The 109366-nt window shown below is 63.7% G+C and carries 118 protein-coding genes (1 of these 118 cut by a window edge); 70 read left to right on the top strand and 48 right to left on the bottom strand.

All coding sequences use genetic code 11. The features are described 5' to 3' along the window. The 4 genes from NKI63_RS21970 to NKI63_RS21955 all read left to right on the top strand — a co-directional run. Positions 1–244, top strand: partial view of a DUF4153 domain-containing protein gene (locus NKI63_RS21970; protein ID WP_352823252.1) — the 3' portion only. It extends 1301 nt beyond the left edge of the window; the window shows 244 of its 1545 coding nt (coding positions 1302–1545); the start codon falls outside the window, past its left edge; it ends in the stop codon at positions 242–244. Positions 245–248: 4 nt separating this feature from the next. Beyond that, positions 249–941: a response regulator transcription factor gene (locus NKI63_RS21965; protein ID WP_352507373.1), complete on the top strand. Its 693-nt coding sequence runs from the start codon at positions 249–251 to the stop codon at positions 939–941. Positions 942–1015: 74 nt separating this feature from the next. Continuing rightward, a complete protein-coding gene (locus NKI63_RS21960) occupies positions 1016–2515 on the top strand; it encodes an ATP-binding protein (RefSeq protein ID WP_502899783.1) in 1500 nt (499 codons plus the stop codon). A 30-nt stretch (positions 2516–2545) separates the two neighbouring features. Then, a complete protein-coding gene (locus NKI63_RS21955) occupies positions 2546–3712 on the top strand; it encodes an NAD(P)/FAD-dependent oxidoreductase (protein WP_352507371.1) in 1167 nt (388 codons plus the stop codon). Positions 3713–3748: 36 nt separating this feature from the next. Here NKI63_RS21955 and NKI63_RS21950 read toward each other — a convergent pair whose 3' ends face one another. The 4 genes from NKI63_RS21950 to NKI63_RS21935 all read right to left on the bottom strand — a co-directional run bounded on the left by NKI63_RS21950 (position 3749) and on the right by NKI63_RS21935 (position 5549). Beyond that, entirely contained in the window at positions 3749–4237 is a 489-nt protein-coding gene (locus NKI63_RS21950) for an SRPBCC family protein (RefSeq protein ID WP_352507370.1), read from the bottom strand. A 36-nt stretch (positions 4238–4273) separates the two neighbouring features. After that, entirely contained in the window at positions 4274–4720 is a 447-nt protein-coding gene (locus NKI63_RS21945) for an SRPBCC family protein (protein WP_352823248.1), read from the bottom strand. Beyond that, on the bottom strand, positions 4720–5031 hold the full coding sequence (locus tag NKI63_RS21940) for an ArsR/SmtB family transcription factor (RefSeq protein WP_352690939.1): 312 nt from the start codon (positions 5029–5031) through the stop codon (positions 4720–4722). Before NKI63_RS21940 ends, NKI63_RS21945 begins: the two co-directional genes overlap by 1 nt. Before the next feature lie 92 nt (positions 5032–5123). Beyond that, positions 5124–5549 carry a GNAT family N-acetyltransferase gene (locus NKI63_RS21935; protein ID WP_352690938.1) on the bottom strand — a complete coding sequence of 142 codons (426 nt, stop codon included), beginning with the start codon at positions 5547–5549 and terminating at the stop codon, positions 5124–5126. Between the two features lie 155 nt (positions 5550–5704). On the opposite strand from NKI63_RS21935, the gene leuD reads away from it, so the two are divergent. The 6 genes from leuD (at position 5705) to NKI63_RS21905 (ending at position 10138) form a co-directional block, all read left to right on the top strand. After that, complete coding sequence (gene leuD, locus NKI63_RS21930; protein WP_352823244.1) at positions 5705–6310, top strand: 3-isopropylmalate dehydratase small subunit; 606 nt, start codon at positions 5705–5707, stop codon at positions 6308–6310. Positions 6311–6371: 61 nt separating this feature from the next. Then, positions 6372–7298, top strand: a complete 927-nt coding sequence (locus NKI63_RS21925; protein WP_352690936.1) for an Ivy family c-type lysozyme inhibitor — start codon at positions 6372–6374, stop codon at positions 7296–7298. Positions 7299–7619: 321 nt separating this feature from the next. Beyond that, positions 7620–8003, top strand: coding sequence for a RidA family protein (locus NKI63_RS21920; RefSeq protein ID WP_254817900.1), 384 nt, complete (start codon positions 7620–7622; stop codon positions 8001–8003). Between the two features lie 51 nt (positions 8004–8054). Further along, entirely contained in the window at positions 8055–8405 is a 351-nt protein-coding gene (locus NKI63_RS21915) for a VOC family protein (protein WP_352690956.1), read from the top strand. A 139-nt stretch (positions 8406–8544) separates the two neighbouring features. After that, the gene (gene leuB, locus NKI63_RS21910) at positions 8545–9648 is read left to right on the top strand and encodes a 3-isopropylmalate dehydrogenase (RefSeq protein WP_352751430.1); all 1104 of its coding nucleotides are present in this window, start codon (positions 8545–8547) and stop codon (positions 9646–9648) included. A gap of 4 nt (positions 9649–9652) precedes the next feature. Beyond that, a complete protein-coding gene (locus tag NKI63_RS21905) occupies positions 9653–10138 on the top strand; it encodes a GNAT family N-acetyltransferase (RefSeq protein WP_352690932.1) in 486 nt (161 codons plus the stop codon). Here the strand turns inward: NKI63_RS21905 and NKI63_RS21900 are convergent. The 3 genes from NKI63_RS21900 to NKI63_RS21890 all read right to left on the bottom strand — a co-directional run bounded on the left by NKI63_RS21900 (position 10128) and on the right by NKI63_RS21890 (position 13530). Continuing rightward, positions 10128–10772, bottom strand: a complete 645-nt coding sequence (locus tag NKI63_RS21900; RefSeq protein ID WP_352690931.1) for a DUF805 domain-containing protein — start codon at positions 10770–10772, stop codon at positions 10128–10130. The two genes, NKI63_RS21905 and NKI63_RS21900, sit on opposite strands and share 11 nt — an antisense overlap. A gap of 108 nt (positions 10773–10880) precedes the next feature. After that, a complete protein-coding gene (locus NKI63_RS21895) occupies positions 10881–11594 on the bottom strand; it encodes a DUF805 domain-containing protein (protein WP_352690929.1) in 714 nt (237 codons plus the stop codon). A gap of 88 nt (positions 11595–11682) precedes the next feature. Further along, entirely contained in the window at positions 11683–13530 is a 1848-nt protein-coding gene (locus tag NKI63_RS21890) for a DEAD/DEAH box helicase (RefSeq protein ID WP_352751433.1), read from the bottom strand. A gap of 200 nt (positions 13531–13730) precedes the next feature. On the opposite strand from NKI63_RS21890, the gene NKI63_RS21885 reads away from it, so the two are divergent. Both NKI63_RS21885 and NKI63_RS21880 read left to right on the top strand, forming a co-directional pair. After that, positions 13731–13880 carry a hypothetical protein gene (locus NKI63_RS21885; protein WP_352650252.1) on the top strand — a complete coding sequence of 50 codons (150 nt, stop codon included), beginning with the start codon at positions 13731–13733 and terminating at the stop codon, positions 13878–13880. A gap of 106 nt (positions 13881–13986) precedes the next feature. Next, positions 13987–15021, top strand: coding sequence for an aspartate-semialdehyde dehydrogenase (locus NKI63_RS21880; RefSeq protein ID WP_352479700.1), 1035 nt, complete (start codon positions 13987–13989; stop codon positions 15019–15021). Between the two features lie 523 nt (positions 15022–15544). Here the strand turns inward: NKI63_RS21880 and NKI63_RS21875 are convergent. Continuing rightward, positions 15545–15952 carry an ACT domain-containing protein gene (locus NKI63_RS21875; RefSeq protein ID WP_352479699.1) on the bottom strand — a complete coding sequence of 136 codons (408 nt, stop codon included), beginning with the start codon at positions 15950–15952 and terminating at the stop codon, positions 15545–15547. A gap of 254 nt (positions 15953–16206) precedes the next feature. Between NKI63_RS21875 and NKI63_RS21870 the strand changes: the two genes are divergently transcribed. Both NKI63_RS21870 and NKI63_RS21865 read left to right on the top strand, forming a co-directional pair. Then, positions 16207–16617 carry a DoxX family protein gene (locus NKI63_RS21870; protein WP_352690925.1) on the top strand — a complete coding sequence of 137 codons (411 nt, stop codon included), beginning with the start codon at positions 16207–16209 and terminating at the stop codon, positions 16615–16617. A 142-nt stretch (positions 16618–16759) separates the two neighbouring features. Continuing rightward, positions 16760–17023, top strand: coding sequence for a YMGG-like glycine zipper-containing protein (locus tag NKI63_RS21865; RefSeq protein ID WP_023680734.1), 264 nt, complete (start codon positions 16760–16762; stop codon positions 17021–17023). A 70-nt stretch (positions 17024–17093) separates the two neighbouring features. On the opposite strand, the gene rpsP is transcribed toward NKI63_RS21865, so the two are convergent. From rpsP to NKI63_RS21825, 8 genes are all read right to left on the bottom strand, one after another. Beyond that, a complete protein-coding gene (gene rpsP, locus NKI63_RS21860) occupies positions 17094–17495 on the bottom strand; it encodes a 30S ribosomal protein S16 (RefSeq protein ID WP_254817891.1) in 402 nt (133 codons plus the stop codon). A 49-nt stretch (positions 17496–17544) separates the two neighbouring features. Beyond that, positions 17545–17871 carry a chorismate mutase gene (locus NKI63_RS21855; protein WP_254817890.1) on the bottom strand — a complete coding sequence of 109 codons (327 nt, stop codon included), beginning with the start codon at positions 17869–17871 and terminating at the stop codon, positions 17545–17547. A gap of 7 nt (positions 17872–17878) precedes the next feature. After that, the gene (gene ffh, locus NKI63_RS21850; protein ID WP_352690923.1) at positions 17879–19507 is read right to left on the bottom strand and encodes a signal recognition particle protein; all 1629 of its coding nucleotides are present in this window, start codon (positions 19505–19507) and stop codon (positions 17879–17881) included. Positions 19508–19918: 411 nt separating this feature from the next. Further along, positions 19919–20887, bottom strand: coding sequence for a CPBP family intramembrane glutamic endopeptidase (locus NKI63_RS21845; protein WP_352690921.1), 969 nt, complete (start codon positions 20885–20887; stop codon positions 19919–19921). Between the two features lie 147 nt (positions 20888–21034). Continuing rightward, a complete protein-coding gene (locus NKI63_RS21840; protein ID WP_352479695.1) occupies positions 21035–21637 on the bottom strand; it encodes a DUF1236 domain-containing protein in 603 nt (200 codons plus the stop codon). Between the two features lie 63 nt (positions 21638–21700). Beyond that, a complete protein-coding gene (locus NKI63_RS21835; protein ID WP_352479694.1) occupies positions 21701–22795 on the bottom strand; it encodes a zinc-binding metallopeptidase family protein in 1095 nt (364 codons plus the stop codon). A 90-nt stretch (positions 22796–22885) separates the two neighbouring features. Next, positions 22886–23956, bottom strand: coding sequence for a flavin monoamine oxidase family protein (locus NKI63_RS21830; protein ID WP_352823234.1), 1071 nt, complete (start codon positions 23954–23956; stop codon positions 22886–22888). Further along, positions 23957–24133 carry an FAD-dependent oxidoreductase gene (locus NKI63_RS21825; RefSeq protein ID WP_352507354.1) on the bottom strand — a complete coding sequence of 59 codons (177 nt, stop codon included), beginning with the start codon at positions 24131–24133 and terminating at the stop codon, positions 23957–23959. It lies immediately after the preceding gene. Positions 24134–24318: 185 nt separating this feature from the next. On the opposite strand from NKI63_RS21825, the gene NKI63_RS21820 reads away from it, so the two are divergent. After that, a complete protein-coding gene (locus tag NKI63_RS21820; protein ID WP_352507353.1) occupies positions 24319–25113 on the top strand; it encodes a lytic murein transglycosylase in 795 nt (264 codons plus the stop codon). 92 nt (positions 25114–25205) lie between these two features. Here the strand turns inward: NKI63_RS21820 and NKI63_RS21815 are convergent, their stop codons facing one another. Together NKI63_RS21815 and NKI63_RS21810 are read right to left on the bottom strand one after the other, a co-directional pair. Continuing rightward, positions 25206–25877 (bottom strand): hypothetical protein, encoded by a 672-nt coding sequence (locus tag NKI63_RS21815; RefSeq protein ID WP_352507352.1) that lies wholly within the window; start codon positions 25875–25877, stop codon positions 25206–25208. Further along, positions 25874–27097, bottom strand: coding sequence for an argininosuccinate synthase (locus tag NKI63_RS21810; protein WP_352507351.1), 1224 nt, complete (start codon positions 27095–27097; stop codon positions 25874–25876). Before NKI63_RS21810 ends, NKI63_RS21815 begins: the two co-directional genes overlap by 4 nt. Before the next feature lie 167 nt (positions 27098–27264). Between NKI63_RS21810 and NKI63_RS21805 the strand changes: the two genes are divergently transcribed. Beyond that, the gene (locus tag NKI63_RS21805) at positions 27265–27906 is read left to right on the top strand and encodes a LysE family translocator (protein WP_352507350.1); all 642 of its coding nucleotides are present in this window, start codon (positions 27265–27267) and stop codon (positions 27904–27906) included. A 46-nt stretch (positions 27907–27952) separates the two neighbouring features. Here NKI63_RS21805 and NKI63_RS21800 read toward each other — a convergent pair whose 3' ends face one another. From NKI63_RS21800 to NKI63_RS21790, 3 genes are all read right to left on the bottom strand, one after another. Beyond that, entirely contained in the window at positions 27953–28405 is a 453-nt protein-coding gene (locus NKI63_RS21800) for a hypothetical protein (protein WP_352507349.1), read from the bottom strand. Continuing rightward, entirely contained in the window at positions 28402–29634 is a 1233-nt protein-coding gene (gene rlmN / locus NKI63_RS21795) for a dual-specificity RNA methyltransferase RlmN (protein ID WP_352507348.1), read from the bottom strand. The genes NKI63_RS21800 and rlmN overlap by 4 nt, the downstream gene beginning before the upstream one ends. 261 nt (positions 29635–29895) lie before the next feature. Beyond that, the gene (locus NKI63_RS21790; protein ID WP_023721899.1) at positions 29896–30402 is read right to left on the bottom strand and encodes an invasion associated locus B family protein; all 507 of its coding nucleotides are present in this window, start codon (positions 30400–30402) and stop codon (positions 29896–29898) included. 361 nt (positions 30403–30763) lie between these two features. Between NKI63_RS21790 and NKI63_RS21785 the strand changes: the two genes are divergently transcribed. Continuing rightward, positions 30764–31270, top strand: coding sequence for a methyltransferase family protein (locus NKI63_RS21785; protein WP_352507347.1), 507 nt, complete (start codon positions 30764–30766; stop codon positions 31268–31270). Positions 31271–31412: 142 nt separating this feature from the next. Here NKI63_RS21785 and NKI63_RS21780 read toward each other — a convergent pair whose 3' ends face one another. From NKI63_RS21780 to NKI63_RS21765, 4 genes are all read right to left on the bottom strand, one after another. Continuing rightward, positions 31413–31775: a YkvA family protein gene (locus NKI63_RS21780; protein WP_352507346.1), complete on the bottom strand. Its 363-nt coding sequence runs from the start codon at positions 31773–31775 to the stop codon at positions 31413–31415. Between the two features lie 92 nt (positions 31776–31867). Next, the gene (locus tag NKI63_RS21775; protein ID WP_352823228.1) at positions 31868–32164 is read right to left on the bottom strand and encodes a 4a-hydroxytetrahydrobiopterin dehydratase; all 297 of its coding nucleotides are present in this window, start codon (positions 32162–32164) and stop codon (positions 31868–31870) included. A gap of 6 nt (positions 32165–32170) precedes the next feature. Continuing rightward, positions 32171–32767 (bottom strand): RNA 2',3'-cyclic phosphodiesterase, encoded by a 597-nt coding sequence (gene thpR, locus NKI63_RS21770; RefSeq protein ID WP_352823225.1) that lies wholly within the window; start codon positions 32765–32767, stop codon positions 32171–32173. Between the two features lie 137 nt (positions 32768–32904). Next, the gene (locus tag NKI63_RS21765) at positions 32905–33549 is read right to left on the bottom strand and encodes an arylesterase (protein WP_254817874.1); all 645 of its coding nucleotides are present in this window, start codon (positions 33547–33549) and stop codon (positions 32905–32907) included. 107 nt (positions 33550–33656) lie between these two features. On the opposite strand from NKI63_RS21765, the gene NKI63_RS21760 reads away from it, so the two are divergent. The 4 genes from NKI63_RS21760 (at position 33657) to NKI63_RS21745 (ending at position 38595) form a co-directional block, all read left to right on the top strand. Beyond that, entirely contained in the window at positions 33657–34367 is a 711-nt protein-coding gene (locus tag NKI63_RS21760) for an ABC transporter ATP-binding protein (RefSeq protein WP_352823221.1), read from the top strand. Next, positions 34367–36916: an ABC transporter permease gene (locus NKI63_RS21755; protein WP_352823218.1), complete on the top strand. Its 2550-nt coding sequence runs from the start codon at positions 34367–34369 to the stop codon at positions 36914–36916. Before NKI63_RS21760 ends, NKI63_RS21755 begins: the two co-directional genes overlap by 1 nt. A gap of 219 nt (positions 36917–37135) precedes the next feature. Beyond that, complete coding sequence (locus NKI63_RS21750; protein WP_254817871.1) at positions 37136–37915, top strand: Bax inhibitor-1/YccA family protein; 780 nt, start codon at positions 37136–37138, stop codon at positions 37913–37915. Positions 37916–38025: 110 nt separating this feature from the next. Continuing rightward, entirely contained in the window at positions 38026–38595 is a 570-nt protein-coding gene (locus NKI63_RS21745; protein WP_352470829.1) for a GNAT family N-acetyltransferase, read from the top strand. A 4-nt stretch (positions 38596–38599) separates the two neighbouring features. On the opposite strand, the gene NKI63_RS21740 is transcribed toward NKI63_RS21745, so the two are convergent. Beyond that, positions 38600–38986, bottom strand: a complete 387-nt coding sequence (locus tag NKI63_RS21740; protein ID WP_031212724.1) for a DUF2794 domain-containing protein — start codon at positions 38984–38986, stop codon at positions 38600–38602. Positions 38987–39461: 475 nt separating this feature from the next. After that, positions 39462–40211, bottom strand: coding sequence for a DUF1223 domain-containing protein (locus tag NKI63_RS21735; protein WP_352470828.1), 750 nt, complete (start codon positions 40209–40211; stop codon positions 39462–39464). Between the two features lie 175 nt (positions 40212–40386). Here NKI63_RS21735 and NKI63_RS21730 point away from each other — a divergent pair, with 175 nt between their 5' ends. Further along, positions 40387–41067 carry a ceramidase domain-containing protein gene (locus tag NKI63_RS21730; protein ID WP_352470827.1) on the top strand — a complete coding sequence of 227 codons (681 nt, stop codon included), beginning with the start codon at positions 40387–40389 and terminating at the stop codon, positions 41065–41067. Positions 41068–41144: 77 nt separating this feature from the next. Here NKI63_RS21730 and acnA read toward each other — a convergent pair whose 3' ends face one another. Beyond that, positions 41145–43835: an aconitate hydratase AcnA gene (gene acnA / locus NKI63_RS21725; protein WP_352823215.1), complete on the bottom strand. Its 2691-nt coding sequence runs from the start codon at positions 43833–43835 to the stop codon at positions 41145–41147. Positions 43836–44117: 282 nt separating this feature from the next. Here acnA and ccmA point away from each other — a divergent pair, with 282 nt between their 5' ends. From ccmA to NKI63_RS21705, 4 genes are all read left to right on the top strand, one after another. Next, the gene (ccmA, locus tag NKI63_RS21720) at positions 44118–44726 is read left to right on the top strand and encodes a heme ABC exporter ATP-binding protein CcmA (RefSeq protein WP_352615485.1); all 609 of its coding nucleotides are present in this window, start codon (positions 44118–44120) and stop codon (positions 44724–44726) included. 196 nt (positions 44727–44922) lie between these two features. Beyond that, positions 44923–45588 carry a heme exporter protein CcmB gene (ccmB, locus tag NKI63_RS21715; RefSeq protein ID WP_352823270.1) on the top strand — a complete coding sequence of 222 codons (666 nt, stop codon included), beginning with the start codon at positions 44923–44925 and terminating at the stop codon, positions 45586–45588. Between the two features lie 126 nt (positions 45589–45714). After that, a complete protein-coding gene (ccmD, locus tag NKI63_RS21710; protein WP_352456348.1) occupies positions 45715–45882 on the top strand; it encodes a heme exporter protein CcmD in 168 nt (55 codons plus the stop codon). Beyond that, positions 45879–46454: a DsbE family thiol:disulfide interchange protein gene (locus NKI63_RS21705; RefSeq protein WP_352823212.1), complete on the top strand. Its 576-nt coding sequence runs from the start codon at positions 45879–45881 to the stop codon at positions 46452–46454. Before ccmD ends, NKI63_RS21705 begins: the two co-directional genes overlap by 4 nt. Before the next feature lie 34 nt (positions 46455–46488). Here the strand turns inward: NKI63_RS21705 and NKI63_RS21700 are convergent, their stop codons facing one another. Next, positions 46489–46656: a hypothetical protein gene (locus NKI63_RS21700; protein WP_254817861.1), complete on the bottom strand. Its 168-nt coding sequence runs from the start codon at positions 46654–46656 to the stop codon at positions 46489–46491. A gap of 262 nt (positions 46657–46918) precedes the next feature. On the opposite strand from NKI63_RS21700, the gene NKI63_RS21695 reads away from it, so the two are divergent. Both NKI63_RS21695 and NKI63_RS21690 read left to right on the top strand, forming a co-directional pair. Next, positions 46919–47836 carry an SMP-30/gluconolactonase/LRE family protein gene (locus NKI63_RS21695; RefSeq protein WP_352507337.1) on the top strand — a complete coding sequence of 306 codons (918 nt, stop codon included), beginning with the start codon at positions 46919–46921 and terminating at the stop codon, positions 47834–47836. A 32-nt stretch (positions 47837–47868) separates the two neighbouring features. Further along, positions 47869–48078 (top strand): tautomerase family protein, encoded by a 210-nt coding sequence (locus tag NKI63_RS21690; RefSeq protein WP_352691081.1) that lies wholly within the window; start codon positions 47869–47871, stop codon positions 48076–48078. 7 nt (positions 48079–48085) lie between these two features. Here NKI63_RS21690 and NKI63_RS21685 read toward each other — a convergent pair whose 3' ends face one another. From NKI63_RS21685 to NKI63_RS21650, 8 genes are all read right to left on the bottom strand, one after another. After that, positions 48086–48619, bottom strand: coding sequence for an NADPH-dependent FMN reductase (locus NKI63_RS21685; RefSeq protein ID WP_352507335.1), 534 nt, complete (start codon positions 48617–48619; stop codon positions 48086–48088). A gap of 33 nt (positions 48620–48652) precedes the next feature. Beyond that, a complete protein-coding gene (locus NKI63_RS21680) occupies positions 48653–49273 on the bottom strand; it encodes a pyridoxamine 5'-phosphate oxidase family protein (RefSeq protein WP_352479669.1) in 621 nt (206 codons plus the stop codon). 67 nt (positions 49274–49340) lie between these two features. Further along, positions 49341–50015, bottom strand: coding sequence for a septation protein A (locus NKI63_RS21675; protein ID WP_352507391.1), 675 nt, complete (start codon positions 50013–50015; stop codon positions 49341–49343). Between the two features lie 60 nt (positions 50016–50075). Next, the gene (gene ftsY / locus NKI63_RS21670) at positions 50076–51902 is read right to left on the bottom strand and encodes a signal recognition particle-docking protein FtsY (RefSeq protein WP_352479668.1); all 1827 of its coding nucleotides are present in this window, start codon (positions 51900–51902) and stop codon (positions 50076–50078) included. Between the two features lie 11 nt (positions 51903–51913). After that, a complete protein-coding gene (gene mtaB, locus NKI63_RS21665) occupies positions 51914–53215 on the bottom strand; it encodes a tRNA (N(6)-L-threonylcarbamoyladenosine(37)-C(2))-methylthiotransferase MtaB (RefSeq protein ID WP_352507333.1) in 1302 nt (433 codons plus the stop codon). Then, positions 53215–54099, bottom strand: coding sequence for a diaminopimelate epimerase (gene dapF / locus NKI63_RS21660; protein WP_352691079.1), 885 nt, complete (start codon positions 54097–54099; stop codon positions 53215–53217). The genes mtaB and dapF overlap by 1 nt, the downstream gene beginning before the upstream one ends. A 74-nt stretch (positions 54100–54173) precedes the next feature. After that, complete coding sequence (locus NKI63_RS21655; RefSeq protein WP_031195454.1) at positions 54174–54335, bottom strand: DUF1328 family protein; 162 nt, start codon at positions 54333–54335, stop codon at positions 54174–54176. A gap of 71 nt (positions 54336–54406) precedes the next feature. After that, positions 54407–55417 carry an MBL fold metallo-hydrolase gene (locus NKI63_RS21650; protein ID WP_352691078.1) on the bottom strand — a complete coding sequence of 337 codons (1011 nt, stop codon included), beginning with the start codon at positions 55415–55417 and terminating at the stop codon, positions 54407–54409. Between the two features lie 313 nt (positions 55418–55730). Here NKI63_RS21650 and NKI63_RS21645 point away from each other — a divergent pair, with 313 nt between their 5' ends. Beyond that, positions 55731–56270 carry a protease inhibitor Inh/omp19 family protein gene (locus NKI63_RS21645; RefSeq protein ID WP_352479663.1) on the top strand — a complete coding sequence of 180 codons (540 nt, stop codon included), beginning with the start codon at positions 55731–55733 and terminating at the stop codon, positions 56268–56270. Between the two features lie 144 nt (positions 56271–56414). Then, positions 56415–57623, top strand: a complete 1209-nt coding sequence (gene zapE / locus NKI63_RS21640) for a cell division protein ZapE (protein ID WP_352691077.1) — start codon at positions 56415–56417, stop codon at positions 57621–57623. Positions 57624–57649: 26 nt separating this feature from the next. Here the strand turns inward: zapE and NKI63_RS21635 are convergent, their stop codons facing one another. After that, on the bottom strand, positions 57650–58078 hold the full coding sequence (locus NKI63_RS21635) for a GNAT family N-acetyltransferase (protein ID WP_352691076.1): 429 nt from the start codon (positions 58076–58078) through the stop codon (positions 57650–57652). Positions 58079–58310: 232 nt separating this feature from the next. Between NKI63_RS21635 and mdh the strand changes: the two genes are divergently transcribed. From mdh to lpdA, 10 genes are all read left to right on the top strand, one after another. Next, positions 58311–59279 carry a malate dehydrogenase gene (mdh, locus tag NKI63_RS21630; protein ID WP_352507328.1) on the top strand — a complete coding sequence of 323 codons (969 nt, stop codon included), beginning with the start codon at positions 58311–58313 and terminating at the stop codon, positions 59277–59279. 41 nt (positions 59280–59320) lie between these two features. Then, positions 59321–60517 (top strand): ADP-forming succinate--CoA ligase subunit beta, encoded by a 1197-nt coding sequence (sucC, locus tag NKI63_RS21625; RefSeq protein WP_352691074.1) that lies wholly within the window; start codon positions 59321–59323, stop codon positions 60515–60517. After that, positions 60517–61008, top strand: coding sequence for a hypothetical protein (locus tag NKI63_RS21620; protein ID WP_352691072.1), 492 nt, complete (start codon positions 60517–60519; stop codon positions 61006–61008). The genes sucC and NKI63_RS21620 overlap by 1 nt, the downstream gene beginning before the upstream one ends. A gap of 32 nt (positions 61009–61040) precedes the next feature. Next, positions 61041–61412 (top strand): cupin domain-containing protein, encoded by a 372-nt coding sequence (locus NKI63_RS21615; RefSeq protein WP_352691071.1) that lies wholly within the window; start codon positions 61041–61043, stop codon positions 61410–61412. Between the two features lie 49 nt (positions 61413–61461). Then, a complete protein-coding gene (gene sucD / locus NKI63_RS21610) occupies positions 61462–62364 on the top strand; it encodes a succinate--CoA ligase subunit alpha (protein ID WP_352691069.1) in 903 nt (300 codons plus the stop codon). Between the two features lie 131 nt (positions 62365–62495). Next, positions 62496–65483 (top strand): 2-oxoglutarate dehydrogenase E1 component, encoded by a 2988-nt coding sequence (locus tag NKI63_RS21605; RefSeq protein WP_254817845.1) that lies wholly within the window; start codon positions 62496–62498, stop codon positions 65481–65483. A gap of 29 nt (positions 65484–65512) precedes the next feature. Further along, positions 65513–66814 (top strand): 2-oxoglutarate dehydrogenase complex dihydrolipoyllysine-residue succinyltransferase, encoded by a 1302-nt coding sequence (gene odhB, locus NKI63_RS21600; RefSeq protein WP_352691067.1) that lies wholly within the window; start codon positions 65513–65515, stop codon positions 66812–66814. 97 nt (positions 66815–66911) lie between these two features. Then, on the top strand, positions 66912–67367 hold the full coding sequence (locus NKI63_RS21595) for a hypothetical protein (RefSeq protein WP_502896082.1): 456 nt from the start codon (positions 66912–66914) through the stop codon (positions 67365–67367). Next, positions 67364–68119 (top strand): SDR family oxidoreductase, encoded by a 756-nt coding sequence (locus NKI63_RS21590; RefSeq protein ID WP_352691065.1) that lies wholly within the window; start codon positions 67364–67366, stop codon positions 68117–68119. Before NKI63_RS21595 ends, NKI63_RS21590 begins: the two co-directional genes overlap by 4 nt. 18 nt (positions 68120–68137) lie before the next feature. Next, positions 68138–69544: a dihydrolipoyl dehydrogenase gene (gene lpdA / locus NKI63_RS21585; RefSeq protein WP_352738340.1), complete on the top strand. Its 1407-nt coding sequence runs from the start codon at positions 68138–68140 to the stop codon at positions 69542–69544. Between the two features lie 754 nt (positions 69545–70298). Here the strand turns inward: lpdA and NKI63_RS21580 are convergent. Together NKI63_RS21580 and NKI63_RS21575 are read right to left on the bottom strand one after the other, a co-directional pair. Continuing rightward, positions 70299–71366 (bottom strand): TraB/GumN family protein, encoded by a 1068-nt coding sequence (locus NKI63_RS21580; protein ID WP_352738339.1) that lies wholly within the window; start codon positions 71364–71366, stop codon positions 70299–70301. A gap of 85 nt (positions 71367–71451) precedes the next feature. Beyond that, positions 71452–72390, bottom strand: coding sequence for a tyrosine recombinase XerC (locus NKI63_RS21575; protein WP_352823197.1), 939 nt, complete (start codon positions 72388–72390; stop codon positions 71452–71454). A 115-nt stretch (positions 72391–72505) separates the two neighbouring features. Here NKI63_RS21575 and rimM point away from each other — a divergent pair, with 115 nt between their 5' ends. Then, a complete protein-coding gene (rimM, locus tag NKI63_RS21570) occupies positions 72506–73105 on the top strand; it encodes a ribosome maturation factor RimM (protein ID WP_352802149.1) in 600 nt (199 codons plus the stop codon). Beyond that, on the top strand, positions 73102–73800 hold the full coding sequence (trmD, locus tag NKI63_RS21565) for a tRNA (guanosine(37)-N1)-methyltransferase TrmD (RefSeq protein ID WP_352823194.1): 699 nt from the start codon (positions 73102–73104) through the stop codon (positions 73798–73800). The genes rimM and trmD overlap by 4 nt, the downstream gene beginning before the upstream one ends. Here trmD and NKI63_RS21560 read toward each other — a convergent pair. After that, the gene (locus NKI63_RS21560) at positions 73782–74534 is read right to left on the bottom strand and encodes a sulfite exporter TauE/SafE family protein (protein ID WP_352823191.1); all 753 of its coding nucleotides are present in this window, start codon (positions 74532–74534) and stop codon (positions 73782–73784) included. The genes trmD and NKI63_RS21560 overlap by 19 nt on opposite strands. A 366-nt stretch (positions 74535–74900) precedes the next feature. On the opposite strand from NKI63_RS21560, the gene rplS reads away from it, so the two are divergent. The 5 genes from rplS (at position 74901) to leuC (ending at position 79929) form a co-directional block, all read left to right on the top strand. Next, positions 74901–75440, top strand: coding sequence for a 50S ribosomal protein L19 (rplS, locus tag NKI63_RS21555; RefSeq protein WP_254817835.1), 540 nt, complete (start codon positions 74901–74903; stop codon positions 75438–75440). A gap of 262 nt (positions 75441–75702) precedes the next feature. After that, positions 75703–76500 (top strand): transporter substrate-binding domain-containing protein, encoded by a 798-nt coding sequence (locus NKI63_RS21550; RefSeq protein WP_031212709.1) that lies wholly within the window; start codon positions 75703–75705, stop codon positions 76498–76500. 266 nt (positions 76501–76766) lie between these two features. Beyond that, positions 76767–77582, top strand: coding sequence for an amino acid ABC transporter permease (locus NKI63_RS21545; RefSeq protein WP_352823188.1), 816 nt, complete (start codon positions 76767–76769; stop codon positions 77580–77582). Between the two features lie 52 nt (positions 77583–77634). After that, positions 77635–78270 (top strand): class I SAM-dependent DNA methyltransferase, encoded by a 636-nt coding sequence (locus NKI63_RS21540; protein WP_352817296.1) that lies wholly within the window; start codon positions 77635–77637, stop codon positions 78268–78270. Positions 78271–78519: 249 nt separating this feature from the next. Next, the gene (gene leuC, locus NKI63_RS21535; RefSeq protein ID WP_352470795.1) at positions 78520–79929 is read left to right on the top strand and encodes a 3-isopropylmalate dehydratase large subunit; all 1410 of its coding nucleotides are present in this window, start codon (positions 78520–78522) and stop codon (positions 79927–79929) included. Positions 79930–79987: 58 nt separating this feature from the next. Here leuC and NKI63_RS21530 read toward each other — a convergent pair whose 3' ends face one another. Further along, entirely contained in the window at positions 79988–80299 is a 312-nt protein-coding gene (locus tag NKI63_RS21530; protein WP_023679773.1) for a hypothetical protein, read from the bottom strand. Between the two features lie 161 nt (positions 80300–80460). Here NKI63_RS21530 and NKI63_RS21525 point away from each other — a divergent pair, with 161 nt between their 5' ends. Both NKI63_RS21525 and NKI63_RS21520 read left to right on the top strand, forming a co-directional pair. Then, complete coding sequence (locus tag NKI63_RS21525; RefSeq protein WP_352823185.1) at positions 80461–81657, top strand: GGDEF domain-containing protein; 1197 nt, start codon at positions 80461–80463, stop codon at positions 81655–81657. Positions 81658–81732: 75 nt separating this feature from the next. Next, entirely contained in the window at positions 81733–82953 is a 1221-nt protein-coding gene (locus tag NKI63_RS21520) for a GGDEF domain-containing protein (protein ID WP_352823183.1), read from the top strand. Here the strand turns inward: NKI63_RS21520 and NKI63_RS21515 are convergent. Beyond that, complete coding sequence (locus NKI63_RS21515) at positions 82937–83296, bottom strand: hypothetical protein (RefSeq protein WP_352823180.1); 360 nt, start codon at positions 83294–83296, stop codon at positions 82937–82939. The two genes, NKI63_RS21520 and NKI63_RS21515, sit on opposite strands and share 17 nt — an antisense overlap. A gap of 231 nt (positions 83297–83527) precedes the next feature. On the opposite strand from NKI63_RS21515, the gene NKI63_RS21510 reads away from it, so the two are divergent. The 7 genes from NKI63_RS21510 (at position 83528) to NKI63_RS21480 (ending at position 88912) form a co-directional block, all read left to right on the top strand. Next, the gene (locus NKI63_RS21510; protein ID WP_352649382.1) at positions 83528–83908 is read left to right on the top strand and encodes a hypothetical protein; all 381 of its coding nucleotides are present in this window, start codon (positions 83528–83530) and stop codon (positions 83906–83908) included. Positions 83909–84151: 243 nt separating this feature from the next. Beyond that, positions 84152–84577, top strand: a complete 426-nt coding sequence (gene sdhC, locus NKI63_RS21505) for a succinate dehydrogenase, cytochrome b556 subunit (protein WP_352479640.1) — start codon at positions 84152–84154, stop codon at positions 84575–84577. Further along, positions 84574–84969, top strand: a complete 396-nt coding sequence (sdhD, locus tag NKI63_RS21500; RefSeq protein ID WP_352508952.1) for a succinate dehydrogenase, hydrophobic membrane anchor protein — start codon at positions 84574–84576, stop codon at positions 84967–84969. The genes sdhC and sdhD overlap by 4 nt, the downstream gene beginning before the upstream one ends. A 3-nt stretch (positions 84970–84972) precedes the next feature. Then, complete coding sequence (sdhA, locus tag NKI63_RS21495; RefSeq protein WP_352701260.1) at positions 84973–86811, top strand: succinate dehydrogenase flavoprotein subunit; 1839 nt, start codon at positions 84973–84975, stop codon at positions 86809–86811. A 2-nt stretch (positions 86812–86813) separates the two neighbouring features. Then, positions 86814–87251, top strand: a complete 438-nt coding sequence (locus NKI63_RS21490) for a DUF3052 family protein (RefSeq protein ID WP_352701418.1) — start codon at positions 86814–86816, stop codon at positions 87249–87251. After that, complete coding sequence (locus NKI63_RS21485; protein ID WP_352701261.1) at positions 87251–88030, top strand: succinate dehydrogenase iron-sulfur subunit; 780 nt, start codon at positions 87251–87253, stop codon at positions 88028–88030. The genes NKI63_RS21490 and NKI63_RS21485 overlap by 1 nt, the downstream gene beginning before the upstream one ends. Positions 88031–88273: 243 nt before the next feature. Then, a complete protein-coding gene (locus NKI63_RS21480; protein WP_352823175.1) occupies positions 88274–88912 on the top strand; it encodes a YceH family protein in 639 nt (212 codons plus the stop codon). 317 nt (positions 88913–89229) lie between these two features. Here NKI63_RS21480 and NKI63_RS21475 read toward each other — a convergent pair whose 3' ends face one another. Continuing rightward, on the bottom strand, positions 89230–89655 hold the full coding sequence (locus NKI63_RS21475) for an OsmC family protein (RefSeq protein ID WP_352508948.1): 426 nt from the start codon (positions 89653–89655) through the stop codon (positions 89230–89232). Positions 89656–89876: 221 nt separating this feature from the next. Here NKI63_RS21475 and NKI63_RS21470 point away from each other — a divergent pair, with 221 nt between their 5' ends. The 3 genes from NKI63_RS21470 (at position 89877) to NKI63_RS21460 (ending at position 91125) form a co-directional block, all read left to right on the top strand. Continuing rightward, positions 89877–90095 carry a hypothetical protein gene (locus NKI63_RS21470; protein ID WP_352508947.1) on the top strand — a complete coding sequence of 73 codons (219 nt, stop codon included), beginning with the start codon at positions 89877–89879 and terminating at the stop codon, positions 90093–90095. 2 nt (positions 90096–90097) lie between these two features. After that, positions 90098–90454, top strand: coding sequence for a YciI family protein (locus tag NKI63_RS21465; protein WP_352479974.1), 357 nt, complete (start codon positions 90098–90100; stop codon positions 90452–90454). Positions 90455–90597: 143 nt separating this feature from the next. Then, on the top strand, positions 90598–91125 hold the full coding sequence (locus NKI63_RS21460) for a hypothetical protein (RefSeq protein WP_352779333.1): 528 nt from the start codon (positions 90598–90600) through the stop codon (positions 91123–91125). A 32-nt stretch (positions 91126–91157) separates the two neighbouring features. On the opposite strand, the gene NKI63_RS21455 is transcribed toward NKI63_RS21460, so the two are convergent. Next, positions 91158–92402, bottom strand: coding sequence for a ubiquinone biosynthesis hydroxylase (locus NKI63_RS21455; RefSeq protein WP_352701420.1), 1245 nt, complete (start codon positions 92400–92402; stop codon positions 91158–91160). 100 nt (positions 92403–92502) lie between these two features. Between NKI63_RS21455 and tesB the strand changes: the two genes are divergently transcribed. From tesB to NKI63_RS21425, 6 genes are all read left to right on the top strand, one after another. Next, positions 92503–93378 (top strand): acyl-CoA thioesterase II, encoded by an 876-nt coding sequence (gene tesB / locus NKI63_RS21450; protein WP_352479976.1) that lies wholly within the window; start codon positions 92503–92505, stop codon positions 93376–93378. 220 nt (positions 93379–93598) lie between these two features. Next, entirely contained in the window at positions 93599–93937 is a 339-nt protein-coding gene (locus tag NKI63_RS21445; protein ID WP_023679755.1) for a P-II family nitrogen regulator, read from the top strand. A gap of 49 nt (positions 93938–93986) precedes the next feature. After that, entirely contained in the window at positions 93987–95309 is a 1323-nt protein-coding gene (locus tag NKI63_RS21440) for an ammonium transporter (protein WP_352779335.1), read from the top strand. A 340-nt stretch (positions 95310–95649) separates the two neighbouring features. After that, positions 95650–98304, top strand: coding sequence for an FtsK/SpoIIIE family DNA translocase (locus tag NKI63_RS21435; protein WP_352779331.1), 2655 nt, complete (start codon positions 95650–95652; stop codon positions 98302–98304). 133 nt (positions 98305–98437) lie between these two features. After that, the gene (locus tag NKI63_RS21430; RefSeq protein ID WP_352779329.1) at positions 98438–99121 is read left to right on the top strand and encodes an outer membrane lipoprotein carrier protein LolA; all 684 of its coding nucleotides are present in this window, start codon (positions 98438–98440) and stop codon (positions 99119–99121) included. 134 nt (positions 99122–99255) lie between these two features. Then, positions 99256–100062, top strand: a complete 807-nt coding sequence (locus NKI63_RS21425) for an exodeoxyribonuclease III (RefSeq protein WP_352823170.1) — start codon at positions 99256–99258, stop codon at positions 100060–100062. A gap of 20 nt (positions 100063–100082) precedes the next feature. On the opposite strand, the gene NKI63_RS21420 is transcribed toward NKI63_RS21425, so the two are convergent. Genes NKI63_RS21420 through NKI63_RS21410 form a run of 3 tightly spaced genes read right to left on the bottom strand, consistent with a single transcriptional unit; the run spans position 100083 to position 103262 of the window. Beyond that, positions 100083–100934 (bottom strand): TIGR01459 family HAD-type hydrolase, encoded by an 852-nt coding sequence (locus NKI63_RS21420; protein WP_352779325.1) that lies wholly within the window; start codon positions 100932–100934, stop codon positions 100083–100085. Continuing rightward, the gene (locus NKI63_RS21415; protein ID WP_352779324.1) at positions 100931–102217 is read right to left on the bottom strand and encodes an FGGY-family carbohydrate kinase; all 1287 of its coding nucleotides are present in this window, start codon (positions 102215–102217) and stop codon (positions 100931–100933) included. The genes NKI63_RS21420 and NKI63_RS21415 overlap by 4 nt, the downstream gene beginning before the upstream one ends. Position 102218: 1 nt before the next feature. Beyond that, the gene (locus tag NKI63_RS21410; protein WP_352691695.1) at positions 102219–103262 is read right to left on the bottom strand and encodes a class II aldolase/adducin family protein; all 1044 of its coding nucleotides are present in this window, start codon (positions 103260–103262) and stop codon (positions 102219–102221) included. Between the two features lie 226 nt (positions 103263–103488). Here NKI63_RS21410 and NKI63_RS21405 point away from each other — a divergent pair, with 226 nt between their 5' ends. The 5 genes from NKI63_RS21405 to NKI63_RS21385 all read left to right on the top strand — a co-directional run bounded on the left by NKI63_RS21405 (position 103489) and on the right by NKI63_RS21385 (position 109211). Next, on the top strand, positions 103489–104271 hold the full coding sequence (locus NKI63_RS21405; protein ID WP_352649392.1) for a DeoR/GlpR family DNA-binding transcription regulator: 783 nt from the start codon (positions 103489–103491) through the stop codon (positions 104269–104271). Continuing rightward, complete coding sequence (locus NKI63_RS21400; RefSeq protein ID WP_352691696.1) at positions 104268–105647, top strand: FGGY-family carbohydrate kinase; 1380 nt, start codon at positions 104268–104270, stop codon at positions 105645–105647. Before NKI63_RS21405 ends, NKI63_RS21400 begins: the two co-directional genes overlap by 4 nt. After that, a complete protein-coding gene (locus tag NKI63_RS21395; RefSeq protein ID WP_352691698.1) occupies positions 105644–107188 on the top strand; it encodes a sugar ABC transporter ATP-binding protein in 1545 nt (514 codons plus the stop codon). The genes NKI63_RS21400 and NKI63_RS21395 overlap by 4 nt, the downstream gene beginning before the upstream one ends. Before the next feature lie 20 nt (positions 107189–107208). Then, positions 107209–108186, top strand: coding sequence for an ABC transporter permease subunit (locus tag NKI63_RS21390; protein ID WP_502896084.1), 978 nt, complete (start codon positions 107209–107211; stop codon positions 108184–108186). 86 nt (positions 108187–108272) lie between these two features. Next, positions 108273–109211, top strand: coding sequence for an ABC transporter substrate-binding protein (locus NKI63_RS21385; protein WP_254817805.1), 939 nt, complete (start codon positions 108273–108275; stop codon positions 109209–109211). Positions 109212–109366: the final 155 nt, after the last annotated feature.

Here is a 109366-nt window from a genome sequence, read left to right as displayed (position 1 = left end):
CGGGCCCGGCGCCTTGCCAGCGCTCGATCGCTTCGTCCAGCACCAGAGCAGGACGGTTTCCGCGGAGGATGCCTCCATCCGCGAACTCGCCGGCTGGTATGCACAGGACGAAGCACGCTTCCGCGCCGGCCAGGAAAACTGGCGGGGCTGGAGCTTTCGTGACTGGCGGCTCAACCGCGCCCTCGACAGGCGTGGCCCGTTCGTGGTTCCTCCGATGTCCGAACCCTTCATGCCGGGCCGCTGATTTGATGCCGAACCACATACTGGTCGCCGACGACGACCCGCACATTCGCGAAATCATCTGCTTCGCGCTGGAAAAGGCCGGCATGAAAACGCTGGCGGTGCCGGACGGCGCGGCTGCCCTGCAGGCGATAGAGCGCCATGCGCCCGATCTCGTCGTGCTCGACATCGGCATGCCGGAAATGGACGGGCTGGAAGTGTGCCGGCGGCTGCGCCACACATCCGACCTGCCGGTGCTGTTCCTGTCCGCGCGGGATGAAGAGATCGACCGCGTGCTCGGGCTGGAGATGGGCGGCGATGATTATGTCACCAAGCCGTTCAGCCCGCGCGAGCTGGTCGCCCGCGTCAACGTCATCCTGCGCCGCTCCCGGCCCACGCCGGAACCAGCCGACGACCGGCAATTCTCGCATGGCAGACTGTTGCTGGTTCCGGCAAGCCATACAGCCAGCTTCGACGGCAAGCCGCTGGCGCTGACGTCGATCGAATTCGCGATTCTGAAAGGCTTTTTGGCGCGGCCGGCGCATGTGCTTGGCCGCGACATGGTGATGGCCAACGCCTATGCGGCCAATATCCATGTCGCAGACCGCACCGTCGACAGCCATATCCGCAATATCCGCGCCAAGCTGGCGGCCGTCGGCTGCGTCGACGCGATCGAGACCGTGCACGGCGTCGGTTTTCGGCTGGGCGGATGCGGCGCGTGAGCGCCCAAGAACTGATTGGCAGCAAATGGCGGCCTCGCCTCGCCACGGTCGTCATCGCCATCCTGATCATGGTGATGGCGCTGCCGCTGGCCGGCCTGTTTTTCTTCCGGCTCTACGAGAACCAGCTGATCAGGCAGACCGAGGCCGAGCTGATCGCCCAAGGCGCCGCCCTTGGCGCGATCTATGCGCAAGAGGTTCGCGAGGCCGGCCTTGCCCCGGAAAAGCTAGGCGCACCCGTGCCTTCACCCAACACCAGCGATCGGGCCTCTCCCTACCAGCCGATCGAACCGGGCCTCGATCTTGCGTCCGACGGGATCCTGCCGACCCGGCCCGCGGCCACCGCGGCCAGCGCCGATCCCGCCTTCGCGGCAATCGGCGCACGCCTGTCGGGCATTCTTGCCGAGACGCAGAAGACCACGCTCGCCGGCTTCCGGCTGCTCGATCCCAGAGGCGTGGTCATCGCCGGCCGTGAGGAGGCCGGCCTGTCGCTCGCGGCTGTCGAAGAGGTTCGCGCAGCGCTTGCCGGCCGCTACGCCAGCGCGCTCAGGCTGCGGGTTCCCGACCAGCCGTCGCCGCCGCTCTATTCGGTCAGCCGCGGCACCAAGGTTCGCGTCTTCGTGGCCATGCCGGTTGCGGTCTCCGGCAAGGTCGCCGGCGTCGTCTATCTGTCGCGGACGCCGAACAACATCGTCAAGCATCTCTATGGCGAGCGCGGCAAGGTGGCGCTGGCGGCAATCGCCATCCTCGGCGGCGCGCTGCTGATCGGGCTGGTCTTCCTGCGCGCCGTCAGCCGTCCGATCTATGCGCTGATGGAACGCACGAAACGCATCGCCGCCGGCGACCGCGCGGCGATCAGGCCGCTCGATCACCACGGCACGCGCGAAATGGGTGAACTCTCTGCTGCTTTCCTCGACATGGCCGAAAAGCTGCACGCACGCTCCGACGGCATCCAGACCTTTGCCACCCACGTCTCGCACGAGCTCAAATCGCCGCTGACGGCGATCCAGGGGGCCGCCGAACTGCTGCGCGATTCGGGCAGCGCGATGGACGAGGCCGAGCGGCGGCGGTTTTCGGACAATATCGTCACCGATGCCGGCCGGCTCAACCTTCTGGTGCGCCGCCTGCTCGACCTGGCGCGCGCCGAAAATCTCGAGCCGAGCGGCGAAAGCACGTCGCTCGGTGCTGCGCTGGCGCTGCTGCCGGCCGAGGACAGGCTGGCGATGCGCCTCGAGGCCGGCAGCGATATCGGCCTGCGCATCTCGGCCGAGAACGCGGCAATCGTGCTGGCCAATCTCATCGACAATTCGGCGCGGCATGGCGCAACGCTCGTTTCCGTTGCGGCGGCGAGCGCGGACGGCAAGGCGACGATCCAGGTGAGCGACGACGGCGCCGGCATTTCGCCCAGCAACCAGGCTCGCATCTTCGAGCCGTTTTTCACCACGCGCCGCGATTCAGGCGGCACCGGTATGGGCCTCGGCATCGTGCTGGCCCTCCTGAAAGCGCATGATGGCACGATCCGGCTGGTTGACTCAGCGAGCGGCACGCGCTTTGAGATCATCCTGCCGGCGGCGTGACTCGGCGGTTCAGATCGGAAGGGCCAAAAGGTGCATTATGACATCGTCATCATCGGCGGAGCCATCGTCGGCTCCTCGGTCGCCTATTATCTGCGCGAGGAAGGGTTTTCGGGCTCGATCGCGCTTGTCGAGCGCGACCCGCAATTTTCCCGCGCCGCGACCACGCTGTCCTGCGCCTCCATCCGCCAGCAGTTCTCGATCCCGGAAAACATCCGGCTGTCGCAATTCACGCTGAAACTGTTCCGGCGGCTCAGGGAAGAGTTTGGCGCGGACGCCGATATCGGCTTTCGCGAAGGCGGCTATCTTATCCTTGCCGGCGAAAACGGGCTGCCGATCCTCAAGGCCAACCACGAGGCGCAGATGGCCGAGGGCGCCGACATCGTGCTTGAGGATGCGGAGGCGCTTGTCCGCCGGTTTCCATGGCTGTCGGCCGAGGGCATCACCGCCGGCGCCTATGGCCGCAGCGGCGAAGGCTGGTTCGATGCGCATGCGATGCTGATGCTGTTCCGCAAGGCGCTGCGGGGCGAAAACATCGATTTCATCACCGCCGATGTGACCGGCATCGAGCGCCAGGGCGACCGCGTCGCCAGCGTCAGCCTCGACAATGGCGAGCGGCTCGAGGCCGGCACCGTTATCAACGCCGCCGGGCCGAATGCCGGCAAGGTGGCTGATATGGCCGGGCTGGCGCTGCCGGTGGAGCCGCGCAAGCGCAACGTCTTCGTCTTCGAGGCACGCGAAAAATACGCCGACATGCCGCTGCTGGTCGATCCCTCAGGCATCTATGTCCGGCCGGAGGGCTCGGTCTACATCACCGGCGGTGCCGAGCCGGAAGAGGGCGACGGTCCTGCCGACCCCGGTGATTTCGAGCCCGACTGGCCGCTGTTCGAAGAGGTGATCTGGCCGGTGCTGGCCACCCGCATTCCCGCCTTCGAGGCGATCAAGCCGACACGTGCCTGGGCCGGCCATTACGACTACAACACGCTCGACCAGAATGCGGTGATCGGCCCGCATCCTGAGGTGAAGAATTTCCTCTTCGCCAACGGCTTTTCCGGCCACGGCCTGCAGCAGGCGCCGGCCGTCGGCAAGGCGCTGGCCGAACTGATCGTGCATGGCGGCTATCGCACGGTGGATTGCTCGGCGTTCGGGTATAGCCGGATCGCCGATGGGCGGCCGTTTCGGGAATTGAATGTAATTTAACGCTAGCCCGAAGGGATGCTACCGTTGCTTGGTGGATTAAGCCGCCGCCAAGCCGTCCGTACCAAGATACGCCTGAAGCCAGCCCAGCACCTGGGCCCAGCCTTCGGCATGCTTCGTCGCGGCAGCAGCGAGGCCGGCGAAGCCGCCATGGCAGATGGTGACGCGTGTGCCGCCGGCGATCGGCTCCAGCAGCCAGGCGACTTTGGTTTGGCGGCGGCCAAGCGTCGGATGGTCCCAGCCGTATCTCCGCGTCTGCACGATTCGGCGCGGCTCTTCGATCTCCAGGAATTCGCCGCTGGCGGGCAGGTGTCTGCCGGCCGCCGTCTCGACGGTGACGCTCCAGCGGCCGCCGACGTGGAGGTCGGCCGTCCATCCGGTCATCCGGTAGGTCGTGGCGGACCCCCACCAGCGCTCGACCTCGCGTGTAACGAGCGCGTCAAAGATCCGCTCGGGCGGCGCGCAAACATCGGCGCTCGCCATAACGGCCTTGCCATTCGTCATGCTGTGCACCGCGGCACTGTACATCGCTGTCTCCAGAAACGTTTCGCTATCGAAACAACCTCAAGCCTTCGACGCCGGGCGCGACAGGCCTTTGCCGGTTTCGAGCAGGCTCTTCAGGCTGGACAGGATGAGCGGCCAGCCGTTCGCCACATGGCCAAGCAGCTTGTGCGGTCCATCGGCTTCGTGTGTGATGGCGAGCTTCACCATCTCGCCCTCCTGCTCGATGGCGAAGGTGCAGCGTGTGTAGCCGTCCGCCTTGATCTCGGGCATGAACTCGTTGCGCCATTTGAGCACGATGCGCTTGGGTGGATCGATCTCGAGGACCTCGCCGTTGTCGGTGACGCGGCCGTCGGTGTAAACCATCTTCCACGCCGAACCTTGTTTCCAGTCGCTTAGCATCTGGGCGCCGAGGAAATATTGCCGCTGGAACTCCGGCTCGGTCAGCGCTTGCCAGAGTTTTTCGGGCGAGGTGCGGATGTAGGTGACATAAACGAAAATGTTGCTCATCAGTCTTCCCTTTCGAGGCGTTTCTTCAAATCGCTGAGGGCGCCCAGTCGCCCCCGCTCGAATTTGCCGATCCAGCGTTCGGCGATCTCGTTGATGGGAACCGGATTCAGATAATGTTGCTTCTCGCGTCCCTGGCGGATGGTGGTGACGAGGTTTGCTTCTTCCAGGATCGCCAGATGCTTGGTCACCGCCTGGCGCGTCATGTCCATCTCACCGCACAGCGCGTTCAGCGTCTGCCCGTTCCTTGCATGAAGGCTGTCCAGTAATCGCCGACGTGTCGGGTCGGCCAAGGCGCGAAAGACGGCATCCATGCTCATGACCCTAATATGCAACCATATGGTTGCATGTCAAGAGGCAGAACCTTGGCCGAGGATGCGCAGGTTGAGGTCGCTGAAAGTGGATTTCAGCGCTTGCGGCCGAACCAGAATGCGTTGGGCATGCGCTCCATGCCGATACGCTCATAGAAGCCGACGGCGTCGGGCATGGAGATCAGGCTGATGGCGACGGACGGTCCGAGTTGCCGGCGTGCCTCATCCATCAGGCCCTTGCCGATACCCAGCCCTTGCGCCGATGCAGAAACGGCGAGCTCGGAGATATAGCAGACCCAGGAAAAGTCGGTGATGCCGCGAGCGACACCGACCAGCGGCTTGCCTTCTGTGTCGAGACGCGCGGTGAGCACCAAATTGGCCGCTGACAACATCGCCTTCAATCGAGTGTTGTCATCGACGGGCCGTGTCTCGCCGAGGCCGGATTCCACCAGCACGCGGCGGAACTCGGCGGTGCCGAGGTCCGGTTCGCTGGCGTAGAGGACCGTGGATCGCGTTGTCATGTCGATAAAAGTGCACCATGGGCCGGTGGTTTTGAAGCGTTTTGTGTTTCGATCGACGACGGAAGTCCAGAAACAGCCGCCTTTTATTTGCCCGCGGCTTTGTGTAAACCGGGCGCCAGCAATTCCCCGCAACGAGAAGAAGACGGGCAAGAACCATGGAAAAATTCACCAAGCTCACCGGCGTCGCCGCGCCGATGCCGATCGTCAATGTCGACACCGACATGATCATCCCCAAGGATTATCTCAAGACGATCAAGCGCACCGGGCTCGGCACCGGCTTGTTCGCCGAAATGCGCTACAAGGACGACGATTCGGAAAACCCGGACTTCGTGCTCAACAAGCCGGCCTACCGCAAGGCGCAGATCCTGGTCGCCGGCGACAATTTCGGCTGCGGTTCGAGCCGGGAACATGCACCGTGGGCGCTGCTCGATTTCGGCATCCGCTGCGTCATCTCGACCTCGTTCGCCGACATTTTCTACAACAACTGCTTCAAGAACGGCATCCTGCCGATCACCGTCAGCGCTGAAGACCTGGAGAAGCTGATGGACGATGCGTCGCGCGGTTCCAACGCGACGCTGTCGGTCGATCTCGAGACCAAGGAAATCCGCGGGCCGGACGGCGGCGTGGTCAAGTTCGACCTCGACGAGTTCAAGCGCCACTGCCTGCTCAACGGGCTCGACGATATCGGTCTGACCATGGAGAAGGCTGGCGCCATCGCTTCGTTCGAGAAGAAGAATGCTGCTGAGCGCCCCTGGGCCTGAGCGGTACGATGACCTGGCCGCGACAGACCGGATTCGTGGCGGCTGAACGGAGGGGACAGTCATGACACGTTCGCTTCTTGCAGGGGCCTGCGCGCTGGCGTGGATTCTGATGCCAGTGGCAGGCGCGCATGCACAGACCGATATGGTGCTCGTGCCGGCTGACGATGCGTCCGGCGGGGCCGACCAGGGCGCGTTGAGCAATGCGGCCCTAGCCGACAATGACAAACAGGCGCCGATCCCGTTCGAGGGTGGCCAGCTGACCATCACCCAGGAGGAAGAGTACGGGGAACGGGTGCTCGCCTTCGACGGCAAGGAACTGGCGCGCAATTACGACGTCTTCTTCGACAAGGTCGTCGAGGTCGGCGGTGTCAAGGTGGCGCTGGTCGATGTCGGCGACGGCGGCAATCAATGCGGCCCGGCCAAGGTGATCGTGTGGAAGCCGGAAGGCGGCACGATCCAGACGACCACGGTCGAGCAGGATGAATGCGGCGCACCACCGGCCGCGATCTCCGACAGCGCCATCTATTTCGTACCCTATCTTTTGCCGGGCGATTCCAAGCCGGCGCTGCAATGGTCGCCGACGGACGGGCTGACGACGTCCGGTAATCTGACCTACATGCCGGAGCCGGGCACGGAGTGGAAAGACGTCGATCCGTCGAAATACGATAACATCATTGATGCCTTTCACAACGAGGCCGTCTACAGGCTAGCCGAGACGCTGCTCGGCAAGGACATGCCCGACATGGCGACCAGCCTGCTGGTCGGCGGCGGTACTGAGGAGACCGCTTCGGGCGCCTTTTTTGCCAGCGGCTGCGTGCCGCATGATTGCGGCGGCAATGACGGTTTCATGGCCGTCGACCCGGTCAACCATAAGCTCTATTTCGCCCGCCGCGGCGACAAGCCCGAGCCGGACGCGTGGCCGGCGGTGAGTACATGGCCGGCCGACGTCAAGGAAGCGCTGGACAAGGCGCTGGGGTCGGCCAATTAAGGTTTCGACAAGGGGTCGCAACTGCGCATTCGTCATCCTCGGGCTTGACCCGAGGATCCTTGCTGCGACCGTTGTCGGAAGGCGGCTGAGCAGAAATTCTGCACCGTGGCAAAGCCCGTGATGTCTCGGCATGGATCCTATGGTCTACGCTGCGTCGATACGCTCCTTGCTCCGCCATAGGATGACGACGGGATAGATGCTCCGGCCAATCTCCGAGGTTTTCGTCTTGCCGCCTCGTGACAACAATTTGCCTAGCTTGGCTCATGACCCGCCCGGCCCCCCTCTGCTAGACGACGCTCAGCAACCCAGCGAGGCCGCCCCATGCGAAAACTGATCTCCACCGGTTCGCCCTTCGAGAAGACCGCCGGCTATTCGCGTGCCGTGGTGCAGGGCGACTGGTGTTTCGTCTCCGGAACGACCGGTTACGACTATGCCACTATGACGATGCCCGAGACGGTCGAGGCGCAGACCCGTAATTGCCTCGCTACCATCGCCAAGGCATTGCAAGACGGCGGCTTCGAAATGGCCGATGTGGTGCGGGCACATTACTATATCACCGATGCGGCTTTCGTGGATGTGGTGTTCCCGATCCTCGGCGAGGCCTTTGGCGAGATCAGGCCGGCGGCAACGATGATCGTGTGCCAGCTCAACAAGCCGGAGATGAAGATCGAGATCGAGGTGACGGCGCTGCGGCGCACAGCCTGATGCCTGTCACGGTTGCGACAACGACACGGTTAGCACGAGGATCGGCCCATGGTGAAGGTCAGGCGCATCGTTGCAAACATAGACACGCAGGATATCGCGGCGGCAAAACCCTTCTATCAGGATGTGCTCGGCCTCGATCTCAAGATGGATATGGGCTGGATCGCTACCTACGGCTCGCAAGAGACGATGTCCGTGCAGGTCAGTTTCATGGCCGAAGGAGGGTCAGGAACGCCGGTGCCGGACATCTCTATCGAAATCGACGACGTCGATGCCGCGCTTGAAAGCATGAGGACGGCCGGCTTTGCCATCGAATACGGTCCGGCGGACGAACCCTGGGGCGTGCGGCGCTTCTTCGTACGCGACCCGTTCGGCAGGCTGGTCAATATCCTTTCGCATCTGTAGGCGTTTTGGCTTGAGCATCGGATTCTCCCAAAACCGGTTTCCACTTTTGGGTCCGATGCTCTGAACCGCAGGCTTGCGCGCCGGCTGCTTGGCGTTTAGCAAGGCCGCGTTCATGCGCTAAACAATCGGGACGGTTCTCATGGCTTCGAAAAATCTTCTCCTGCTTGCCGGCGACGGCATCGGCCCCGAGGCGATGGCCGAGTTGAAGAAGCTGATCGCCGCCATGAACGACAGGCTTGGCAGCGATTTCGTCACCGATGAGGGCCTTGTCGGCGGCTGCGCCTATGACGCGCATGGCGCGGCGATCTCCGATGCCGACATGGCCAAGGCTATGGCCGCGGACGCAGTGCTGTTCGGCGCCGTCGGCGGACCGAAATGGGATGCGGTGCCTTACGAGGTGCGCCCGGAGGCGGGTCTGCTGCGGCTCCGCAAGGACATGGAGCTGTTTGCCAATCTAAGGCCGGCAATCTGCTATCCGGCGCTGGCGGCGTCCTCCTCGCTCAAGCAGGAGGTGGTCGAAGGGCTCGATATCCTCATCGTGCGCGAGCTCACCGGCGGCGTCTATTTCGGCGAGCCGAAGCAGATCATCGATCTCGGCAACGGCCAGAAGCGCGGCATCGATACTCAAGTTTACGACACGTTCGAGATCGAGCGCATTTCGGGCGTTGCCTTCGAGTTGGCACGCACGCGCAAGAACCACGTCACCTCGATGGAAAAGCGCAATGTGATGAAATCTGGCGTGCTGTGGAACGAGGTCGTCACCCAGACGCACAAGGCGCGCTATGCCGACGTCAAGCTCGATCACATGTTGGCCGATGCCGGCGGAATGCAGCTGGTGCGCTGGCCGAAGCAGTTCGACGTCATCGTCACCGACAATCTGTTCGGCGACATGCTGTCCGACATCGCCGCCATGCTGACCGGCTCGATCGGCATGCTGCCGTCGGCTTCGCTCGGCGCGCCGGATGCGAAGACAAAACAGCGCAAGGCGCTCTACGAGCCGGTGCACGGCTCGGCGCCCGACATCGCCGGCAAGGGCATCGCCAATCCGATCGCCATGATCGCCTCATTCGCCATGTGCATGCGCTATTCCTTCGGCATGGTTGAAGAGGCCGACCGGCTGGAAGGCGCGATCGCCGCCGTTCTCGACCAGGGCTTGCGCACCAGGGATATTCATTCGCCGGGGATGACCGAGGTCGGCACCGCTGAGATGGGCGACGCGATCATCGCCAAGTTCCTGGGCTGATCCTGTGTCGGTCGACGTCCGCTGGGCGACGACCGGGGATGCCGCGGCACTCGCCGCCATGCTTTGCGAAATGGCGGTGCATTACCGGCAGCCGCCACTCGACGCCAGCCAAGCTTTGTCGGCGGCGCAGAAATGGCTTGGCGACGAAAGTCCGGCCTATCCGCATTTTGCGCTCGCCTTTGTCGATGGTGAAGTTTGCGGGCTGGCCTCGGTTGCGATCGCGCATCCCGGCATCGATCTCGAGCGGCTGCTGTTCCTCAAGGACCTATTCGTACGCGATGATGCCCGCAATGGCGGTGTCGGTCGAGCGCTGATGGCATTCCTTGCCGGCCATTGCCTGCGCGAAGGCATCGGCCGCATCGACCTGACCACCGAGGACTGGAACGAGCGTGCGCTGCGCTTCTACGTCGGACTCGGCGCGGAGCGCCAGGGTCGGAAGGTCTTCCTCAGGCTTTCGAGCGAGACGCTGAAGGCGATCGCTAAACCCTGACGCCCGCCGGCACCGGCCCCCAAGGGTTTTCACTGACCTTGGATGGGATAAGCCCAAGCGCCAACAGACCCAGCGTGTTGAAGCCGGGAACGAAGTACAGCAAAACGAACCAGCCGCTCAGGCCGATGTCATGCAGGCGTCGTACCATAAGGGCAAACCACGGCAGGACAGTCAATAGCAGGAACACGAAGGCTGGCGCATAACCCAAAGCTCCAAATTCCAGGTCGCCTCTGACAGCTGTGATCGCTGCATTGATGAGGACGCCGAACGCAAGAAGCGCGAAGAACACGATCAGCGTGAGCAGAAAAAAGCCCCAAAATTCCTTGCGGCGGGCGCGGCCGGTGAAGCTGACATGTCTCACTTTGAATGCGCGCCAGAAATAAGCCCATAATCCGGTGGATTGGGCAGGTTCAACGCCGTTGGGAATGAGGCTGCGGGATTCGGCAGCCCTTGGCCTTCCTGCAATGACGGCGCGCGCAGTCCCATCGTCCGGCTGGAACTCGACGGGTGCGCCTCTGACCAACGCCACGCCGGGACTCAGATCCTCATGCCCGACGATGTAACGCTTGCCGTCGGCTCCATTGATGTATCCGAAACCCTGATCCTGGTCATAATGATAAATCGCGCCGCGCATTGCTTGCCCCCAAATACTGTGCCGTACGGATACTATCCAAGGTTGTTTCCAATTGCAATATGCACGCATCACATGTGCGAATGGAGCGGCTGCTAGGCACGGCGCCGGCTAAACCCTGACGCCTGCCGGCACCGGACCCCACTGGTTTTCACGCGGCTGGGTCGGGATCAGCGCAAAGATCAGGATGATCACGATGCCGAAGGTCGGGATCAGGAAAAGCAGGAAGAGCCAGCCGGTCAGGCCGATGTCGTGCAGGCGACGCACGTTCAGCCCGAACCATGGCAGGGCTGTCGCCAGCAGGAAGAGGCCGAAAAGGCCGACCGTTACTGCCGGCAGTTCACTGTTGTCGAGATTGCCCATGGCGTCATCGATGAAGACGCCGAGTCCTATGACCACGATCAGCGCGATCGTCCAGAACAGGCAATAGCCCCAATATTCCTTGCGGCGGGCACGGCCGGCGAAGTTGAAGTAATTCTCGGTCAGACCCAGCCAGAAATAGTTCCACAGGCCGGCGGATTCGGCCGGACTTTGTTCAGCGGAACGGCCGAAATGTTGCGGCTGACGTGCCGCTGGCGCATTGCCGGCCTGAGATGGCACGGCGGTTGCAGTGGAGGCGTCGGCAGGCGCACTGCGAGGTTGGACGCGGATCGAAAAAACATCGCGTGCCCGTCCGCCAGCCGGCTGGAATTCGACGGTCGTACCTCCGGCAACCGATGCTTCGCGGCGCAAATCTTCGCGCGCCAAAGTGTAGCGGTTGCCGTCGGCTCCGGTGATGAAACCAAAACCCTGGTCTTCGTCGTAATGAAGAACTTCGCCGCGCATGTCCTGCCCACCCCCATTTCCCCGCCCCAGACTGTGCAAAGTTCCGGCAGACCGCAAGGGGCGTGCGGAAATGGAGAGTGCTGGCTATTTACCCCGGCCGTTTCTTCGATTTCTTGTGTTTCGCAGGTCCGCCTTCGAACTTCGCCTTGGCCGGTTTCCCGGCCCAGGGCTTCGCCTCGAATGCCGGGCGCTGGTCGGCCGGTGCGCGCTTCTCGAATTTGGGCGCGTGCTGATCGAAGGTGCGCTTGCCGCGATGCGGCTTCTTGTCGGGCCGCGGTTCCTGATAGCCGGCTCGCGACAAATCCGGCGTAGCGTCCAGCCGCTTGACCGCAATGTTGCCCTGCAGCTTGCGGTCGGGACCGATCGCAGCGAGGAAGCGCTCGGCCCAGTCCGCCGCGATCTGCACGAAGGTTTCCTCCGGCTGCATCTTGATCGCGCCTATCTCGCGCTTGGAAATGCCGCCTGTCCGGCACAGCATCGGGATCAGCCAGCGCGGCTCGGCGTTCTGCCGGCGTCCGACCGACAGCGAGAACCAGACGCTGTCGCCGAAATCGTCGCGGCGGCTCGCTGCCTCGTCGCGGCGGGCGGCTCTGTCGCCAGCGGGTCTGTCGCCGGACGGCGTGAACGGAGCGACGTCCAAGAGATCCTCGGGCGCCGAGCGGCTGGAGCGGCAGAGACGCACGAAGGCCGCCGCCACCAGTTCGGCGCCACGTTGGTCGAGAAGCGCGTTGACGAAGCCGCGCTCATCGTCCGTCACCGGCTCGCTGAAGACCGGGGCGGCGAGGATGCGTTCGTCGTCGCGGCGCAAGACGTCGTCGGCCGAAGGCGGGCTCGCCCACGTCGCCGCAAGGCCGGCGCTTTGCAGCAGGCGTTCGGTGCGCCTGCGGGCATTGTTGGGCACGATCAGCGCGCTGACGCCCTTGCGTCCTGCCCGTCCCGTCCGCCCGCTTCGGTGCAGGAGCGTCTCCGGGTTGGTCGGCAAGTCGGCGTGGATGACCAGCTCGAGGTTGGGCAGGTCGATGCCGCGTGCCGCGACGTCGGTGGCGATGCAGACTTTTGCGCGGCCGTCGCGCATCGCCTGCAGCGCGTGGCTGCGCTCGTTCTGGCTAAGCTCGCCGGACAGCGCCACGACGGAAAAGTTGCGGTTGTTGAAGCGCGCCGTCAGATGGTTGACGGCGGCGCGGGTGTTGCAGAACACCAGCGCGTTCTTGGCTTCGTAAAAGCGCAGCACGTTGATGATGGCGTTTTCGCGATCCGCCTGGGCGACGCTCAGCGCGCGGTATTCGATGTCGAGATGTTGTTTCTCCTCGCCACCAGCCGAGATGCGTACCGCATCGCGCTGGTAGCCCTTGGCCAGCGTGGCGATGGAGCGCGGCACAGTGGCGGAAAACATCAGCGTGCGGCGATCGGCAGGGGCAGCATCGAGGATGAATTCCAGATCCTCGCGAAAGCCGAGGTCGAGCATCTCGTCGGCTTCGTCGAGCACCACTGCCTTAAGCGCCGACATGTCGAGCGAGTTGCGGGTGATGTGGTCGCGCAGGCGGCCGGGCGTGCCGACGACGATGTGGGCACCGCGTTCCAGCGTGCGCCGCTCGGTGCGCATGTCCATGCCGCCGACGCAGGAGGCTATCGCTGCCCCGGTCAGTTCGTAAAGCCATTCCAACTCGCGCGTCACCTGCAGGGCCAGCTCCCGCGTCGGCGCCACGGCAAGCGCCAAGGGTGCCGCCGCGTGGGAAAAGCGCTCCGCGCCATCGAGAAGGGTCGGCGCCAAAGCCAGACCGAAGGCGACGGTCTTGCCGGAGCCGGTCTGGGCCGAAACCAGCGCATCGGCCTGGCCAAGCTCGAGAACCGCTTTCTGCACCGGCGTCAGCTCGACATAGCCGCGTTTTTCCAGCGCCTTTGCCAGCGCGGGAACAATAGCTTCGAAATTGGACATCTTGCTCTTTCGAAATTCGGATTCTTAAATACCCGGCGACGGGTAAATGTCGGCAAGCGCCACGGACGGGCGCCACGAGCCAGACGATACCCGTTCGTACTTGGTGCCGATGTCATTGTACAGGGCGGGCGGGTCGGCCTGGTTGCGATTGACTCTGGACGCAAACCGCGTAAAAGCCGGCACCGAACGGGATAGTTTCGATGCGCGGCCTTCTGATGGCGCTCCTTGCATTCGACATCCCCGGCCCCAATGCGAACCATTGGGCCGGGTGCGTCGGTGCGTCTCCTCGTTCCAGCAAACCCACGTTGTTGCTCAAAAAAACCGGCAAAACGACCACCAAAACGGTCTGATTCCCTTGGCCTAACCACCCTCTCCCGGGTCCGGCCCGGGGGTTGAAACCCGCATCGGCCGGCGGGTTTTCTCCAGAAACCGAGCGGAGAGGGACAGGAGATTTCGATGAGTTTCAAGGTTGCGATCGTCGGCGCCACGGGCAATGTGGGCCGGGAAATGCTCAACATACTGGAGGAACGCGGCTTTCCGGTGAGCGAGGTGGTGGCGCTGGCCTCGCGGCGCAGCCAGGGCACGGAAGTGTCGTTCGGCGACCGCACGCTGAAGGTCAGGGCGCTCGACCAATATGATTTTTCAGACACCGACATCTGCATCATGTCGGCTGGCGGCAACGTCTCGAAGGAATGGTCGCCGAAGATCGGCAAGCAGGGCTGCGTCGTCATCGACAATTCGTCGGCCTTCCGTTACGACCAGGACGTGCCGCTGATCGTTCCGGAAGTGAACCCGGATGCGATCTCGCTGTTCACGCGCAAGAACATCATCGCCAACCCGAACTGCTCGACGGCGCAGCTGGTCGTGGCGCTGAAGCCGCTGCATGACGCTGCCACCATCAAGCGCGTCGTCGTCGCCACCTACCAGTCGGTCTCCGGCGCCGGCAAGGAAGGCATGGACGAATTGTTCACGCAGACTCGCGCGGTGTTCGTCGCCGACACCGTCGACGTCAAGAAGTTCACCAAGCGTATCGCCTTCAACGTAATCCCGCATATCGACGTCTTCCTCGACGACGGCTTCACCAAGGAAGAGTGGAAGATGGTGGCCGAGACCAAGAAGATGCTCGACCCCAAGATCAAGCTGACGGCGACCTGCGTGCGGGTGCCGGTGTTCATCGGTCATTCGGAAGCGGTCAACATCGAGTTCGAAAAGCCGATCACCGCCGATGAGGCGCGCGAGATCCTGCGCGAGGCGCCGGGCTGCCAGGTCATCGACAAGCGCGAGGACGGAGGCTACATCACGCCACTGGAATCGGCCGGCGAGGACGCCACCTTCATCTCGCGCATCCGCGAGGATTCGACCATCGACAACGGCCTGTCGATGTGGATCGTCTCCGACAATCTGCGCAAGGGCGCGGCACTCAATGCGGTTCAGATCGCCGAGCTGCTGGTCGAGCGCGGGCTGATCCAGCCAAAGAAGAAGGCGGCGTAGTTTCGCTCACGGCCGTATCGCCGCTAACGCGGCTGGCCTCCGCGGGGCGCCGGACGACCGGCGGCCTGCGGTCGCAGGCACGGCCTTCGCGATCTCTGCTCAGCTTGCTTTTCGCTCACGGGCCGTATCGCCGCTAACGCGGCTGGCCTCCGCGGGGGCGCCGGACGACCGGCGGCCTGCGGTCGCAGGCACGGCCTTCGGCCGCGATTTTTGCTCAGCTTGCTTTTCGCTCACGGCCGCATCGCCGCTAACGCGGCTGGCCCTCGCGGGGCGCCGGACGACCGGCGGTCTGCGGTCGCAGCTCGGCCTTCGGCCGCGATTTTTGCTCAGCTTGCTTTTCGCTCACGTGCCGTATCGCCGCTATCGCGGCTGGCCCTCCGCGGGGGCGCCGGAAGGCCGGCGGCCGCAGTCGCGGGCTCGGCCTTCGGCCGTTAACGCCCTTCTCCCCGCTCACGGGGAAAAGGTTCCGGCAGGAGGATGAGGGGCAGCGCAGGCGTCTCAAATGGCCAGCAAGGTGCCGGCGTCACAGCCGGTTCTCCTCCGCTAGGTCCAACAGCAACTCCAGCGCCTCCTCCGCCCGGTCGGCGGGCACGAACAGGTGATCGTGGTAGAAGGCCGAGACCGGATTGACGCCGATGCCGGCCGCGGCCAGTCGTGCGGTGATGGCGGCGAGGAAGCCGACCGCGTCCAGCGACGAATGGATGTTCAGCGTCAGCATCCGGCAGCGGAACACGGTTTTCAGTCCAGCGGCCTTGGCATGGTCTTCATGCACGATCAGCGTCATGCCCTCGCGCTCGCGAAATAGCATCACCGGGTGGAGCCTGTCGGGAACGGGCGCATCGGGTGGCAACGTGGTGAACACATGAACCCCGGCAAGCAATTCCGGCGTCATTGCCGCCAGCAACTGTTTCAGGTCGGTCTCTCCGGCCATCGATTGCTTTCGTTGTGCGACTAGGCGGCTGCTGCGTCGAGCGCTCGAAGACACTTCTATGGATTTTCGATAACGCCCTCCACCTCACCCCGCAAGGTGGACTTGGCCAGGTTCGTTGCTGACTGAACGTACACACCCAAGGTTCGCCGCTGGAGTGAAAAGAACTGGAGGCATGTCGGATCGCCGTAATGGGCCGCGTCCTTGGTTCGAGCTGGCGGAGGAGCCAGTGCTCACAACGACCGGAGGGAACATCAATGACCATGTCTCAGGCAGCACCCGTCTCATCGCGTGCCTTGTGGGCCGGCCGCGTGCTCAGCGCCGTCGTCGTGCTGTTCATGATCTTCGACGGCGTGATCAAGCTACCGCCGCTCGAAATCGTCACCCAGACCATGGTGCAGCTCGGCTGGCCGGCCGATGCCAATGTCTCGCGCATTCTCGGCATCATTGGACTGGTCTCGACAGCGCTTTACGCGCTGCCGCGCACCTCGGTGCTCGGCGCCATCCTGCTCACCGCTTATCTCGGCGGCGCCGTCGCCACGCATGTGCGGATCGGCAGCCCTTTGTTCTCGCACATACTGTTCGGCGTCTATCTCGGCGCCATCCTCTGGGGTGGCCTGTATCTGCGCGATCCAAGGGTGCGCGGGTTGTTCCCATTCAGCCAATAGCGGCGACTTCGAAAGCCGTTCGATGGTGGCCACGCCGCCAGAGCGCCGGGCGGCAGCCGATCTTCTTCTTTGGATCAAATCGCCTGGTTGCGAGTTAGGAGGTGCAGCGGCGAGGACGGCACCCTGTTGGAGAGGAACGACAATGAAAAAGGTGATGATCTTGATGGCCTTGCTGGTACCGCTCGGTGCCTGCTCCCGCACTGAGCAAGGCGCGGCAGTTGGTGGCCTGGGCGGTGCGGCGGTCGGCGCTGCGGTGGCCGGCAACCCAACCAAGGGCGCGGTGATCGGCGGTGCGGCCGGCGCTTTGGCCGGTGCGCTGATCGGCCGTGCCAGCGAAAGCGGCCAGTGCCGTTATCGCGATCGTAACGGTCGTGTGTACGTTGCGAGTTGCCCCGAGGGCTATTGATCAGGCCGCACCATGCGGACGAACAGCAAACGGCGGGCAAGGCCCGCCGTTTCGTGGTGGTGGAGATGATTTATTCGGCGCTGGCGGCTTCCGCCTCGGCCGGCGCGGCTGCAGCGGCGGCTACGGCCGCGGCGGCATCTTCCTGCGCCTTCTTCAGCAAGGCTGCGCGCTCCTGCGCCTTCTTGCCGGGCTCGGCCTTCTTCGGGTTGGAGCGGGCTTCGCGCTTGGCGATGCCGGCTTCATCAAGGAAGCGCAGCACGCGGTCGGTCGGCTGGGCGCCATGCGACAGCCAATGCTTGACGCGCTCGGCGTCGACCTTGACGCGTTCGCCGTCCTTGGGCAGCAGCGGGTTCCACGAGCCGAGCGACTCGATGAAACGACCGTCGCGCGGCGAACGCGCGTCGGCGACGACGACATGGTAATAGGGACGCTTCTTCGAGCCCGCACGGGCCAATCGGATTTTCAGTGGCATTTCTCTTCTCCTAAAGCTCTGATTTGGTTGATCGGTTGGTGGCTGGTCCTCAGCCGGTTTTCGTCACGCCGTTGGATGCGGCGATCTGCTCGTGATGGCGGATCACTTCGCGGACGACGAAGTTCAGGAATTTCTCCGCGAAATCCGGGTCGAGATGGGCGTCCTTGGCCAGTTGGCGAAGACGGGCGATCTGCTCCTGCTCGCGCGCCGGGTCGGCAGGCGGCAGGCCATGTTCCGCCTTCAGCACGCCGACTGCCTTGGTGCAGCGGAAGCGCTCGGCCAGCATGTGGATCAGCGCCGCGTCGATGTTGTCGATCGAGGCGCGATAATTGGCCAGCGCCGCACGCGCGTCCGCCATGTCCTTCTCTTCGTTCATGGCGCTCTCACTTCTTCTTGCCGAGGCCATTCTTGCCAAGCATTGGCAGCCCACCACCGCCCGGCAGGCCGGGAAGTTTCATGCCGCCGGGCAGCCCAGGCAGGCCACCGCCACCGGGAAGACCACCGGGCAGGCCCTTCATGCCGCCGAGCCCGGCCGCCTGCGCCTGCTTCTGCAAGGCTTCGAGCTGCTTGGGGTCCATCTTGGAGAGATCCGGCATGCCGCCGCCCATCATGCCGCCTCCGGGACCGCCTGCGCCGCCAGGCATCATGCCGCCGAGCCCCATCTTGGAAGCGAGGCCGCCCATCATGCCGCGCATCAGGCCGCCGCCTTTGCCCTTGCCGCCCATCGCCTTCATCATGTCGGCCATGCCGCGATGCATCTTCAACAGTTTGTTGATTTCGGCCGCGTCGGTACCCGAGCCGGCGGCGATGCGCTTCTTGCGCGAGTGCTTCAGAATATCCGGGTTGGCGCGCTCGGCCTTAGTCATCGACGAGATGATGGCGAGCTGGCGGCCGAACATCTTGTCGTCGAGACCGGCGGCGGCCATCTGGTCCTTCATCTTGCCCATACCGGGCATCATCCCCATGATGCCTCCCATGCCGCCCATTTTCGACATTTGCTGAAGCTGGCCGGCGAGGTCGTTCAGGTCGAACTTGCCCGACTGCATTTTCCTGGCCATCGCCGCCGCCTGCTCGGCGTCGATGTTCTCGGCCGCCTTTTCGACGAGGCTGACGATGTCGCCCATGCCGAGGATGCGGTCGGCGATACGCTTGGGATGGAATTCCTCCAGCGCGTCCATTTTTTCGCCGGTGCCGATCAGCTTGATCGGCTGGCCGGTAACGGCGCGCATCGAGAGCGCCGCACCACCGCGGCCGTCGCCGTCCATGCGGGTCAGCACGAGGCCGGTGATGCCGACGCGCTCGTCGAAGCTTTTTGCCAGATTAACGGCGTCCTGGCCGGTCAGCGAATCGGCAACCAGCAGGATCTCGTGCGGCGACGACATCTTCTTGATGTCGGCCATCTCGACCATCAGCGGCTCGTCTATATGGGTGCGGCCGGCAGTGTCGAGGATGACGACGTCATGGCCGCCGAGCTTGGCCGCCTGCACGGCGCGGCGGGCGATATCGACCGGCGTCTGGCCGGCGACGATCGGCAATGTGGCGACCTTGACCTGCTCGCCGAGCTGGCGGAGCTGCTCTTGTGCGGCGGGACGCCGCGTGTCGAGCGAGGCCATCAAAACCTTCTTGTTTTGACGGTCGGTGAGGCGCCTGGCGATCTTGGCCGAGGTCGTCGTCTTGCCGGAACCCTGCAAGCCGACCATCATGATGACGACCGGAGCCGGTGCATTGAGATCGATGGCGACGCCCTCGGCGCCGAGCATCTCGACCAGCTCGTCATGGACGATCTTGACGACCATCTGGCCGGGCTTGATCGACTTGACCACGGCGGCGCCGACGGCCTTTTCGCGCACCTTGTCGGTGAAGGAACGCACCACTTCCAGGGCCACGTCGGCCTCGAGCAACGCACGGCGCACCTCGCGCAGCGCCGCCGAGACGTCAGCCTCCGACAAGGCGCCGCGGCCGGTGAGGCCGTTCAGGATCGAACCAAGGCGCTCTTGCAGGGACTCAAACATTGGTCAACCCACCGCGCGACAGCGCCTTGGATTGATTTTGATCCCTGTCGGGCCGATGGCCCTCCACGCCTCTTGTGCGTTCCTGTAGCGATTCAAACATTCTTTTTCCTTTTCCCTGGCACCCGGATGATGCCCGAGAGGTAATGCGTTCGCGCCAACTGTCCAAGCAAAAGCCGGTCCGGGCAAAAGCCCAAAGCCAAAAAGCACCCGGGGGCGCACAGCGCTGCCGGGTGTTGGCCTCCGGGATCGATTTACAGCACTTCACCTCAAGGAGGTTTCGGCGTCCCGGTCGGTTTGCTCGGAGGAATACTCGTCGCGGATTTCGCGGCGTGTAGACAGGAAATCGGCTGCAGAGTCAAGCTTTCGTCAGGCTTTGCGCCAAATATGCTCGGGGCGGCCAGGCAAGGCGCATCAGCGCACGCCGCCGGCGAGCGGCATATCCGGCTCGACCTTCAGCGGTGAGCGCGGATGCAAAAGCAACAGAACAGTCAACAGGCTGCTGACGATGCCGATCACGGCGATGAGGACGGCGTCTAAAGTCGTCCAGCCGGCGGATTCGAGCGGCTTGGCGTTGAACAGGGCGAAGGAATTATAGCTTTGCTGGTGCGAAATCAGCAGGAAACCGGTTAGATTGTTGCCGAGATGGGCGCCGAAGCCGGCACCGAGATTGCCGGTCGCATAGACCAGAAGCGTCAGCAACAGCGCAAAGGCGGCGATCGAGGCCAGCACGCAGGCATTGATGGCGGCGCTCGAACCTGGGCTCCAGTGCAGGGAGGTGAACAGCAATCCCGGCAGCAGCGCCCAGATGAAAGGGTTCTGGAACCGGCTCGCCAGGCTCCTGAGCAGATAACCGCGAAAAAGCATCTCCTCCGACGAGGTCTGCAGAAAGGTCAGGGCGGCGATCGGGATCAGGAACAAAAGCCACCAGGACAGGCCGATCGCGCCGCGCGCGATGTCGGGCTGCAAACCATAAAGCAGGATCTCGGAAAGCAGCGAGGTGATCAGCACCGCGGTCAGCCCTTTCAGGAACCCCGCCCAAGAAATGCGCCGGCTGACGCCAATCAGGGCGGTCAGCTTTTCGCGATGGATCCAGCGCATTGCAGCCCAAAGGCCGAGCCAGATTCCGGCAAATGAAGCCAGCGCCGCGAGGATGCCCGCAGGAGAGGCCATGAAATCCTGCACCGCTCCTCCACCTGGCGGGGCGGTGCCAGATGACGCCTGCCAAACGGCAAAGGCATATGTGCCGCCGAACAGCACGGCGGCAGTTGTTCCGAGCCAGAACAGGATGACGACCACCGCTCCAAGCAGAAGCCGCGGCAAAGTGGTCTTGTTGTTGGTGGTGTGCCGGTACTGTTGGAAGGCGGTTGGGTCGATCGTCACGCGGGCTCGCTGGCTGGTGCTTCGGCTCGCAAGGTCTAGAACATCGGCCGCAATGTGGAAACCGGTATTGCAGCGGCAGTACCGGCTTGTGGCAATGTCGGCAGTGCGAGCGGCCGCCGCTATAGGGCGACCGCCCTGCTTGTATCGTCAGCGCTCGACGTACATGATGCGCCTGGTGCCTGGATCGACCAGTGCCGGCTGGCCGTTCACATAAACATAGCGGTAATCATAGTCCGGAATCTCGCGCAGCTCGACGGTGTCAGGCAACGTCGCGCCGGTAACCACCTCACCCTCGAGATAGACCGGTTCGAGCCGATGCGTACGGACATAGGTGCGGATCTCGGCCGGCGGTCTGCGGATGGGCTCGATCGCCTCGCCGGCAACGATCGCTCCGGTATAGGTGTCGGAATATTCGGCGCTATCGGCAGGCGGTGTCACGACGGCAATGTCGGCGCTGGCCGGACGCTGTGTCAGGACCACACGGCTGCCGCCGAAATCGGCCGTCACATAGTCGGAATAGACCCAGCCCTGGCCGTTGGCCTCGGCGATGGTGCACCATTTGCTATTGGCGATGCAGCCGTCGAGCGTCGCGGACTGGCCGGCCGCGAGCACACCGATGACCGGATATTGTGGGCCGGGGCCGGCGCGTACATTGAGATCGGTGATGGCCGAGACGGCGGTGTCGGCCAAAGCAGAGCCCGACATCGCTATGAGCGCTCCGGCCACCGCCGGAAACAATATGCGTTTCATGGTTTTCTCTCCGTTTCACAGTCCCTTGGCACGGAAAACGAAGCAAAGCCGCATGCGTTCCGGCTAAAAGGCTTCGGCCGGCTCACGATTTGTTCCAGTCGTTTTCGGCAGGTCGGTCAAAAGCTCGTGAACAAAAGCAAGTTTTTGCGCCGCCACGTCCGAGATGACGAACGGATAGAGATCGGGCAGGCCCATGCAGCGGTTGATCGAGTTGGATGCCTCCGACAGCACCAGCCAGCGCTCGAGAATCCTTTCGAAGGGCTCTGGCCTGGGGGCGGGTTCCGATGGTGCCGGCTGCAACTTGCCGCCGGTATCGGCGCGCGGCAGCTCGTTGGCTTCAACGGTCTCCAGCCGGCCGAGCGGGAAATTCAGGGCATGCACCATCTCCAGCGTGTCGGTGATGTGCATGTGATGCGCCCATGTCTCGGCCCAGTCCTCCCATGGGTGCGACGTCGCATAGGCCGAGATATGGCGCTGCTGCCAGTCGGGCGGCGCGCCATCGGCATAATAGGTCTTCAGCGCCTGTTCGTAATCGGCGCGCTCGTCGCCGAACAAAGCGCGAAAACCGGCAAGCCTTTGCGGATCGTCGCGGATCAGGCGGTCCCAGTAATAATGGCCGAGTTCATGGCGGAAATGGCCGAGCAGCGTGCGGTAGTTCTCGCCCATCTCGACGCGCCGTCGCTCGCGCTCTGCCGAATCCGCCTCGGCGACGTTGAGCGTGATCCGGCCGTTGTCGTGGCCGGTCAAGATACGCTCGCCGCCGGGACCGCCGCCGATCGGATCGGCAAGAAAATCGAAAGCGAGGCCGATCTCGTCGCCGGGATTCTGCTTGGGTGCGACCGGCAGGCCGAAGGCGAGCAGCGAATACACGGCACGCTTCTTTGCCGCCTCGACACGGATCCAGCGGCGGCGGTTGCCGTCGACCGACAGATCCGGAATCAGCTGGTTCAGCGCACAGGCGCGGCAGAAGGCGTGGCCGGGCTCCGCCATCCAGTTGCAGGCGCATTCGTCGGCATTGGTGCAATGGAAGACGTCGCCGCCGGACAGCGCGAAGCGCGCATGCTCGGGATCGTAGACCACGAGGCTGGCGCAGTTCAGGCATTGCGCGTTCTCGAAATAGAGACGGTGGCCGCAATGCGGGCAGTCGAAAAGCTTCATTGGCGTCTCAAATCATTCGAAATGCGAAGGACAATACGAACAGGAGAACGCCAAACGCCTGTCAGCTGCCCACGTTCCTGCCGGCCGACGCTATTTTGCCGCAAGCTGGGCGACGACCTCCTTGGCCACTGCCGCGCCCGATAGCCTGGCGCCGCCGCAGGTCTGCATCAGCGGACCGGCCAAATGCTCGCCGGCGAAGAAGATCTTTTCCGCCACCGGCTGCATCAGCGTGGCGCGCGCTTGCGAGCGGCCTGGCCGCGCCGCCGCATAGGCGCCGCGCACGAACCGCTCAGCGCCCCAATTGGTCATCATCGCGCGTCCGACATGTTTTCGCACGTCGCCGCCAAAGATGCCGCAGAGCCGGTCGACGACGAAGTCGATGCCGGCCGCCTCGCCCGCCGCCGACATCTCCCAGGCGAAATCGCTGCCGACGAAACCGACCATCAGATCGAGGTCGAAGGGAAAGCAGAGGAAGTAGATGTCGTGTCTGGCCAGCCGCTCGATCAGCAAATCGTCGAACGGCTCCAGGCCGAGCCTTGTACCGGATATTTCGACCGGCAGCTTGGTCAGCATGCCCATCGGCAGGTCAAAGAAGGCGGCGAAATGCGCGTCGGGGAGTGCAGGCGAGAACGCAATCTCCTCGAAGGCGAGCACTGCCGGCGAGGCGGTGACGATAACCGCCTTGGCGCAGATGGTACCGCGATCGGTGACGCAGGCTACGCCCGGCCCATCCCAGACGATCTTGCGCACCGGCGTCGACAGTGCCACCGGCACATCGGCGCCGAAGCGCGCAACCAGCGTACCGAAGCCTTCCCTGGTGAAATAGTTCGGATCGAGATCGGCGGCGGCCTGAAAGTCGCGGATCGATATCTCGTCCTCGTCGGCGCCGAAATCCATCGGCCCGGCGAAGGTTGCGGCGGCGCGCGGCGCGTGTCCCTTGGCGAGCAATGCCGAAAGACGGTCGTCGTCGCCTTCCCTCACCTGATGTGCCGCCACCAGTTCGAACAGCCTTGCGTCGGCCACCTTCATCGCCGCCTCTTCGGCTTCGCTTGCCTTTCGCTCGCGGTAGTAGAGATGATCGACATTCATGTCGTGATGGTGAAGCGTCCAGGCGGCGGCTTTCGCCTCGGGAAAATAGGGATTGCGGTCCGCGGCATGCAACTAGGCGCAGCCGATGTCGAACGGCACGCCGAAATGCTGATCGCTGGTCCAGGCGCGGCCGCCAATGCGGTTCATCGCTTCCAACAATTTGAAGGAAAAACCGGCAGCGCGCAGGGTCTTGGCAGCCGAAAGCCCGGCTGAACCGGCGCCGATGATCACGACGTCAACGTCTTCCATGCTTATTCTGCCCCCGCCACAATAATTACTTGATCGTAGGCAAATTCCCGGGTGTCCGCCAGTGTGGTGGATTTGAGGTTCCTGCTGTATTGAGTGCATCGGCGTGGCGCCGGGGCAGTGACAAGCAGGTGTTTCGCAGGCAAGTTCGCAATTGGGAACGTGATTCAGGCAACCAGGAGAGCAGCATGGCATTTCTTGCCAAGAAGATGTTTGTAGTGGCCACGGTGGTGGCGGTGCTTGCGCTGGCGACGGGCGCAGGGGCGGCCAGCTGTGGCAAGAGCGGCGCCGGCTTCGAGGCGTGGAAACCGGAGTTCGCCGCAGAGGCCAAGGCCGACGGCGTCGGCTCGAAGGGTCTGGCCGCTCTGGCTCGCGCAACCTACGCGACAAAGACGATCTCCGTTGACCGCGCCATCCATAAGGCTTTCAGCGGCTCGGTGGAAGCTTTCATGAAGCGCCGTGGCGCGTCCGCGATCATTGCCAGGGGCCGTGCACTGAAGAAGGCCAATGCTGCGCTGTTCGACAAGATCGAACAGAATTACGGCGTGTCGCCGGGCGTGTTGCTCGCCATCTGGGGCATGGAAACCGGCTTCGGTTCCGCCATGGGCAACCAGAATACGGTCTCCGCCATTTTAACGCTCGCTTATGACTGCCGCCGTCCGGAGTTCTTCTACCCGCATGCCATTGCGGCCCTGAAGCTGGTTGATCGCGGAGCGTTGAGCGCCTCGTCGGTCGGTGCCGCGCATGGCGAGATTGGTCACACGCAGTTCCTGCCCGGAAATGTTTTGACATATGGCGTAGGCAACAAAAACCTGCGCGACAAGGCCACTGCGTTGGCTTCTACCGCCAACTTCCTCAAGAGTCATGGTTGGCGACCGGGCGCCAGCGCGCAGGCGAATATCGGTGCAATTGCCGGCTGGAATTCCGCGAGCGTCTACCAACAGGCCATCGCCCAGATCGCCGACGCGATCGACGGCGGCTGACTAGAAATGTCCGTTCGACAAAAAGCCCGGCCGTGTGCCGGGCTTTTTTGTCGGTGCGTGTGGCATGCCAAGAGAGGCGAGCGCCTGGGCTCTCAATTGTTCACGTAACCGCCGCCCAATGGGCATTTCTTGGAAGCGGGAACCTCGAAGGAGCCTGCGTAAACATTTGAGCAGGTACGGAACTTGGAGTTCCGTGGCGTTGAAGGAGCCGCCTTTGGCCTGCCCTCGATCACCGTCGGGACTCCGGCAGCTTGCGAGTAGCTGCCGCCCAAGGGGCATTTCTCGGAAGCGGCAACCTCGAAGGAGCCGGTGATAACATTTGAGCAGGTACGGAATTTGGGGTTCCGCGGCGCCGGGGTGGCCCTAGCAGCCGCCTTTGACTTGCCCTTGATGACCATCCAGATTTCGGTCGGTTGATCTAGCTGCAGGCTGTTTATGTCGGAGTAGCTGATGCGTCCGGTGCGCACCCCTTCGGCAAGGCGCTGGCAGAACAGGGCCGGCATGTGCTCCTGCGAGACGCCCATGAAAGAGGCGATATCGTGCTTGAGCGTGATGCTCCACAGGTGGACAGCAGAGATGCACCCGTCTGGATTCTGCTCGCGTTTCGAGGCCGCCTGCGAGGACTGGCATCCAATAAAGACGATGGCTGCCGCAAGCAGGAGAAAAATGGCGTTTTCATTATCAGAATCCCTCCGTCCCGCGAGGGATACCAAATAGAAACCCGGCGTCTCCGCCGGGTTTTCCTGGAATAGTGTTTGGCTCAACCCGTGCGGCTGCGCGCGGCCAATGTCCTAAGCCTGAGCGCGTTGAGGCGGATGAAACCTTCGGCATCCTTCTGATCATAGGCGCCGCGGTCGTCCTCGAAGGTGACCAGCGCATCGGAATAGAGCGTCTTCCTCGACTTGCGGCCGGTGACAATCACGTTGCCCTTGTAGAGCTTCAGCCGCACGGTGCCTTCAACGTCTTCCTGGCTCTTGTCGATCATCGCCTGCAGCATCAGCCGCTCGGGCGCGAACCAGAAGCCGTTATAGATCAGCTCGGCATAGCGCGGCATGAACTCGTCCTTGAGATGGGCGGCTCCGCGGTCGAGCGTGATCGATTCGATCGCCCGGTGGGCCGATATCAGGATGGTGCCGCCGGGGGTCTCGTAGACGCCGCGCGATTTCATGCCGACGAAACGGTTCTCGACCAGATCTAGCCTGCCAATGCCGTTGTCGCGGCCGAGATCATTGAGCGCCGCCAGCATCGTCGCCGGCGACAGTTTCTTGCCGTCGAGCGCGATCGGATCGCCTTTGAGGAATTCGATCTCGATCTCGGTGACCTCATCCGGCGCATCCATCGGCGATATGGTGCGCTGGTGGACGAATTCCGGCGGCTCGCTCCACGGGTCCTCTAGCACCTTGCCCTCGGAGGAGGAGTGCAGAAGGTTGGCGTCGACCGAGAACGGCGCATCGCCCTTCTTGTCCTTCGGCACCGGGATCTGGTGCTGCTCAGCGAAGTTGATCAGGTCGGTGCGCGACTTGAACGACCAGTCGCGCCAGGGTGCGATGACCTTGATGTCGGGGTTCAGCGCATAGGCGGAAAGCTCGAAACGCACCTGATCGTTACCCTTGCCGGTGGCCCCATGCGCGATCGCGTCGGCGCCGGTCTCCCTGGCGATCTCGACAAGATGTTTCGAGATCAGCGGCCGGGCGATCGAGGTGCCGAGCAGATAGCTGCCCTCATAGACGGCGTTGGCGCGGAACATCGGGAAGACGAAATCGGATACGAACTCCTCGCGGACATCTACGATGCGGATGTCCTTGATGCCCATCATCTCGGCCTTGCGCCTAGCCGGCTCCAGTTCGCCACCCTGGCCGAGATCGGCGGTGAAGGTGACGACCTCGGCGCCGAGCTCGGTCTGCAGCCATTTCAGGATGATCGAGGTATCGAGGCCGCCGGAATAGGCGAGCACGACTTTCTTGACGGCTTTTGCTTTCGACATGGTGGGCAGTTCCGCGACAGGGGTTCTTCGCGGGCGAGGTATCACGGCGTTTTAGGCCAGCGCAAGGGACGAACGATGCTGGACCAGATGCTGTATCGCTCAGAGGCTGGCGAGCACACGGGTCCTGCGCTATGGCTGCGCCGTCTTTTGCCGCTACGAGACGAGCCATGTCCTTCATCCCCGACAGTGCCACGCTTATCCAGTTCTCCATCGCCACCTTCATCCTGGCGATCACGCCCGGGCCTGACATGACGCTGTTCGTCTCGCGCACGCTGAGCCAGGGCCGTGCCACCGGTTTTGCCTCGATGACCGGCGCCTTGTGCGGCACGCTGATTCACACCACGCTGGTGGTGGTCGGCGTCTCGGCGCTGATCGTCGCCTCGCCGATGGCGTTCTTCGTGCTGAAGATTTTCGGCGCCGGCTATCTGGTCTTCCTGGCATGGCAGGCGATCACAAAAGGGTCGGCGTTTTCACCGGAGAAGAAGAGCGGGCCGCAGATCTCACTGTTCCGCAGCTGGGCCGCGGGGCTCGGGGTCAACCTGCTCAACCCGAAGATCATCCTGTTCTTCATGACCTTCCTGCCGCAATTTGTCTCCGCCCATGACCCCAATGCGCCGGGAAAGCTGTTCTTCCTCGGCGCGATGTTCGTCGTGCTGGCAATCCCGGTGACGGCGCCGATGGTGCTGGCGGCGGAAAAATTCTCGGCCGCGATGAAATCCAGCCCGCGTGTGACCCGCGTCGTCGACTATCTGTTTGCCGGAGTTTTTTCGGCCTTCGCGCTCAAGATCCTGACGGCCCAGGCGAAATAGGTACTTTCATTTTGCCCATGATCCTTTCCGAACCTTTGGTTCGGGGTCATGCGCTGATCTGGCGCCAGCTTCCGGCCGAGCGCCCGGCGCTCAGCCAGTAGAAAATACCGCCGACCATACCGCAGCCGATCACCGCCAGCATGACGCTGGTGTTGGTAACCTCGAAATTGGCATCGGCCGTCTGGTGGACGAAGCCGAGGAAGACCGCCGCCACCGCCGCGCCCGCCAGTGCATAGAACAGCCAGTCCCGCCGGCCAAGGACCTCGGAAACCAGGATGGCGATGGCCGCCGGCATGAAAGCGAAATAGGCGACGAACAGCCCGACGAAGGGGACTGAAAACCACAGCGAAGCCTGCGCCGCCGGTTGAATCTCGTCCGTCATCAGCCCAAGAGACGCCAGGAACATGATGTTAAGGAAGGCGCTTGCCGCCAGCGAAGCAACGCCATAGCCGACAAGGATGACGGCGAAGCGGATCAGATAGGCGACGACGCGGTTCACACCTCGCCATGCCCCGCGATCATCATCGCTTCCAGCGCCAGCCGGTCGACCTTGCGCATACGCTCGGAGTCCGACTTGAGCTGGCCGCAGGCGGCGAGGATGTCGCGGCCGCGCGGCGTGCGGATCGGCGAGGCATAGCCGGCATTGTTGATGTAGTCGGCGAACTTCTCGATCGTTTCCCAGTCCGAGCACTGATAGTTGGTGCCCGGCCACGGATTGAACGGAATCAGATTGATCTTGGCGGGGATGCCCTTGAGCAACTTGACCAGCGCCTTGGCGTCCTCGATTGAATCGTTGACGTCCTTCAGCATCACATATTCGAAGGTGATCCGCTTGGCGTTGGACAGGCCGGGATAGGCCCGGCAGGCAGCGATCAGCTCGTTCAGCGGATACTTCTTGTTGATCGGCACCAAAAGGTCGCGCAGATCGTCATTGGTGGCGTGCAGCGAGATCGCCAGCATCACACCGATCTCCTCGCCGGTGCGGAAGATCTCGGGCACGACACCCGATGTCGAGAGCGTGATGCGCCTCTTCGACAGGGAAAGCCCGTCGCCGTCGGATGCGATCAGCAGCGCCTTCTTCACCGCCTCGAAATTATAGAGCGGCTCGCCCATGCCCATCATGACGACGTTGGACACTTTCCGGCCCTCGGCCGGCACGATGGCGCCGTCGGGTGTGTCGCGGTCGGGGAAATCGCCGAGCCGGTCGCGGGCGGTCAAAAGCTGGGCGAGGATTTCCTCGGCGGTCAGGTTGCGCACCAGCTTCTGCGTGCCGGTGTGGCAGAAGGAGCAGGTCAGGGTGCAGCCGACCTGCGAAGAGATGCAGAGCGTGCCGCGGCCTTCTTCGGGAATGTAGACGGTCTCGATCTCGACCGGCCGGCCGGCGCCGCGCGGCGGAAAGCGGAACAGCCATTTGCGCGTGCCGTCGGAGGAAATCTGCTCCTCGACGATCTCGGGCCTGGCAACGGTGAAATGCGTGTCAAGGGCGGCGCGCAGATCCTTGGAGATGTTGAACATGCCGGCAAAGTTGGAAACGCCGCGCACATAGATCCAATGCCAGAGCTGTTGGGCGCGCATTTTCGCCTGGCGCTCCGGCACGATGCCGGCGGCGACGAGGGCGGCCCCGAGTTCGGCGCGCGTCAGGCCGATCAGCGACGGCTTTTCAGGCGTCGTGCGGGTGCGCAACGCGTCACGCGCGCCCTCAGTGGTGAGATCGAATGAAAGGGTCATTGTTGCGCCAATATAAGCGATTTGCGGCCGAGTACAGCATCGTGCCCGAAATGAAGCGCGGCGCATAGCACAGGTTAGCGGCGGAGTCATGCAGGTGGTCTTCCCTTCTCCCCTGGGAGAAGGTGGCCCGAGCGTAGCTCGGTCGGGGGTGTTCCAGCTTGGCGCCGACCGCGTTCCGTCCAACACCCCTCTTCCGTCTCGGCGCTGCGCGCCGATCCACCTTCTCCCACAAGGAGGGAAGGGAAGACCGCGCCTAACCGCCTACTTGCACTTGGCGATCGAGGCCAGCGCCGCCGAGATGCCCTTCAGCGAGAAGACGTAAGTGGTGGTGTTGCCGCGGCCGGACTTGGCCGACACCTTCATGTCCGTGCCGGTCTTCATCGCGGCGATCAGCACCGGCTCCTCGGCGGCGTTCTCGACCCAGGCCGACTTGCCGCGCGTGAACATCGAGAAAGACTTCTTGTCGATGGTGACGGTGGCCTTGGAACCCTCCTGGAAGGTATAGCCGGCAATGAATTGCGGCTCGTAGGACACTTGCTGCCCCGGCCGCTGGCTGACGAAGAAGAACATGTCGCCGTGATCGAGCGTCGGCGGCTGCTTGTCGGTTGGCACGGTCAGGACATAGCAGACCTTGCCGCCGCCCGACGCCTGATAGCTGTAGGTGCCCCAGGCATTATGCTGGCCGATCTTGGTGGCCGACTGCGCCAGCGCGGGCGCCGTCAGGGCCACCAGGGCCAGGCTGGAAACTATAGCAATCAATCCGCGCATCGCTTTTCCCGTATTCCACTGGTGCGGCGGCAGGCCGGCTCGGCGTCCTGCCCGTCGCTTCATTTTGATTTAATCTGGGTTACCAAACGGTGAATTTCCCTAAGAAAAGGATGTTCACGCCAGGAAACCGCCGCCGTCTTCGCGCTGCCGCCCGAAAAAGCGGCTGGCGCACTGTCCCTGCCGCGACTTGGAGGCCACGAAAACGGCAAGAGTTTGACTTTTCAAGCAGCTAGGTTTCGCGGCGATTCCCGCTTTTCTTGAGGTACGTGACGAATTTCCCTGCAGGCGGTACCATGTCTGCGTTCGTTGCCACGGCACTCGGCCAGGGTGCCCTCCTTGGCGGCTTACGGGAGATTTGGCCATGGCCATTTCCGAGACAGTCCTGATCCTCGCGGGCGGCACAGTCGTCCTGGCGATTGTGTTCGGCATTCGTGTCGCCGTCCGCGCGGCGGCTAGCGGCGCGGTGCCCCGGTCGGATGGCGGAGAGGCGGCGGGCGGATCGGGCGCGTCCGACGTTCCCGGGGTCATTGCGCTACCGCCTTTGATTTTCCTCGGCTTCCTGGCGGCGGCAACCGTGCTCGAGGTGCTCGCGCCCCTCCCGGTCATGGCCGGGCAGGCGCTCGCCCGCTATCTGGCCGGCGCCGTGCTCGCGGTGTGCGGCTTCGTGTTCCTCTTTATGGCGGCGGGCCGCTTTCAGGCCGCTGGAACCAACATACCACCGACCTTGCCAACGACGGCGCTGGTCGTCGACGGTATCTATCGGCGGACCAGAAACCCCTTGTATCTGGGAGCGACCCTCATTTATCTGGGCCTCGGCGTCGCCGCCGGAAGTCTTTGGGCTATCGCGCTCGTCATCCCCCTGCTGTAGGTGATCAATACCGGCGTCATCGCGCCGGAAGAGCGCTATCTCGAGCGGAAGTTCGGAGATGCCTATCGCGCCTACAAGGCGCGGGTGCGGCGGTGGGTTTGACGGCCGGAAAGTCTCGCGCGATTTTTTGCGCCGTGCCGGCTCAGCTCTTGTCGGCGATGGCCTGTTTGGCGGCGAGCCGGTGCGCGGGCGTGATGTGGGCGCTGACGGTTGTGATCGCGGCGGTCAGCACGGCGATGTCGTCGGTGAAGCCAAGCCCAACCATGAAATCGGGGATGACGTCCGTCGGCAGCACGAAATAGCCGAGCGCAGCCAGCAATGTGCCCTTGGCGCGAAGCGGCGTCTTCTTGTCCATGGCGCAGTAATAGGCGGCGACCACCTCTTCCATAAACGGGATATGACGGGCGGCTTTCTTCGCCGTACGCCAGAACTTGTCGCGCACGTCACTCTCGTTGCCCGGCTTGCTGCCGAGGCCGAAGAAATCAAAACCGGATTTTTGCGCCATTAATCTCTCCTTGCGGCCGTCGCGTGACTTCACGCATGACCGCGAGGCAAAATGTGGTGAAAGCCGAACCTCGCTGCAAGGTGTAGCTAGGCTCAGCCGCCGAAATAGCGGTTCATCTTTCTGGCCAGATCGAAATCCAGCGCCGTCAGGCCGCCGGCGTCGTGCGTGTTGAGGGTCACGTTTACCGTCTTGTAGACATTCGACCAGTCGGGATGGTGGTCCATCTTCTCCGCCGCCAGGGCGACGCGGGTCATGAAGGCAAAGGCTTCGGAGAAATTCTTGAAGGTGAAGGTGCGGGTGATCGAGCCGCCATCCTTGGCAAGCGACCAGCCTTCGAGGCCGGCAAGTTCGGCGCGGATCGCCTCTTTTGCTAGTTTCTCCTTGGCCATATCCGCCTACCGCATGATCCGCGAAGCGTCGGCGGCGCCGACCAAACGGCTGGCGACGCGGTTGTCGGCACCTGAAAGCGGCCAGGCCTCCTCGACGACGTAAGGCCCGCCGCCGACCGAATCGCGCGACGACATCAGCACGAAGCGGCCGACCCGGAACGGCAGCGTCGAAAAATTGCCGCGTGCCGACAGGTACTGGGCGACATCGAGCGGGCTCGAATTGCGCAGGCGGGCCAGCGTCACATGCGGCATGAACTTGCGCGGGTCGGCCGGGATGCCGAGCCGCTGGCAGATGCGCTCGATCTCGGCCTGCAATGCGGAAAGATCGGGCGAAGCGGCGACCCCGGCCCACACCGCATGCGGCTTCTTCTGGCCGAAGGCGCCGACGCCGGACAGCGTCAGCGGGAAGGAGGCGCGGTGAACACGGTCGAGCGCGTTGGCGATTTCGTCGGCGACATGGCCCTCGACATCGCCGATGAAGCGCAGCGTCAGATGATAGTTCTCGACGTCGATCCAGCGGGCTCCGGGCAGGCCGCCCCTGAGCAGGGACAGCGAAAGAGCGGCATCACGCGGTATTTCGAGGGCGGTAAAAAGACGCGGCATGGGAAGCCTCCTGTCCTCGAATCGAACTCTTGCCCCTAGCGAATCATCGATATTCGAACGGGGCAAGCGGTTTGTTGGTCGCAGGGCTGCCTAAAATCTTCCCCTACGGAATGTGGTGCGGCGGCGAACCCTCGCCTTCAGGAATTACCCCGCACCGTTGCAATGGCCTTCTCCACACCGGGCAGGATACCCTCGACGATGCGGTCGACGCCTCCGGCGTTCGGATGAAGGCCGTCCTCGAGCTGCAGGACGGATTGACCAGCGATGCCCTCGAGAAAGAAAGGATAGAGCGGCACGCCGTATTTTTCAGCCAGTCGCGGAAAGATTGCGTCGAACGCCTTCTGGTAGTCGGCGCCGAGATTGGGCGCCGCGCGCATTCCCGCAAGCAAAACGGCGATCTTGCGCTGCTTCAGTTTTGCCAGCATGGCGTCCAGGTTTTTTTCCGCTATGGCGGGCGAAACGCCGCGCAGCATGTCGTTGGCGCCGAGTTCCAGGATGACGAGTTGCGTTCCGTCCGGCACCGACCAGTCGAGCCGTGACAGGCCGCCGCTCGTCGTATCGCCGGAGACGCCAGCATTGGCGACCGTGACATCGTAGCCCTTGGCGCGAAGCGCCGCCTGCAGCTTTTCGGTGAAGCCCTGACCTGGCCCGAGGCCATAACCCGCCATCAAGCTGTCGCCCAAACCGACAATGGTGAACGGTTCGGCGCTCGCCGACGAAATGGCGCCGCAAACGGCGAGGAAAAGGGCGAAGGCTGCGGCAAAGGTGTGTTTGAAAGCCATGCGGCAGGCCCCATATGACCAGGAACATCTGTTGGCGAAGGCAGGTTTTCATCTTTGTCGAGCATCGGATGCTCCAGCCTTCATCCCCCATATAGGACGATTTGATTTTGGAAGAAGCCGTCATTTCGCTGCAAGACGTATCGCTGACGCTCGGTGAAGGTGGCTCCTCGGTCCATGTGCTGAAGGGCGTCAGCCTCGATGTGGCGGTTGGCGAAGCGACAGGCATCGTTGGACCCTCAGGTTCGGGAAAGTCGACATTGCTGATGGTTTTGGCTGGGCTTGAAAGGGTCGATTCGGGCACGGTTCGAATTGCCGGCGAGCTGCTCAACGGCAAAAGCGAAGACCAGATCGCATCGTTTCGGGGGCGAAACATCGGCATCGTATTCCAGTCTTTCCATCTCATCCCCAACATGACGGCGCTGGAAAACGTTGCCGTCCCGCTGGAGCTTGCCGGCCATGCCGATCCGTTCGGCGTGGCGGCGCGCGAGCTGGCGGCGGTCGGCCTCAGCGATCGCGTCACCCATTACCCCGGCGAGTTGTCTGGCGGCGAGCAACAGCGCGTGGCGATCGCCCGGGCGCTGGCGCCGTCGCCGCGCATCCTGATCGCCGACGAGCCGACCGGCAATCTCGACCAGGCGACGGGGCGGCACGTCGCCGACCTGCTGTTTGCCAAGGCCGCCGAACGCGGCATGACGCTGGTGCTGGTCACACATGACCCGGTACTCGCGGCGCGCTGCTCGCGCCAGGTGTCGATGCGGTCGGGGCTGATCGAGGACGCGCCTGAGCCGGCCACCAGGGCCGGCAAGGTGACCGCCTGATGCCGCTGTCGCAAACACTGAGGCTCGCCTTTCGGTTTTCGCTGCGCGAAATGCGTGGCGGGCTGTCCGGCTTCCTGATCTTCCTTGCCTGCATCGCGCTCGGCGTCGCGGCAATCGGCGGCGTCAATTCGGTCGCGCAAGCGATTTCCGCCGGTGTTGCCGACCAGGGCCAGACGCTGCTCGGCGGCGATCTTCGCTTCCAGCTCAACCAGCGCGATCTTACCAGAGCCGAACGCAGCTTCCTCGACCGGCTTGGCACGGTTTCGCACAGCGCCAACATGCGTTCGATGGCCAGGCTCGAGGACGGCTCCGACCAGGCGCTGGTCGAGGCCAAGGCGGTCGACGGCGCCTATCCGCTCTATGGCGCGCTTGAGACTGAGCCGGTGCTGTCGCGAGAGGATCTGTTCGGCGAAGAATCCGGCGTCTTCGGCGCCGCCGCGCCGGACCTCTTGTTCGAGCGGCTGAACCTTGGCATCGGCGACCGGCTGAAGCTCGGCAGCGCGACATTCGAGCTGCGTGCAAGGCTGGTCAACGAGCCGGATGCGGTGTCGGATGGCTTCGGCTTTGCGCCGCGGCTGATGGTGTCGACCGACGGGCTTGCCGCTTCCGGCCTGATCCAGCCGGGCAGCCTGGTCGAGAACGCCTATAAGGTCCGGCTGCCAGGCGGCACCGGCGAGACACAGATCAAGGCTATCCGGGAGCAGGCGGCAAAAGAGTTCCCGCAGGCCGGCTGGTCGATCCGCACGCGCAGCAACGCGGCGCCGGCGTTGTCCTCGAACATCGAGCGGTTCTCGCAATTCCTGACGCTGGTTGGGCTGACGGCGCTGGTGGTCGGCGGCGTCGGCGTGGCCAATGCCGTGCGTGCCTATCTCGACGGCAAGCGCGGCGTCATCGCCACCTTCAAGAGCCTAGGGGCTTCGGGCGGGTTCGTCTTTGCCGTCTATCTGGTGCAGATCCTGATGATCGCCGCCCTCGGCATCACGCTGGGCCTGGTGCTAGGCGCATTGATGCCGTTCGCGGCCAGCGCCGCACTCCAATCGGTTATTCCTGTGCCGGCGGAAGGTGGGTTCTATCCCGGCGCCCTCGGCATGGCAGCGCTGTTCGGGCTGCTGGTGACGCTGGCTTTCGCCTTGCTTCCGCTCGGCCGCGCCCGCGACGTGCCGGCAACGGCGCTGTTTCGCGAAATGGGTTTCGAGGGCCGCGGTTTTCCCCACCCGCTCTACATCGCCGCGGCATTGGGCATCGCCCTGCTCCTGGCGGTACTGGTGATCCTGTTTTCCGGCGACCGCCGTATTGCCTCGATCTTCATTGGGGCCACGGTGTTGTCGTTCCTGGTGCTGCGCGTCGTCGGCTCGCTGGTGCAGTGGGCGGCGAAGAAAAGCCCGCGCGTGCGTTCGACCGCGCTCAGGCTCGCCATCGGCAACATCCATCGGCCAGGCGCCTTGACGCCATCGGTGGTTCTGTCACTTGGCCTCGGGCTGACGTTGCTGGTGACGCTGGCGCTGATCGACGGCAATCTCAGGCGGCAGATCTCGGGCAGCCTGCCGGAACGGGCGCCGAACTTCTTCTTCGTCGATATCCAGAGCGGCGACGTCGATGCTTTCTCTGCGCTGGTCGGCAAAGAGGCGCCGCAGGGCAGGCTGATCAAGGTGCCGATGCTGCGCGGCCGGGTGATGGCGCTCAACGGCGTCGCTGTCGACAAGGTCAAGGTTCCGGCCGAGGGCGCCTGGGTGCTGCGCGGCGATCGCGGCCTGACCTATGACGCAAAGCTGCCGGAGAATGCGACGCTGACCGAGGGCAGCTGGTGGCCGGAGAACTATGCCGGCGAGCCGCTGGTCTCGTTTTCCGCCGAGGAAGGCAAAGAGATCGGGCTGAAGCTCGGCGACACCATCACCGTCAACGTGCTCGGCCGCAACATCACGGCCAAGATCGCCAATTTCCGCCAGGTCGAATGGGAAACCATAGGCATCAATTTCGTCATGGTGTTCTCGCCCAACACGTTCGCCGGTGCGCCGCATGGCTGGTTGGCGACGCTGACCGAGACGAATGCGTCGGCAGCCGACGATGCGCATCTTCTCAACGCCGTCACGCGTGCCTTTCCCGCGGTGACGACGGTCAGGGTCAAGGACGCGCTCGAAATCGTCAACCGGCTGGTGGCGCAGCTCGGCACAGCAATCAGGGCAGCAGCGGGGGTGGCGTTGATCGCCTCGGTGCTGGTGCTGGCCGGGGCGCTCGCCGCCGGCAACCGGGCTCGCATTCACGACGCGGTGGTGCTGAAGACCCTGGGTGCGACCAGAAAAACGCTGATCGCCGCGTTTTCGCTGGAATACATGCTGATCGGCCTTGCTACCGCGATCTTCGCGCTGGCGGCGGGCGCTGTGGCGGCATGGTTCGTCGTCGCGCGCATCATGACGCTGCCATCGCACTTCATGCCCGAGGTGGCGGTGGCGACCATCGGCTTTTCGCTGGTGGTCACGGTCGGCATCGGCCTTGCCGGCACGTGGCGGGTGCTGGGCCACAAGGCGGCGCCGGTGCTGCGGAATCTTTGAGCCAGAGCCGGTTTCGATTAAATCTCGGTAATGTTCCGGGCGGGAAGGCCAATAAAACCGTATCTCCGGCACTTCACGGAGCATTACGCTTGGTTACGGTCTTGTCCTTTACGCCAAGAACCATCATATTTCGGCGCAGGCATGCTGGAGCCCCGCCAGCGGCGCCTGGGTTCAAAAGGACCTGACACCGGACGGGGCAGAAGCAATATGAGGATTTCCATGGCTGATCCCGTTCGCAATTATCAGACGCGCGCCGTGCCCGGCGCCGGCGTCGATGCTGCCATCGACCAGGGCCTGCGGGCCTACATGATTAAGGTCTACAATCTGATGGGGCTTGGCCTCCTCATCACCGGCCTTGCCGCGGTCGGCACAATCATGCTGGCCACTACCAGCGATCCCGCCTCGGCGGTCGCGACGTTGCCAAGCGGCGAGATGCTGACCTCGTTCGGCTACGCGATCTTCGGCTCGCCGCTGAAATGGCTGGTGATCTTCGCCCCGCTGGCAGCGGTGATGTTCCTGTCGTTCCGCGTCCAGTCGATGAGCGTTTCGGCCGCGCAGACGACATTCTGGGTCTACGCCGGCCTCGTCGGCCTGTCGCTGTCGTCGATCTTCCTGGTCTACACCACCGCCAGCATCTCGCAGACCTTCTTCGCCACCGCCGCCGCCTTTGGCGGGCTGTCGCTCTACGGCTACACGACCAAGCGCGATCTCTCGGCGTTCGGGTCGTTCCTGGTCATGGGCCTGGTCGGCCTGATCATCGCGATGGTGATCAACATCTTCCTGCAGTCGTCGGCGCTTTCCTTCGCCGTTTCGGCGATCGGCGTGCTGATCTTCGCTGGCCTCACCGCCTACGACACGCAGAACATCAAGGAGATGTACTTCGAGGGCGACGAGACCGATGTCGCCGGCCGCAAGGCGATCATGGGCGCATTGAGGCTCTATCTCGACTTCATCAACCTGTTTATGTTTCTGCTGCAGTTCATGGGCGACCGTCGCTAAGTACGGTTTTCCTGGACCAGCGAGTTTGGAAAGGGCGGCCCAATGGCCGCCCTTTTCTTTTGTCCCGGCTTTTGCTGTGATATAGGGCAGATGAACGACGTGCCTAAATTATGAGCAGCATCACGATACGCGCCGCGACATTGGCCGACCTTGACCAGATCACGGAAATCTATGCCGACGCGGTGATAAACGGCACGGCGAGCTACGAACTCGAACCGCCGAGCCGCGCCGAGATGGGCACGCGCTTCGACACTCTGATGGCGGGCGGCTTTCCCTATCTCGTTGCGGAAAAGGCCGGCGCCGTGCTCGGCTATGCCTATGCCGGGGCGTTCCGGCCGCGCCCGGCCTACCGCTTCGTCGTCGAGGATTCCGTCTATGTCGCGCCCGAGGCCAAAGGGCAAGGCGTCGGGCTGCTCTTGATGCAAGGGCTGATCGAAGCGGCCAAGGCGGCGGGTTTTCGCCAGATCATCGCGGTGATCGGCGACGGCCGGCCCGACAGCGCCTCGGTAAGGTTGCACGAGAAGCTCGGCTTTCGTCATTCCGGCCGCCTGGAAGGCTCAGGCTATAAGCACGGACGCTGGCTGGACACGGTTTTCATGCAGCTGCCGATCAACGGCGGGGCGTCCATCCCGCCTGATCCGCAATCGCTGCCCGAGCGCAAGTTCCGCCTGCAAAAATAAAGGGTTACGCCTCGACCAGCTTCAGTGTTCGGTCGAACACGCCAAGCACCCGGCCGAGTTCCTGGCCGCGCTTGAGGATGCGCCCGCCGGCGGCGATGACGGCGAACGCGCCTTGCCGGCGCGCCAGCTTCGGATCCTTGACGATCTGGAAAAGCGGCACTTCGCTGGTGCGGCGGAAGACGGAAAAAACGGCGCGGTCGGCGAGATGGTCGATGGCATAGTCGCGCCACTCATTGGCGGCAACCATACGGCCGTAGAGCCTGAGGATCTGGTCCAGTTCGCGCCGGTCGAACCGCACCGGCTGGTCGAGGCGTTCGCGTCTTGCCTCATGCAGCGGGATCAATATTGCGGATGCGTCCCCATCCTCCGTCCCGCTGCTGCGATCAGTCATGCCTGGATCCTCGCAATGAATCGTACGCCGACCAAAGTTGGCGCTTTCGTTGCCGAATTGCAAGGCCCGGCCGGGCAACGGCAGCACCGCGCGGTTTCTCCAGCGTCCAGTCACGTTTGCGAAACGCCTGTTGAAATTGGTGATGCTTTGCCACAATCCTGCCTTTTTTTATCCGTGCTCATGCCCCAATGTCCGACGAATTTACCGGCGTTGCCTGAGACGGTTCGGTCCGGCACCGGCTCGTAAACCCCAAGCCCCCCGCCCACGGGTCTGCGTCGGATCGAACCAACCTCGGTTTTTCCTTGGAAAGATCGGGTGCGACGATCCCAAAACCTAAATGACCGGCGTCAGAAGCAAGCTGACGCCGGTTTTTTATTAGCCGTGGCGATGCGATCCATCCAGATAGGCTGTCGTCGGAGGCTTGAGCGCGGTTATCCCTTCTCCCACAACAAGGGGAGAACGGGGGGCGCCCTATCTAAGGCTTGCGGATAAAGGCTGCGCCCAGGATCGGCCCGGGCATGCCGTCCTTGCCGACCGACTGCAGCAGCACGGCGCAGCCGCCCTTCTTGGCGATCTCGCTCATCGGCAGTTCGTAGCGCTGCGCCTTGCCGTGCCACATGCCGGCGGTCTGGATGCTGGAGACGGCGTTCCAGTAGGTCATGCTGCGGCCGCTGTTTTCGCCCTTGCCGATCTTTATCGTCTGCGGCGGATTGAAATAGACGATGACGACATGCGCGTCGGTTGGGCCGGTCACAGCGTCGCCGGCATCGATCATGACGCGATCGCTGGTCCGGCTGACCTTGATGCCGACGCGCATGCCTTCGCCGACCCTCTCCATGCGGGCCAGCGCGCCGTCGACTTCCTTGCGGCTGGCGCCGTTGACATGGCTGCGGCCGTTTATGACGGCTTGCGGGGTGTAGACGGAACGACTGCCGAAGGCGCGCATATACTCGTATTGCCGCTCGGTATTTTCCTTGCGGCTCAGCGTGTCCTGCCAGCCGAGGTAATCCCAATAATCGACATGATAGGCGAGCGCGACGATGTCCTCTTTGGCGGCGAGCTCGGCGAAGAATTCATCTGCCGGCGGACAGGAGTTGCATCCCTGGCTGGTGAAGAGCTCGACGACGCCTAATGGCTTGTCGGTTGGCTCGGCAAGGGCCCTGCCGGCAAACGCCGAGAGGGCCAGCGCAAGGGCCGCAAGCCGCAATGGTCTTCGAGATGGCATAGCCGTTCCGATCCCGCCGGTGACGCCGGCTTTGTTCTGGTTGTCGAAATATGTGGCAGAAGCGGCAGTCAACGGGAAGTCACGTTGCGGTGAAATTTTGCCGTTGCAACCGCTGGCAAGGGCGCAATAGGTGGACTTGCACTTTACGATGGAAGCGATTCGGGCGGCAATCAGCATGTGGCAATCTCTCCTGGCGCCGGTCGACCTCTATTGCGAACGGACGGGGCCCGAATTCTGGGCCGAGCCGCTCAATGCGCTGAGCAATCTGGCTTTTTTTGCCGCCGGGCTATGGGGTGTCTGGCAGGTGCGCAAGCGCGGCACCGGCACCTTCGCCGAAGTGCTGGCCTGGTGGGTGGTGGCGATCGGCGTCGGCTCGTCGCTGTTCCACACCTTTGCCAACCGTGGCACGGTCTGGGCCGACGTGCTGCCGATCGCCGGGTTCACGCTGGCCTACACGCTGTTCAACCTGCGGCGTTTTCTCGGCATGAAATGGGGCAAGGCGATCGCCATTTTCGTCGCCTTCTATGCCGTCGCCGGGCTGGTGACCTTTGCCGTGCCCGACTGGCTGCGCCAGGCGTCGAACGGGACGACCGGCTATCTGCCGCCCTTCCTGGCGCTCGCCTTCTTCGGCGCCATGGTGGCGGCCAGCGGCAACCGTGCCGGCTGGTACAATCTGGCGGGCTCGGCGATCTTCGTCGTGTCGGTCATCTGCCGGATGATCGATCCGCTGGTCTGCGGCGGCTTTCCGCTCGGCACGCATTTCCTGTGGCACATATTCAACGGGCTGATGCTCGGCGTGCTGCTGGCGGCGACAGCGCGGTTTGGAAAGCCGGGAATTAGGGCAGTAGGGCAGTAGGGCAGTAGGGCAGTAGGGGAATAAGTCGCTTCTCCTTGCTTCACCCTACTGCCCTACTCCCTTATTGCCCTACTCCCTTAAGCGGCCAGATCGCGCAGCACGTATTGCAGGATGCCGCCATTCTTGAAGTAGTCGAGCTCGTCCAGCGTATCGATGCGGCAGATGATCGGAACCTCTTTGACGCTGCCGTCGCCGTAGGTGATCCTGGCGATCATCTTCTGCCGCGGCTTGATGTTGCCCAGTCCGTCGATCTCGACCAGTTCGTCGCCCTTGAGGTTGAGCGAGGCCCATGAGGTGCCTTCCTCGAAGACGAAGGGGATCACGCCCATGCCGACCAAATTGGAGCGGTGGATGCGCTCGAAGGACTGGGCGATGACCGCGCGGACGCCCAGCAAATTGGTGCCCTTGGCCGCCCAGTCGCGCGACGAGCCGTTGCCATATTCGACGCCGGCGAAGATGACCAGCGGCACGCCTTCCTTCTTGTACCGCATGGCGGCGTCGTAGATCGATTCCTCTTCTTTCGACGGGTAATGGATGGTGTAGCCGCCCTCGCGGCCGTTCTCGCCCAGCATGTGGTTGCGGATGCGGATGTTGGCGAAGGTGCCGCGCATCATTACCTCATGATTGCCGCGGCGCGTGCCGTACTGGTTGAAATCGGCGACGCCGACGCCGTGGTCGGTGAGGTACTTGCCGGCCGGCGAGGCCGCCTTGATCGAACCGGCCGGCGAAATGTGGTCGGTGGTGATCTTGTCGCCGAACAGACCGAGCACACGCGCGCCCTTGATATCGCCGATCTTGCCGAAGCCCGACGTCATGCCGGCGAAATAGGGCGGGTTCTGCACATAGGTGGAATTGTCGTCCCAGGCATAGGTCTGGCCTTCCGGCGCCTTGACGTTCTGCCAGTACTCGTCGCCCTTGAAGACGTCTGCATATTTGCGGGCGAACAATTCGCGCGTGACGTTCTTCTCGATGAATTCCTGGATCTCGACCGAACTCGGCCAGATATCCTTGAGATAGACCGGATTGCCGTTGCGATCCTCGCCGAGCGGCTCGGTGGTCAGATCCTTGGTCACGGTCCCGGCCAGCGCGTGGGCGACGACCAGTGGCGGCGAGGCGAGATAGTTCGCTTGCACGTCGGGCGAGACGCGGCCTTCGAAATTGCGGTTGCCGGACAAGACTGCCGCAGCAATCAAGCCCTTATCGTTGATGGTCTTGGAGATCGGCGCCGGCAATGGGCCGGAATTGCCGATGCAGGTGGTGCAGCCGAAGCCGACCAGGTTGAAGCCGACCTGGTCGAGCTCCTTCTGCAGGCCGGATTTCTCGAGATATTCGGCGACGACCTGGCTGCCCGGCGCCAATGAGGTCTTGACCCACGGCTTCTGCTCGAGGCCGAGCCGGTTGGCATTGCGCGCCAACAGCCCGGCGCCGATCAGCACGCTCGGGTTCGAGGTGTTGGTGCAGGAGGTGATGGCGGCGATGACCACATCGCCATGGCCAAGATCGTAGCTCGTGCCCTCGACGGCATAGCGCTTGTCGATTTCGGCGGCCTTCCTGTAGTCGGACTGCATGGCCTTGGCGAAGCCGGCCGGAATGTCTTCAAGTGCGACCCGGCCTTCCGGCCGCTTCGGGCCGGCCATCGACGGGACGACACTGCCGAGATCGAGCTCCAGCAGGTCGGTGAAGACCGGATCGGCCGAGCCGGCATCGCGCCACAAGCCTTGCGCCTTCGAATAGGCCTCGACCAGGGCGATGCGGCTTTCGTCGCGACCGGACATTGTCAGATAGCGGATGGTTTCGCTGTCGACCGGGAAGAAGCCGCAGGTGGCGCCATATTCCGGCGCCATGTTGCCGATGGTGGCGCGGTCGGCCAGCGTCATGTTGGACAGGCCCGGCCCGAAGAATTCGACGAACTTGCCGACGACGCCCTTCTTGCGCAGCATCTGGGTGACGGTGAGCACCAGGTCGGTGGCGGTGACGCCTTCCCTCAGCCTGCCGGTGAGCCGGAAGCCGATGACTTCAGGCAGCAGCATGGAGACCGGCTGGCCAAGCATCGCGGCCTCCGCCTCGATGCCGCCGACGCCCCAGCCGAGAACGCCGAGGCCGTTGATCATCGTGGTATGTGAATCGGTGCCGACGCAGGTGTCGGGATAGGCGGTGGTCTCGCCGTCTTCGCTGTTGGTCCACACGACCTGACCGAGATATTCGAGATTGACCTGATGGCAGATGCCGGTGCCGGGCGGCACGACGCGGAAATTGCGGAACGCCTGCTGGCCCCATTTCAGGAACTTGTAGCGTTCCTCGTTGCGCTCATATTCAAGCTCGACATTGCGGGCGAAAGCCAGTGGCGTGCCGAATTCGTCGACGATGACCGAATGGTCGATGACCAGATCGACCGGCACCAGCGGATTGATCTTTTGTGGGTCGCCACCGAGCGAGGCCATGGCGTCGCGCATGGCGGCAAGGTCGACCACGGCTGGAACGCCGGTGAAATCCTGCATCAGCACGCGTGCCGGGCGATAGGCGATCTCGACGCCGGCGGTGCCCCGGTCAGTCAGCCAGCCGGCGACCGCCTGGATGCTCTCCTTGGTGACGGAACGGCCGTCCTCGTTGCGCAGCAGATTCTCCAGCAGCACCTTCATCGAATAGGGCAATTGGGCAATACCGGTGAGGCCGTTCTTTTCGGCCTCGACAAGGTCATAGTAAACGTACTCGGTGCCGCTGGCGGTCAGCGTGCGGCGGCAATTGAAGCTGTCGAGTGATTTGGACACGTGCGATCCCTAACTGTCGGTTGCCGGAAGGGAACGGACGCCAGTGGGCATGCAAATCACGCGCAAAGGTGCGGGTACGGCCATTTCCGCTATCCGTTCCCAAGCGTCCGGGCCGTTCAAGGCGGCACGCGCGCTGGTTCGGCGCAAATTCGGTTCCCGTGCCGACCGCTGGCACGGATGATGCGGATATAGAGAATTTTCTGGAATAGTTCTAGACACGGAATCGCCATTTTTGGTGCGGCGCACCGAAGCCGCGCCTGAACTTTCGGCGAAGGGGGACGGATGCGGCTGATCGCCGAAAATCTGGGCGGCGAACGCGGCGGCGAGACGGTATTTTCCGGCATCGAATTCGCGCTGGGGGATGGCCAGGCGCTGGTCGTCACCGGGCCGAACGGCGCCGGCAAATCGACGCTGCTCAGGATCGTCGCCGGACTGTTGCCGGTGGCGGCAGGCCGTGTGCGGCTCGAAGGTGGTGGCGAAGACTTTCCGTCGGCCGCCTCGGCGTGTCACTATCTCGGCCACCTCAACGCGATGAAGACGGCGCTGAGCGTTACGGAAAACCTGTGCTTCTGGCGCGATTTTTCGGGCGCCGGTTCCGCGGGTGTTGAAGAGGCGCTGGAAACCGTCGGGCTGGGCGGCATCGGCCATCTGCCTTTCGGCTATCTCTCGACCGGGCAACGTCGCCGCGCGGCGATTGCAAAACTGCTGGTAAGCCACCGGCCATTGTGGCTGCTCGATGAGCCGACGGCAGGACTGGACAAGGCTTCGGAGGAGAGATTCGGCGAATTGATGGGGAAGCACCTCGAGAGTGGGGGGATCGTGGTTGCGGCGACGCATTTGCCGCTTGGGATCGAGGGGGCACAAGGGCTGGTGATGGGCGAGGCCGTTTGATGTTGGTGCTCTACGGCGCCCCCCTCTGTCCTGCCGGACATCTCCCCCACGAGGGGGGAGATTGGCAGCTTCGTCGCTGCGCTCAACTCTCAACGATCGAGATTGGCGAAGGCAGTCGTGACTGCCAATCTCCGCCCTTGAGGGGCAGATGTCCGGCAGGACAGAGGGGGGTGCCCAGGCGAAAGCATCTCACATCATGCTAGCCCTCTTCCTGCGCGACATCCGCCTGAGTATCCGCGCCGGCGGCGGGGCGCTTACCGGCGTGATTTTCTTTCTCGCCGTTATCGCGACCATCCCCTTCGGCGTCGGTCCCGAGCTGAGGCTGCTGGCCCGCATCGGCCCGGCGATCCTGTGGATCGCCGCATTGCTGGCCTGCCTGCTCGGCCTCGACCGGCTGTTCCAGGCCGACCGCGAGGACGGCTCGCTCGATCTTCTGGTGCTTGGCAACGACCGGCACATGCTGGCCTTGACCGTTCTGACGAAATGCCTGGCGCATTGGGCGGGAAGCGTGCTGCCGCTGGTCATCGCCGCTCCCTTGCTCGGCCTGTTCATGAACATGGAGCCCATCGGCATCGGTGCCACGGCGCTGACGCTTCTGGTCGGCACGCCGGCGATCACCTTCATCGGTGCCGCCGGTGCCGCGGTGGCGGTGGCGCTGCCGCGCGGGGGCCTGCTGATCTCGGTGCTGGTGCTGCCGCTAACCATTCCCGTGCTGATCTTCGGCGTATCAGCAAGCTATGGCGCGGTGGCGGACCCCGATCCGTTCCTGCAGCCCTTCCTCATTCTTGCCGCGCTGACCCTGTTCCTTGCCGTGCTCGGGCCGGTGGCGGCGGCGCTGGCGCTGCGGCACGGAACGGATTGAGGCGTCGACTTCAGCTCATGCCTGCGGCGCGGCGAACAATTGCGGAGCCGATGGCGCGGCGTTAAGAGAAGACATGTCGGAACAAGGCGAGACGGACGGGTTGGAAAGCGCCGCGGAGCGAAAAGCATGAGCGTTCACGCCCTTTATGTCACCGCCGCCTATGCGATCACGGCCGTGGTGCTGGGTGGGCTGATCGGCTGGATTCTGCTCGACCAGCGCGGCCGCAAGCGAGAGCTTGCCGAGCTGGAGGCATCCGGCGTGCGCCGGCGCTCCGATAAGGCAGTAAAATCATGAGCACGGAAACCCAAACACCGGCGCGCCGCCGCCTGATCGTGCTGCTGCCGCTGGTGGTCTTTCTCGGGCTGGCGGGATTGTTCCTGGCGCAGCTTTTGTCCGGGCGCGACGTGTCGGAAGTGCCGTCAGCGCTGATCGGCCTGCCGGCGCCGCAGACCAACCTGCCGGCGCTCGAAGGCACCAATTTGCCGGGCCTCGATTCAAAACAGTTCGCCGGCAAGGTGACGCTGGTCAACGTCTTCGCGTCCTGGTGCGCGCCGTGCCGCGAAGAGCATCCGGTGCTGCTGGCGCTGTCGCAGGACAGACGCTTCGTCATGGCGGCGCTGAACTACAAGGACCAGCCGGAAAACGCCCGTCGGTTCCTTGGCGATCTCGGCAACCCATTCCAGGCGATCGGCGTCGACCAGGCCGGACGCACGGCGATCGACTGGGGTGTCTACGGCGTGCCGGAAACCTTCGTCATCGGCAAGGATGGCAAGATCGCCTATAAGCATGTCGGGCCGCTGACGCCGGACTCGGCGCGGACGCTGCTGCTGCCGGAGATCGAGAAGGCGCTGGCCGTGCCGGGCTGATTGCCCGCCGTTTCATCAAAGGTCGACGGAAGACTCAGCCGTAGATCTGCTTGTGGACCTGGTAGAGCATTTCTGAGCGATCGGCGCGCATGTCGGCGAGGTCGCGGCTGGTGAAGCTGTCGATTTCGGCGACGAGGCGGTTGTAATGCCGGCGCTTGGCGATGCTGGCGCGAGCGCGGCTCATGAGGCTGTCGATGATCATAGCGAGTCTCCTTTTGCGCCGCATTTGCGGCCAGTTGTTCCTCCCTTGATCGATACGAAGCATGACATAGTTATGGTGCGTTGCAAAAATAAGATGTTGCAATGCACCATTGCGCTGGGCGCATAGCCGGTTAACCGGATGTGACCTGCCGTCCGCGCCAGCATTCGCTTCCATAAGGCTTCTGACGCATCATCGATCTTGCTATATCGAGCGTGGGCTGGCTTGATCGCGCCTCGCCAAGCGACTGCTACCGGGAGGAACCATGGCCAGCGAATTCTACGAAGTTCTCGATCCGCGCTTTTCGCGGCTGTTCAACGGCAATGCACAGGTCGACAGGCTGTTTACCGGCTGCCGATGGGCGGAAGGACCGGCCTGGTTTGCAGCCGGGCGCTATGTGGTATGGTCCGACATCCCGAACAATCGCATGCTGCGTTACGACGAGACCGACGGCAGTGTCAGCGTGTTCCGTCAGCCGTCGGGCAATTCCAACGGCAACACCGTCGACCGGCAAGGCCGGCTGGTTACTTGCGAGCATTCCGGCCGCCGTGTCAGCCGGACCGAGCATGACGGCTCGGTCATCACCATCACCGACAAATGGCGCGGCAAGCGGCTGAACTCGCCCAATGACGCGGTGGTCAAGTCCGATGGCTCGATCTGGTTCACCGATCCGAGCTACGGCATCGATACCGATTACGAGGGCGACAAGGCCGAAAGCGAGATCGGCGCCTGCCATGTCTATCGGGTCGATCCCGGCACCGGCGAGACCGAGGCGGTGATCACCGACATGGTCAGGCCCAACGGGCTCGCCTTCTCGCTCGACGAGAGCAAGCTCTATGTAGCGGATACCGGCCGTACGCATGGTGCGCAAAACCCGGCGCACATCCGGGTGTTCAATGTCGGCCAGGGCGGCAAGACGGTCTCAGGCGGAAAGGTCTTTGCCGACTGCACCGCCGGCCTGTTCGACGGTTTCAGGCTGGATGCGGACGGCCGCATCTGGACCAGCGCCGCCGACGGCATCCACTGCTACGATCCAGACGGGACGCTGATCGGCAAGGTCAAGGTACCGGAAGTCGTTGCCAATTGCGTGTTCGGCGGCAACAAGCTGAACTGCCTCTACATCGCCGGCACGACCTCGCTCTACATGGTCCGGCTTATGGTCAACGGCGCCAAAACCTACTGAGCGGATGCCAAGCATATCCAAGGGAGGGAACCATGCCGTTCGTGAACATCCGCCTGGTCAAGGAGGTGATTGCCGATGACCCGGCCGGCAAAAAGGCCGCGATCGCCGCCCAGGTGACAGCGGCTATCACCGCCGTCACCGGCCTGACCAACAACGATGTCTGGGTGGTCTTCGAGGAGGTCGCTGCACGCGACTGGTTCGTCGGCGAAACCGACGTCGAGACGCGGAGAGGCAAGGGTTGAGCGCCGCTCAGCCAGCGCGGATGAACTCGGCGAAATCCGAAACGGCGCCGCGCATCGCCAGCCGGTTTTCCGGTTCCGCCAGGATTTTCTCAACCTCCGGCCGCCTCTTGCCGAGCAGCGCGATTTCGAGCGCTGCTTCGTCATAGAGCGCGAAAGACATTGTCCGCATGACCTCGACCAGTGCGGCGCGGGCAAACAGCGAGCGCGGCGAAGCATGCACCAGCATGGCTGGCTTGCCGACGGCGGCATCGCGCGACACCAGCCAGTCGAGCGCGTTCTTCAGGCCGCCTGGCACGCCGTGTGCGTATTCCGGGCAGGAGACGATGACGCCGTCAGCGGCGGTGACCGCATCGATCAGCGCCGCTGCTTGCGGCGGCGTCCGCTCGCCTTCGTCGTCGGGGTTGAAGATCGGCAGCCGACCAAGCCCGTCATAGACGGAGATGTGACAGTCCGGCGGCGCGTTTTGCGTGAGGGCCGCGACCAGGGCCGAATTGGTCGAGGCGGCGCGCAGGCTGCCGGAAATGGCGAGAATGTTCAGCAAAGGGACCGGCTCGGCGATTCGTTGCCGGGCACGCTACCACATGGTCTGCTTGTAATCCTCGTCAAGCCAGCGGTCGGTGGCCTCCGCCGTTTCGGCAAGCGCCAGCTGGTCGCGCAGGATCTGGCCGAGCGTCGGCAGCGTCGCACGGTCGTACCAGGTTTCGGGCTTCCACAGTTCGGAGCGCATGAAGGCCTTGGCACAATGCATGTAGGCAGCCTTGACCGTCACCACGACGACGCTTTGCGGTGCCTTGCCGTCGACCGCCAGCCGCTCGCGCAATGCCGCATCGACGGTGATGCGGGCATCGCCGTTGACACGCAGCGTCTCGTTCATGCCGGGAATGAGGAAGAGCAGCCCGACCGAGGGATTGAGAAGGATGTTCTCCAGCGTGTCGAGCCGGTTGTTGCCCGGCCGGTCGGGGATGGCGATGGTCTTCTCGTCGAGCACTGCCACAAAGCCCGGCCTGTCGCCCTTGGGCGTCACATCGGCATTGCCGGCGCCGTCGGACGAGCCGATCAGCACGAACGGGCTCTTGCCGATGAAGGAACGGCAGTGGCCGTCCAATGTCTTCAATTCCTTGCGAATCGAGCCGTCGGTCGGCCGAGGCGTCTTGTAGATCGTCCTCAGCTCGTCGCGCGTGATGATGAATTCCATCCACGTCCCCTCCTATTCTGACGCAATTCCCAGGGGAAACCGCTGCACAGACCTTTTCCTGGAGTTGCTACTTGCCGGCCTTTCCCGCTTTCTCGGTCTTGTCCTCGAGCGAATGGCGCAGGATCAGCGGCATCTGGCTGAAGGTGAACAGAAGCGTGATCGGCATGATGCCCCAGACCTTGAAGGTAACCCATGTATCGGTGGAAAAATTCCGCCAGACCGCTTCGTTGACAAGGGCTAGGAACAGGAAGAACAGGCCCCAGCGGAAGGTGAGCTTGCGCCAACCCTCGGCGTCGAGATTGAAGGCCGATTCGAAGACATAGCCGAGCAGCGATTTGCCGAAGAACAGGCCGCCGAGCAGCACGCCGCCGAACAGCGTGTTGACGATGGTCGGCTTCATCTTGATGAAGATATCGTCCTGCAGGTAGAGCGTCAGCGCACCGAAGATGAAGACGACGACGCCCGACACCATCGGCATGATCGGCAAGGTACGGGTCAGCAGCCAGGAAGCGATCAGCGCGACCGCGGTCGCGGCCATGAACAGGCCGGTGGCGACGAAGATCGGTCCGCCGAACTCGCCCAGCGCCGGGAATTTCTGCACCAGCCATGCGCCGCGCGCATTGGCGAAGAAGAATACCATCAGCGGGCCAAGCTCCAGTACCAGCTTGAGCAGCGGATTGACGGCTTCCTTCTTCTGCTTTTGCGGGTCGGATGGGTCGCGTTCGAGAATGGGTGGGCTCATAAGGTCCTTCTTACGCATGATTCAATCCAAAAAGCCTGCACCTTATTGGGATCATGCTCGTCAAGCCACGCCAGCGATCGCCCTGGCGAATTCGCTTGCGGAAAAGGGTTCGAGGTCGTCGACCTGTTCGCCGACGCCGATGAAATAGACCGGCAATTTATGCTTCGCCGCGATCGCCACCAGAATACCGCCGCGCGCCGTGCCGTCCAGCTTGGTCATCACCAGGCCGTTGACGCCGGCGACATTGCGGAAGATCTCGACCTGGTTGAGCGCGTTCTGGCCGGTGGTGGCATCGACCGTCTGCAGCACCGTGTGCGGCGCTTCCGGATCGAGCTTGCCCAGTACGCGGACGATCTTTTCCAGTTCCGCCATCAGTTCGGTCTTGTTCTGCAGCCGCCCGGCGGTGTCGATGATCAGCACGTCCGAGCCGGCCTCCTTCGCCCGCTCGAATGCGTCATAGGCGAGGCCAGCGGCGTCGGCGCCGAGCTTCGAGGCAATGACTGGCGAGTTGGTGCGCTCGCCCCAGATCTTCAGCTGCTCGATGGCGGCTGCGCGGAAAGTATCGCCGGCGGCGAGCATCACCGAGAGGCCGCCATCGGTGAGCTTTGCGGCGAGCTTGCCGATAGTCGTTGTTTTCCCGGTGCCGTTGACGCCGACCACCAGGATGACATGCGGCTTATGGCTGAGGTCGAGTTCCAGCGGCATGGCGACATGGGACAGCACCTTCTCCACCTCGGCCGCCATGATGGCGCGGACTTCGGTATCGGAGACGTCCTTGCCGTAGCGGCTGGCGGAGAGTGCATCGGTTACGCGCAAAGCCGTCTCCATGCCGAGATCGGCGCGGATCAGCACGTCCTCCAGGTCCTGCAGCGTGTCCTCGTCGAGTTTCCGCTTGGTGAAGACGCCGGCGATGTTGCCCGACAACTCCCGGGAGGAGCGCGCAAGCCCGTCTCGCATGCGCTGGAACCAGGAGCGCCTCGGCGTCGGTTCGGGCGCCTTCTGCGGCTCGGCTTTCTGCTCGACCTTCTTGGTTACGGTGACTTTGCCGGGGGCGGGCTTTGGCTCCGGCGATGGTTGCGGGACGGCCTCCGGCTCGGGCGCGATCTCGGCGAGCGGCGGCTTCGTCTCGACGGGCGCTGGCTGGCGGATCGGCGGCGGGATTTCGGCCGGCGGCGGCGCTTCGGGTGCTGGTGGCGTGATTTCGGCAGTGGGTGCCGCGTCTTGCGCAGGTTGGCGCTGCCCCTCACCCTCACCCGTTCCGGGGCGCGCCGCTTGTCTCACCCGTCCTTCGGACCCCCGTAAGGGACGGGGAGAGGGGGGCGTCAGCGCCGGAGCTTTTTCTTTGCCGCTTTCAAAACGAGGCTCGGCGTGACGATCAGCACCCTTCTCCCCGTCACTATACGGGGAGAACGTGCCTGCAGGCGGATGAGGGGCAGCGCCACGTTCGGATGGCGGAGGCTCAGTCTGGACGATTTCTGGCTGCGTCGGCTCTGGCTCAGGAATTTCCTTCGGCTCTGGCTCTGGGGCTGGCTCGGGAACGACGGGAGCGGCGTCTGACGCAGCCTGTTCAGCAGGCGCCTCTGGCTCCTCGACCGGAGCGGGTTCTGGCTGGGTGTCCGGCTCGACCAGAAGGGTCGGCGCAGGTTCGGGCTCGGCCTCTTCAACAGGCGCCGGCTGCGGCGCGGGTGCTTCCGCCTCGACCGGCGGTACGGCTTCGGGGCGAGGCTCTTCGCGTTTCAAAAACTCCGGAACGGTCTGCTCGGCGGCCGGCTTCAGCGCCTCCAGTTCGTCCCATTTGATCGGCGGCAGCGGTGCGGTCTCGTCGGGCCGCTCCTCGACCACTTCCTTCTTGCCGAACGAAAATATCTTCTTGAAAAAACCAGCCATGTCTTGCGCTCTCAGACGCCGCGGGCGGCAAGCGGCGCGGCGATCAGTCTGATACCGTCATGGCCGGCGATATCAGCCTCGACGATGTCGCCAGGCGCGCCCGCCGACAACACTGCCAGCGTAAACCCCTCGGTGCGGCCAAGGCCGTCACGCTCGACCAGGATCGACTGATGCGTTCCGGCGAGCGAGGCAAGATGGCGGCGATAGGCGGCCTCGCCGGCGGTGCGCAGGCGTGCCGCGCGTTGCTTGACGACGTCGCGGCGGAGCTGCGGCATGCGCGCGGCGGGCGTGCCTTCGCGCGGCGAAAACGGGAAGACATGAAGATGCGTCAGGCCGCATTCCTCGACGATCTCCAGCGAGTTTTCGAACATGGCGTCCGTCTCGGTCGGGAAGCCGGCGATGATGTCTGCGCCGAAAACGATACCGGGGCGCAGTTTGCGCACATCCTCGCAAAAGCGGATCGACTGGTCGCGGCTGTGCCGGCGCTTCATCCGCTTCAGGATCATGTCGTCACCCGATTGCAGCGACAGATGCAGATGCGGCATCAGCCTGGGCTCGGTGGCGATGGCGTCCAGCAGATCGTCGTCGGCCTCGATCGAATCGATGGAGGAAAGCCGCAGGCGCTTCATGTCGGGCGCCTGCTTCAGGATGGTCTTGACCAATTTGCCGAGCTTCGGTGCGCCAGCCAGGTCGGCGCCGAAACTGGTCATGTCGACGCCGGTCAGCACGATCTCGGCATAACCATTGCCGACGAGTCGCTTGACCTGCTCGACCACGGCGCCCATCGGCACGGAGCGCGAATTGCCGCGACCGTAGGGAATGATGCAGAAGGTGCAGCGGTGGTCGCAGCCGTTCTGCACCTGGACGAAAGCGCGTGCCCGGCCCTCGATGGCGTCGACCATGTGGGCGGCCGTCTCGCGTACCGAAAAAATATCGTTGACGCGCGCCTTTTCGGTGTCGTTGACGCCGAAATCCGGCAGCGCGCGATAGGAATGCGCCTTCAGCTTTTCCTCATTGCCGAGGACGAGGTCGACCTCGTCCATGGCGACGAAATCCTGCGGGCCGGTCTGCGCGGCGCAGCCGGTGACGATGATGCGGGCGGCCGGGTTCTCACGGCGGGCTTTTCTGATCGACTGCTTGGCTTGGCGTACAGCCTCGCCGGTGACGGCGCAGGTGTTGAAGATGATGGCGCCGCCTTCGAGGCCGCCGAGGCCCGCACTTTCGGCTTCACGCCGCATCACCTCGGATTCATAGGTGTTCAGCCGGCAACCGAAGGTGACGACCTCGATGCCCTTGTTGCCAAGAGGAGCCATCAGGCGGCGCTTTCGGTGTCGCGCGCCCACGCCCCGGTCGCCGGATCGAAGCTGCCGGAAAATTCCCATTCGGCGGCACCGGTGAGGATGACGTGGTCGTCGTCGCGCCACAGAACATGCAGCGAGCCGCCGCCGGGCGTTATCAGTGTGACGCTGCGGCCGGTGCGCCGGGTGCGGGCCGCGGCGACCACGGCGGCGCAAGCGGCCGAGCCGCAGGCCCTGGTCAGGCCGGCGCCGCGCTCCCAGGTGCGGATGATCATGGTCTCCGGCGAAGTCACCTGCGCGATGGTGATGTTGGCGCGCTCGGGGAAGATCGGGTGGTTTTCGAGCAGCGGGCCGAAGCGCTCGAGCTCGTAGGACCAGACGTCGCGGTCGACCCAGAAGATAGCGTGCGGATTGCCCATCGAGACGACCGACGGCGAATGCAGCACCGGGGCATCGATCGGGCCGATCTGCAGCTCGATCATGCGGGTGTCGCGGAATTCCTCGGCCAGCGGGATGTCCTGCCAGCCAAAGCGCGGCCTGCCCATGTCGACCGAGATCATTCCGTCGGCATGTTCCTCGGCGTTTAGGATGCCGGCGACTGTTTCAAAGGCAAATGTCTTCTGGCCGGTCTCGGCGGCGAGCGCCTGGACGACACAGCGCATGCCGTTGCCGCAAGCTTGCGCGCTGGTCCCGTCGGAATTCAAGATATCGATGAAAAAGGCGGTGCCCGGCGTCTTGGCGTCGTGGATCGCCATGATCTGGTCGAACCGGGTCGACGTGTCGGCATTGAGCGCGACGGCTGCCGCAGACGTCACGCGATCGGCACGGCCACGCATATCGGCAACGATGATTTCGTTGCCGATGCCGTTCATCTTGGCGAAAGGGGCCGCGCTTGCCATCGATCGAAAGGTCTCTTGCCGGTTTGGCGCCTATATGGCGGATAGCGGCAGAAATTACCAGCGCGGCGTGATTTTCACGTCACCGCGAAGACGCCAAGCACGATCAGCAGGAAGATGATCAGCACGATGCCGATGAGGATGCGCGCGCCAGTAGCGGCGGCTCCGGCCAGTGCCGGCATGCCGAGCAGGCTCGCCGCGGCCGCGATAATCAAAAGAATGATAATCCACCTGATCATAAGAGGCACCTCGCAACCGACAGGTTTGAACAACCTACAAACGTCTATGTGATGCCTCAGGTTCCGCCGCGCTAAACCTCCGGTACGTCCCAGACTTCGCCCGGCCGCAAGGCGCGAAAACGTTGCCGCGGCAGGCCGGCAGCATCGAGCGCTTCGCCGAGCTTTCTGGGCGGCTCCTCGATCGGCTCGTTGGTGAGCCGGAACGTGCCCCAGTGACAGCCGGCGGCATAGGCGGCGTTGCACAAAAGCATGCCTTGCACCGCCTCTTCCGGATCCTGGTGATGAGGCGCCATGAACCAGCGCGGCTCGTAGGCGCCGATCGGCAGGATGGCGAGGCGGAAGCCACCGTGCTTTTGCGCCATCAGCCGGTAATTGATGCCGCCATGGAAGCCGGTGTCGCCGGCGAAATAGATCTTTGCGTCGGGTGTCTCGACGACGAAACCCGCCCACAGCGCCATGCGCCGGTCGCGAGTACCGCGGGCCGACCAGTGATGCACCGGCTCGACATGGACGGCGACGCCATCGCCGATATCGACTCGGTCGCCCCAGTCATGCGCGGAAAGCCGCATACCGGGCACGGCGGCGCCGATGATTGTGTCATTGCCAAGCGGCGTCAGCAGCAGCGGGTCGTGTTTTGCCTTCAGGCGCTTCAGCGTGGCGAGGTCGAGATGGTCGTAATGGTTGTGGCTGACCAGCACGAGGTCGATCGGCGGCAAATGCGAAAAGGCGATGCCCGGCGGATTGACGCGTTTCGGCCCGGCGAAGGAGAGCGGCGAGACACGCCGCGACCAGACCGGATCGGTCAGGATGTTCAGGCCTGCTGTCTGGACGAGCAGCGAGGAATGACCGACCATGGTGAGGCGCAGCGCAGAACCATCGATGCGCTCGACCGGTCTTGCCGGCGGAAACGGGCTCGGATCCGCCGTCGGCCATTTCGAGCGCTCGCGGCTCAGTTGCCACTTCAACAGATCGGCAAAGCGACCCGGCGGCCGTCCGCCGGGATTGAAGAACAAGGTGCCGTCGAAATGATCGCTGGGCGGCCCGCTGTAATAGCGGTTGGCGGCTCTCTTTCTCGCGGCCAAGAAATCGGCTCCCTGCAGTTTGCTGATCGCCAAGAGATAATGCCGGAGCCGGCCCGCACAAGCATTGAGGTGAACGCCAAGGAAACGCCAAGGATTTGACGCCAGCGCGCCGTATCGCATCAACCGGAGAGGCCGGCCAAAGGCCAAGGCGCGACGCAATTCAGGCAATGTGCATTTTGCGACAAATTTGCAACATTAGCGGCGCAAACCGTATTTTAACCATATCGGGTTGAAATTTCGCCACCTTCTCCATCTTGGTGAGGGGGACATTGCGCGGACGGCTTCCCCAGCTCGATCCGACGGAGGTTGAAGAATGAAATTTTCGAAAACCGGCCTGCTGGCCGTATCGCTGGCCGCGCTCGTTGCGAGCGGCTGTTCGACCTCGCGGTTCTCATCGATGGACGAGCAGCAGCCGGCGCCGCTGGAAGCTGCGCCTGCCGGCAAGGTGACTGCAAACCAGTTGCCGCCACCGGCGACACCCGGCGCCGCCGACCCGTCGAAATTTCCGACTGCGCCGCAGAACACGCAGGTCGCCTCGCTGCCGCCCGACGGGACGGCGCCGGCCGGTGCGGCCGACCTGACCGCCTCTAGCGTCGCTGGTGTGTGGAAAGCAAGCGTGTCCGGCCAGAGCTGTCAGGTGGCGACGCCGCAGACCAAATTCGGGTCGGGCTACCGCGCCGGACCGCTGCATTGCCCGGCGCCGATCGACGGCATCAAATCCTGGAACGTCGCCGGCAAGCAACTGACGCTCTATGACGAGAATGGCGGCACGCTGGCACGGCTTTATTCCTCGGGCGGCGAGAAATTCGACGGCCAGACTTCCAACGGCCTGCCGATCTCGCTTACAAGGTAAGAGAACGGCCCCCATTGGTACGCAATTCCGGACGGAAAACCGCTACATACTTTTCCTGGAATTGCTCTCTTTTGTTTTTTACGCAATTCCGGACAGAAAACCGCTACACACTTTTCTTGGAATTGCTCCGGAACGACGTGACCGATGCATCTGCGTGACGGCCTCCAGACCCATGCGACCGTCAAGCAGCGCTATGACCATCTGGTCGAGACGGGCGCCATCGGGCGCGATCCGGCGCAGGAGCGGATCGCCGCTGCGCTCGACCGGCTGATCGACGAGATATCGGCAAAGCGGCTGGCGCATAAATCAAGCGCGCTGGGGTGGTTGTTCGCCCGCAAGCGCGAGGGGCACGAGGCGGTCAAGGGCCTCTATATCCATGGCGGCGTCGGCCGCGGCAAGACCATGCTGATGGACATGTTCTTCGAGCTGTTGCCGGTGCGGCGCAAGCGCCGCGTGCATTTCAACGATTTCATGGCCGACGTGCAGGACCGCATCCAGAAGCACCGGCAGGCGCGTAAAGAGGGTACGGTCAAGGAGGACGACCCGATCCCGCCGGTGGCGCGCGCGCTTGCCGAGGAAGCCTGGGTGCTGTGCTTCGACGAGTTTTCGGTCACCGACATCGCCGATGCGATGATCCTGTCCAGGTTGTTTTCGGCGTTGTTTGCCAATGGCGTGGTGCTGGTCGCCACCTCCAATGTCGCGCCGCAGGATCTCTACCGCGACGGCCTGAACCGTCAGTTGTTTTTGCCGTTTGTCGCTATCCTGGAGCGCCACGCGCACGTGCTGGCGCTGGACGCCGACAAGGATTACCGCCTAGACAAGCTCAGCCGCATGCCGGTCTACATCACCCCGGCCGATGCCGCCGCCGACCATGCGCTCGACGAGCTATGGGCGGTGATGACGCATGGCAGGCCGACGGCCGAGACGATGCTGACGGTTAAGGGCCGACACGTCGTGGTGCCGCGTACTGCCGGCGAGGCGGCGCGGTTTTCGTTCGCCGATCTCTGCGAGAGGCCGCTCGGGGCCCGCGACTATCTTGCCATTGCCAGCCGTTTCTCGACCATTGTCATCGACCGGGTGCCGGTGCTCGGCGAAGGCAAGCGCAACGAAGCCAAGCGCTTCATCCTGCTGGTCGATACGCTCTACGATCATCATGTACGGCTGGTGATGAGCGCCGCGGCACCGCCGGCGCAGCTCTATACGGCCAAGCGCGGCAACGAAGTCTTCGAGTTCGAGCGCACCGCATCGCGGCTGATCGAGATGCAGAGCCACGACTGGCTGGAGAACTGGGCGGAGAGGCAGAGGGCGCAGGGATCATCGACCGAGGCACGGCAGCTTAGGCGTGAGGGATAGTTAAGAGAGGCCGCTGCCGCCGGCGCCTATAACCGATAAACATACATGACGAACCCCTCCGCCTGCCCACGCGGCTCTTTTCGCGACTCGTAAAGTGCGCGAGCAGCAACATTGTCCGGCTCGGTGCCGACCCACGCCTCCTCACAGCCATGCTCGCAACCGAGTGCGAACATGGCGTCGAGCATCCTCGTCGCAATGCCCTGGCGTTGAAAGGCCGGCGCCACGCCGACCTCGTCTATGTAGAGTTCGCTCACCTTGTCCGGGTGGCGGTGGATGACGGCTGCGCATTGGCCAACGACGATGCCGCCGGCGAGGGCCACGACCATGAAATGACCGGGCTCCGCGAGATAGGCGGAGAGCCGATCCGGCCTGACCGGCTCGTCGAAGACTTCGTCGGCAACCCGCATCAAAAGAGCGTCATCGCCAGGAAACAGCCTTCTGATTTCCAGTGCCATTGTGTAGAATTCCTCTAGTCGGCGCCAGAATGTTGACGTTTACGTAATTCCCATTGTTTCTAACCGATTGAAATTATTCACTGCAAAATAATCGTTTGAATTTTTGTGCGGCCGGGGCTATTGCGTGCGGCGAATTTCGCGGTTCCGCAGCATTCCGGCCTCTTCCTCCGACGCCGTCATCAAATCGTCAAGGATTTGGGCGCCGTCATAGTCAAAGGGAAAACATCCTGACATGGCACGCAACAAGATAGCGCTCATCGGCTCGGGCATGATCGGCGGCACCCTCGCCCACATGGTCGGCCTCAAGGATCTCGGCGACGTCGTGCTGTTCGATATCGCCGAAGGCATCCCGCAAGGCAAGGGGCTGGACATCGCGCAGTCGTCGCCGGTCGATGGGTTCGACTCCAGGCTGACCGGCGTCAACGACTATGCCGGCATCGAGGGCGCCGACGTCTGCATCGTCACCGCCGGCGTGCCGCGCAAGCCCGGCATGAGCCGCGACGATCTTCTGGGCATCAATCTGAAGGTGATGGAGCAGGTTGGCGCCGGCCTCAAGAAATACGCGCCGAAAGCCTTCGTCATCTGCATCACCAATCCGCTCGACGCCATGGTCTGGGCGCTGCAGAAGTTTTCCGGCCTGCCCAAGAGCCATGTCGTCGGCATGGCCGGCGTGCTCGACAGTTCGCGCTTCCGTTATTTCCTGGCCGAGGAATTCAAGGTCTCGGTCGAGGACGTCACCGCCTTCGTGCTCGGCGGCCATGGCGATTCCATGGTGCCGATGATCCGCTATTCGACGGTTGCCGGCATCCCGTTGCCCGACCTCATCAAGATGGGCTGGACCTCGAAGGAGCGGCTCGACCAGATCGTGCAGCGCACCCGCGACGGCGGCGCCGAGATCGTCGGCCTGCTCAAGACCGGCTCTGCCTTTTATGCGCCGGCCGCCTCGGCCATCGCCATGGCCGAAGCCTATCTCAAGGACAAGAAGCGGGTGCTGCCCTGTGCGGCGTACCTCTCCGGCCAATATGGCGTCAAGAACACCTATGTCGGCGTTCCCGTGGTGATCGGCGCCGGCGGCGTCGAGCGGATCATCGAGATCGAGCTCACAAAGAACGAGCAGAAGATGTTCGACAATTCGGTCGCGGCGGTGCAGGGCCTGTGCGACGCCTGCGTCAAGATCGCTCCACATCTCGCGGCCAAGTAAGCCGGTAACCAAGCCCGCCAAGCAAGCTGGAGACATAGCGCATGAACATCCATGAGTATCAGGGCAAGGCGCTGCTGAAAGGCTTTGGCGCACCGGTGGCCGAGGGCGTGCCGGTGTTCAAGGCGAGCGAGGCGGAAGCTGCCGCCAAGGCGCTGCCCGGCCCACTCTATGTGGTCAAGAGCCAGATCCATGCCGGCGGCCGCGGCAAGGGCAAGTTCAAGGAGCTCGGGCCCGATGCCAAGGGCGGCGTCAGGCTGGCGAAGTCGGTGGCCGAGGTCGTCGCCAACGCCAAGGAGATGCTCGGCCACACGCTGGTCACCAAGCAGACCGGCCCGTCCGGCAAGCAGGTCAACCGCCTCTATATAGAGGACGGCGCCGACATCGAGCGCGAGCTCTATCTGTCGATCCTGGTCGACCGCTCGGTCGGGCGCGTCGCCTTCGTCGTCTCGACCGAGGGCGGCATGGACATCGAGGCGGTCGCCCACGACACGCCGGAAAAGATCATTACCGTCGCCATCGACCCGGAAAAGGGCGTGACGGCCGACGATGTGAAGAAGCTCAACGCCGCACTGAGGCTCGACGGCGACGCCGCCAAGGACGGCTCCACGCTGTTTCCGATCCTCTACAAGGCGTTTGTCGAGAAGGACATGAGCCTGCTCGAGGTCAACCCGCTGATCGTCATGAAGAGCGGCCGGCTTCGCGTGCTCGACGCAAAAGTGTCGTTCGACAACAATGCGCTGTTCCGTCACCCGGATGTGCTCGAATTGCGCGACACCACCGAAGAGGACGAGAAGGAGATCGAGGCGTCGAAATACGACCTCGCCTATGTCGCGCTCGACGGCAATATCGGCTGCATGGTCAACGGCGCCGGCCTTGCCATGGCGACGATGGACATCATCAAGCTCTACGGCGCCGAGCCCGCCAACTTCCTCGATGTCGGCGGCGGCGCGTCGAAAGAAAAGGTGACGGCGGCGTTCAAGATCATCACCAAGGATCCGGCGGTCAAAGGCATCCTGATCAACATCTTCGGCGGCATCATGAAGTGCGACATCATCGCCGAGGGCGTCATCGCCGCGGTCAAGGAGGTCGGCCTGCAAGTGCCGCTGGTGGTGCGGCTGGAAGGCACCAATGCCGAGCTTGGCAAGAAGATCATCAACGACAGTGGACTGAACGTGGTGTCGGCCGATGACCTCGATGACGCAGCCAAGAAGATTGTCGCGGCGGTGAAGGGCGACTGATGCATCGGTTGCTGGCCATAGCGCTCTGCGGCATGGCTTTTTGGGCCAGCGCGGCGACTTCGGCTGAAGATCCGGCATCGCCTGCCTGGATCGGCAAGCGGGTGAATTTGTTCATGAGTCTGTGCCCGGCGACCGCGCCTCGGTTCGGCAGGTTTAATGCGGCCGCCCGGAATAGCGGCTTCCTGGCCGGCGCGAAGGGACGTCTGATTTACAAAGCTACAGAAGTCGTTGCCTCGATCAGAAATTCGGGTGGCAGATGCGATTGCCTGGTTTCCTTTGGCACAGACAATCCGAAGCTCGCGGCGGATATGATCCTGAAAAGACTGCTTTCCAGATATGGTAGCAGGTTCCAGGCGGATGAAGATCCCAATTCCCTCGGGGAGCTCAAGACCGCAGACGGCAATCTGCCTATCCAAGTGGTGACTACGCGTGAGGCTAAGGGCCAATGGATCGGTGCTGTCGTTCACGGAAATAAAAAATGCCCAGCTTGAACACAGAACTTCATGGTCGAGGTCGCTAGGCGATGCCTCCACACAAGATAAACCTCGTCGAGGCGGCGGATGCGAAGATCAAGAAGGTCTTCGATCCGCATATTGCCGGCGACGTGAATGACAGCCAGGTCAAGATCGCCAAGTTCGGCGAGGCCTTCGACTGGCACGCACATGACAATGAGGACGAGGCGTTCCTGGTGCTGCGCGGCCGCATCGCCATCGATTTCCGCGACGGCACGGTGGAACTTGGCAGCGGCGAGTTCATCGTCGTGCCGCGCGCCGTCGAGCACCGGCCGCGCTCGCTGAGCGAGGAACCTGTCGTGCTGATGTTCGAGCCGGCGACGACGCTCAACACTGGCAACGCCAAAAGCGACCTCACCGTCGCCGACCTGAAGCGGTTGTGACCATGAGCGTGCGGCCTTCCCCGATCAACGGTTTTTAAAAAGGACCACCATGTCCATTCTCGTCGACAAGAACACCAAGGTGCTAGTGCAGGGCCTGACCGGCAAGACCGGCACGTTCCACACCGAACAGGCGCTCGCCTATCACGGCACAAAGATGGTCGGCGGCATCCACCCCAAGAAGGGCGGCGAGACCTGGACCGGCGCCAAGGGCGAGACGCTGCCGATCTTCTCCACCGTTGCCGAAGGCAAGGCGAAGACCGGCGCCAATGCCTCCGTCGTCTACGTGCCGCCGGCGGGTGCTGCCGAAGCGATCCTGGAAGCGATCGAGGCCGAGATCCCGCTGATCGTCTGCATCACCGAGGGCATACCGGTGATGGACATGATCAAGGTCAAGGCAAGGCTCGACCGCTCGACATCGCGGCTGATCGGGCCGAACTGCCCCGGCGTGCTGACGCCCGACGAATGCAAGATCGGCATCATGCCCGGCAACATCTTCCGCAAGGGCTCGGTCGGCGTTGTTTCGCGCTCGGGAACGCTTACTTATGAGGCGGTGTTCCAGACCACCAATGTCGGTCTCGGCCAGACCACCGCCGTCGGCATCGGCGGCGACCCGGTCAAAGGCACGGAGTTCATAGACGTGCTGGAGATGTTCCTCGCCGACGACGAGACCAAGTCGATCATCATGATCGGTGAGATCGGCGGTTCGGCCGAGGAAGACGCCGCGCAGTTCCTCAAGGACGAGGCAAAGCGCGGCCGCAGCAAGCCGATGGCCGGCTTTATCGCCGGGCGCACAGCGCCGGCCGGCCGCACCATGGGTCATGCGGGCGCGGTCATCTCCGGCGGCAAGGGCGGTGCGGAAGACAAGATCGCGGCGATGGAATCGGCCGGCATCAAGGTTTCGCCATCGCCGGCCCGGCTCGGCACGACGCTGGTCGAGGCGATCAAAGGTTAGTGAGTAGCGAGTAGTGAATAGCGAATAGGTAAGAACAGAGTAACGGCGCGAACCAGGGAAAATCCCTACTCGCTATTCGCTACTCTCTATTCGCTCTGAAAAGGAGACGGAGCGCGGCTCCGCGGACAAAAATGGCAAGACAAGATCAGGCCAACGACCAGTTTTCGCTTACCTCTTTCCTCTATGGCGGTAATGCCGATTATATCGACGCGCTCTATGCCGCCTACGAGGACGATCCCGCTTCGGTCGATCCCGAATGGCAGGACTTCTTCGCGGCGCTGAAGGATGACGCCGGCGACGTGCGCAGGAACGCCAAGGGCGCGTCTTGGGCCAAGCCCTCCTGGCCGATGCAGGCCAATGGCGAGCTGGTCTCGGCGCTGGACGGCAATTGGGGCCTGGTCGAAAAGCACATCGAAAAGAAGGTCAAGGACAGGGCAGCCGGCAACGGCGCAGCGCTTTCCGACGCCGACGTGCATCAGGCGACGCGCGATTCCGTCCGCGCCATCATGATGATCCGCGCCTTCCGCATGCGCGGCCACCTGCACGCCAATCTCGATCCGCTTGGCATTGCCAAGCCGCTGGAGGATTATAACGAGCTGTCGCCGGAGAATTACGGCTTCACCGAAGCCGACTACGACCGGCCGATCTTCCTCGACAATGTGCTCGGGCTGGAATTCGGCACCATCCGACAGATGCTCGATATCCTGACCCGGACCTATTGCTCGACGCTCGGCGTCGAATTCATGCATATTTCCGATCCCGAGGAGAAGGCCTGGATCCAGGCGCGCATCGAGGGTACCGACAAGGAGATCTCCTTCACCGCAGCCGGCAAGAAGGCGATCCTGCAGAAGCTTGTCGAGGCGGAAGGCTTCGAGCAATTCATCGACGTCAAGTACAAGGGCACCAAGCGCTTCGGCCTTGATGGCGGCGAGTCGCTGATCCCGGCGCTGGAGCAGATCATCAAGCGCGGCGGCCAGCTCGGCATGAAGGAGATCGTGCTCGGCATGGCGCATCGCGGCCGGCTGAACGTGCTGTCACAGGTGATGGCCAAGCCGCACCGCGCCATTTTCCACGAGTTCAAGGGCGGCTCGGCCGCGCCCGACGAGGTCGAAGGCTCGGGCGACGTGAAGTACCATCTCGGTGCTTCGTCGGATCGCGAGTTCGACGGCAACAAGGTGCATCTGTCGCTGACCGCCAATCCTTCGCATCTGGAAATCGTCGATCCGGTGGTGATGGGCAAGGCGCGCGCCAAACAGGACTATTTGTTCGGCCGCAGCCGCGAGGAGATCGTGCCGCTGGAGGAGCGTGCCAAGGTGCTGCCGTTGCTGCTGCACGGCGACGCCGCCTTTGCCGGCCAGGGCGTGATTGCCGAAATCCTCGGCCTGTCCGGCCTGCGCGGCCACCGCGTCGCCGGCACGCTGCATTTCATCATCAACAACCAGATCGGCTTCACCACCAACCCGCGCTTTTCGCGTTCGTCGCCCTATCCGTCCGACGTGGCCAAGATGATCGAGGCGCCGATCTTCCACGTCAACGGCGACGATCCGGAAGCCGTGGTCCATGCCACCAAGGTGGCGATCGAATTCCGCATGAAGTTCCACAAGCCTGTCGTGGTGGACATGTTCTGCTACCGCCGCTTCGGCCACAATGAGGGCGACGAGCCCGCCTTCACCCAGCCGATCATGTATCGCAAGATCCGCAACCAGAAGACGACGGTGCAGATCTATGCCGACCGGCTGATTTCCGAAGGCCACATCACCCAGGCCGAGTTCGAAAAGATGAAGGCCGATTGGCGGGCGCATCTCGAGCAGGAATTCGAGGTCGGCCAGCATTACAAACCGAACAAGGCCGACTGGCTGGACGGCGCGTGGTCCGGCTTGCGCTCGGCCGACAACCAGGACGAACAGCGGCGCGGCAAGACCGCCGTGCCGGTCAAGACGCTGAAGGAGATCGGCAAGAAACTGACCGAGGTGCCGAAGGATTTCGAGGCGCACAAGACGATCATCCGCTTCCTCGACAATCGCCGCCAGGCGATCGAGTCCGGCGAAGGCATCGACTGGTCGACGGCCGAGGCGCTGGCCTTCGGCGCCATCCTGCTCGACGGCAATCCGATCCGGCTGTCCGGACAGGATTCGGAGCGCGGCACCTTCTCGCAGCGCCATTCCGTGCTCTACGACCAGCGCGACGAGACACGCTATATCCCGCTCAACAATCTGTCGGCGGCGCAGGCCGGCTTCGAGGTCATCAACTCGATGTTGTCGGAAGAGGCCGTGCTCGGCTTCGAATATGGCTACTCGCTGGCCGAGCCGAAGGCGCTGACGCTGTGGGAAGCGCAGTTCGGCGACTTCGCCAACGGCGCCCAGGTGGTGTTCGACCAGTTCATCTCGTCGGGCGAGCGCAAATGGCTCAGAATGTCGGGCCTCGTCTGCCTGCTGCCGCATGGCTATGAAGGCCAGGGGCCTGAGCATTCGTCGGCCCGGCTCGAGCGCTTCCTGCAGCTTTGCGCCGAAGACAACATGCAGGTCGCCAACGTCACGACGCCGGCCAATTACTTCCACATCTTGCGTCGGCAATTGAAGCGGGACTTCCGTAAGCCGCTGATCCTGATGACGCCGAAGTCGCTGCTGCGCCACAAGCGGGCGGTGTCGACGCTGCCGGAAATGTCGGGCGAAAGCGCCTTTCACCGGCTGTTGTGGGACGACGCGCAGCTGCTGTCAGGCCAGGCCATCAAGCTCACCAAGGATTCGAAAATCCGCCGTGTCGTGCTCTGTTCGGGCAAGGTCTATTACGACCTCTACGAAGAGCGCGAGAAGCGCGGCATCAACGACATCTATTTGCTGCGCGTCGAGCAGCTCTATCCGTTCCCGGCCAAGGCGCTGATCACCGAACTGTCGCGCTTCCGTAATGCCGAGATGGTGTGGTGCCAGGAGGAGCCCAAGAACATGGGCGCCTGGTCGTTCATCGACCCGTATCTCGAATGGGTGCTGGCACATATCGACGCCAAGCATCAGCGGGTGCGCTATACCGGCCGGCCGGCCGCCGCCTCGCCGGCGACCGGATTGATGTCGAAGCATCTCGCCCAGCTTGCCGCCTTGCTCGACGACGCGCTTGGTGAATAGAACAGAACCGAAAGAAACGGACAGGCACAATGGCAACCGAAATCCGCGTTCCGACACTTGGTGAGTCAGTCACCGAGGCGACCATCGGCAAGTGGTTCAAGAAGGTCGGCGACGCGATCGCCGCCGATGAGCCGCTCGTCGAGCTCGAAACCGACAAGGTGACGGTGGAAGTGCCGGCCGTCGCCGCGGGCACGCTCGCCGAGATCGCCGTCAAAGAAGGCGAGACGGTCGGCGTCGGCGCACTGCTCGGCACGATTTCGGCAGGCGCCGGCGCGGCAGCCAATGCCGCCGCCGCTCCGGCAACGAAGCAGGAGGCGGTGTCGCAGGCCTCGGCTCCGACTGCGGCCTCGAGCGTCAAGCAGGCTGCGGCCGAGACGGCCAAGATTGCCGGCGACGCCGGCGCGATCGAGACGCGCACCATGCCGCCGGCGCCGTCGGCGGCAAAGCTGCTGGCCGAGCACAATCTCGCGGTCGACCAGGTGTCGGGCTCGGGCAAGCGCGGCCAGGTGCTGAAAGGCGACGTGCTCGACCTTATCGCCAGGGGCGCGCCGTCGCAGCCGGCAGAAATGCCCAAGGCCGCGCCTGTACCGGCACCCGTTGCCGCGCGCGCGCCGTCCGCTGCCGACGATGCGTCGCGCGAGGAGCGCGTGCGCATGACCAAGCTGCGCCAGACCATTGCGCGGCGCCTCAAGGAAGCGCAATCGACCGCCGCCATGCTGACCACCTTCAACGAGGTCGACATGAGCGCGGTGATGGCGCTGAGGAGCAAATACAAGGACGTGTTCGAGAAGAAGCACGGCGTGAAGCTCGGCTTCATGGGCTTCTTCACCAAGGCCGTCACCCATGCGCTGAAGGAGATCCCGTCGGTCAATGCCGAGATCGACGGCACCGACATCATCTTTAAGAACTACGCTCATATCGGCGTTGCCGTCGGTACAGAGAAAGGCCTTGTCGTGCCGGTTGTGCGCAATGCCGACCAGATGTCCATCGCCGAAATCGAGAAGGACATCGGCAGGCTGGGGCTTGCGGCGCGCGACGGCAAGCTTTCCGTCGCCGATATGCAAGGCGGCACGTTCACGATTTCCAACGGTGGCGTTTACGGGTCGCTGATGTCGACGCCGATCCTCAATGCACCGCAGTCCGGCATTCTGGGTATGCACAAGATCCAGGAGCGGCCGGTGGTGGTCGGCGGCCAGATCGTCATCCGGCCGATGATGTATCTGGCGCTGTCCTACGACCACCGCATCGTCGACGGCAAGGAAGCGGTGACCTTCCTGGTGCGGGTCAAGGAAAGCCTGGAGGATCCTGAGCGGCTGGTGCTCGACCTCTAAGGGGGCGGCCGACGTGGGCCGGAGCATGGATCTGCGCCGCCGGATGAGTTCGTGCCGTTTCCGGTCCGGTTTGTTTGTCACAATCTGCGCACTCGGCGTGCAGACGGTCTCCGCGGCCCTTGCCGCCTGCCCGCTCGAACTGGCCGTCTATGGCGATCCTGAGAACGCCGCCGAGATCGATTTCAGGCCGACCATGGGGTCGGCTACCGTCACCAATACCTTCAAGATGGTGCTCGACAACGGCGTCGTGCTCGACGGCATCGTCATGTGGACGGAGGGCGTGGCGCGGCCGCATGGGTCGCTGATGTATAAATGCCCGGCCGGCGACGTCACCGGCGACGAGCTCGCCGCCTGCACGGTGTGGGAGAGCGTCATCTACACTGCCGACGACCAGGGCAATATCGCGTTGCTGCCGGGCGAAGGAAAGGATGCGCCGAAGAAGCTGATCTTGCCTGACTTGGGAGCGTCGTTGCAGATGTCGGCGGCCTATGGCGCCAACGGCTTTTCCAGGGTGCCCTGGGACGTCTTTGCCCTGAAGGGATGTCAGGAATGAGCGCGAGCGGAAAGATCCTGCTGGTGACCGGCGGTAGCCGCGGCATTGGCGCCGCTACATGCAGGCTTGCCGCCAAGGCCGGCTATCGCATTGCGGTCAATTACGCGTCGAATGCAAAAGCCGCCGAAACGGTGGTCGCCGACATCGAGGCTGCTGGCGGAGAAGCCTTCACAGTCAAGGCCGATGTCGGCAGCGAGACGGACGTATTGGCCATGTTCGAGGCTGTCGATGCCCGTTTCGGTCGGCTCGACGCGCTCGTCAACAATGCCGGCGTGGTCGACCAGAGCGCGCGCGTCGACGAGTTTAGCGCTGCAAGGCTGGAGCGCATGATGCGCATCAATGTGATCGCGCCGATGCTTTGCGCCCGCGAGGCGGTGAAGCGGATGTCGACCAGGCATGGCGGCAAGGGTGGCGCCATCGCCAATGTTTCTTCGATCGCGGCAAGGCTTGGCGGGCCGGGTCAATATGTCGACTACGCCGCCTCGAAGGGCGCGCTCGATTCCTTCACCATCGGGCTTGCCCGCGAAGTGGCCGGCGAAGGCATTCGTGTCAACGCGGTCAGCCCGGGCATCATCGACACCGAAATTCATGCCTCCGGCGGTCAGCCGGATCGCGCCGAGAGAATGCGCAAGGTGGTGCCCATGCAGCGCGTCGGCACCGCCGAGGAAGTCGCAGCCGCAATTCTGTGGCTGCTGTCGGACGAGGCGTCCTACACAACAGGCGCCAATCTGGAAATCGGCGGCGGCCGCTAAAGCAAAAGGGACAGTATCATGGCCTATGATGTCGTTATCATCGGATCGGGACCAGGCGGCTATGTCTGCGCCATCAAGGCGGCGCAGCTCGGTCTGAAGACGGCGGTGGTCGAAAAGGACCCGACCTTCGGCGGTACCTGCCTCAACATCGGCTGCATCCCGTCGAAGGCGCTGCTGCATGCGTCCGAGATGTTTGCCGAGGCCGGCCATTCCTTCGAGGCGCTCGGCGTCGAGATCGGCGCGCCCAAGCTCAACCTTGGGAAGATGATGGCACACAAGGATGCGACGGTAACGGCCAACGTCAATGGCGTCGCCTTCCTGTTCAAGAAGAATAAGATCGACAGTTTTCGTGGCACCGGCAAGGTAGTTGCGGCCGGCAAGGTGTCGGTGACCTCCGATGACGGCAAGGTCGAGGAGATCGAGACCAAGAACATCGTCATCGCCACCGGCTCCGACGTCGCCGGCATTCCCGGCGTCAAGGTCGATTTCGATGAGAAGGTGATCATCTCGTCGACCGGCGCGCTGTCGCTGGACAAGGTGCCGGGCCATCTGGTGGTGGTCGGCGGCGGTGTCATCGGTCTGGAGCTCGGCTCGGTCTGGGCGCGGCTTGGCGCCAAGGTCACCGTGGTCGAGTTCCTCGACACCATCCTGGGCGGCATGGATGGCGAGGTCTCCAAGCAGTTCCAGCGCCTGCTGTCGAAGCAGGGATTTGAGTTCAGGCTGGGCGCCAAGGTGACCGGCGTCGCCAAGGCCAAGAAGGGAGCGATTGTCACCTTCGAGCCGGTCAAGGGCGGAGCAGCCGAGACGATCGAGGCGGACGCGGTGCTGATTGCGACGGGACGACGGGCCTATTCGGACGCTCTCGGGCTGAAGGAGACCGGCGTCGACGTCGATGAGCGCGGCCGGGTCAAGACCGACGGCCATCTCAGGACCAACGTGCCTGGCATCTATGCCATCGGCGATGTCATCGCCGGACCGATGCTTGCACACAAGGCTGAGGACGAGGGCGTGGCGGTGGCCGAAACCATCGCCGGCCAGGCCGGGCATGTGAACTATGACGTGATTCCGAGCGTCGTCTACACCACGCCGGAAATCGCCTCGATCGGCAAGACCGAAGAAGAATTGAAAAAGGCCGGCGTCGACTACAAAGCCGGAAAATTCCCGTTCAGCGCCAATGGCCGCGCGCGCGCCATGCTGCACACCGACGGCTTTGTGAAAATCCTGGCCGACAAGGCCAGCGACCGTGTGCTCGGCGTCCACATCGTCGGCTTCGGCGCCGGCGAGATGATCCACGAGGCGGCCGTGCTGATGGAATTTGGCGGCTCGTCGGAAGACCTGGCCCGCACCTGTCACGCCCATCCGACAATGTCGGAAGCGGTAAAGGAGGCGGCACTGGCGACGTTCTTCAAGCCGATTCATATCTGAGCGGTGAATCGCAAACCTTAGATATTGGCTGAAACATCCGCGCCTCGTCATCCCAGGGATGAAGCCATCGACGGCTGCTCCCAAAAACAAAACGGCCCGCCTTTCAGCGGGCCGTTCATATATTAAGTCGGCAGTCTGATCACTGAGCCGGTGCCGGCGCGGGTGCCGGAGCCGGAGCCGGAGCCGGCGCGGGTGCAGGCTCTGCCGGAGCGGGAGCCGGAGCGGGTGTTGCCGGAGCTGGCGCAGGAGCCGGTTCGGCTGGTTTCATCGGCTCGGCAGGCGCTGGGGCCGGAGCTGGTGTGCTGGCTGCGGGCGGTTCGGCAGGCGCAGGTGCCTCGCTACGTCTTCCAAAAACATAATAGGCGACAATTGCCAGGATAACGACGACCAGGGCAATCAGCCAGCCGCTGCCGCCGCCGCTTGGCCGTGCGGTGCCCGGCGAGGTGAATGGGTCGTTCGGATTGGGTGTGTTCGCCATAAAAGTGTCCTCCGTGGATGAAAAACATCAAGTAATAGCCATCAACGTACAATCGTTGAATCAGTTTCACATTAGGCGTTGAAAACGCCGAAAACAGGGCAATTCTGATCCGGAATCGCCTGCAGGCATGCATTTCCACCGCAAAATGGGTTCGGTCGAGCCAAAGCGAACCTTTTTCAGTTTCTTGACACGAAGCGCGGCTGGTCCGCCGTCGCGCCGCGAGTAGGGGTTGACCCAGGCGTGGCGATGATTCGGTGTGCAACTCCGCCGTGTTGTTCAGTTGACGGCAGTCACAGTATAGCCGGTCTTGCGGAAACCCTCGACCAAGCCTTGCGCTCCGGGAAGGTGCATGGCGCCGACCGCCATGAAGACATTGCCGTGGGCGAGGATCGGCGCTGCACGATCAACCATCACCCTGTTGCGGCTGGTGATCATGGTCTGCTCGAATTCGGCGTAACCCGATTGGTCGTCGACCTGTTCGGGGACGACAGCCCGAAACAGCGGTACGTACATGCCAGTGTCGCCACGGCGGTAAAGCACGATCATGGTTTCGTTGACGTCGTTCACCTTGTCGCCAAGCTTCAGCGTATCGACCAGCCCCTTCAGGTGAAAGGCGATCGGCAGCGAAGCCATGGCGCGCAGCTGGTCGGCGATTGTCTCCAGCCCCTCGACTGATTTGCCCGCAGCCTCGGCGTCCTTGGCAAGCTTGACGTCGAGCACCGGCGCGCCGCCAGCCTGGCGGGCGACTTCGCATGCTGGTAGCGCCACCATCGCCGACAGCAACCAAGGTTTCATCTTGGCGACGGTCGCCGGCGGGATGCCACGCGCGTCGAGCGCCTTGTCGACCACCGCCGCGTCCTCCGGCGACAGCAGCGATGAAAGCGTCGTCTTGTCGGTGAACATCATCAGATCCGGCTCTTTCAGCAATGCTGCCATCATCTTCTGCTTGTCGAGCACTTCGGTGGTCTCAATGACGACGGTGCCAGCTGCATCGAATGCCTTCTGCGCGGCGGGTGGCAGCGTGGTGACGCGCGGGTCGGTAAGGTGCATGGTGCCGAACAGGAAGGACGGTTTTTCGCCTGATTTTTCGAGCTTCCACAGCAAGCCTTTGCCGTTCGGTGTTGCTGCCGCGTCCGCCTCGATCTTACGGTAGCCAGCCGGGTCGTTCTTTTGCAGCGCACTCAGCATATCGGTACCGGCGCAGACCGGGGTCTCGGCGCGCGCCTTGCCCGCGGCGAGCAGCGCGATGATGAGGAAGGAGAGGAAAAACAGGGCGTTGAGCGCGACGAGCAGCTTCAGCGACACTTGGGTCGCGCGGTCGGCGATGGCGATGAGGCGTTTCATGCTGCACTCGTAGGCGCAAAAAGCGGCAAAACGGTTAATCAGCGCATCAAAATTGTTACGAGATCGTCACCTATTCAAGCGTCCATCACGCACGAGGATGAGCTGCTTCGTAAATTTCGAGCAGCCTCGCGGTGTCGACGCCGGTGTATATCTGGGTTGTCGACAGGCTGGCGTGGCCGAGCAACTCCTGGATGGTGCGCAGGTCGCCGCCGCGCCCAAGCAGATGCGTGGCGAAAGAATGGCGCAGCGCATGCGGCGTCGCCGTGTCGGGCAGGTTGAGCGCCGAGCGCAGCTTGGCCATGTCGCGCTGGACGATCGCCGGGTTGAGCGGGCCGCCGCGGGCACCGCGAAACAGCAAGCCCTTGGGATCGAGATGCCAGGGACAGAGGCGACGGTATTCGGCAATCGCCCGCAGCGCCACCGGCAGCACCGGCACCAGCCGGGTCTTGCCGCCCTTGCCGGTGACGCGCAGCACAGTATCACCAGGTGAGGACAGATCGGCGCCCGACAGGCCGAGCGCCTCGGAGATCCGCAAGCCGGACCCATAGAGCAGAGTCAGCACGGCGGCATTGCGGGCGGCAATCCACGGCTCCTCCGCCAGCTGGCCTTCCACCGAGACGACGTGCTTTGCATCGCTTGCGGTCAGCGGCTTGGGCAGCGATTTCGGCTGCCGCGGCGCGCGCAAGGCTGCCGCACCTGCCGCATTGGCGAGGCCGCGCCGTTCCAGGAAACGCAGCAGCGAGCGGATGCCGGCCAGCCCGCGCCCGAGCGTGCGGGCGCCGGCGCCCTCGGCACGGCGGGCAGCGAGAAAGCCGCGCAGATCGGCTGGGCGCAGATCGGCGATGTCGGAAATACCGGGCGAGCCGCCGCAATGGCCGGTCAGGAAATGCAGGAACTGGCGCGTGTCGCGTTCATAGGCCTCGACGGTTTCGCGCGACAGCCGGCGTTCGCGCGCCAGCATCTTCAGCCAGGCCTCGCGCGCCGCCTGAAGATCGGGTTTTGCCGGTATGAGGAATTCCTGCATTGCGCTCTTCCAGTTCCCGGCCATCTTCCGGCATGCGGGTTAGTAAGCGGTGAAGAGCGGCATCATTGAAATGACGATGGGCTGGGGTTAGAGCAAGGCAAAGGATTTTCCGCAGATGAGCAAACCGCAAAACCCCGTCCAGATGGCCGTAATCGGTGCCGCGCACGGCATCAAGGGCGAATTGCGCGTCAAGAGCTTTACCGGCGACCCGCTGGCGCTGGCCGATTACGGTCCGCTCTACGCCAGGGATGGCCGCGCCTTCCAGATCGTCGACATCAGGCCTGCCAACACCGTCGTGGTGGTGCGCTTCAAAGGCGTCAACGATCGCAATGCCGCCGAGGCGCTTGCCGGCACCGAATTGTTCGTCGACCGTTCGGTGTTGCCTGATGAGGGCGACGAGGACGAATTCTACCACGCCGATCTCGTCGGGCTGGAGGTCAAGGACGACACCGGTGCCATTATCGGCAAGGTCGTCGCCGTGCATAATTTTGGCGGCGGCGACATTCTCGACGTGACGCTGGCGGGGCGCAAAGGCGTGCTTATCCCGTTCACGCAGGCCGCTGTTCCGGAAGTGTCGATCGCCGGCGGCTTTGTCCGCATCGATCCGGCTGCGGCAGGGTTGGTCGAGGACGAGGACGGAGAGTCTGCCGAGCGCGACAGCTTCGACCCCAAGGGCCGGCCGCGCGGGCCGAGGGACGCCGGAGGCAACCGGTGAGTTTTTCGGCTTCGGTGCTGACGCTCTATCCCGAGATGTTTCCCGGCGCGCTTGGCCTGTCGCTGGCTGGCCGCGCGCTCGAGACCGGCATTTGGTCGCTCCAAACGATCCAGATCCGCGACTTTGCCCGCGATCGTCACCGGACCGTGGACGACACGCCGGCCGGCGGCGGCGCCGGCATGGTGATGCGGGCAGACGTGCTGGCCAGCGCTATCGACCATGCCTCGCCGGCAGGCGATCCACGTCCGCGCCTGCTGATGAGCCCTCGCGGCAAGCCGCTGACACAGCGCCGTGTGCGTGAGCTCGCCGCTGGGCCGGGTGCGGTGATCGTCTGCGGCCGCTTCGAAGGCGTCGACCAGCGGGTCATTGAGGCGCGCGGCCTCGAAGAAGTTTCGATCGGCGACTTCATCCTGTCCGGCGGCGAGCCGGCGGCACTGGTGCTGCTCGACGCCGTGGTGCGCCTGCTGCCCGGCGTCATGGGCAATGCGGAATCGGGCGAGGAAGAGAGCTTTGAAAACGGCCTGCTCGAACATCCGCATTACACACGGCCGCAGAAATTTGAGGGGCGGCCGATCCCCGAAGTGCTGATTTCGGGCAATCACAGGAAGATCGCGGCGTGGCGGCGGGCCGAAGCGGAGAGGCTGACGAAGGAGCGACGCCCGGATCTGTCAGCCGCTCAGCCCTTATCGAAATAGTAGAAAGCCAGGAACAGGCCGACGGCGATGACGAAGCCGCGCACCGCGTTCTGCGGCACGCGCCTGGCGCTCCAGACGCCGGCATAGCCGCCCAGCGCGCCACCCGGGATCATGATGATCGCCTGCAGCCAGGCAATGACGCCGCCCGAGACGAAGACGAGGATGGCAACCGCAGCGATGACTACGGCCAGCATGTTCTTCAGTGCGTTCAGCCGGTGATAGTCGCCGGACTGGGTGAGACCGAGCGTCGCCAGCATCATGACGCCCATGCCGGCGCCGAAGAAGCCGCCATAGACGGCGGTGGCGAACTGCGCCAGCGACCCGACCAGCGAACCTACCGCGGCCTCATGCCCCGGCTTGGGCGCCGGCTTCAGCCATGGCCCGGCAGCGAACAATGCGGTTGCCGCCAGCAGCAGCCACGGCACCAAGGCGCGGAACGACGGGTTGTCGAGCCCTAGAAGGATGAGCGCGCCAGACAGCGCACCGAGAGCCGAAATGAGGCTGAGCAGCAGTGCGCCACGCCAGAAATGCTTGATGTCGTGCCAATAGGCGAGCGTCGAGGTGATGTAGCCAGGAAATTGCGTCACCGACGATGTCGCATTGGCGACGATCGGCGGCAGGCCGGCCAGGGTCATGGCGCCAAAGGTTATGAACGTGCCGCCGCCGGCAACGGCATTGACCGCGCCTGATAGAAAGCCGGCGAGAAAGAGCAGGACCGCGTCCAAGATTGGCATGAGGGTGTCGTCGCTGGAGGAAAATGCTTATCTTCCGGCTTAGGAAGCTTGACGCGCGGGCGCAACCCCCTGGACCACAAGCGATCACGGGATTGCCACAGCGGCCTCAGCCAAAAAGAAACAGCGCCAAAAAAGAAACAGCGAAGGCGTGACAAAGCGCCGAAATAGCTGTATGTGCGCGCCGAACCGGAAGAAAATATGCCAAGAGCGATCTTCTGGCCCGTCAACAATGACGGTGTAGTCGCCCCTGCCCGATGTTCTCGAACAGAAGTTCTCGAACGAAGGGCATAGCCGAGCGGTCGATGCGACTGCAAGGCGAGTGTCGGACGCTCTGACTGTCGGAAGAACAAGAAGTGGATTATTGAGATGGACATCCTCCGTCAGCTCGAGGCCGAGCAGGCCGCCAAGATCGAAGCCAAGCGCAAGCTCCCCGAATTCCAGCCCGGCGATACCGTGCGCGTCCAGGTCCGTGTGACCGAAGGCACCCGCACCCGCGTCCAGGCCTATGAGGGCGTCGTCATCGCCCGCGCCGGCGCCGGCTTCCAGGAAAACTTCACCGTCCGCAAGATCTCCTACGGCGAAGGCGTGGAGCGGGTGTTCCCGGTCTATTCACCGATGGTCGAAGGCGTCGAGATCGTGCGCCGCGGCAAGGTGCGTCGCGCCAAGCTGTACTATTTGCGTGACCGTCGCGGCAAATCGGCCCGCATTTCGGAAAACACCGGCGTGCGCGCCCGCAAGCTGAACGACGAAGAGCGCGATGCGCTGAACGCCGAGAAGGCGCGCATCGAGGCCGAGAAAGTGGCCGCCGCCCAGGCGCTGGCCGCCGAGAAGGCCGCGCAGGACGCCGCCGAGAAGAAGGCCGCCGACGAGGCCGCCAAGGCCGCGGAAGCAGCTGCCGCCGAATAAGGCTCTTCAAGAACGTATTTTCGGAAAGGCGGCTTCGGCCGCCTTTTTGTTTCGCGAGGCGGATTCTATTTTGCCGGGCTGCATCGGCCGCAATCGATACGGATCGTTCCGTAATGCCGCCGTTGAAAGCATTGAAATCCATTTTCGTGCCGAACGCCGCATCGGAGCGGCTTGCAAGGCGCCGGCGGAAAGCTAAAGTCGGCGCCGGATTTCCTGCATGCCTCGGCCGATCGAGGCGGTTCAGTTCCTGGGGAGCATCGTCATGATCAATTCGAAACTGCTGCTGGCCGGCCTGCTGGCTTGCCTTCTCGTGCCTGTCGCGGCTCTGGCGCAGGCGCTGCCCGACCTCGGCGGCAAGAAAGTGGTGGTGGTGACCGAAAACGCCTATCCGCCGCTGCAGTTCATCGATGCCAAGACCGGCAAGCAGATCGGTTGGGAATATGACGCGATGAACGAGATCGCCAAACGGCTGAATTTCAAGGTCGAGTACCAGAATACCTCCTGGGACGCGATGATCCAGGCGGTTTCCGACAATCAGTACAACATCGGCATGACCGGCATCACCATCAAGGACGACCGCAAGCAGAAGGTCGATTTCTCCGATCCGTATATGCGCTCGGAACAGTTCATGCTGGTGCGCGGCGACGAGAAGCGCTTCACCGATGCAAAGACGTTCGCCGCCTTCAAGGACGGGCTGATCGGCGCGCAGGCCGGCACCACGCCCTTCTACACCGCCGTCTACAGCGTGCTCGACGGCAACGAGCAGAACCCGCGCATCAAGCTGTTCGAGACATTCGGCGCGACGGTGCAGGCGCTGAAGGCCGGCGACGTCGACGTCGTGCTCACCGACGGCACTGCCGGCAAGGGCTATGTCGATGCGTCCAATGGCGGCCTTAAGCTGATCGGCGGCCCACTCGGCACCGAGGATTTCGGCTTCATCTTCCCCAAGGGCTCCGACCTGGTGAAGCCGGTCAACGCGGCAATCGCCGCGCTCAAGGCCGACGGTACGCTCGACGCGCTCAACAAGAAGTGGTTCCTTGATTACAAGATGGGGCAGTAGGCCCGCTTGTTGCGCGCATTTCATGACGATTGTGCGCGGGAACTCGCGCTGACTCTGCGCTCGTACACCCCCCTCTGTCCTGCCGGACATCTCCCCCTCAAGGGGGGAGATCGGCTTTCGCATCGGCTTTCGCCAATTTTCAGTGTTGCAGAACGGGCAGCGAGGTCAAAGCTGCCGATCTCCCCCCTGGAGGGGGAGATGGCCGGCAGGCCAGAGGGGGGTGTGACAGAACGCTGCCTTCGTGACTCTGTTATCGGTACCGCTTGATGCCGTCGGCGCCTCTCGCCTCAGCCAAATCCGACTTCCCGTGGTGGCTTGCCGTGGCCGTGGCGATCGCCTTGGCCGCCGCCATCTTCATCGCTGCCAGCGACCTCTATGCCCAGGTCTTCGCAACCGTCGCCAAGGGCATCGGCGTCACCATCTTCGTCACGGTGGTCGCCTTCGCGCTGGCTTGCGCGATCGGCCTCGGCGTCGCGCTGATGGGCCTGTCGGGCTCACGCTGGCTCAGCCAGATCGCCCGCTTCTACGTCGAGATCATCCGCGGCGTGCCGATGCTGGTGCTGTTGTTCTGGATCGCCTTTGCCGGCGCGCCGGCCTTCGTCGCGGCATGGAACGCGCTGATGGCGCCGCTGCAAAGCGCCGGCCTCTTCGGTGAGCTGCTGGTACGCGACGTGTCGTTGCTTTGGCGCGCCGTCATGGCGCTGACCATCGGCTATTCGGCCTTCATCTCGGAGGTGTTCCGCGCCGGTATCCAGGCGGTCGAGAAGGGGCAGATCGAAGCGGCCAAGGCGCTCGGGCTGACGCGCACCCAGCGCTTCCGGCTGGTCATCTTTCCGCAGGCGATCCGCACCATCCTGCCGCCGCTCGGCAATGATTTCGTCGCCATGGTCAAGGATTCCTCGCTGGTCTCGGTGCTCGGCGTCGCCGACATCACCCAGATGGGCAAGATCTACGCCGCCGGCTCGTTCCGCTTCTTCGAAACCTATTCGATCGTCGCCTATATCTATCTCATCCTGACCGTCGGCCTGTCGTTGGCCTTGCGGGCGCTGGAGAAGCGGCTCCGCCACCAGCATGGGGAATAGAAGGCAGGCGAAAACGGCGCTACCATCGAGCGGACGCGACCGGGAAGGACCCATGATCATCGACAAGGCCAATGCGGCGCTGGAAGCGGTCTATACGGCCGACACGCCTGAGACGCTCGCCAAGGCCTATGCGCAATGGGCCGCGACCTATGACGGCGAAACCGCGGCGCTCGGCTATCTCCTGCCGTTCCTGATCACCGCCTGGGTGGCGCGCCATGTGCCGCCGGGCGAAGGGCCGCTGCTCGACGCCGGTTGCGGCACCGGCCTGTCGGGGCCGTCGCTCAAGGCACTCGGCTACCACGATATTGCCGGGCTCGACCTGTCGCAGGACATGCTGAAAATCGCCGGCAGCCGGCAGGCCTACAGCGAGCTGAAACAGGCGATGCTCGGCGGGCCATTGCCTTGGGCGGACGGGTATTTCCGCGCCTTTTTCTCGACCGGCGTGTTCACCATCAGCCACGCACCGGCGTCGGGCCTGCATGAACTGGTACGCATCACCAGGACGGGCGGCCACGCCATCTTCACGGTCCGCGACCAGGTTTTTGAAAGCGGCGGGTTTCAAGCCGTGTTTGGCGAACTGGAGCAGGCGAAAAAATGGCGGCCGGTCGAGGAGAGCCCGTGGTTCCGCTGCTACGCAATCGCCGAGCCCGACGCGCTGGTGAAGACGTTTGTGTTCGAGGTGCTGTGAAGCGCCTGCGAAGGCCGCCACGATTGCTGAAAAGCCAAAACATTGATATGAGCAGCGTCATGGAAGAGCTTTTTGGCGATCCGGCCTATAAGGGTTTCGTGCTGCAGGACAGGAAACGCCTGCCGTCGCGATTTTCCGCGCGCGTCTGCGGGGCGCTGACCAGCCGACTTAGCTAGGGCAGACTCGCCAGGCTGTTTCGCCGGTCCGACCGGCGTCGTTTTCCCTTTTTAAATCGACGGATTTAAGCAAATGAGCGCACCGCGCACCCTCTACGACAAGATTTTCGACGACCATGTCGTCGACCGCCAGGACGACGGCACCTGCCTGCTCTATATCGACCGCCATCTGGTCCACGAAGTCACCAGCCCGCAGGCTTTCGAAGGCCTGCGCATGACCGGCCGCAAGGTTCGGCATCCGGAAAAGACGCTGGCCGTGGTCGACCACAATGTGTCGACCTCGCCCGAGCGCAAGTTCGGCATCAAGAACGAGGAAAGCCGCATCCAGGTCGAGGCGCTGGCCAAGAACGCCAAGGATTTCGGTATCGAATATTATTCCGAGAAGGATATCCGCCAGGGCATCGTCCACATCATCGGTCCCGAGCAAGGCTTTACGCTGCCCGGCATGACCATCGTCTGCGGCGACAGTCACACCTCGACGCATGGCGCGTTCGGGGCGCTGGCGCATGGCATCGGCACCTCGGAAGTCGAGCATGTGCTGGCGACGCAGACGCTGATCCAGCGCAAGGCCAAGAACATGCTGGTGCGCGTCGACGGCGCACTGCCGGAAGGCGTCACCGCCAAGGACATCATCCTCGCCATCATCGGCGAGATCGGCACGGCCGGCGGCACCGGCTATGTCATCGAATATGCGGGCGAGGCAATCCGTGCGCTGTCGATGGAAGGCCGCATGACGATCTGCAACATGTCGATCGAAGCCGGCGCGCGCGCCGGCCTGATCGCGCCCGACGAGACCACCTTCGCCTATGTCAAGGACAAGCCGCGCGCCCCCAAGGGCGAAGCCTGGGACGCCGCGCTCGCCTACTGGAAGACGCTGCAGTCCGACGAAGGCGCGCATTTCAACAAGGTGGTCGTGCTCGACGCGGCAAAGCTGCCGCCGATCGTCTCCTGGGGCTCCTCGCCCGAGGACGTGGTCTCGGTGCAAGGCATCGTGCCGAACCCGGACGACATCACTGATGAGAACAAGCGCACCTCCAAGCAGCGCGCACTCGACTATATGGGCCTGAAGCCGGGCACCAAGATCACCGATATCGAACTCGATCGCGTCTTCATCGGCTCCTGCACCAATGGCCGCATCGAGGATCTGCGCGCCGCCGCCAAGGTGATCGAGGGCAGACAAGTCAATCCGCGGGTCAGTGCGATGATCGTGCCGGGCTCCGGCCTGGTCAAGGAACAGGCAGAGGCCGAAGGCCTCGACAAGATCTTTGTCGCCGCCGGCTTTGACTGGCGTGAGCCGGGCTGCTCGATGTGCCTTGCCATGAACGACGACCGGCTGAAGCCGCATGAGCGCTGCGCCTCGACCTCGAACCGCAATTTCGAAGGGCGCCAAGGCTTCAAGGGCCGGACCCATCTGGTGTCGCCGGCAATGGCCGCGGCGGCGGCGATCGCCGGCCATTTCGTCGACATCCGCGAGTGGAAATAGGGCAGGCGCGCGCAGTCGGATATGAGGAGCCCGAGGCGCAATGCGGTTCGGGCATTCTTCAGTCGGGCCGCCTGACGAATTCGTGGAATCCCTCACGGCGGCCGGGTTGGTCCTTTGCGACGACCAGCGCCAGTTGGCGCTCGTCGAAGAGTTTGAACCATTCATCCCATTCGACCAGTTCGTAGCCGCCGGCATTGACCGGACGTTCGGCCTCATCCTGGTCCTGATAGGCATGCTGGCCGAAGACCAGCCTCAGCATGGGCTGCGTTCCGGCTTCGGGCGACACGTCGACGATCGCCGGAAAGCCGGCGCGTGCCGCGGCCCATGAGCGAATTGCATCGTGATCGGTCAGCATGATCGTGTCGGCCATCGGAGCGTCTCCTGGTTGCCGTCGTGAAACGCCGCTCGCCGTTCGCGGTTCCGCCCGGCGGCTTTGTCGACGCACCTGTCGTATATTCGCTTTCGCTTAACCGCTTGTTTGGGCTTCCGCTCTAAGGTCCTCCAAGGGGAAGCGAGGGGAAATTACAGCGCTTGGACACCGGCCTGCTCATAGCGCTGCTCAATCCAGGCATCGCCCTCACACTCGGCGCGGCATTTCTCGTGCTGTGGTTCTATCAGCGCCACCGTCCCTATCTGGCTGTGCTGGCGGCGGGCTACTCGGCCTCGGCCGCAGGCTTCCTGCTCCAGTATTTCACGCTGCCGGTCGGCATGGCGCCGACCAAGCTCATCTCGATCCTGTGCTTCACCTTCGCCACCTGCTGTCTCGCCGGCGCGGTCATTGCGCGCTATGGGCGGCGCGTGCCTTACCCGGCGGTCGGCATTCTGGCCTGCGGCGGCCTGGCCGCGTTCTCGTGGTTTCTTTTTGCCCGGCCGGATCTCACCTGGCGCATCCTTGCCATCAATTTCAGCTTCGGCGGCATCAGCCTGGTTGTCGCCGCCGAGTTGCGCGTGGTGCGCAACAACGGCCCGACAGAAATGATCCTGTTCGTGCTGTCGCTGCTTTCCGGCCTGAACTTCCTGGGGCGGACGCTTGCCGTCGTCATCGCGCATGGGCCGTTCACCAGCTATGAAGGGCTTTACTCCTCGTCCTACTGGACGACGGCGCTGCTGTCGCATGCATTGCTGTCGCTGCTCATTGCGCTTTGCCTGTTCGGCGCCGCCGCGTTCGATGTGATGAAGGCCCTGAAGACCGAAACCCTGACAGACCCGCTGTCGGGCCTGCTCAACCGCCGCGGCTTCGAGGAGCGCGCCATGCTGGTCCTGCAGCACTGTGCCACGGCGCAATTGCCGGTTGCTCTGGTGCTTGCCGATCTCGATCATTTCAAGGCGCTCAACGATCAACATGGCCACGCGGCCGGCGATCGCGTCATCGCCGACTTCGCTGCCAAGCTTCTGTCGGCTGCAGGTACGCGCGGCGTTGCCGGCCGCATCGGCGGCGAAGAGTTCGCCGTGCTTTTGCCGCTCAGCGACCTTGGCGCGGCAAGACTGTTTGCCGAAACCATTCGCACGCTCTATTCGGCGGACAGAATCGACGGGCTTCCGCCCGAGACAAGAGTGACCGCCAGCTTCGGCGTGGCCGCCCGCGCCAGCGACGAAGGGCTGGACCCGCTGATGCGCCGCGCCGACGAAGCGCTCTACAGAGCCAAAAGGAGTGGCCGCGACAGCGTATGCCTGTCCTATCAGCGGCCTGAGACGGTCGTCCTTCCCAATAGGACCAGTGCTGGCTGAGCGTCAGCGACGGCTTCGAATTAACGTCTTTTTCGCGCGTTGGTGATTTGCTGTTCGGGGGAGTGCCAAAACGCCATGGGCAGCGCTAATTTCATCCTGCTGATCAACCTGTTCGTTGCCGGGCTGCTGGCGGCGGCCTTCATGACGATCGCGGTCTATGACGCCGGCCGGGTGTCGGCACGCTGGCTGGCGTTCGGCTATGTGCTCGGCACGGCTTATTTCGCGATCGAGTTCAGCATTCCTGCCTTCGACAATGCGCGCCCCGTGGTTGTCGCCGCCTTTGCCGCCTTCCTTGGCGCTACCGTCGCCTTCAATGGCGGGCTTGCCCATAAATACCTCGTTTCGCCGCCTTGGCCGCCGATGCTGTTCTTCCTGGTCTTCGCCACCCTCGCGGTCTACTTCGTGCAGGACCTGCCACGCCAATCGTTCGTGCGAATGGCGGCCTACCAGCTTCCCTATGCGGCCATGCAGTTCACCGGGCTGGCGATCGTCTTGTCGTCCAGGCAAAGACGCGAGCGGCTCGACTATATGCTGATGGCTGTCCTTGCGGCCAGCACCTTGCAGTTCGCCAGCAAACCCTTCATCGCCCATGCGCTTGGTGGCTGGGGCGCCAACCCGCAATCTTATGCGCAGACCAGCTATGCGTTGGTGTCGCAGTCGGTCGGCACCGTGTTCGGCCTGGCGCTTGCGCTGGTGACATTGGCTATCCTGGTCCGCGACGTGCTCGCCGAGGCGACGTCGAAATCGGAAACCGACACGCTTTCGCGGCTGCTCAACCGTGGCGGCTTCGAGCGCCATGCCGAGATCGCACTGCGTGACGCCATGCGGCGCGCCGTTCCAGCGGCACTGGTCATTGCCGATCTCGACCATTTCAAGCGCATCAACGATACTTACGGCCACGCGTCGGGCGATCGGGTCATCGAGACCTTTGCCGGTTTTCTCCGCGATGCCGCGGCCGACCATCATGTCGCCGGCCGCATCGGCGGCGAGGAATTCGCGATTTTCCTGCCGGGGACCAATCTAGCCGCCGCCCGGCTCTTTGCCGAGGGCACGCGGAGCGCCTTCGGTGCCACGCCGATCGACTGCCTGCCCGCGGATCACCGCTGCAGCGCCAGCTTCGGCGTTGCCGAGCTTGGTCCGGGCGAAAGCTTTTCCGACCTGTTGCGGCGCGCCGACAAAGCGCTCTATCAGGCGAAGGGCAGCGGTCGCGATTGCGTGCGTGTCTCGGTGGGGCCGGCTGTTGCCCTGCCGGCGCCGTCAACCAAGGGCGGCGTGGCCGTCAGCGGCAGGGGCTGAGCTCCGGCATCTCGCCGTCGGAGAGACCATACATATAGCTGCGGCCCTTGACGAAAACCGGTGGCCTGTAGCAGTCGCCGCCGCGGACATCGTCCGATTCGTTTTCGTAGATCACGTTGGGCTGGCCGGCGCCGGTGTAGTCGGACAACTCCTTGGCCAGCTTGCCCTCGCCAACGAGGATACGCTTGTAGCCGGCGGCGCTGTCGATGACGAGATTGCCGAAGGAATCGGCATAGACGCGGTCATGATGGCGCGTCCCGGCGAATGCCGGTGCGACGACGCCGACGGCGAGCGCCGCCAATAGGAACCAGGGAAGGCGCGGTCCTGCTGAATTCGAATGCATGGCGTGCTGCTCCATTGCTGAGAGGCAAGCCTCCTCGAATCAGAAATTAACCTTTTATTAACCTTTGTTAAGAGGGCAACCGCAGCCGGGGCGAGGTCTCGGAAAATATGGTTAATACCCGATCGCCCACCGGCCATCATTCGGCCATGCCTTGTTCCCACCATCGCCGGCATCGGGCGCGACTTAAAAAGCATGAAAATCCGGGGGGCTCGATGCGCGGGGGAAAGCAGCATGAGATTACACCGCAGGTTTCGGGTGGCGCTGGCCATTCCGCCGCTACTGGCTGCCGCCGCCTGCGCGCCGCAGACCAGCGCGCCCAAGCTTGGCAATACGGCCGCCGCTTCCGTGTCGCTTGCTCCCGCCGCCAGCGAACCGACGGCACCGCAGCCGCGCATTGCTACTTACAACTGCGCCGACGGTAGCGTGATGACCATCGAGAATCTTGGCACGTCGGTGCGCGTGCTCGGCCAGGACGGCACCAGCGCCGAGCTGCCGGCCTCACCGGCCAATCAGACCAGCCGTTACGGCGAGGCGCATGGCGCAATCGTGATCGACGGGCGTGACGCGCTGGTAATGAAGGGCGGTGCCTCACCGCTGGCCTGCAAGCGCTGATCCGCCCCCTTGTGGCAGCCATTTTTTGCAGTGCAGCGACATTGTGCCGGTTCAAGGCGACAGTCCTAATCGATTGAAGCTGAAAGCGCCGCTTTCATCAGACTAAATTACGTTTTCGAAACGGTTTTCCGGCTTTGACGCGGTGCAAAAAGAGCATTAGAAACCGGCTGTCCGAAGTCGCAACCGGAAGCGGCAATGCCGCATTCCCACCTGAGGCTCCAGAGACGCCGAACTGGGGGAGCCATGAGCAAATCACCAGCCACCCGCGAATTTGCCAGACGTGAACGGCCGCTTTCGCCGCACCTGACCGTCTATCGGCCGCCGATCACCATGACGATGTCGATCGTCCACCGCATCACCGGCGGGGCGCTCTATTTCGGCACGCTGCTGGTCGCGCTGTGGCTGATGGCGGCGGCGAGTTCGGAGGCGACCTTCAATGCCGTCAACTGGGCCTTCGGCTCGTGGCTGGGACGGCTGGTGCTGTTCGGCTACAGCTGGGCGCTGATGCACCACATGCTGGGCGGTGTGCGCCATCTGATCTGGGACACTGGGGCAGGGCTGGAAAAGCATACGGCGTCGAGGATCGCCTGGGCGACGCTGGCCGGCTCGGTCACGCTGACGCTGCTGATCTGGATCGCCGGCTACATGGCGCGGGGGAGCCTGACATGAGCGGCAAAAACACCGACATGCGTACGCCGCTGGCCAAGGTCCGCGGCCTCGGTTCCGCCCGCGAGGGCACCGGCCATTTCTGGCGCCAGCGGCTGACGGCGATCTCCAACATCCCGCTGGTCCTGTTCTTCGTGGGTTTCCTGATCGCACTCAACGGTGCCAGCTATATCGAGGTGCGCGCCGCACTTGCCAATCCATTCGTGGCACTGGTGCTGGCGCTGGTCCTGCTGTCGGTGCTCTACCACATGCGGCTCGGCATGCAGGCAATCATCGAAGACTATGTGCATGGCGAAGGCGCCAGGCTGGCGCTGCTCGCCCTCAACACATTCTTTCCCGTAGTCGTCGGCGTCGCTTCGGTCTTCGCCCTGCTTAAACTGGCATTTGGAGGCTGAGTTTTGGCCAAGGACGCGAAGAACGCCAACACGGCTTCCGCCTATAGCTATGTCGACCACAAATTCGACGTCGTGGTCGTCGGCGCCGGCGGCGCCGGCCTGCGGGCCACGCTCGGCATGGCCGAGCAGGGCCTGCGCACCGCCTGCATCACCAAGGTGTTCCCGACGCGCTCGCATACGGTTGCGGCGCAGGGCGGCATTGCCGCCTCGCTCGCCAATATGGGTCCCGACAACTGGCAGTGGCATCTCTTCGACACCGTCAAAGGCTCGGATTGGCTGGGCGACACCGACGCGCAGGAATACATGGTGCGCGAAGCGCCGGCTGCGGTCTACGAGCTCGAGCATTACGGCGTCCCCTTCAGCCGCACCGAGGACGGGAAAATCTACCAGCGGCCGTTCGGCGGCATGATGATGAATTTCGGCGAGGGGCCGCCGGTGCAGCGCACCTGCGCGGCCGCCGACCGCACCGGCCACGCCATGCTGCACACGCTCTACGGCCAGTCGCTGAAGCACAATGCGCAGTTCTTCATCGAGTATTTCGCGCTCGACCTGATCATGGAGCCGGACGGCACCTGCACCGGCGTCGTCGCCTGGAACCTCGACGACGGCACCATCCACCGCTTTTCGGCGAAAATGGTGGTGCTGGCGACCGGCGGCTATGGTCGCGCCTATTTCTCGGCCACCTCCGCGCATACCTGCACCGGCGATGGCGGCGGCATGGCCGCACGCGCAGGGCTGCCGCTGCAGGACATGGAGTTCGTGCAGTTCCACCCGACCGGCATCTACGGCGCCGGCTGCCTGATCACCGAGGGCGCGCGCGGCGAGGGCGGCTATCTCGTCAATTCCGAGGGCGAGCGCTTCATGGAACGCTACGCGCCGTCAGCCAAGGATCTGGCTTCGCGCGACGTGGTCTCGCGCTGTATGACGCTGGAGATCAGGGAGGGCCGCGGCGTCGGCCCGAAGAAGGATCATATCTTCCTGCATCTCGACCATCTCGACCCGGCCGTTCTGCACGAGAGGCTCCCGGGTATTTCGGAATCGGCAAAGATCTTTGCCGGCGTCGACCTGACCAAGGAGCCGATCCCGGTGCTGCCGACGGTCCATTACAATATGGGTGGCGTGCCGACCAATTACTGGGGTGAGGTGCTGAACCCGACGGCGTCGAATCCGGACCAGGTGTCGCCCGGGCTGATGGCGGTCGGCGAAGCCGGCTGCGCCTCGGTGCACGGCGCCAACCGGCTGGGCTCGAACTCGCTGATCGATCTGGTGGTGTTCGGCCGTGCGGCGGCGATCCGGGCCGGCCAGGTGATCGACCGGACATCGGCGATCCCTCCGCCCAACGAGGCCGCCGTCGAAAAGATCATGGACCGCTTCGACCGGCTGCGTCACGCCAACGGCTCGACGCCGACAGCGGTTTTGCGCGAAAAGATGCAGAAGGCGATGCAGGAGGACGCGGCGGTGTTCCGCACCCAGGAATCGCTGGAAAGCGGCTGCAGGCGCATTTCGCAGCTTTGGGGCGAGCTCAAGGAAGTCAAGGTGTTTGACCGCTCGATGATCTGGAACTCCGACCTGGTCGAGACGCTGGAGCTGGAAAATCTGATGGCCAACGCCATCACCACCGTCTACGGCGCCGAGGCGCGCAAGGAAAGCCGCGGCGCGCACGCGCGGGAGGACTTTTCGGCCCGCGACGACGCCAACTGGCGCAAGCACACGCTGGCCCGGCTCAACGAGGCCGGCGAGGTGGCGCTCAGCTACCGGCCGGTGCACACCGAGACGCTGCTCAAGGAGGCAGACGGCGGCATCAATCCGGCCAAGATTGCGCCGAAGGCGAGAGTGTATTGACGATGGCGCTGGCGGTTGCGGGATATTCCGGCATGCCCCTTCCAGCCAAGCTCGGCCTGAAGGACGGGATGATTGCCGCCTTCGTCGCCTTGCCGGCCGAGCTGGACGACCTTGCCGAAGCCGTGGACTTTGCCGAGCTCGACCGGCTGGCTGACTGGTCGGCGATTTCGGGCGTTCATGAGAAATATGATGCCGTACACGCTTTCACCCGGCAGCGTGTCGAGATCGAGGACCGTCTTGGCGACATCGAAGCAGCGATCAAGCGGGACGGCATGGTCTGGGTCTCTTGGCCAAAAAAGGCATCGAAAGTGCCGACCGACGTCACCGAGGACGTTATCCGCACAGAGGCGCTGAAGCTCGACCTCGTCGACGTCAAGGTCGCCGCCGTGAACGAGATCTGGTCCGGGCTGAAGCTCGTCATCCGAAAGGACCTGAGGTAATGGTCGAACTGACGCTTCCGAAAAACTCGAAGATCATGGCCGGAAAAACCTGGCCGAAGCCGGAGGGTGCCACCAATCTGCGCGAATACCGCATCTACCGCTGGTCGCCGGACGATGACGAGAACCCGCGCATGGATACGTATTTCGTCGACATGGACGATTGCGGGCCGATGGTGCTCGACGCGCTGCTCTGGATCAAGAACAAGATCGACCCGACGCTGACCTTGCGCCGCTCCTGCCGCGAAGGCATTTGCGGCTCCTGCGCCATGAACATCGATGGGTCGAACACGCTGGCCTGCACCAAGGGCTGCGACGACATTGCCGGCGCGATCAAGGTCTATCCGCTGCCGCACATGCAAGTGGTCAAGGACCTGGTGCCCGACCTCACCAATTTCTACGCCCAGCATGCCTCGATCGAGCCGTGGTTGAAGACGGTGTCGCCCGAGCCGGCCAAGGAATGGCTGCAGAGCCATGAGGACCGCGAAAAGCTCGACGGGCTCTACGAGTGCATATTGTGCGCCTGCTGCTCGACCTCCTGCCCGAGCTACTGGTGGAACGGCGATCGCTATCTCGGCCCGGCGACGCTTCTGCAGGCCTATCGCTGGCTGATCGATTCCAGGGACGAGGCGACGGGCGAGCGGCTCGACAATCTCGAAGACCCGTTCCGGCTCTATCGCTGCCACACCATCATGAACTGCGCCCAGACCTGCCCCAAGGGGCTCAACCCGGCCAAGGCGATCGCCGAGATCAAGAAGATGATGGTGGAGCGACGGGTATAGGGGGCGGGCGGGTTGCAGCCGAGATCGTCTCGTCCGTAGCGATCCTTCGCGCCCCCCTCCGTCCTGCCGGACATCTCCCCCGCAAGGGGGGAGATTGGCCGTCATCTTGGCTTTCGCTAATCTCCACCATTGCAAGAATGGACGCACAGCGTTGAAGCTGCCGATCTCCCCCCTTGCGGGGGAGATGTCCGGCAGGACGGAGGGGGGTGCTGTCCCTCCGGCCTCAGAAGGATAGCCGATCCAATGACCGACTCCGACCTTCCCTTCCTCTCTCCCATCGAAGCCCGCGTGCTCGGTTGCCTGATCGAGAAGAAGGAGCTGACGCCGGACGTCTATCCGCTGACGCTCAATGCGGCACTTGCCGCCGCCAACCAGAAGACGGCGCGCGAGCCGGTGATGTCGGTCGAGCTTGCCGAGGTCAGGCGGGCGCTTGGCCAGCTGGAGCAGAAGGGCCTCGTCAGGCAGGTCTTCGCGTCGCGCGTCGAGCGCTATGAGCATGTCGTGGCACAGCGCTTTTCCCTGACCTCGGCGCAGATCGCGCTGCTCGGCCTGTTGTTGCTGCGCGGCCCGCAGACGGCCTATGAATTGCTGGCGCGAAGCGAGCGCCTGGCGCGGTTGCCGTCGATCGAGGAGCTTCGCGGCAATCTCGACCTGCTGATCGGCCGAAGGCCGCCGCTGGTGCAGCAGATCGATCGCGGCCCCGGCCAGCGCGAGGATCGCTATGTCCATCTGCTCAGCGGGCCGCCGCAGCTGTCGACTGCAGCAGTGCCTCTGCAATCGTCCTCGCCGGCCTCGGATCTGGAGACGCGCGTGCAGGTTCTCGAGGAGGAGGTCGCGACACTGCGCGCCCGCCTCGATGCGCTGACCGGCGATGGGCGATAAGGATTTTCGAGACGTTGGCTGACAGCGCCCTCAACGTGACATGTTCGTTGCCGCTTTCGATCGGCTAGCGCTGCCCCTCACCGCCTACCGGCGACCTCTCCCCGTATAGTGACGGGGAGAGGGACGCTCTCATCGACGGTTTCGCCCAATAGTTAGCGTTGCAAGAAGGGTGCCGCGGCTGCGGCCAGCTTCTTTCTCCCCGTCACTATACGGGGAGAAATGCCCGGCAGGTGGGTGAGGGGCAGCGCCGGCCTCAACAATTGGCGTCCAAGACAATTGGGTCCATCTGTCTGAACGATTGCCCCGAACCTCGCCCGTCAGCCGAGTCTGGCGTCGAGCGACACCTTGATGGCGCCGAGCGCCTTCGAGACCGGGCATCCGCCCTTGGCTTTTTCGGCTAGTTCCTGGAATTTGGCGGCATCGATGCCCGGTACCTTGCCAACCAGCGTGATCGCGCTGCCGGTGATGCCGGTGCCGGGGACCAGTGTCACCACGGCCTTGGCGTCGAGCTCGGTAGCCGGAGTGCCGTTCTCGGCAAGAAGATGCGAAAGTTGCATGGCAAAGCAGCCGGCATGGGCGGCGGCGATCAGCTCTTCCGGGTTGGTGCCGGATTTGCCGCTCTCGTCCTCGAAACGCATCTTGGCAGAATAGGGCGTGCCTTTCAGCGTCCCGCTCTGGGTATCGAGCGTGCCTTTGCCTTCCTTGAAACTGCCTTTCCAAACGGCGTTGGCGGTGCGGTCCATCAATTCCTCCTTGATTGTCGTGATTGAACCCGTAGTCGGCGTCCGGTCGACTATAGCGCGCTCCGGAGCGAAGGCCATCCACGCTTTCGTATCGGCGGCAGCGTGACACATCATGTCGAGCGAAAAAAATTCGAAAAAATACGCGTGCAAAAATGTCGACTTCCATCTGTCCCGGCCGTCCTGCGGGCGGCCATGGACTTGGTGGCCGGATGGAGGACCACATGAACAATCTGTTTTCTGCTCACTGGACAAGCACCGGCCACGGGGCCGGTGAACAACAAGCCGACTGGTCGCGCCTGCAGCCTTCCGGCTTCGGCCGACTGCTTGCGGCGATTGCCATCATCGGCATTGCGGTGTCCTTTCTCGACTATGCAGCGGCCAAAGGCCCAGCTGACGTGTCCGTCGCCTCGCCCTACGGTCCAACCCAGGAATGGAGGTAAAGATGAGATACGTTTGCCTGGTCTACGGTGAAGAAAAAGATCTCTACGCAATGACGCCTGCGAGGCTGGCCAAGCTCGACGCCGATTCGCTGGCCTATGACAGGTCGGTGGCGCAAAGCGGCCGCCTGATCATCGCGCAGGCGCTGCAATCGGTGAAGACATCGAAGACCGTGCGCCGGCGCCAGGGCAAGCGGCTGGTCACTGACGGCCCCTTCGCCGAGACCAAGGAGCAGCTGCTCGGTTTCGTCATGATCGAGGCCGGGGATCTCGACGAGGCGCTGGAGATCGCCGGCGGAATCCCGCTGGCCGAAATCGGCACGATCGAGGTGCGGGCGATCTACAACGTGCCGGGGTCGTAGGGATGTCCCGATAAGATCCTTGGCAAAGTGATGGCGGCCGATGACTGGCGCAGGCTTTCGTTTTCTTCGATCGATGCAACTTTTGCGTGTTGAGGCGAAGCAATACTTCTCCTATCGTCGCCCGAGATTGGGGATCTTGGGGTATGCATATATTGATTGCTGCAATCGGCCTGCTGGGGGCAGCGGCGTTCTGGTGGTACCGGCTGAAGATCATGAACGACGCGGCGCGTGAGGTTGCCGACGTCGTTGGCCGCGTCCAGGGCAATATCCGCCGCAAGAAGCTGCGCAAGCAGGCGGCGCTCTCGCCGCTGACGGCGATCGACGATCCGGTCGTCGCCGCCGCGACGCTGATCACCGCGATTGTTTCCGAGCATGGTCCTGTGCTGCCGCAACGCGAAGCCGCCATTCGATCGGTGATCTCGGAGATCGCCGACAAAAAGCAGACCGATGAAGCCGTGATCTACGCCAAATGGGCGGCATCGCAAATCGACGACGTCACGGTCGTCATCGACAAGCTGGCGCCGTTCCTGCGCGAACGGCTCGACGCAGCTGAAAGGAACGATCTGCTGCGAATGGTCAGCCGTGCGGCGGAAGCTGGTGGACAAAACCTGCCGATTCCCGACCAGCGCATGCTCCGGCTGCGCCAGAAGCTAGGCTTTGAGGTCAACTGACCGAACGCTAGTAAAACGCGCGCTTGCCGGGCCTAGATCGCCTCGCCCTTCAACAGTTTCGGCGTGTCGCCGGACAGACCCGACGCCTGGCGGATGAAGAACCCCTTCAGCCGCGGCATGCGCTCGACAAGGCCGAGGCCGATGTCGCGCAAAGTGCGCAGCGGGCCGAAATCGTTGGAAAACAGCCGGTTCAGCACATCGGTGGTGATGCCCATCTGCACCGTGTCGAAACGCCGCCATTGCTGGTAGCGCTCAAGCACGTCCAGCGCGCCGATGTCCTGGCCGAGCCGGTCGGCCTCGACCACCACTTCGGCCAGCGCCGCCACGTCCTTGAAACCGAGATTCAGACCCTGGCCGGCGATCGGGTGGATGCCGTGGGCGGCGTCGCCGGCCAAGGCGATGCGCGGCGCGACGAAGGCGCGCGCAATGATCAGTCCAAGCGGCCAGGCACGCGGCTTGTCGGCGATATGGATTTCGCCGAGTTTCAGGCCAAAGCGCTGCTCGAGCTCATATTCCAGGACCAGGGTGTCGCCACTGACCAGCTTGTCGGCGTCCTGCGACCGTTCGACCCAGACGATCGACGAGCGGTTGGTGCCGTCCTTGCCCGGCTTGAGCGGCAGCGTGGCGAACGGGCCTGCGGGAAGGAAATGCTCTTCGGCGCGGCCGTTGTGCGGCCGCTCATGCGCCACCGTGCAGACGATGCCGGACTGGCCATACTCCCATTTCACCGTCTTGATGCCTGCCATGTCGCGCAGCTTCGAATTGACGCCGTCGGCGGCAACCAGCAGCCGCGCCTTCAGCGTCGCGCCGTCGGCAAGATGCACGGTTATGCCGGCGCCGTTGATGTCGAAGGCGCTGACGGCGACGCCTTCGATGATGCCGATGCCGAGTTGTTCGGCGCGCCGGCGCAAGGCGCCGTTCAAATCCTTGTTGGCGACCATATGCGCGAAGGGTTCGCCGGGCGCGACCTCGCCATCGAAAGTGAGGAACACCGGGCGGACCGGATCGGATGTGCGCGAATCAGTGACGATCATTTCGGTGATCGCCTGCGCCTCCGGCGCGATCTCGTTCCAGACGCCGAGCTGGTCGAGCATGCGGCACGCGGCGGCGGCAATCGCCGAGGCGCGGCCGTCCTTCCGCCAGACCCCGGCGGGTGCTGCATCGACGACGGCAACGGCAAGGCTCGGCCGCGCCTGCTTCAGCGATACGGCGGCGGCCAGGCCGACATAGCCGGCGCCGGCGACAAGAACGTCGAGCGAATTCTTGCTGTCCACCATGGCAATTCCTTTCGCAGCCTGACCGTCGCCGGGCTTTCCGCCCTTGACTGCCCGCCGTTCCTGTCGGAAACCGCCATGGTAATTTTGCGGCGAGGTCAAGATGACGGCAGCCATGGACGAGCTTCTCGGCATTCTCGACCTCGAGCAGCTGGAACACAACCTGTATCGTGGTCGCAGCCCCAAGCTCGACTGGCAGCGCATCTTCGGCGGCCAGACCATCGCCCAGGCGCTGGTCGCCGCGCAGCGAACGGTCGAGCCCGAGCGCCATGTACACTCACTGCATGGCTATTTCATGCGGCCGGGCGACACCAAGGTGCCGATCATCTACGAGGTCGACCGTATCCGTGATGGCGGCTCCTTCACCACGCGCCGCGTCGTCGCTATCCAGCACGGCCAGGCGATCTTTTCGCTGGAAGCCTCGTTCCAGCAGGATGAGGTCGGCCTGGAACATCAGGTGCCGATGCCGCAGGACGTGCCGGCGCCCGACACGTTGCTGTCGCAACGCGAGTTGCTGGGCAAGTTCGGCGAGGCGGTGCCCGAGGGCATCAAGCGCTATTGGGAGCGCGACCGGCCGATCGAGATGAAGCCGGTGATGCTGAAGCATTATACCAGCCGGGAAAAGCTCGAGCCGAAGCAGAACATCTGGATCCGCACCACCGGTCCGGTGCCGGCCGATCGCGCCACGCGGGCGGCTGTGCTCGCTTACCTCTCCGACATGACGCTGCTCGACACCTCGACCTTCGCCCATGGCCGCGCCATTTTCGATCGCGATATCCAGGCGGCGAGCCTCGACCACGCCATGTGGTTCCATCGCAGCCATCCACTCGACGACTGGATGCTGTACACGCAAGACAGCCCGTCGACGCAAGGATCACGCGGTTTTACCCGCGGCTCGCTGTTTGCCCGCGACGGCACGTTGATCGCCTCGGTTGCCCAAGAAGGACTCATCCGGCTGAAGCGACCGCCTGCGGAGTAGGCATTTTTCGAAATTTGCCTATTTTTTAATCATATGCACTGCCGCGACTGTGAACAGGCAGTCGGCAAACCTTCCCGATTTCGTTGTTTAACAACAGCTTAACACCCTGCTTCGGCAATTGGCACGGAGCTTGAATCCTAGCGGGCACTCTCCGGCTCTCATGGGGATCGGCGAAGTCGTGCAAAACGCGGGGACCCGCAACAGCAAAGGGTGAAACCTTATGAAGATCGTGATGGCAATCATAAAGCCGTTCAAGCTCGACGAGGTGCGCGAGGCGCTCACCGCGGTCGGCATCCAGGGCCTGACCGTCACCGAAGTAAAAGGCTACGGACGCCAGAAGGGGCACACGGAAATCTATCGCGGGGCGGAATACGCGGTCAGCTTCCTGCCGAAGATCAAGATCGAAGTCGCGGTCGCTGTCGACATGGTCGACAAGGCCGTCGAGGCCATCACCGCGGCGGCCAAGACCGGCCAGATCGGCGACGGCAAGATCTTCGTTTTCGGCATCGACCAGGCGGTGCGGATTCGCACCGGCGAAACAGACACCGACGCGCTTTGAGCCGCCGATACGTATTCCAATGGAGAGTTCAATGAATATTCCTTCCACCTTGAAGATAACGGGACGCGCGGCCGTTTTGGGCTCGCTCGCTCTCGCTGCACTGGGCACGGTTGCTGCGTTCGCGCAGGAAGCGGCTCCGGCAGCACCGGCTACCCCTGCGCCCGCGCTCGACACCGGCAACACCGCTTGGATGCTGACCTCGACGGCGCTGGTGCTGATGATGACCATACCGGGCCTGGCGCTGTTTTATGGCGGCATGGTGCGCAAGAAGAACGTGCTCGCCACCATCATGCAGAGCTTTGCCATCACGTGCCTGGTGACGGTGCTGTGGTTCATGTTCGGCTACTCGCTGGCCTTCTCGGATGGCGGCGGCATGAATGCCTATCTCGGCGGCTTCTCGAAGTTCTTCCACAACGGCATCACCACCTCGTCGCTGTGGCTGCCGGGCGTGGCGAACATCCCTGAGTTCGTCTTCTCGATGTTCCAGATGACCTTCGCCATCATCACGCCGGCGCTGATTGCCGGCGCCTTCGCCGAACGCATGAAGTTCTCGGCGCTGCTCATCTTCATGGGGGCGTGGCTGCTGGTGGTCTATGCCCCGATCGCGCACTGGGTGTGGGGCGGCGGCTTCCTCGGCACAGCCGGCGTTCTCGATTTCGCCGGCGGCACGGTCGTTCACATCAATGCCGGTGTTGCCGGCCTGGTCTGCGCGCTGGTTCTCGGCAAGCGTGAAGGCTACGGCACCACCAACATGGCGCCGCACAACCTGGTCTACTCCGTAATCGGTGCTTCGCTGCTGTGGGTCGGCTGGTTCGGCTTCAACGCCGGTTCGGAACTGGCCGCCGACGGCCTTGCCGGTGCCGCGATGCTGAACACCCAGGTTGCCGCTGCCGCTGCGGCGCTCGCCTGGATGTTCGCCGAATGGATCGTCGCCAAGAAGCCGAGCGTTCTTGGCATCATCTCGGGCGCCGTCGCCGGCCTGGTCGCGGTGACGCCGGCTTCCGGCTTCGTCAATCCGACCGGCGCCTTCATCGTCGGCATCGTCGCCGGCGTGCTGTGCTACGTCTCGGCCGTCAAGCTCAAGCACGCGTTCGGCTATGACGACTCGCTCGATGCATTCGGTGTGCACGGCATCGGCGGCATCATCGGTGCATTGCTGACCGGCGTGCTCGCCGATCCGGCGATCAACAGCCTCGGCTCGGGCGCCTCCGTCGGCAAGCAGCTCTACGGTATCGTCTTCACCATCCTGTGGACGGCGATCGCGAGCTTCGTGATCCTCTACATCGTCAAGGCGCTGGTCGGCCTGCGTCCTTCCACCCAGGAAGAGGTCGAAGGCCTCGACATCAGCCAGCACGGCGAAGTGGTGGCGTAAAGGCATTGGCCGGCATCGGCGTTTTGCCGGTGCCGGGAAGATCCCGTCGTGACGCTCCCGAAAGGACTCACGCCTTGAGGCCCGGAAACCTTCCGGGCCTCTTTTTTGCGCGCGGATGGCCGTGATGGCTCGATCACGGTCGCTTGATCAAGGTGCTCGATCCGCCGGCGGCGTGAAACATCGGCCGCGGCGGCTCCGAACTGTGGTGGCGGTCGCCCGTTCCGGTGACGCAGAATGCCCATGGTTAATGCGCCCTTAACCTTCCCGCCGCTAGTCTGACAGCCGAATCTGCCGTGTTGCGCGTCCGCGCCCGGCCGGGCAACGACAGACGAGGAAGAGCATGCGTTCAGGGGCTTCAGCACCGCTTGCGCTGGCCGATACGGGGCACGGCATCCGGGCGTTCGCGAGGCGCCAGGTCGGGCGGCTGGTCGGTGCCGGGCTGTTTGCCCTGGTTGGCTTCGGCGTCGCCGCCCTTGCCACCTGGAACGTCGCCGATCCGAGCTTTTCGCACGCCACCGATAATATCGTCACCAATGCAATGGGTTATGCGGGCGCCGTATTTTCCGACATCGCCATGCAGTTCTTCGGACTTGCGGCGGTTGCGGCGCTGGTGCCGGCGGTGATCTGGGGGTTTCTGCTGTTTACCGCGCGTGGCGTCGACCGGCTGCCGAAACGGGCGCTCGCCTGGTTCGGGTTTTCGCTGCTTGGCGCGGCAATCGCCGGCTGCGTGGTGCCGCCCAAGACCTGGCCGCTGCCGACCGGCCTCGGCGGCGTATTCGGCGATATGGTGCTCAATATCCCAGGCCTCATCATCGGCGGCTATCCGACCGGCCTCGTCGCCAGCGTGCTCGCCGTGCTCCTGGCAGCGCCGGCGCTGTGGGTATTCTTGTATGGCTCGGCGCTGATTTCTCGCAAGAACGGCTTTGCCGTCCTTGATCTGCCTGCCGTGCCCGATCCGCAGGACGACCTGCTTTTCGACAATGAGGAGGACGAGGGCGACGAAGGCATATTGGCGCTTGGCGCCATCACCCACTGGTGGCTGTCGCTGCGGGCCTATCTGCGCCGCCGCGCCGCGCGTCGGCGCGAGCGCGACGATTTCGAACCGGAGATGGAACCGCGCCCCAGCGCCTGGCGGCGAGCGGCCGAACGGGTCGAATCGGCCGAGTTCGCCGAGGCGCGGATGAGCCCGGGCGGGCGCGCCCGCGTCGAGCCGGAATTCTTCGCCGCCATGGTCAACGACCGCAGTGCCTCGATCGACCCCGACGATGCCGACGTCTTCGACAACGACGACAATGACGACATGGATTTCGCGCCCGAGCCGGCCGGTCAACGCCGCGCCGCGCCGACGGCCAAGGTGCAGAACTTCCGCTCCGACGCGGCGACGCGCGTCGAGGCGCCGGCGCCGCGGCCGGCACCAGGCGCCCGCGTCCAGCGCGAGGCGCAGACCTCGCTGATCGGCTCGGAGAAATTCGAGATGCCGTCGCTGCATTTCCTGTCGGAACCGAAGAACGTGGTGCGCGACGCAAGCCTGTCCAAGGACGCGCTGGAGCAGAACGCCCGCCTGCTCGAGGGCGTGCTGGAGGATTTCGGCGTCAAAGGCGAAATCATCCATGTGCGTCCGGGTCCGGTCGTCACGCTCTACGAGCTGGAACCCGCGCCCGGCATCAAATCGTCGCGGGTCATCGGCCTGTCCGACGACATTGCCCGCTCGATGAGCGCCATCGCCTGCCGTGTCGCCGTGGTGCCCGGCCGCAACGCCATCGGCATCGAATTGCCGAACGCCAGGCGCGAGACCGTCTATTTGCGCGAGATCATGGCCAGCCGCGATTTCGAGACCACCAAGGCCAAGCTGGCGCTGGCGCTGGGCAAGACCATCAATGGCGAGGCGGTGATCGTCGACATCGCCAAAATGCCGCACGTGCTGGTCGCCGGTACCACCGGCTCGGGCAAGTCCGTCGCCATCAACACCATGATCCTGTCGCTGCTCTATCGGCTGACGCCGCAGGACTGCCGGCTGATCATGATCGATCCAAAGATGCTGGAACTCTCGGTCTATGACGGCATCCCGCATCTTCTGACGCCGGTGGTCACCGATCCGAAGAAGGCGGTGGTGGCGCTGAAATGGACCGTGCGCGAGATGGAGGACCGCTACCGCAAGATGTCGAAGGTCGGCGTCCGCAACATCGACGGCTTCAACGCGCGCGTGCAGCAGGCCGAGAAAAAGGGTGAAAGGATTTCCCGCACCGTGCAGACCGGCTTCGACCGCCAGACCGGCGAAGCGATCTACGAGACGGAGAACCTCGACCTCGAGCCGATGCCCTACATCGTCGTCATCATCGACGAGATGGCCGATTTGATGATGGTCGCCGGCAAGGACATCGAAGGCGCGGTGCAGCGCCTGGCGCAGATGGCGCGCGCCGCCGGCATCCATGTCATCATGGCAACGCAGCGGCCGTCGGTCGACGTCATCACCGGCACCATCAAGGCGAATTTCCCGACCCGTATCTCGTTCCAGGTGACATCGAAGATCGACAGCCGCACCATCCTGGGCGAGCAGGGCGCCGAACAGCTGCTCGGGATGGGCGACATGCTCTACATGGCCGGCGGCGGCCGCATCCAGCGCGTGCACGGTCCCTTCGTCTCCGACGACGAGGTGGAGAAGATCGTCGCGCATCTGAAGCTGCAGGGCGTGCCGGAATATCTCGACGCCATCACCGAGGACGACGACAAGGATGACGACGAGCCGACGGGCAAAGGCAGTGGCGGCGGCGACGGCGGTAATTTCGAGGATTCCGACGACCCCTACGACCAGGCGGTTGCGGTGGTGCTGCGCGACGGCAAGGCCTCGACCAGCTACATCCAGCGCCGGCTCGGCATTGGCTACAACCGCGCCGCCTCGATTATCGAGAAGATGGAGAAGGAAGGCATTGTCGGCCCGGCCAACCATGCCGGAAAACGCGAAATCCTGGTGCCGACGGAGGACGACAAGTTCTAGAGCGCATCCGCGCCGGCAACTTTGAACCTTTTGGCGCGTTGCAACGATGAGCGCCGTGCGGCCCGCCAAACTTAAGCCCAACTGGGGGGCCAGACCAATATAACGAGCAAGCAGTCAGATGATGGTGACCGGCATGAAAAACGCAACTCTCGCCCCAAAAAAGGATTTCGCCCCAACCCGCCGGCAGGTGCTCGGCCTCGGTCTGGTCCTGGCCGGTGCAGCGGCCGCCAATGTCGTGCCCGGCTTCCAGCTGCTGGCGTCGGCGCAAGCAGCGGTTCCGGCGACGGCGCAGAAGATCGCCGATCATTTCTCCTCGGTCAAATCGATGAGCGGCGAGTTCGTGCAGTTCGGGCCCAAGGGCGAGCAGACCGGCGGCAAGTTCTTTCTGGAACGGCCGGGCAAGATCCGCTTCAATTATGACGGCGCCTCGAATTTCAGGGTGATTTCCGACGGCAAGTCGGTGGTCATCCTCAACAAGAAACTGCGGACCTCCGACCTCTATCCGCTGTCGAAGACGCCGCTGAAGCTGCTGCTCGACGACAAGATCGATCTCTCGGGCGGACGCGTCAGAAGCGTCAAGGAAGAAAACGATCTCACCACCATCCAGCTTGCCGACAAATCGGTGTTCGGCAATTCGAAGATCACCATGATGTTCGATCCGAAATCCTATGAATTGCGGCAGTGGACCATCACCGATGCGCAAGGCAAGGACACAACGGTGATGATCTTCAACACCAAGGAGGGCGTCAGCTTCGCCCCCGACACCTTCGCCATCGATTATACGGCGAACCGCGAGCTGAACACCAAGACGCGGTAACTTTCTGCTGCTGCGGGATGGCTTTTCCGCGTTGGTGCGGGCGGCTTGTTTTTGCGGTGCGCGGCTGGCAGTAGTTTCCGCGATTGACTTCCGTCGGAGCCATCCGGCGGATCTTGCGTTGTCCGGAACCCCAAATGCCGTTTTCCGTCGCTACCTGGAATATCAACTCCGTTCGACTGCGCATGCCGATCGTCGAGCGCCAGCTGGTAGAGCAGGCGCCGGACGTGCTCTGCCTGCAGGAAACCAAGGTTCCGGACGAATTGTTTCCGGAGAAGGCGTTCCGCAAGCTCGGCTACGAGCACATCGCCTTCCATGGCCAGAAGGGCTATCACGGCGTTGCGACCATAGCGCGCCGTCCGATCGAGGTGGTCGAAAAGCGCCGCTTCTGCGAGATCGACGACAGCCGGCATCTGTCGGTCACCGTCAAGGCCGGCGGCAAAACGATCCTGCTGCACAACTTCTACGTTCCGGCCGGCGGCGATGAGCCCGACCCGGCCGTCAACCGCAAGTTCAAGCACAAGCTCGATTTCGTTGCCGAGATGAACGCCGTGCGGGCCGAGCATGACGAGCACTCCGGCTCGATCCTGGTCGGCGACCTCAACATCGCGCCGCTCGAGCACGATGTCTGGTCGCACAAGCAGCTCCTCAACGTCGTCAGCCATACGCCGGTCGAGACGGAAAATTTCGAGGCGATGCGGCTCTCCGGCGACTGGGTCGACCTGATGCGGCTCAATGTGCCTTACGAGGAGAAACTCTACACCTGGTGGAGCTATCGCGCCCAGGATTGGCAGGCCTCAAATCGTGGCCGCCGCCTCGACCATATCTGGTCGTCGCCAAACCTGGTGCCGCATTTTGCCGGCTACGAAATCCTGCGGCCGGCACGCGGCTGGGAACGACCCTCGGACCACGTGCCGGTGATCGGGCGTTTCAACCTCGATTAGCTTTGTCTCGCCTTAACAACTCAACGAAACCTGAAGCTATCCGCGATGTAGTCGGGACGGGCGTTGAGCGCGGCGAAAACGTCGTGCAGATCAGGCGCCCCCGCCAATATGCCCGACAGGACCAGCGTCGTCGCGACGCCGACGCCGTTGCCGCCGGCGATGTCGTGCTCGACGCTGTCGCCGACGCAGACCACGCTGGCGCGCTCCGGGTGACCCGCCAGTGCCAGCGCTGCCTCGAATATCTGCGGATTGGGCTTGCCGATGCGCGCCACGCTGCCGCCGAGGCTCTCATAGAGATCGGCGAGCCGGCCGGCGCCGAAGCGAGGGCCGACGGCAGTCAGCATGATCTTGTCGGGATTGGTGCAGAAGCATGGCACCCGGCGCGCCGCCGCCGGACCAAGAAGCCGGCGATAGTGGTCGAGGTCGTAGCGATCGCCCTCGCTGGCGGAAATCAGCACCAGTTCTGCATCGTCGCCGTCCTTGGCCAGCACGAACGGCAGGCCGTCGACAGCCGAACGGTCATTGTCGCGGCGGATCAGCAGGCATTTTGTCTGCGGGCGCAGGGCTCCGGATGCCGCCATTTGATGGAAGGAGCGCCACGCCACCTCGCCGGAGGAGACAAAGTGATCCCAGCTTCCCGGTTCGAAGCCGAGCTTCAATAGGCGGCGCTCATTGGGTTGCGCCCGCTTGCCGGAATTCGAGATCAGCACGATGGTCTTGCCGGCACGCTTGAGTGCCGACAAGGCCTCGACAGCGCCTGGATAGGCGCTGGTGCCGTCGTGCAGCACACCAAATTGGTCGAGCAGGAATACCTGATAGCGCTCGGCCAGCGCGGCGATGCCGTCGAGGTGTTGAATTGCCTTGGCCGTCATAGAAGCCCCGCTGCGCTAGCGCCCATCAGCGCCAGCCGCGCCGTGCCGGCGGCGGCCTCCTCCGAAAGAGCCGGCACGAGAGCGACGCCAAGCTTGCGCTGCCGGATTGCCGTCCAGGCCGGATTGGCCGCTCCGCCGCCGACGCTCCTGACCGATGTCAGCCGGGGTGCGCCGAGTTCGGCAAGCCGGCGATAGCCGAGCGCTTCGATCGCCGCAATACCCTCGAGCATCGCTTTCAGATAATCGGCGTCGTCGGCGGGCCGCGGCTCGAGGCGCGGCGGCAGCGCCGGATCGGCTATGGGGAAGCGTTCGCCCGGCGCCGGCAGCGGGTAATAGTCGAGACCGGTCTCGGTCGCCGGGTCGATTTTTTTGCTGAGTTCGACAATGCGGGCGACGGGGAAATGCTGGGCCAGAACCTTGCCGCCGGAGTTCGAGGCGCCGCCCGCCAGATAGGTGTCACCCAGCCGATGGCTGTAGATGCCGAATTGCGGCGCCGAGATCGGCCGGTCGGAGAGAATCTTGATGGTCAGCGATGAGCCGAGCGCAGTGACGCCGTCGCCCGCCGCCGTCGCGCCGGTTGCCAGGAACGACGCACAGCCATCGGTGGTGCCGGCGACCACGACCACATCACGCGGCAGGCCGAACATTTTCGCGGCGCTGGCGGTGAGCGTACCCGTGACATCGCCCGGCCGCACGACGCCAGGCAGCAATTCCATGCGCATTCCGGTGGCCGCGATCCAGTCCGGCCAGCGGCGGGTTTCGACATCGTAGCCGGTTTTCAATGCGTTGTTTTCGTCGCTGCCATCGAAGCGGCCGGAGAACTGTCCGGCGATCCAGTCGGCCTGGTGCAGCACAGCGGCGACGCCGGGCAGGTGCTGGAAAGACAATGCCTTGGCGAGACCGGACGTCGCCCCAAGGGCAGCGCTCGTTGCCGGTGCTGCGCCGGCTATTTCACTCAGAATTGTGTGGTCAGCGACCTTGTCGTTGTACATCAGCGGTTCGGCCAGCGGCCGCCCGGCGCCGTCGACCGGCAGCAGCGTACCCGACGTACCGTCGACGGCGATCGAGCGCACTGCCGCGCGATCGATACATTTGAGCAGTTCCGCCAACGTCGCGCCGACCGCCTCCCACCAGATGGCGGGGTCGCGGCCGTTCGGCCCAAATCGCTCGAGGGCAATAGCGTAATGCGCGGCAATGGAAAAGTCCGGGCGCATGGCGACGGCGCGCGCGCCGGATGTACCGATGTCGATGCCGATGGCAAGCGGGCCAGACGAACGCGGCATGTCAGCTGCCTCCCGCATTGAGTTTCTGGCGATATTTTTCGGCGTCCCAGTTGATCAGTTCGTCATTCTCTGCCGCTGTCAGATAATTAAGCTTCGCTGCGACATCGACCCGCGCGGTCACATCGGCGAGGCAGCGCTGCATGGCGTCGGCACCGGCGCCCGCGTCGCCGCGCATCAACACGCCGAGGCCGGGAAACAGGATCGCCGCGGGTGCGGCGCCGCAGCGCTCGATGACGCGCTTCACACCCTCGGCCGGCCTCGCCACGACCGAGCCCTTGCCGAGAAAGATGACGTGGTCGGGGTAGAGGCTGCCGCCCGAAGCCATGCGGCAGCTTTCGGGGTCGATCGCCACCGCGTGCGCCTCGACATCCGCCGGCAATCTGTAGTCGCTGTCGCCGGCGCGCGCCATCAATGCCGCGGTGTCCGGCTCAGCCACCTGGCGCGGCGGCCGTGCCAACAGCCGGGTTACGCGGCGCAGCAGCATGCCTGCCTCAGCGACAGTGTCGGCTGCAACGACCAGGCCGTGGTTGCCGAGGATCAGTATGTCCACGCCTGGCCGCAGGCGCTCGGCGATGCCCTGGGCGAGCGGCAGTCCCGGCCGGCGATAGGGAACATATGCCCATTGGTGGCCGTCGAGCCGCCTGGCGGCCTCGGCCTCGCAGTCGGCCTGCACGGCCAGCGAAATGGTCTCGACACAGTGGACATGCAGAACGATGCGCTGCGGCATCAGCGCATGTACGGTGGTCTCGATCGAGGGGCGCAAGCCGCGCGGATTGAGGGCGCCGACAGCGAAGGCCTGTGGCTGTTCGGCGGTCGGGTCGCGTCGTTCGATGGCGTCGAGCAATGGCGGAATGCTGACCGGCACCATGATGTCCGCGGTGAGCGCGTCCTTCAGCCAGGTGCCGGAGGCCTTGATCCAGAGCGTGCCACCGGCTTTTAGCGAGGTGTTGCCGCCGGCGGCCTGGGTCAGATGCGGGTCGCTGCCAATCTCGGCGGAAAGCGACCGCAGCGCTGCCAATTCCTGCGCATCCGCACTGATCGTCATCGAAATTCCTCCACAAACCGGCCGCGTGGCCACGGCTTTGGACGCCCTGTTGCCGGGACGAAGACCGACGCTGGTATCGCAGATGCGAGTAAGTTACGTCAACAGTGATGTTATCGCGTCAAATCAGGCTTGCAATCCGAGGGCCGTTGAGTAAGTTGCACCAATTGCCGTGCAAAATGGCATGCCGTGCAGTGGCTTGGGAGGCAAGCACATTGGGAGGTAACGGTTGAGCGACTCCGGCCGCCAGCGTCAGATCGTCGAGCTTTTGCGGGACCGGCCTTTCGCATCGGTGCGCGAGCTGCAGGAGCGGCTTGGCGTGTCGGCGGCGACGGTGCGGCGCGACATCGACAAGATCGATGAGGCCGGCGAAGCGCGCAAGGTCTATGGCGGCATCTCGGCGCTCGATGGCGCTTCGCAAGCCGGCGTCGCCTATGCCAGGCCCTATGACGAGAACCGCGACCTCGCCGTCGAGGCCAAGCGGCAGATCGCCGCTCTCGCCGCCACCATGGTGCGCGACGGCGACGCGGTCATCGTGCATGGCGGTTCGACCTGCTTCCATCTCGGCGTCAAGCTCGCCGACCGCAATATCCGGCTTTACACCAACTCGATGCCGCTCGCGGCCTATCTCAGCGATCACGGCCATTGCAGTCTGACCGTTGCCGGCGGCGACCTTTACCGCGAGCCGGGCATCATCCATTCGCTGACGCAGACGGTGCCGTTCTACGCCTCGAAGTTTTTTCTCGGCGCGCAAGGCATCGGCCAGGAAGGCCTTCTGGAATCGCACCCGCTGCTGGTCCGCTCGATCGTCGAGCTCAGCCTCTGCGCCGACCAGATCGTCGTGCTGGCCGACAGCCGAAAACTGTCGATCCACGCGCGCAATGTGGCGCTGCCGCTGTCGCGGATCGGCACGCTGGTCACCGATGACGGCCTGTCCGAGACAGATGCCCGCATGCTCGAAGATGCCGGCGTCACGGTGAGGATCGCCGCTTCCTCGGGAGGCGCCCAGTGAACATCGCGGTCCTCGATTTCGGCAAGACCAATTCGAAGCTGTTCGTCTTCGGCCAGAACGGACAGATCCTAGACGAGCGCCGCACCCAGCCGAGCTGGATCCGCAAAGGCGGCTTCAGCGTGCTCGACGAGGCAACGCTGCACGACTGGGCGGCTCGCGCCATTGATGACGCCGTCGATACGCATGGCGTGGAAGGGCTGATGGTATCCGGCCATGGCTGCACCTTCGCGTTGATCGACGAAGCCGAGCTGACGCATCCGATCCTCGATTACGAGCAGGAACCGCCAGCTGAAATCGCCGCGCAGATCGACCGCCGCATTCCAGATTTTGCCGAGACCTTTTCACCGCGCCTGCCGCTTGGCTTCAACTACGGCCGCCACATGTTGTGGCTGAAGGAGGTGGAGCCCGGTGCCTTCGCCACAGCGACGTCGATCCTCGGCTACCCCCAATATTGGAGCTGGCGATTTGGCGGCCGGCCGGTGTCGGAGGTCTCCTATCTCGGCTGCCATTCGCATCTATGGGCGCCGCGCAAACGCGATTTCAGCTCGCTGGTCGATGCCGAGGGCTGGCGCGGCCAGATGCCCGCCTTCGAGCGTGCCGGCGCGGTGATCGGCGAGCAGCGCTTCAGCCGGGCCGCCAAGCCGGTCGCCGTCCACAACGGCGTCCATGACAGCAATGCTGCGCTCCATGCCTACCGCCGACAGCAGCTCGGGCCGGTGACCGTGGTCTCGACCGGCACCTGGGTGGTCGTGCTCAATCCCGACTGTCCGCTCGATGCACTCGATGGCGAGCGCGACATGCTGGTCAATGTCGATGTCGACGGCGGCCCGGTGCCGACCATCCGCTTCATGGGCGGCCGCGAATTCGCCACGATCAGCGCCGGCTGGCAGGGCGCAATCGCGCCGTCATCGGTACAACGGGTGATCGACGCCGGCATCATGGCGCTGCCGAGCTTCGCGCCCGGCGGCCCGATGCCGCACCGCCGCGGCGAACTGGTCGGGCGTACGCCCAATGCCGAGGAACGCGCGGCCGTGGCGCTGCTCTACGTCGCGCTGATGCTCGATCTGTGCCTCGAGCTGATCCATTCGGACAATACGGTGATCGTCGATGGCGGCCTGAACAATGGCGGGCTGCTTGCCGCGCTGCTGGCGCAATTGCGGCCCGGGCAGGCCTTCCTGCAGGGCGCAACGCTGGAGGGCAGCGCCACCGGTGCTGCCGCACTTGCCTTTGAAAGCGTCGGACGCGAGTTTGCCACCGAGGCGCCGGAGGCGGTGCATGCGGCAAGCTTCAGCGGCCTTGCCGGCTACCGCAACGACTGGCGCGGCCTTGCCGCCGACCGGGGCGTGGCCATGGCAGCCTCGGGAGGGGCACGATGAGCGCCGCCGCTCGGATCGAGACGGTGCGCCAGCCGGTGCTGGAGATGCGCCACATCTCGAAGACGTTCGGGGCGATCCGCGCCTTGCATGATGTGTCGCTGACCGTTCACGCCGGCGAGTTGCACGCGTTGATGGGCGAGAACGGTGCCGGCAAGTCGACGCTGATGAAGGTGCTGTCCGGCGCCTACCGGCCGGACCCCGGCGGCGAAATCCTGATCGACGGCGTACCGGCCGCCACCGGCGACCCGATCAAGGCGCGCGCCGCCGGCATTGCGGTCATCTATCAGGAGCTGTCGCTGGCGCCCAATCTGTCGGTGGCGCAGAACATCTTCCTCGGCAACGAGCCAAGACGGTTCGGCATCGTCGACCGCGAGCAGTGCAACCGGCGCGCCAGCGAGATCATCGCGCGGCTCGGCGTGGCCTTTTCGGCGCGCACCCCGGTCACCAGCCTGTCGCTCGGCGAGCGCCAGCTGGTGGAAATCGCCCGGGCGCTGTCGACCAATGCGCGCATTATCGTCATGGACGAGCCGACCACGTCGCTGACCTCGCGTGAGACCGACCGGCTGTTCGAGGTGATCGCGACGCTGAAGTCGCAAGGCATCGCCATCATCTACATCAGCCACCGCATGGAAGAGGTCTACCAGCTCGCCGACCGCGTCAGCGTGCTGCGCGACAGCGGCTATGTCGGCACGCTCGACCGCGCCGACCTGAACGCCTCGCGCCTGGTATCGATGATGGTCGGGCGCGATCTGTCGACCTTCTACAAGAAGGATCACCGCCCGCCGGACAGCAAGCGCGCCGTCGCGCTGTCGGTGCGCGGCATGTCGGACGGCAATCTCATAAAGAATTGTTCCTTCGACCTCCACAAAGGCGAGGTGCTGGCACTGGCCGGCCTGGTCGGCTCGGGCCGGACCGAACTGGCACGGCTGATCTTCGGCGCCGACAGGCACATCTCGGGCACGCTGGAGCTCGGCGGCAAACCGATATCCATCGGTTCGCCGAGCGAGGCGCTCGATGCCGGCATCGCCTACCTGACCGAGGACCGCAAGCAACTTGGCCTGTTTCTCGACATGTCGATCTCCGACAACATCAGCATGGGCGTGCTGGCAAAGGACGCGAAGGCCGGCGGTCTGCGCGACTTCGCGGCTGCCGAAAAGCGCGCCGCCAAGGCGGTGTCAGACCTCTCCATCCGCACCAGCTCGGTGCAGGCCAATGCCGGCTTGCTGTCGGGCGGCAACCAGCAGAAGGTGCTGCTCGGCCGCCTGCTGGAAACCGAGCCGCAGGTCGTCATCCTCGACGAGCCGACCCGCGGCGTCGATGTCGGGGCGAAGTCGGAAATCTACCGGCTGATCGACAACCTGGCCAAGAAAGGCATCGCCATCCTGATGATCTCCAGCGAACTGCCGGAGGTGATCGGCATCGCCGACCGCGTGCTGGTGATGCGCGACGGCACCATTGCCGGCGAGGTGACGGCCTCGGAAGGCGAGCCGCTGCGGCAGGAAGCGATCATTGAACTTGCAACGGGAGCGGCTCAGCGATGACCGACAAGGTGGCCGACACGATGAAAGCGGACGACCGGGCGATCGGCAGAGGTACGAGGTGGCGCACCGCCATCGCCGCACTCGGCATGCTGCCGATCCTGATTCTGCTGGCGGTCGGCTTCCAGTTCATCAACCCGCGCTTTTTCACCCAAACCAATCTGCTGATCGTCATGCAGCAATCGTCGATCAACATCGTGCTGGCAGCCGGCATGACCTTCGTCATCCTGACCGGCGGCATCGACCTGTCCGTCGGCTCGATCCTTGCCGCCTCGGCGATGGTGGCGGTGATGGTGTCGCTGGTGCCCGATTGGGGACTGCTGGGCGTGCCGGCGGCCATTCTCGTCGGGCTCGGCTTCGGCATCATCAACGGGCTGCTGATCGCCTATATCAAGCTGCCGCCTTTCATCGTCACGCTGGGGTCGCTGACCGCCGTGCGCGGCGTCGCCCGCCTGCTTGGCCAGGACACTACGGTGTTCAACGCGGACCTGCCGTTCGACTTCATCGGCAACGGTTCGCTGTTCGGCATTCCGTGGCTGGTAATCATCGCGCTGGCGGTGGTGGTGCTGTCCTGGCTGGTGCTCAAGCGCACCGTGCTCGGCACCTGGATCTACGCCGTCGGTGGTAACGCCGAGGCCGCCAGGCTGACCGGCATCAAAGTGCCGCTGGTGCTGCTCTTCGTCTATGGCGTTTCCGGCCTTCTGGCCGGGCTTGGCGGCGCTATGTCGGCGGCCCGGCTCTATGCCGCCAACGGGCTGCAGCTCGGCCAGTCCTACGAACTCGACGCCATTGCCGCGGTCATCCTCGGCGGCACCAGTTTCGTCGGCGGCGTCGGCTCGATCTGGGGCACGCTGATCGGCGGCCTGATCATCGCCGTGCTGTCCAACGGGCTCATCCTCGCCGGCGTTTCGGACATCTGGCAGTACATCATCAAGGGATTGGTCATCATCGTGGCGGTCGCCCTCGACCGTTACCGGCTCCAGGCAGGAGCAAGAACGTGATGGCCCTTAGTCGCCGGCATCCAACGAGCCGGTTTCATGTGTAACGCACCGTGAGAGGCGCGGGGCATCAGGAGGAAAATAAAACAATGAAGACCATCGCTAAACTGCTCTGCGGCGTAGCCTTTGCGGCCGCCGTCATCGCGCCGGCATCAGCCAAGGACCTGAACAAGGTCGGCATCTCGGTCGGCCTGCTCGGCAACCCGTTCTTCGTCGCCACCATCAAGGGCATCGAGGACGCGGCCAAGAAGATCAATCCGAATGTGCAGGTGACCTCGGTATCGGCCGACTACGACCTCAACAAGCAGGTTTCGCAGGTCGATTCCTTCATCGCCGCCGGCGTCGACGTCATCATGCTCAACGCCGTCGATGCCAAGGCGATCGCGCCGGCGGTCAAGAAGGCACAGGCGGCCGGCATCGTCGTTGCCGCCTTCGACGTTTCGGCGCCGGGCGCCGACGTCACCGTGATGACCAACAACGTCAAGGCCGGCGAAGAGGCGTGCCAGTATCTGGTCGATCATACCGGCGGCAAGGGCGACTACGTCATCCTCAACGGCCCGGCCTCGTCATCGATCCTGGAGCGGGTCAAGGGCTGCAAGGACGTGCTGGCAAAACACCCCGACATCAAGATCCTTTCCGACGACCAGAACGCCGAAGGCTCGCGTGACGGCGGCTTGAAAGTGTTCCAGTCGCTGCTGACCCGTTTCGACAAGATCGACGCGGTCTTCGCCATCAACGATCCGACGGCGATCGGCGCCCAGCTTGCGGCCAAGCAGCTCAACCGCTCGGAGTTCATCTTCACCGCGGTCGACGGCGCGCCCGATATCGAGAAGGAACTCGCTTCCGGCACGTCGATGATCAAAGCCTCGGCCTCGCAGGATCCCTATGTGATGGCCGGCCAGTCGCTGACGATGGCGGCTGACCTGCTTGCCGGCAAGAAGCCGGCCGAGCCGACGGTACTGCTCGACCCGAAGCTGATCACGGCCGACAATTTGAAGGATTACAAGGGCTGGACCGCAGCTCGCTAAGCCTCCCAAGCCTGGTGGGGGGGGGGGGGGCGGGCCCCCCCCGATTTTTTAGGGAATGATTTACAAAAAAACAAATGGTGAGTGGGGGGCGGCACCAAGGAAGCTGAGATATTAAAAAAAAACACCCCACCCCCCAACAAGGCAAAAGCTGAAGT

This window comes from Mesorhizobium sp. M0410, from assembly GCF_040321435.1.
Lineage (GTDB): Bacteria > Pseudomonadota > Alphaproteobacteria > Rhizobiales > Rhizobiaceae > Mesorhizobium.
The sequence above is the reverse complement of the archived record's forward strand: the minus strand, read 5'-3'. Positions and strand labels throughout refer to the sequence as shown.

Excerpts from the sequence above, each read along its gene's own strand:
- NKI63_RS21965 (WP_352507373.1), top strand. The coding sequence starts at position 249 with ATGCCGAACCACATACTGGTCGCCGACGACGACCCGCACATTCGCGAA.
- NKI63_RS21960 (WP_502899783.1), top strand. The coding sequence starts at position 1,016 with ATGGCGCTGCCGCTGGCCGGCCTGTTTTTCTTCCGGCTCTACGAGAAC.
- NKI63_RS21950 (WP_352507370.1), bottom strand. The coding sequence starts at position 4,237 with ATGTACAGTGCCGCGGTGCACAGCATGACGAATGGCAAGGCCGTTATG.
- NKI63_RS21945 (WP_352823248.1), bottom strand. The coding sequence starts at position 4,720 with ATGAGCAACATTTTCGTTTATGTCACCTACATCCGCACCTCGCCCGAA.
- NKI63_RS21940 (WP_352690939.1), bottom strand. The coding sequence starts at position 5,031 with ATGGATGCCGTCTTTCGCGCCTTGGCCGACCCGACACGTCGGCGATTA.
- NKI63_RS21935 (WP_352690938.1), bottom strand. The coding sequence starts at position 5,549 with ATGACAACGCGATCCACGGTCCTCTACGCCAGCGAACCGGACCTCGGC.
- leuD (WP_352823244.1), top strand. The coding sequence starts at position 5,705 with ATGGAAAAATTCACCAAGCTCACCGGCGTCGCCGCGCCGATGCCGATC.
- NKI63_RS21925 (WP_352690936.1), top strand. The coding sequence starts at position 6,372 with ATGACACGTTCGCTTCTTGCAGGGGCCTGCGCGCTGGCGTGGATTCTG.
- NKI63_RS21920 (WP_254817900.1), top strand. The coding sequence starts at position 7,620 with ATGCGAAAACTGATCTCCACCGGTTCGCCCTTCGAGAAGACCGCCGGC.
- leuB (WP_352751430.1), top strand. The coding sequence starts at position 8,545 with ATGGCTTCGAAAAATCTTCTCCTGCTTGCCGGCGACGGCATCGGCCCC.
- NKI63_RS21900 (WP_352690931.1), bottom strand. The coding sequence starts at position 10,772 with ATGCGCGGCGCGATTTATCATTATGACCAGGATCAGGGTTTCGGATAC.
- NKI63_RS21895 (WP_352690929.1), bottom strand. The coding sequence starts at position 11,594 with ATGCGCGGCGAAGTTCTTCATTACGACGAAGACCAGGGTTTTGGTTTC.
- NKI63_RS21890 (WP_352751433.1), bottom strand. The coding sequence starts at position 13,530 with ATGTCCAATTTCGAAGCTATTGTTCCCGCGCTGGCAAAGGCGCTGGAA.
- NKI63_RS21885 (WP_352650252.1), top strand. The coding sequence starts at position 13,731 with ATGCGCGGCCTTCTGATGGCGCTCCTTGCATTCGACATCCCCGGCCCC.
- NKI63_RS21880 (WP_352479700.1), top strand. The coding sequence starts at position 13,987 with ATGAGTTTCAAGGTTGCGATCGTCGGCGCCACGGGCAATGTGGGCCGG.
- NKI63_RS21875 (WP_352479699.1), bottom strand. The coding sequence starts at position 15,952 with ATGGCCGGAGAGACCGACCTGAAACAGTTGCTGGCGGCAATGACGCCG.
- NKI63_RS21870 (WP_352690925.1), top strand. The coding sequence starts at position 16,207 with ATGACCATGTCTCAGGCAGCACCCGTCTCATCGCGTGCCTTGTGGGCC.
- NKI63_RS21865 (WP_023680734.1), top strand. The coding sequence starts at position 16,760 with ATGAAAAAGGTGATGATCTTGATGGCCTTGCTGGTACCGCTCGGTGCC.
- rpsP (WP_254817891.1), bottom strand. The coding sequence starts at position 17,495 with ATGCCACTGAAAATCCGATTGGCCCGTGCGGGCTCGAAGAAGCGTCCC.
- NKI63_RS21855 (WP_254817890.1), bottom strand. The coding sequence starts at position 17,871 with ATGAACGAAGAGAAGGACATGGCGGACGCGCGTGCGGCGCTGGCCAAT.
- ffh (WP_352690923.1), bottom strand. The coding sequence starts at position 19,507 with ATGTTTGAGTCCCTGCAAGAGCGCCTTGGTTCGATCCTGAACGGCCTC.
- NKI63_RS21840 (WP_352479695.1), bottom strand. The coding sequence starts at position 21,637 with ATGAAACGCATATTGTTTCCGGCGGTGGCCGGAGCGCTCATAGCGATG.
- NKI63_RS21835 (WP_352479694.1), bottom strand. The coding sequence starts at position 22,795 with ATGAAGCTTTTCGACTGCCCGCATTGCGGCCACCGTCTCTATTTCGAG.
- NKI63_RS21825 (WP_352507354.1), bottom strand. The coding sequence starts at position 24,133 with ATGGAAGACGTTGACGTCGTGATCATCGGCGCCGGTTCAGCCGGGCTT.
- NKI63_RS21820 (WP_352507353.1), top strand. The coding sequence starts at position 24,319 with ATGGCATTTCTTGCCAAGAAGATGTTTGTAGTGGCCACGGTGGTGGCG.
- NKI63_RS21810 (WP_352507351.1), bottom strand. The coding sequence starts at position 27,097 with ATGTCGAAAGCAAAAGCCGTCAAGAAAGTCGTGCTCGCCTATTCCGGC.
- NKI63_RS21805 (WP_352507350.1), top strand. The coding sequence starts at position 27,265 with ATGTCCTTCATCCCCGACAGTGCCACGCTTATCCAGTTCTCCATCGCC.
- rlmN (WP_352507348.1), bottom strand. The coding sequence starts at position 29,634 with ATGACCCTTTCATTCGATCTCACCACTGAGGGCGCGCGTGACGCGTTG.
- NKI63_RS21790 (WP_023721899.1), bottom strand. The coding sequence starts at position 30,402 with ATGCGCGGATTGATTGCTATAGTTTCCAGCCTGGCCCTGGTGGCCCTG.
- NKI63_RS21785 (WP_352507347.1), top strand. The coding sequence starts at position 30,764 with ATGGCCATTTCCGAGACAGTCCTGATCCTCGCGGGCGGCACAGTCGTC.
- NKI63_RS21780 (WP_352507346.1), bottom strand. The coding sequence starts at position 31,775 with ATGGCGCAAAAATCCGGTTTTGATTTCTTCGGCCTCGGCAGCAAGCCG.
- NKI63_RS21775 (WP_352823228.1), bottom strand. The coding sequence starts at position 32,164 with ATGGCCAAGGAGAAACTAGCAAAAGAGGCGATCCGCGCCGAACTTGCC.
- thpR (WP_352823225.1), bottom strand. The coding sequence starts at position 32,767 with ATGCCGCGTCTTTTTACCGCCCTCGAAATACCGCGTGATGCCGCTCTT.
- NKI63_RS21765 (WP_254817874.1), bottom strand. The coding sequence starts at position 33,549 with ATGGCTTTCAAACACACCTTTGCCGCAGCCTTCGCCCTTTTCCTCGCC.
- NKI63_RS21755 (WP_352823218.1), top strand. The coding sequence starts at position 34,367 with ATGCCGCTGTCGCAAACACTGAGGCTCGCCTTTCGGTTTTCGCTGCGC.
- NKI63_RS21750 (WP_254817871.1), top strand. The coding sequence starts at position 37,136 with ATGGCTGATCCCGTTCGCAATTATCAGACGCGCGCCGTGCCCGGCGCC.
- NKI63_RS21745 (WP_352470829.1), top strand. The coding sequence starts at position 38,026 with ATGAGCAGCATCACGATACGCGCCGCGACATTGGCCGACCTTGACCAG.
- NKI63_RS21740 (WP_031212724.1), bottom strand. The coding sequence starts at position 38,986 with ATGACTGATCGCAGCAGCGGGACGGAGGATGGGGACGCATCCGCAATA.
- NKI63_RS21735 (WP_352470828.1), bottom strand. The coding sequence starts at position 40,211 with ATGCCATCTCGAAGACCATTGCGGCTTGCGGCCCTTGCGCTGGCCCTC.
- NKI63_RS21730 (WP_352470827.1), top strand. The coding sequence starts at position 40,387 with ATGTGGCAATCTCTCCTGGCGCCGGTCGACCTCTATTGCGAACGGACG.
- ccmA (WP_352615485.1), top strand. The coding sequence starts at position 44,118 with ATGCGGCTGATCGCCGAAAATCTGGGCGGCGAACGCGGCGGCGAGACG.
- ccmB (WP_352823270.1), top strand. The coding sequence starts at position 44,923 with ATGCTAGCCCTCTTCCTGCGCGACATCCGCCTGAGTATCCGCGCCGGC.
- ccmD (WP_352456348.1), top strand. The coding sequence starts at position 45,715 with ATGAGCGTTCACGCCCTTTATGTCACCGCCGCCTATGCGATCACGGCC.
- NKI63_RS21705 (WP_352823212.1), top strand. The coding sequence starts at position 45,879 with ATGAGCACGGAAACCCAAACACCGGCGCGCCGCCGCCTGATCGTGCTG.
- NKI63_RS21700 (WP_254817861.1), bottom strand. The coding sequence starts at position 46,656 with ATGATCATCGACAGCCTCATGAGCCGCGCTCGCGCCAGCATCGCCAAG.
- NKI63_RS21695 (WP_352507337.1), top strand. The coding sequence starts at position 46,919 with ATGGCCAGCGAATTCTACGAAGTTCTCGATCCGCGCTTTTCGCGGCTG.
- NKI63_RS21690 (WP_352691081.1), top strand. The coding sequence starts at position 47,869 with ATGCCGTTCGTGAACATCCGCCTGGTCAAGGAGGTGATTGCCGATGAC.
- NKI63_RS21680 (WP_352479669.1), bottom strand. The coding sequence starts at position 49,273 with ATGGAATTCATCATCACGCGCGACGAGCTGAGGACGATCTACAAGACG.
- NKI63_RS21675 (WP_352507391.1), bottom strand. The coding sequence starts at position 50,015 with ATGAGCCCACCCATTCTCGAACGCGACCCATCCGACCCGCAAAAGCAG.
- ftsY (WP_352479668.1), bottom strand. The coding sequence starts at position 51,902 with ATGGCTGGTTTTTTCAAGAAGATATTTTCGTTCGGCAAGAAGGAAGTG.
- mtaB (WP_352507333.1), bottom strand. The coding sequence starts at position 53,215 with ATGGCTCCTCTTGGCAACAAGGGCATCGAGGTCGTCACCTTCGGTTGC.
- dapF (WP_352691079.1), bottom strand. The coding sequence starts at position 54,099 with ATGGCAAGCGCGGCCCCTTTCGCCAAGATGAACGGCATCGGCAACGAA.
- NKI63_RS21655 (WP_031195454.1), bottom strand. The coding sequence starts at position 54,335 with ATGATCAGGTGGATTATCATTCTTTTGATTATCGCGGCCGCGGCGAGC.
- NKI63_RS21645 (WP_352479663.1), top strand. The coding sequence starts at position 55,731 with ATGAAATTTTCGAAAACCGGCCTGCTGGCCGTATCGCTGGCCGCGCTC.
- zapE (WP_352691077.1), top strand. The coding sequence starts at position 56,415 with ATGCATCTGCGTGACGGCCTCCAGACCCATGCGACCGTCAAGCAGCGC.
- NKI63_RS21635 (WP_352691076.1), bottom strand. The coding sequence starts at position 58,078 with ATGGCACTGGAAATCAGAAGGCTGTTTCCTGGCGATGACGCTCTTTTG.
- mdh (WP_352507328.1), top strand. The coding sequence starts at position 58,311 with ATGGCACGCAACAAGATAGCGCTCATCGGCTCGGGCATGATCGGCGGC.
- sucC (WP_352691074.1), top strand. The coding sequence starts at position 59,321 with ATGAACATCCATGAGTATCAGGGCAAGGCGCTGCTGAAAGGCTTTGGC.
- NKI63_RS21620 (WP_352691072.1), top strand. The coding sequence starts at position 60,517 with ATGCATCGGTTGCTGGCCATAGCGCTCTGCGGCATGGCTTTTTGGGCC.
- NKI63_RS21615 (WP_352691071.1), top strand. The coding sequence starts at position 61,041 with ATGCCTCCACACAAGATAAACCTCGTCGAGGCGGCGGATGCGAAGATC.
- sucD (WP_352691069.1), top strand. The coding sequence starts at position 61,462 with ATGTCCATTCTCGTCGACAAGAACACCAAGGTGCTAGTGCAGGGCCTG.
- NKI63_RS21605 (WP_254817845.1), top strand. The coding sequence starts at position 62,496 with ATGGCAAGACAAGATCAGGCCAACGACCAGTTTTCGCTTACCTCTTTC.
- odhB (WP_352691067.1), top strand. The coding sequence starts at position 65,513 with ATGGCAACCGAAATCCGCGTTCCGACACTTGGTGAGTCAGTCACCGAG.
- NKI63_RS21590 (WP_352691065.1), top strand. The coding sequence starts at position 67,364 with ATGAGCGCGAGCGGAAAGATCCTGCTGGTGACCGGCGGTAGCCGCGGC.
- lpdA (WP_352738340.1), top strand. The coding sequence starts at position 68,138 with ATGGCCTATGATGTCGTTATCATCGGATCGGGACCAGGCGGCTATGTC.
- NKI63_RS21580 (WP_352738339.1), bottom strand. The coding sequence starts at position 71,366 with ATGAAACGCCTCATCGCCATCGCCGACCGCGCGACCCAAGTGTCGCTG.
- NKI63_RS21575 (WP_352823197.1), bottom strand. The coding sequence starts at position 72,390 with ATGCAGGAATTCCTCATACCGGCAAAACCCGATCTTCAGGCGGCGCGC.
- rimM (WP_352802149.1), top strand. The coding sequence starts at position 72,506 with ATGAGCAAACCGCAAAACCCCGTCCAGATGGCCGTAATCGGTGCCGCG.
- NKI63_RS21560 (WP_352823191.1), bottom strand. The coding sequence starts at position 74,534 with ATGCCAATCTTGGACGCGGTCCTGCTCTTTCTCGCCGGCTTTCTATCA.
- rplS (WP_254817835.1), top strand. The coding sequence starts at position 74,901 with ATGGACATCCTCCGTCAGCTCGAGGCCGAGCAGGCCGCCAAGATCGAA.
- NKI63_RS21550 (WP_031212709.1), top strand. The coding sequence starts at position 75,703 with ATGATCAATTCGAAACTGCTGCTGGCCGGCCTGCTGGCTTGCCTTCTC.
- NKI63_RS21545 (WP_352823188.1), top strand. The coding sequence starts at position 76,767 with ATGCCGTCGGCGCCTCTCGCCTCAGCCAAATCCGACTTCCCGTGGTGG.
- NKI63_RS21540 (WP_352817296.1), top strand. The coding sequence starts at position 77,635 with ATGATCATCGACAAGGCCAATGCGGCGCTGGAAGCGGTCTATACGGCC.
- leuC (WP_352470795.1), top strand. The coding sequence starts at position 78,520 with ATGAGCGCACCGCGCACCCTCTACGACAAGATTTTCGACGACCATGTC.
- NKI63_RS21530 (WP_023679773.1), bottom strand. The coding sequence starts at position 80,299 with ATGGCCGACACGATCATGCTGACCGATCACGATGCAATTCGCTCATGG.
- NKI63_RS21520 (WP_352823183.1), top strand. The coding sequence starts at position 81,733 with ATGGGCAGCGCTAATTTCATCCTGCTGATCAACCTGTTCGTTGCCGGG.
- NKI63_RS21515 (WP_352823180.1), bottom strand. The coding sequence starts at position 83,296 with ATGCATTCGAATTCAGCAGGACCGCGCCTTCCCTGGTTCCTATTGGCG.
- NKI63_RS21510 (WP_352649382.1), top strand. The coding sequence starts at position 83,528 with ATGAGATTACACCGCAGGTTTCGGGTGGCGCTGGCCATTCCGCCGCTA.
- sdhC (WP_352479640.1), top strand. The coding sequence starts at position 84,152 with ATGAGCAAATCACCAGCCACCCGCGAATTTGCCAGACGTGAACGGCCG.
- sdhD (WP_352508952.1), top strand. The coding sequence starts at position 84,574 with ATGAGCGGCAAAAACACCGACATGCGTACGCCGCTGGCCAAGGTCCGC.
- NKI63_RS21490 (WP_352701418.1), top strand. The coding sequence starts at position 86,814 with ATGGCGCTGGCGGTTGCGGGATATTCCGGCATGCCCCTTCCAGCCAAG.
- NKI63_RS21485 (WP_352701261.1), top strand. The coding sequence starts at position 87,251 with ATGGTCGAACTGACGCTTCCGAAAAACTCGAAGATCATGGCCGGAAAA.
- NKI63_RS21480 (WP_352823175.1), top strand. The coding sequence starts at position 88,274 with ATGACCGACTCCGACCTTCCCTTCCTCTCTCCCATCGAAGCCCGCGTG.
- NKI63_RS21475 (WP_352508948.1), bottom strand. The coding sequence starts at position 89,655 with ATGGACCGCACCGCCAACGCCGTTTGGAAAGGCAGTTTCAAGGAAGGC.
- NKI63_RS21470 (WP_352508947.1), top strand. The coding sequence starts at position 89,877 with ATGAACAATCTGTTTTCTGCTCACTGGACAAGCACCGGCCACGGGGCC.
- NKI63_RS21465 (WP_352479974.1), top strand. The coding sequence starts at position 90,098 with ATGAGATACGTTTGCCTGGTCTACGGTGAAGAAAAAGATCTCTACGCA.
- NKI63_RS21460 (WP_352779333.1), top strand. The coding sequence starts at position 90,598 with ATGCATATATTGATTGCTGCAATCGGCCTGCTGGGGGCAGCGGCGTTC.
- NKI63_RS21455 (WP_352701420.1), bottom strand. The coding sequence starts at position 92,402 with ATGGTGGACAGCAAGAATTCGCTCGACGTTCTTGTCGCCGGCGCCGGC.
- tesB (WP_352479976.1), top strand. The coding sequence starts at position 92,503 with ATGACGGCAGCCATGGACGAGCTTCTCGGCATTCTCGACCTCGAGCAG.
- NKI63_RS21445 (WP_023679755.1), top strand. The coding sequence starts at position 93,599 with ATGAAGATCGTGATGGCAATCATAAAGCCGTTCAAGCTCGACGAGGTG.
- NKI63_RS21435 (WP_352779331.1), top strand. The coding sequence starts at position 95,650 with ATGCGTTCAGGGGCTTCAGCACCGCTTGCGCTGGCCGATACGGGGCAC.
- NKI63_RS21430 (WP_352779329.1), top strand. The coding sequence starts at position 98,438 with ATGAAAAACGCAACTCTCGCCCCAAAAAAGGATTTCGCCCCAACCCGC.
- NKI63_RS21425 (WP_352823170.1), top strand. The coding sequence starts at position 99,256 with ATGCCGTTTTCCGTCGCTACCTGGAATATCAACTCCGTTCGACTGCGC.
- NKI63_RS21420 (WP_352779325.1), bottom strand. The coding sequence starts at position 100,934 with ATGACGGCCAAGGCAATTCAACACCTCGACGGCATCGCCGCGCTGGCC.
- NKI63_RS21415 (WP_352779324.1), bottom strand. The coding sequence starts at position 102,217 with ATGCCGCGTTCGTCTGGCCCGCTTGCCATCGGCATCGACATCGGTACA.
- NKI63_RS21410 (WP_352691695.1), bottom strand. The coding sequence starts at position 103,262 with ATGACGATCAGTGCGGATGCGCAGGAATTGGCAGCGCTGCGGTCGCTT.
- NKI63_RS21395 (WP_352691698.1), top strand. The coding sequence starts at position 105,644 with ATGAGCGCCGCCGCTCGGATCGAGACGGTGCGCCAGCCGGTGCTGGAG.
- NKI63_RS21390 (WP_502896084.1), top strand. The coding sequence starts at position 107,209 with ATGAAAGCGGACGACCGGGCGATCGGCAGAGGTACGAGGTGGCGCACC.
- NKI63_RS21385 (WP_254817805.1), top strand. The coding sequence starts at position 108,273 with ATGAAGACCATCGCTAAACTGCTCTGCGGCGTAGCCTTTGCGGCCGCC.